The sequence below is a fragment of the Halomicrobium sp. HArcel3 genome, from assembly GCF_058933135.1.
In genome coordinates, this window is sequence record NZ_JBZYDN010000007.1 from 55,530 (window position 1) to 166,934 (window position 111,405).

Consider the following 111,405-nt stretch of genomic DNA (forward strand, 5'->3'; position numbering starts at 1 on the left):
TCAGTTCGTTCGTGACTCGAACCGCTCGAAGCGACCACTCCCCCGGCAGGACGCCGGCGACGGTAACTGATCTCCGATGCCTACGCACGTGCTCACGTTCAAGCCCGCCATCGGTCTCTACGGGCAACACGACCCCAGTGCCGCGCTCTTCGAGGACGGGCAGTTCGTCTACGGCGTCGAGGAAGAGCGGCTCACGCGCGACAAACACGCCGTGAACACGTTTCCCGAGGAAGCCATCCAGGCCTGCCTGGACTTCCGCGACCTCGCGCTCTCGGACGTCGAGAAGGTGATACTGCCTTACGACCCGCGGCTTCGGTCGAAGGTGCTCTCTCACTACCTGCGGGACGCGGTGAGAGTACGCGACCCGGTCCGCAAACTCGCGGCGGTCGAGAACACGGCGAAGACGCAGCTCCAGGCCCAGCTGTTCCCGACGCGCCAGATCGAGTCCAGACTCGCGGCGCTGGGCGACGCCGTCCCGCCGATAGAGACCCGCTCGCACCACCTGTGTCACGCCGCGAGCGCGTTCCACCCCTCGGGCTTCGATGACGCCGTCGTCCTCACCGTCGACGCGAAGGGCGAGTACGACGCGACGGTCGTCTGGCGTGGCCACCAGAACGGGCTCGAACGCGTCCGCACGTACGAACATCCCAACAGCCTCGGGCTCTTCTTCGCCGTCGTCACCGAGTTCCTCGGGTACCGGATGTTCAACGGCGAGGGGAAGGTGATGGGGCTCGCGCCCTACGGGAACGAGAACCCGGAGATCGAGCGGACGCTCAGGTCCCTCGTCGACACGGGCGTCGACTACGACGTCACCGACCTCACGCAACGGTGGGGTACCGGCTACGGCGTGGAGCGTCTCGAGGACGCCTTCGGCCGCGACCGGAAGGAGACGCCCAAATCGTTCACCCAGTGGGAGAAGGACCTGGCGTACACCGCCCAGAAACTCCTCGAAGAGACGGTCGTCCGCATCGCGGAGACGTACACCTGGATGGAGGAGACGAGCAACCTCGCCGTCGCCGGTGGCGTCGCTCTCAACTGCAAGCTGAACAAGCGGCTCCGCGAGTCCGACGCCGTCGACGACCTGTTCGTCCAGCCCGTCGCCCACGACGCCGGACTCGCCCTCGGCGCGGGGATGCTCGAACGGTCACCCGGTGACGTCCCCGAGATGGAGACGGTGTCCTACGGGCCCGAGTACGACGGCAGCGAGATCCGGTCGCTGCTCGCCACCAACAAGATCCCCTACGCGGAACCAGCCGACGTCGAGGCGTACGTCGCCGAGCGACTCACAGAGGGCGCGCTGGTCGGGTGGTTCCAGGGCCGCCTCGAACTCGGTCCACGGGCTCTCGGCAACCGGAGCATCCTTGCCGACCCGCGAACAGCGGAGTCCCGCGACAGGGTGAACCGGTTCGTCAAACACCGCGAGGAGTGGCGACCGTTCGCCCCGTCGCTACTCGAGGAAGCGGCCGACGAGTACCTGGCCGATGGCGAAGTTGCGCCGTTCATGATAACTGCGGCCGACGTCGAGCCGTCCAGGCGCGAGGAGATTCCCGCAGTCCTCCACCCGGCGGACGGGTCGACGCGACCACAGACGGTCTCGGACCGACAGAACCCCAGGTATCACGATCTGATATCCGAGTTCGAGTCGATCACGGGCGTCCCGGTCCTCCTGAACACGTCGTTCAACGACCACGCAGAACCGATCGTCACGACACCCACCGAGGCGCTGAAGGATTTCTTCGGGATGGGCCTGGACGTTCTCGTCCTCGAAGACGTCGTGGTCGAGAAGGCCGAAGCGACCGAACGCGTGGGTGAGGACGCGTCCGAGCGGCTATCAGTCGACGGCGCCTGAGGACGCAACCGGGCGAACGACCGGTTTCGGTCAGAACGATGAAAAACCGCGACTAGATTGCTGCGAGTTCCTCTCTCTCAGGATGCATGAGGCCCGAAGAGCCATATGGAAAGACAGGCATTGTTATCAGCAGTGAGTCCGACCGTCGCCGAAACCACGTTCGTCGTCGCGGTGCTCCTGTCGAGTACGTTTATGCTGTCACTAGCGGTGTGGATTCGGTCGAACGCCGAGAGCTTCGCCGCAAATCTCATCGTCTACTGGGCGGCCACGTACCCGGTTCTCGGAGTCCTCGCCATCGCACACGCTCTTGCCCCGAACATACAGTACGCCAAGTACCTCTACAACGTGAGCGTCTCCATCAGTTCCGGCGTGCCGCTCCTCGTCTTTCTGTTCACGCTCGCGTACACCGGCCGCGCGCGATGGCTGTCGCGTCGCGTCGTCGGCGTCTTCGCCGCCTGGTACCTCCTGCTCGCGGCGATGACCATTACCAACCCCGTGTTCGGGCTGGCGTACACCGAGTACCAGGTCGTGGCGGGACCCATCACGTACGTCTACGGGATGCCGACTGGTCTCTACAGCATCGTCTCGCTCCCGCTCTGGCTGTTCATGGTGGCCCCGCCGGCGCTGCTGGGTGCCAGAGCGATGTCGGACACCGGTGTGACGCGCGCACAGACGGTGGCGCTGTTCGCGGCGTTCACCGTCCCATTTCTGGTCATGTTCCTCTGGCTGGGCCAGATACTCCCGGTCCCTGCCGACGCGGCCTTCCTGTTCGGTGCGGTCGTATCCGGGCTCTTCATCGGACTGGGGGTGTACCGGTACAACCTCTTCGACCTGGTTCCACTCGCGCGCGAGATGGTGTTCGACGAACTGAACGACGCCGTCGTCGTCGTCGACCGCGATCTCCGGCTGCTAGACTACAACAACGTCGCCATCGCCACCTTCCCGGGACTGGAGGGTGAGATCGGAACGAACGTCGCTGACCTCGTTCCCGCACTCGCCGGCGACGAGGAGTCGGACGACGACGGCCCGGTTCCGTCCTCGTTTACGTCCTACAGTGACGGCGAACCGCGCGTCTACGACGTGACGGTGTCCCACCTCCCCAGCGAGGAGAACTGTCACGGCTACGGGCTCATCATCCACGACGTCACCGAGCGGCGACGGCGGATCCGCGACCTCGAACAGCAGACCACGCAGCTCGAACGGTTCGCGAGCACGCTATCGCACGACCTCCGGAACCCGCTGAACGTCGCACAGGGGAACATCCAACTGGCGATGGACGCGGGCGCGACCGAGCGGCTCGAACGGGCAGACGACGCCGTCGAGCGCATCGAGCAGATAATCGACGACCTGCTGACGCTGTCGCGCGAGGGACGTACGATAGACGACCGGCAGTTCGTCGACCTGACCGACGTCGCCGAGGCGGCGTGGCAGACGACCGCGACGGCGGACGCGACCCTCGAGGTCGAACTGGACCCCGACACGGGCGTGTTCGCTGACGAGACGCGGTTGCAGAACGTCTTCGAGAACCTGTTCAGGAACGCCCTGTCGTTCGGAGGCGCCGGCGTCACGATCCGCGTGGGCCCCGAGGACGACGGGTTCTACGTCGAGGACGACGGGCCCGGAATCCCCCCGGCCGAGCGGGAGAGAGTGTTCGAGTACGAGTACACGACCGACAGCGACGGAACGGGCCTCGGTCTCGCCATCGTCGACTCCATCGCCAGCGCGCACGGCTGGTCGGTCCACGTGACCGACGGCCACGACGGCGGTGCCCGGTTCGTCTTCTCCGACGTCGACCTCGTCGACGGCCCCTCCTCGGCCACCGTGCAGACCGACGGCGTCGGACAGGTGGCGCCCACGAACTCCGAACTCTGACGCGGCGAGTCGGGGCCCAGACTGGTCACTCCTCGTCCGATTTCCCCGGCCAGGTGACGCCCCCCAGGAACGGGACCCCCGTCCGCTCCGCCGCACGGGAAATCATGTGCGCACCGGTCGGCACCGTCAGGAAGAGGAAGGCGATGCCGACGAGCGACGGCAGGCCGGCGCCGCCGGGACCGAAGTAGACGAATCCCGCGAGGAAGATGGAGACGGTGCCCAGCGTCGTGGGTTTGCTCGTCGCGTGCATCCGATTGTAGACGTTCGGCAACCGGAGCAGGCCGATGGTCCCGACCGTGAGGAAGAAACAGCCGACGGCGACGAGGCCGACGACGAGGAGCGATTCGATCTGCCCGACCATCAGATCCACCTCTCCGCAACCGTCGAACCGCCGAGTATCTCGCTGCCGGTGGTTGCCGCTCGCTCACTGGGCGAGGGCGTCGAACGGTCGTCGAGTGGGGTCTGACAGTGCATGGTTACTCCTGACGGACGATGATGTCGCCCTCCGTGACGAACTTCGCGACGGCGACCGTCGAGAGGAAGCCGATGACCGCGAGCACGAGACTCACCGTCACGAACAGGCCGCGGCCGGTCCGGAGCGCGAACAGGACGGCGATGGCGACGACGTTGGTCGCGATGGCGTCGAGGCCGACGACCCGGTCGGGGACGGTCGGTCCGCGGACGACCCGGTAACCACAGAGGAGGCTCAGAAGCGTCACGAGGACGATGGCGACGTCTGCGGCGGTGGTCACCAGTCCGCTCTCAGCGACCATCGGTCTCACCTCCGTATTCAGCGTGCTCGTCCGGATCTGCGGGCTGGGCGTCCGGCCCGCCGCCGGCCTGTTCGAGGACCGGGTGGGTCTGGTCCGGCGGGTAGACGGCGAAGTCAGGCGCGGGGTCGCCGGGCGACAGTTCCTCGTCGAAAATCCGGAGGGCGTAGTCCTCCCAGTTTCTGATGGGCCGAACGATCGCCTCGGGGTCGCGGCCGTCGATGACGTGGACGTACAGCGCGTTCTCCGCCTCGTCGTAGTCAAGCGTTATCGTCCCGGGCGTGATGGTGATGCTGTTGGCGATAGTGGTCACACCGAGGTCTGTCCGGACCCGGAGCGGGATGAGGATGACCTCCGGTTCGATGGGCTGGGACGGCGCGAGGACGCGGTACGTGACGTCGATGTTACCGACGACGACCTCTCTGGTGAACAGGCTTACGTACAGGAACGCGTACGGGATCGACCGCAGCGTCCGCCGGAGGTCGATCCCCTCGCTGTACAGCCGCCTGAACACGAACGCGATGGGCATTCCGACGACCAGGCCGAAGAGGAACTGCCCGAGCATCGGGTCCGGCGAGAGGGGGACGCCCCGGACGAACACCCAGAGGACGCCGAACAGCACGCCGGCGACCGGCCAGCGCCGCGTCACGCCGCCCCACCTCCGTCGGGGAAGACGACCTCGACGTAGTCGCCGCGCTCCGTCGCGGCCGTGGCGGCCGTCTCGGCGAAGCGGTACACCGGGTCGAACCCGACGCCGACGGCGACGACGACCGCCGCGAGCGCGACGAGGACGGCCAGCTGTCTCCCGTCGACGACCGAGCCGTCGACGGCTGGCGTCTCGGCGCCCCAGAAACAGCCCGTCCAGGTCCGGGTCGTGTAGACGATGGTGAGCAGCGCGCCTGCCAGCAGCGAGAGGAAGACGGCGAAGGGAGCCCAGCCCGGCGCCGCCGCGTACCACCGGATCGAGACGTCGAAGACGAAGAACTTCCCGAAGAAGCCGGCCAGCGGCGGGAGCCCCACGAGCGACAGGATGCCGACGAAGAACGCGCCGGCGAGCACGGGCGATCGTCCAGCGAGTCCACCGACGTCTCGCACGCGGTTCGTCCCGGTCGCGTCGGAGACGGCGGCGGCCGACAGGAAGAGCAGGCTCTTGGCCAGCGAGTGGTGGAGGGCGTACACGAGCGCGGCGACGAGGGCTATCTGCCGGAGTTGACCGGTACTGGCGGCCGCGATCGCGACGGGAACGACGATGAAGCCCACCTGTCCCACGCTCGAGTACGCGAAGGTTCCTTCCAGGGTGTCCCTGGAGACGGCGCCGAGGCCGCCGACGACGATGCTCGCGACGCCCATCGCGGCGAGCACCGGCGCCAGGAACGAAAGCGGCGAGTCGCCCGCGACGCCGAGGACGTCGACCGGAATCGCGGCGCCCGCCAGCACGGTGAAGTAGAGGCGGACGATGGCGTAGACGCCGACCTTCTTGGTCACACCGGCGAGCATCGCCGTCACCGGCAGCGGCGCGGTGGTGTACGCGGCGGGGACCCAGAACTGGAAGGGGACCAGGCCGGCCTTGAGCGCGAAGACGACCAGCAGGAGCGCCGAGAGCCCGACGACCGGCGCCGGGTCGATGCCGGAGGCCGCGGGGTCGGCGAGTCTGCGCGCCATGTCGGCCATGTTGAGCGTCCCCGTCACCGCGTACAGGCCGCCGATGCCGAGCAGCATCAACGCGCTGCCGACGACGTTGAGGACGAGGTACCGGACGGCCGCCGCGGTGTGGCGAGCGCCGCCGTAGAAGGCGACGAACACGTAGCTGGCCATCAGCATCACCTCGAACCAGACGAAGAGGTTGAACAGGTCGCCGGTGAGGAACGCGCCGGTGACACCCAGGAGGAGGCAGTGAAAGAGCGGGTGGTAGTACACCCGCTGGTTGTCCCGCTCGACGAAGACGACGGAGAACGTTATCGACGCGAGCCCCACGACGGCGGCGACGACGAGCATGAACGCCGAGAGCCCGTCCAGGACGAGCGTGATGCCGAACGGTGCCGGGTGGCCGCCGAGCTGGTAGGCCGCCGCGCCGGGTGCGTCCGGACCGAGCACGAGCCGCCACACCGCAGTCGCCACGGTCCCGGCGTAGACGGCGCCCGTCGCGGCGCTCGTCGCGCGCTGGACCCGCGGCCACCGAGAGACCAGGAACGCCAGGACGACGCTGGCGATGGCGACCACGACCGGCGCGACGACGAGGAAACTCATCCCTCTTCACCCCACTCCGCGACGTCGATGGACCCGTTCTCCTCGTAGGCGCGGAACGAGAGCGCCAGCGCCAGCGCCGTTGTCCCGAAGCTGATGACGATGGCCGTCAGCACGAGCGCCTGGACGACCGGGTCGGCCGTCTGTGACACCTCGCTCCCGTGGCCTTCGAGGACCGGGACCAGGTCGTGGGTCGGGGCCTGGACCCCGCCCATCGCGATGAGGTAGACGTTCGCCGCCTGGGTGATGACCGCGATGCCCCAGACGACCCGGACCAGATTGCGGCGCAACAGGAGGAACGTGCCGACGGCGAACAGCCCGCCGACGACGGCGGCCAGCGCGACGCTCATTCCGCACCCACCACCGAGAGTATCGTGAGGAGCCCGCCGACCACGACGAGGTAGACCCCCAGGTCGAACACCAGCGCGCTCGCGAGTTCGACCTCGTGGTAGATTGGGACGTCGTGGAGGATGACGTAGTCCTGGGCCAGAAACGACCCGCCGAGTAGCAGGCCGGCGAGACCGCTCCCGACGACGATAGTGAGCCCGAGCACGAACGTCCGCCTGTAGGCGGTGACCGAGCGGTGTTCGAAGATACCGGTCCCCGGGTCGACCTCGCGGTCGAGGACACCGGCCTCGAGGTAGTCCAGCCCGTAGGCGACGTAGACGAGGACGAACGCGGTCGTCGTCAGCACGCCGCCGATGAATCCGCCACCGGGCAGGTTGTGGCCCTGGAAGAACAGCGAGACCGCCAGCACCAGGATGATCGGGACCGCGATCCGCGCCGTCGTCTTCATGATCGTCGTCGTCACTGCGTCTCACCCCGCGTCCGCATCGTCACCAGCACGAGGACCGAGACGGCCGCGATGGTGATCACGACGAGTTCCCCCATCGTGTCGAAGCCGCGGAAGTCCACGAGGACGACGTTGACGACGTTCGTCCCGCCGCCCTCCGGGACGGCCTCCGTCGCGTAGTAGCGCGCCAGCTCCGTCGGATCTGCCGCCGGGTCCGGGCTGACGAGCAGCGTCGAGACGAAGGCCATCACGCCGACGACGAGCGAGAGGACCACGTCGCGACCGACGACGAACCGGTCGAGGTCCGCGTAGAACTCCGGCAGTCGCTGGAGGACGAGCAGGAAGATCAACAGGACGAGCGTCTCGACGACGAGCTGGGTCAGCGCCAGGTCCGGAGCGCTCGCGACGATGTAGAAGATCGCCAGCACGAATCCCAGGATGGAGAGGGTGAGCACGCCCGCGACGTGCGAGGGCGCCGTGGGAACGGCGAACCCGGCGAGCAGCGCGATCAACAGGACGAGCGCGACGATCAGTGGAACGCCGAGGCCGTCGACGGCGGGGACACTGGCACTGGTCGCGACGTAACCCGCGAGGACGAGGACGCTCACCGTCGCGAGTCCCCAGACGACGTACGTCCTGAGGACGCCGGTGTGGACGAGCGGACCGACTCGCGCGCCAGCGCGTTCGGTTTCGGAGAGCGCACGGTCGTACCAGCCGCTCGGCCTGATCAGCACCGTCGAGTCACGGACCGTCTCGATAGCGCGCGCGACGCGGTCCGTGACCGGGTACGCGGCGACGCCACCGACGATGGCGACGCCGGACATCAGGAGCGGTGGCGTGACGTGTTTCGGCGGGAAGTGGACGCTGAATTCCGGCTGCCCGCGGGCAGTGGCGTCGACGGCGCCCTGGACGATCAGGTCGACGGCGAACTGCGGGACGGCGCTGACGACCAGCACGCCGAGGGCGAGCACTGCGGGCGGGACCACGAGCGCTGTGGGCGGTCGCGGGACAGTCTTCTGGGGCGCGCGGCGCTCGCCGAAGAAGACGGCGAGGAACTTGAGCGAGTACAGGACGGTGAAGATACTCGCGACGGTGGCCACTGCCGGATAGAGCCACGCCAGTCCCCCCGCCTCGTGGGCGAACTCGTAGGCCGCCTCGAAGAGGAGCTCCTTGGAGTAGAAGCCGTTGAAGGGCGGAATCCCGGCCATACTGAGTCCCGCGACGACCGAGATCGCGGCCGTCACCGGGAGTTCTCGCCGGAGGCCGCTCATGTTGTCGAGACTGCGCGAGCCTGCCTCGTGAGCCAGGATGCCGGCGACGAGGAACAGCGGCGCCTTGAACAGCGCGTGGTTGAGCAAGTGGAACGCGCCGGCTTCGCCGCCAGCGACGGCACCGAACCCGAAGCCAGCGACCATCAGACCGAGGTGGCTCGCGGTGGAGTAGGCGAGTAGTTCCTTCGTGCCCGTCGAGGCGACGGCGAGCAACGCACCGACCGTCATCGTCACCAGCCCGAGCGTCGCGAACAGTAGCGTCCACTCCGGCCCGCTCAGGAGCGGACGGAGTCGGCCGACGAAGTAGACGCCGACCTTCACCATCGTCGCGGAGTGGAGGAACGCAGAGACGGGCGTCGGCGCGACCATCGCGTTGGGGAGCCAGAAGTGCAGCGGGACCTGAGCGGACTTGGCAGCGGCCGCGATAGCGATCAGGACCAGTGCGGGGACGAACAGCCCCTGGTCGCGCAGGGCGCTTCGCATCGCCTCGTCGTTGGCGAGCATCGTCGCCAGGTCGAAGGTGGCCGTGCCGAGCGCCTGTCGCGCCGCGAGGGAGAGGACGAGCAGGCCGGCGAGCAGGCAGAGCCCGCCGCCGACGGTGACGAGCATCGCCATTCGGGCGGCGTATCGCGACTCGCCGTCGGTCGTGTGGTGACCGATGAGGACGAACGAGGCGAGGCTCGTCAGCTCCCAGAAGAGGAAGACGACGACCAGATCCGCGGCCAGCGCGACGCCGAGGATGGAACCCATGAACGCGAGCAGGGCGGCGTAGTACCGCTGCAAGTTGTGACCACCGTGCATGTACGCCGCCGAGTAGGTGAAGACGAGCACGCCGATACCGCTGGCCAGGAGTGCGAACAGGAGCGCCCAGCCGTCGACGGTGAATCGCAGTGCGACGCCGAGCGAGGGTATCCACGGGGCGGCGACCGTGCCGTACTCCCCGAGTTGCGTCGCGAGCAGGCCGAAGCTCACGAGCGCGAGCGCGGCGGCCGCGTACCCCGTCCGCTCGCCGAACCACCGGTAGATCAGTGGCGTGGCTGCAGCACCGACGAACGGGAGGGCGATCGCCGTCGTCACCACCGACAGTTCCGGACTCATCTGAGTGAACTACCGCAGGGGTTTCGATCGCAGGCAGTTTCCACCTCGAGGGCGCTCAGGCCGCCTGTCCTCGGGGGCAGGTCGCTATCGCCGTCGGCGTGAGCGAACGCTGATTGTATGCGTATTGAGGGTTCCAGGGTTGAATAACTGCTGCAATCGGCGGTGTGGCCCGGTAACCGACTCGACAGAGCAGGTCACCGGTGCAAAGTGGCCGGGCTTTTATCCCGGCGCGCCCTCGGACGACGTAATGACCGAGACGCACGTCGTGGCCCTCTGTGGGAGCCTCCGCGACGACAGCCACACGCGAAAGGCGCTCCGGATCGCCCTCGACGCGGCCGAGGAACTCGGCGCGACGACCAAGTTACTGGATCTCCGCGAGTGGGACCTGCCGGTGCTCGACCCCGACGACGAGGACGCCGGCGACGGCGAGGCGTTCCGCGAAGCGGTGCAGGCGGCCGACTCCATCCTCCTCGGGACGCCGGTGTACCACGGCTCTTACTCCGCGCCGCTGAAGAACGCGCTGGACTACTGCGGCTTCGACGAGTTCGAGAAGAAGACCGTCGGCCTGCTGTGCGTCGCGGGCGGGAGCTTCCCCATCACCGCGCTCGACCACCTCCGGTCGGTGTGCCGTTCGCTGGACTGCTGGGTCATCCCCCACCAGGCCGCCATTCCGCGCGCGAGCAGCGCCTTCCGCGGCGAGGAACTGGTCGACGACTCGGTCCGGCGGCGCGTCACCACGCTCGGCGAGGAGGCGGTCCAGTACGCCGGAATCACCCCCGATCCGGCGAGCATGGAGAGCGAGGAGAACGTCGGTGCGGACGACTGACCCCGGAGGGACGGACACACTATGACACAGTGGATCGAGGACCCGACGGGCGGACGCGACCGCGGACCGACGGCGCTCGCGCGCGCGTGGTTCGAAGTACTGACCCGGCCACGACGCTTCTTCGAGCGCGGCGTCGCCCCCGGCGACCAGGCGCCCGGCCTCGTGTTCGCCTCGGTCGTCGTCCTCGTTGAGGAGGCCAGCCGGTTCGCCGTCGTCGATCTCGCCGCCCGGGGCGCCCTCTCGACGGGTCCGTTTCCGTACCCCCTCATCGGCGACCTGGGACCGCTGGAGTCCCTGCTCGCGCTACTGGCCGTCGTCGTCTTCGTCGCGCCGGCGGTGTTGCACCTGACGGCCGCCCTCCAGACGCTCTTGCTCGCGCCGTTCGCGCCCGACCGGGGTGGCGTGAGCCAGACGGTCCAGGTCATCGCGTACGCCACCGCGCCGTGCGTGCTCGCGGGCCTGCCGTTCCCGGAACTGCGGATCGCCTGTGCGCTCTGGGGCAGCGTGCTGTACGTCGTCGGGACGAGCGTGATCCACGACCTCTCGGTTCCCAGGGCCGCACTGCTCGGGGCCGTCCCCGCGTTGCTCGTGTTCGGCTACGCCTTCCGCGGCGTCGCCGCCGTGCAGATGCTGATCTGAGCGGTTCTCCAGCGGCGTCGCCCCTGTTCTCTGTTTCCCCGACGGCCAGCTTTACGGTCGCCCCACGCGCAATCGATACCATGCTCACGCTCGACCTCGACGACTTCATGTTCGAACTCAAGGACGGCGCGATCAAGCACGTCGGCCCCTCGAACCGCACGGCGACGGCGAAACTCTACGACGTCGAGGGCGTCGACGTCCGCGAGTACGGCGACAAGCGGGTGAAGATCGGCTTCACCGACGAGGACGGGTCGGAGATCGAGGTGGCCCTCTTTCCCGAGCAAGCCCGGGAGATCGCCCGCGGCGTGGAGATGCTGGAGGAGGACAGTCCCGTTTTCGAGTGACAGGGGCGATATTCGAGTGACGGAACGGGGATCCCGGCGTCGAATTCGGGCCGAACTTCCCCGCGCCGGCCTCGCGGAGATTCGACAACCGTTTTAGTGGCGGCATTCTTTCACCGTGCAATGGGTTCGTGTATCATCTGCGGCACGTCTGTCGACGGTCACATTTGCGACCTTCACCAGGAAGACGTGCTGTTCGAGTTCCGCGGCGACCACCCGAATCAACTGACCAACAACCGCTACTATCGCGGCTCCGTAGACGGCTTCGCCGAGTTCGGCGTCTTCGTCGACATCGGTGACAGCGTCACCGGCCTGCTTCACCGGAGCGAACTGGACCGCCGCCTGGACTCCCTCGACTGGGAGCCGGGCGACGAGGTGTTCGTGAAGGTCAAGAACGTGCGCGACAACGGCAACATCGACCTGGGCTGGTCGATCCGACAGGAGGACCGCGAGTTCCGCGGCGTCCTCGTCGACGACCCCGAGTTCGACCACGCCCGTCTCGCCGACGAGGTGGACGGAGCGGGAAACGGGAGTGAGGCGGCTGGCACGGACGCGTCGGAGGACGACGCCAGCCAGGTAACGGTCACCCAGTCGTCTCCCCCCGAGCAGTCCGAGCGCGACGACTCCCGACAGGGGTCGACTGACGCGGACGAATCCGGTCAGACCGTTTCGACCGGCGCGGCCGACGTCGAGAACGGCGCGGTCGGCGACACCGACGACGAGCGCGTGGAACAGGCCGCGAGCGCCATCGCTGAGACCAGTACCGGCGACGCCGCGAGCGAAGGTGCCAGTTCAGCCGACGACCGGGACGGCTCCGACGCCGCCGAGTCCGCGACGGCCGGCGGCGCCGTCGTCCAGGAGCGCGAGTACGAACGCGTCCAGATCGGCGACCTCGAGGACAGCGTCGGCGACGACGTCCGCCTCGAGGGCGAGGTGACCAACGTGCGCCAGACGAGCGGCCCGACGGTGTTCGAGGTCCGCGACGAGACGGGGACGGTCGACTGCGCCGCTTTCGTCGAGGCCGGCGTCCGCGCCTATCCCGAAGTCGAGGAAGCCGACGTCGTCCGCCTCGACGGCGAGGTCCGGGACCGCCGCGGCGAACTGCAGGTCGAGACCGAATCGCTCGAGGCGCTCGAAGCCGACGAGCGCGAGACGGTCGAGGAGCGGATGGCCGACGCACTCGACGCGCGGGCCCGGCCCGACGCCGTCGACCCGCTGGCAGACGACACGGCCATCGAGGGACTGAGCGACAGTCTCGTCGAGGCCGCGACCGCCATCCGGAAGGCCGTCATCACCGACCGCCCGGTCATCGTCCGCCACTCCGCGACGGCCGACGGCTACGTCGCCGGCGTCGCCATCGAGCGCGCGACCCTGCCCCTCGTCCGCGAGGAGCACCGCCGCGCCGACGCCGAGTACCACTACTTCGACCGGCGACCCCTGGAGGGCGGCGTCTACGACATGGACGACGCCACCAAGGACGCCACCCAGATGCTGGAGAACCGCGAGCGCCACGACGAGAAGGTGCCGCTGTTCGTCTTCGTCGCCGCCGGCGGCACCCGTGAAAGCCTCGACGGCTTCGAACTGCTGGACGTCTACGGCGCGCCGCGGGTCGTCCTCGACGACGCCGACGCGGACGACGAGGTCGTCGACTCCGTCGACACCATCCTCAGCCCAGCGCTGTCGGACTCGCCGGAGACCACCGCGACGGCGCTGGCCGCCAACGTCGCCGCCCACGTCAACGAGGACGTGCGCTCCGACCTGGAGCACCTCCCCGCGGTGAGCTTCTGGGACGACACGCCCGAGGCCTACCTCGACGCCGCGGCCGATGCGGGCTACGACGCGGACGCCGTCCGTCAGCTCCGCGAGGCCGTCGCGCTGGAGGCGTTCTACCAGTCCTACGAGGACAAGCGCGAACTCGTCATCGACCTGCTGTTCGGCGACGACGAGACGGACGTCGGCGGCCTCGCCGCCAACATCGCCGAGCAGTTCCGGACGAAACTCGACACCGAAGTCGAGACGGCCAGCGCGAACCTCGACGTGGACGAGGTGGGCGACACCTCCGTCGCCATCCTCGACACGGCGGCGTTCACCCACGGCTACGACTTCCCGCCGTCGACGCTCCTGCTCGACGAACTGTACCGTCAGCAGGACGACGACGTCGACGTCCTCGTCGGCCTCGACACGGACACGCTGTACGTTCGCACCGACGACCACGTCGACGTCCACCAGGTCGCCTGGGACGTCGCCGAGCGCGTCCCCGACGCGGGCGTGAGCGCCCGGAGCGCGCGCGAGCAGAGCATCCGCTTCCTCGCGGGCGAGCGCGACGACGTGCTCGACGCGACGCTCGACGTCGTCGCCAGCGAGCAGTAACGGGCCACCTTCCTCCGCTTCGCTTCGCACGCCAGTGGCGACGCTCCCGGTCGCGGACGGGAGTGAACGGTTCCCAGCCCGGGGAATGATTCAAGAGGTCCTGCCCGGTACCGTCTCGGCATGTCAGACGACCAGCTAGTGGACGAGGACGACCTGGAGTGGGACGACGTGGAACACGGCGACCACGAGTTCCGTCGGAAGCAACTCGGGGCGGCGACTGCCGGCGACGAACTCGGCTGTAGTCTGTACGAGCTACCCGAGGGCAAGCAGGACTGGCTCCGCCACTACCACGAGGGAAACGCGGAGGCCGTCTTCGTCCTCTCCGGGACGGGGACTATCGCTCTCGGGCCCGACGCCGAGGTACACGACCTCTCGGCCGGCGACTTCGTCGCACTCCCGCGCGGCGAAGCGGGAACCCACGCCATCGAGGGGGGCGAAGGCGGGCTGCGCTACCTGATGGTCTCGACGATGAACGAGCCCGATATTACGGTGTATCCTGACGACGACAAAGTCGGGCTGTACGCCGGGAGTGCTCCGGGCGGCGACAGGGACGAACGGACGCTGTCGACCTACCTGGACCGCGACGCCGAGGTTCCCTACTGGGACGAGGCGTGATCAGTCGTCCGTGACGCGTCTGAGCCCCTTCCTGAGGCCATAGACGCCCATCTCCGCCGTGTAGCAGAAGACGCAGCCACGGAAGGGTGGCTTCGAGAGGTCGTCGTCCGCTTCGGTCTCGGCTGCCATACCCGTGATTCGTCGTTCCCCGCTATTCAGACTCACGGCCGTGCGCACCGCGAACACGACCGTTACTCCGTTGAGCGCGCCAGACTCCGCCCGCGACCGAGCGTGTGTGACCGCTAGCCCTCCGCACCGTCCGCGACGCTGGCCGGCACTTGCGGCGACTCGATGTCCGCGGCCGCGAACGCAGCGAGGACGCGTTCGGAGACGTCAGACTCGAAGCGCAACTGGTTGCGCAGGTCGTTGACGTAGGCCCGCCCCTCGACCATCCGGTAGTGGAGTTCGTCCGAGACGAACACTTCCACCGGCGCCGCATCCGAGACGTAGACGTACTGCGAACTGAGCAGGGCCTCCTCGACGATGTCTCGCGCCCGGTTCGCGTCGGAACCGGGGTCGACCTGGAACGTCACCGTGACGAGCATCTCGGCGTTGCCGTCGTTCGCGTTGGCGATCGCCTCGTTGAAAAACAGGTAGTTGGGGACGGTGACCATCGTGTCGTCGAGCGTGAACAGCTTCGTCGAGCGAATGCCGATGTCGACGACCTCACCGTAGTGGGTGCCGATAGTCACCATATCGCCGATCTGGTAGGGCTGCTCGGTGACGAGCACGAGGCCGCCGACGACGTCCGCGAACAGGTCCTTCAGGCCGAGGCCGACGGCGACGCCCAGGACGCCGGAGAAAGCCACCAGCTGTGCGGTCGTGAGTTTGAACAGGAGGGTAGCCGTGACGTACAACGCACCGCCGTAGATGACGAACTTGACGATCGGTATCAAAAGCGTGACCCGGAACCGCTGAGCGAGGAACCGGTCGGCGATGCGCGTGAGCGCGCCGCTGACTGTCCGCCCGGCCACGTATGCGCCGACCAGTACGAGGAGGGCCTGGACGACGACAGCGGGGTCGAGCGAGAACCCGTCGGTGACGGTCTGGAGGAGCGTCACCACAGTAACTGCCTCCCTTCGAGGTGCTCCTTCGCCGCCCGCCAGTGAGTGGGTGCCACGCGCGCCCACTCGCCGTCGACGGCAACGAGTCCCGACTCGGCGAGCGTCTGGAGCGCCTTGTCGACCTGGACGGTCGGTCGGATCTGGTCGAGGGTCTGGCGTCGGATCCGGTCGTTCGACACGACCAGTTCGAGGACGAAGGCCGCGTCGTCGTCCAGCGAGAACTGCGGATCGTACTCCGCGACGAATCCCGGTGCTACCTGACCGTCGCGGACGCTCTCGTCCCAGCAGGCCGTCGCGACGCCGGGATTCCCGCCCGCGACCTGGACCAGTTTCTGGAACACGACCGCCTCCACGTCGCCCACGGTCTCCGTCGCGTCACGGGACAGAAAGTACTCCGTGTTGAGGTTCGGCATCGGCACCGTCACCTCGCGACTGCCCAGCGGGGACACCGTCGCGCGGTCGAACGAGACGGTCTTGACCCGGCCGTCGGCAGACGTCTGGACGAACTCGGGAAGCGGGCCGTCGTGGTGGGCCTCGACGATCCTCGCGAGGTCGACGGCGTCGATCGGCGGGAGGTGGACCACGCGGTCGAACGATTGCGAGACGTCCCTGACCGCGTCCAGGTACGACCACGCGGCCGCGTTCCACGACGTGACCACCGTCGGCGACGAGAGTGCGATCGCTTCGAGGAACCCTTCCAGGCAGCCGAACCCGCCGACCTCCCGCGAGAACAGGTAGTGACAGTTCTCGACGACGACGGCGTCGCCGGCGTCCCGGCTCGCGAGCTCGGGTAGCTCTTCCCCGCTGGCCACGCCCTCGAGGGCGACGCGGGTCGGGTCATCGAGTCGGGTCACGACGTGGTCGACCAGCAGGTCCCGGCCAGCGTACGGGTCCGAGACGACCGCGAGGTTCGGCCCACGGTCCCGGTCGGCGACTGAAACGGTCTCGGCGACGGCGTCGAACTGGACCGCGAAGCCAGTGTCGCGGAGTTGCTCCGGTGTGACGTCCACGTTCGGTGACTCCTTGCCGGGCTGTATGCAGGAGCGTACAAGTTTGTTTCCCAGTCACTTCGGATTGATTCGACCTTACGGTGAGTGGCGAACGTATTCCTCCGTCGGGGACTCGCTCCGTCACTGTCGGACGAGACGGACCTGATCGTGGGGCGCCTTCCGCCGCCATATAGCGGAGTTAATTTAAGCGATCGGGGATAAGTGAAGGACTGTAGATGGTGCGACCGCGAACCGGAGACGCCGACAGTCTCGGTGGGTTCGCTCCGGTCCTCCTCGTCAATCTCCTTCCCGTCGCGGGCGTCCTCTGGTTCGGGTGGGATCTGTCGACGCTGTACCTGTTCTACTGGGTCGACCTGCTTGGGCTGCTGTGCGTCTACGCCGGGTGTGCCCTGTTCACCCAGGGTGAGATAGTCACCCGGGACCGGCGCGTACAACTGCCTGGTGTCGGCGAAGACGGCTTCGTCGGTGAGGGATGGCTCGACGGAATCCGGCCCATCACCCTCCACGGGCGGCTACCCCCAGTGTATCCGCGAAACGTCGGCGTCGTCGCGGCGTCGTTTTCGTTCGGCCTGATCTCTCTCACCGTCGGCTACGCCCTCCTCGACACCGTCCTCGGCGGCGGGCGACCGATGACCCAGCTGGAGTCCCCGATGGTACTCGGGTCGCTGCTGGCGGCCGTCGGCTCGCACATTCACGAGGCTTACGGCAGGTACTTCGAGACGCACCGGTACGAGTCGCTATCACCGCAGACGGTACTCGACGTCCCGCTCCGCGTTTTGACCGTACTGGGGAGTGCCCTCATCGTCTGGACGGTCCTGACGGCGTTCTCGACGTTTTTCGTCGCGGAGGCGGTTTCGAGCGACGCCGCCGAGACTGGGTTTCTGACGATGGCCTACGGCGGCTGGTTCGCGATCAAAATCGGCGGCGAGTGGGGCCGCTTCCAGGCCGCTGAATCTACGGATGCGGCGGGACTCGCATCCATACTCTCCCCGGAGGACCCGCACTCGAACGCGGAGTAAGCCGGTCTTCGAAGGGCCACGCAAGCGACCGTGGACGCGCCTTCCGCAGGAGCGATACCCTTATTCGCGCGAAACGACCATTCACGAGCAACCGAACCGATGAGCACCGAGACGACCGAGCCCACCGAGACGGAGGCGTTCGAGCAGGTCTGTGAGGAACTCGTGAGTCGAATCCTCGCGGGCGACCTCGAACGCGACGACGTCGAGAGCGCGAAGATGGAGGTGTGCTCGGAGTACTCCGCGCCGAAGGTCCCGAAGAACTCGGAGCTGATGGACTACGTTCCGAACGAGCAGCGCGAGGAACTGGAGGAGGTACTCCAGCGCAAGCCCGTCCGGACCGCCTCGGGCGTCTCGCCCATCGCCATCATGACCTCGCCGAAGCGGTGTCCCCACGGCAAGTGTCTCTACTGCCCCGGCGGGCCCGACTCGGAGTTCTCGTCCTCGCAGTCCTACACGGGCCACGAGCCCGCGGCCGCGCGCGGCGAGCAGAACGACTACGACCCCTACGGCCAGGTGACGCTGCGGCTCAACCAGTTGCGACAGATCGGTCACCCCGTCGACAAGGCCGAGTTGATCCTCATGGGCGGAACCATGACCGCTCGCTCGCACGACTACCAGGAGTGGTTCGTCAAGCGCGCGCTGGAGGCGATGAACGCCTTCGACGTCGACGCGCCGCCGGAACCCGCCGAGGGCGTCAGCTTCGCACAGGACCCCGACGAGTACGAGTTCAGCTACCTGGAGGACGTCGTCGCCGAGAACGAGACGGCCGACGTGCGCAACGTGGCGACGACGTTCGAGACCAAGCCCGACTGGTGTGACCCCGAGCAGATCGACCGGATGCTCGATCTGGGTGGAACCAAGGTCGAGGTCGGCGTCCAGACCACATTCGAACGCATCAACCGGGAGATGCACCGCGGCCACGGCACCCAGGACTCCATCGACGCCAACCGCCGCCTGCGCGACTCCGGGTTCAAGGTCGGCTTCCACATGATGCCAGGCCAGCCCGGGATGTCCAAGGAGATGTGCCTGGAGGACTTCCGGCGCATCTTCGATAACGCCGACTGGCGACCCGACTACCTCAAGATATACCCCACCCTCGTCGTCGAGGGCACCGTCACCTACGACTGGTACCGCAAGGACGAGTTCCAGCCCCTGGAGAACGAGGAGGCCGCCGAACTCGTCGCCGAGATCAAGGACATGATCCCCCGCTACACGCGCCTCCAGCGCGTCCAGCGGGACATCCCCGCGGACTTCATCGAGGGCGGCGTCTGGAAGTCCAACCTCCGCCAGCTCGCCCGCCAGCGCATGGACGAGCACGGGTGGACCTGCGACTGCATCCGCTGTCGCGAGGTCGGGATGAACGACGAGGACCCCGAGAAGGTCGAACTCGACGTCATGACCTACGAGTCCGGCGGCGGCACGGAGCACTTCATCTCCTTCGAGGACTTCGAGAAGGACCTCCTCGTGGGCTTCTGCCGGCTCCGGTTCCCCAACGACCCGGTGCGGCGGGAACTCGACGACGCCGCGATCGTCCGGGAACTGCACGTCTACGGGAGTCAGGTGGGAGTCGGGAGCGCAGCGCAGAACGCGGCGGACCAGTCTGGCGACGACGCCGTGGGCCAGCACCAGCATCGCGGCTACGGCCGCCGGCTGCTGGCGAAGGCCGAGGAACTCGCTGCTGACGCCGGCTACTCGAAGCTCGCCGTCATCTCGGGCATCGGCGTGCGCGAGTACTACCGCGAGAAGCTCGGCTATCGCCAGGACGGGCCGTACGTGAGCAAACGGTTGTAACCGGATCTGACGTGCGGGCTCGAACTGTGTGAGGGCCCTCTTTTGGCCCAGATTTTCGGGTCGGGCGGGGCAATCGGTCACGCTGACCCTGCGAACGAGCCCACCACGCCCGTGAGTAGAGAGCGGTGCCCGCAGCCAGCCGCTGGCCGGCAAGGATACCTGATGAAGAAAAAGTGAGACCTGGGCCGCACGTGAGCAAGTAACTATGGGGTAGCGTCGACGACTACGCAGCCGGTTCTATCCGACCGGTCAGGAAACTCACGCCGACCCAGACCATCGTCGCGGCGCCGGCACCGGCCGCGACCCCCCAAGCACGACTCGCGACGCCGCCGTCGAGTGCATGGACGGCGAACGGAGCGAAAGAGACGCCGATGACGACGCACGCCGCACCGACGAGTTGCGGCCGCGCTATCGTTCGGCCGGCCGCGTCTATCGCGCGCCCGATTCCGGCGAGTATGAACAGCACGCCAGCGAGTGCGTCGCCGAGAAACGGAAGGATTCCGATAAAACCGTCTCCGGCGACGAGCGAGACGGCGACCATCACCGCCGAACCTGCGACGATGAACGTCCCTATCGCGGTCTGGCCGGTCGATTCCATCGTTCAGAGTGACAGACGGTTCACACCAGAACCTTTCGGTCCGGGCGGTCCACTACAGCAGACGCGGAGGTTTTCAGCGTGGACACGGTAGACACGTCGCAATGGCACGGAAGTTGGCGGACGGCGTCTGGTACCTGGACCTGGGACTGATCCCGCCGTTCGCCTCCAACTCCTTTCTCGTCGACGACGGGGAGATGGCGACCGACGAGTCCGAGACCGACGGCGACCTGACGCTCGTCGACGTCGGCCTCTGGTGGAACCGCCCCTCAGTCCGTGACGAACTCGCCGACGCGGGCTACGCCGTCGGTGATCTGGACAGAGTTCTGATCACCCACTACGACCTGGACCACGTCGGTGGGCTGAAGCGCCTCCTTCCCGAGTTCGACGGCCCGGTCTACCTCGGCCGGCCGGACTACGACCTCCTCGAGCACGACGCCCACCCCCAGTGGGCCCATCACAAGGGCCTGTTCCACCGCGTGACGCGTCGGCTGTTTCCGCTCCCCGACGAGATGGACGTCCGGCCCGTCGACGACGGCGACCGGGTCGGAAAGTTCACGGTCTACCTGACGCCGGGACACAACCCCGGACATGCCGTCTACGTCCACGACAGCGGCGTCGCGCTGCTCGGCGACCTTGTCTGGGAGGACGACGGTGCGCTCACCCCGCCGTTTTGGCTCGATTCGTACGATATGCGAGAACTACGGGAGAGCATTCGTGACCTCTCTGAGCGATCGGGCCCGTTCGACATCGCGGCGATGGCCCACGGCGAACCGATTCTATCTGGTGGCGACGATGCCTTGCTCGCGCTGGCTGAACGACTGTGACTGGAACCGGGAAGTGGAACCGTCGCCCGCTCGGTGCCGAACCGGAACGCAGCCCGTCGTTCCGATAAAACAAACGCTCGCACGAGATCACGACCGAATCGTGTGGAATACGCTGACCGCGCAGGCGGTCAACTCGTCGAATTCGGTTCCAAATTCGGGAGACGGCGCTACTCTCCTGAAATGTAACTATTACTAAATTATTCTTATTTTCCCGGTCGACGTACCACGAGACGTGTTGGAAATCCATAACTTTCGAGAGACGGGAGGGAGTCCGTAGATGTGCACCCGACTGGTGTATCTCGGACCCGAGGACGTCGTGCTCACCGCTCGGTCGATGGACTGGCACAGCGAGATCGGGACCAACCTCTGGGTATTTCCGGAGGGAATAACGCGAACCGGCAGCGTCGGTCCAGCCTCGATAGAGTGGACCAGCGAGTACGGCAGTGTCATCGCTTCCGCGTACGACATCGCGACGACCGACGGAATGAACGAGGCTGGTCTGGTCGCGAACGTCCTCTGGCTCAGCGAATCCGACTATCCCGAATGGACCGGTGACACGCCCGGATTGTCGATCTCTCTGTGGGCACAGTACGTCCTCGACAACTTCGCAACGGTCGCCCAAGCGGTCGAGAACCACCGCGAAGAGGAGTTCGTCGTCGTCTCCGAGGAAATCCCGGACGAAGGCAGGCTTGCCACCTTGCACCTCTCCATGTCGGACGCCACGGGTGACAGCGCCGTCATCGAGTACGTCGATGGCGAGTTGACGATCCACCACGGCCGAGAGTATCAGGTGATGACGAACTCCCCCGTGTTCGACCAGCAACTCGCACTCGACGAGTACTGGTCGGAGATCGGTGGCACAGTCATGTTACCGGGGACGAATCGCCCGGCAGACCGATTCGCCCGAGCGAGTTTCTACGTGGACGCAATTCCGCAGACGCGAGAGCGCCGAAAAGCGACGGCGAGCGTCTTCGGCGTGATCCGTAACGTCTCCGTCCCGTACGGCATCAGTACACCGGCCGAACCGAATATCTCCTCGACGCGCTGGCGCACGGTCGCCGATCATCGAGACCGACGCTACTACTTCGAGTCGGCGCTTTCGCCGAACGTCTTCTGGTTGGAGCTCGATGGGGTCGACTTCGGCGCGGATTCGGGAGTCCGACGGCTGTCGCTCGGTGAGGATCAGGCGAACGTGTTCGCCGGTGACGTCGCCGACGAATTCGTCGAGACGGAACCGTTCGAGTTTCTCGGCGTTTCCGCACCATCGGGGTGTTCCTAGCCGATCTCGGGTCCTTGCTCTCCCAGGCCGTCGGCGGTCGTTGCCCGCCAGAGCCGTGACGGCCTCGCGCTCGGTAGTGTACCGGCGCGTTCACTGCAACGACGGTGATGAACGGACAGACCTCAGTGGAGCGGCGGGACGAACACATCGCGAGAAGCGGGGCAGTCGCCGAACGTTCGATAGAAGGGGTATTTTAGTGTGACCCGGCCGTCGTCGGGCACATGAGTTCCACGGTGGCCGTCGTCGGCGCCGGAGCGGCGGGCGCCGCCGCGGCGTACGCGTTGCGCGATGCCCCGGTCGACGTGACGGTGTTCGAGAAGAGCGGCGGCGTCTGCGGACGGGCCGCCACCCGTCGGGCCAGCGGCTGTACCTACGAATACGGGGCGAACTACCTGAAGAGCGACGACGAGCGGGTGAGCGAACTCGTCACGGAGGAACTGTCGACCGACGGGCTGGTCGACGTGACCGAGCCGGTGTGGACCTTCGACGACGACGGGAAGGTCAGCGAGGGCGAGGAGACGAACGACCACATGTGGACCTACGAGTCTGGGCTGACGCAACTCGCAAAGCGTCTGTTCGCGGCGACGGACGCAAGCGTCCACCGCCACACGCAGGTCGAGACGCTCGTACGCGACGACGAGACGTGGCGCGTGGTCGACGACGAGGGGGACGACCGCGGGACGTTCGACGCGCTCGTCCTGACGCCGCCAGCGCCACAGACGGCGGACCTGCTCGGGCAAGCGGAGTGGGAGCACGGCGACTGTCGCGACCTCCGGAAGTCCATCGCCCAGGTCCCGTTCCGGACGGTCATCTCGATCGTCCTCCACTACCCCTTCGAACTCGACGTGCCCTACTACGCGCTCGTGAACGAAGGCGAAGGGGAGGGTCACGACGTCGGCTGGGTCGCCCGGGAGGAGTGCAAGACCGGTCACGTCCCCGACGGCGAGAGCCTCTTGCTCGTCCAGATGGCGCCCGACTGGTCGGCCGAGTACTACCACCAGCCGGCACCCTCGATCGTCGACGCCGCGGCGGAGAAGACCGCCTCGCTGCTGGACGACGAGCGCCTCGACACGCCCGACTGGACGGATCACCAGCACTGGCGCTACGCGCTGCCGAACGGCGGGCCGGCCGTGGGCGCGCTCGACGACGCCACCGAGCACGACCTCTTTTTCGCGGGCGACTGGGTCGCGGGCGACGCACGACTCCACGCGGCGGTCCGGAGCGGCCTGGAGACCGGCGACGCGGTCGCGGACCACTTCTGATAGTGGTGGTTGTAAGCCCGTACCGGCGTTCGACGGCACTGGCCACGTCGAACGCCGGTATAAAGTTACAACCACCACTATGAGCCGGGTTCGAAGCGGTTTTGCGTCGCGCACCGTACCACCAACCATGGACCAGAAGCGGGAGCTGACGAGCGTCGACCTCGCGGCGCTGGTCGGCGAGTTGCGACGGTACGAGGGGGCCAAACTCGACAAGGCCTACCTCTACGAGGACGACGAACTCCTCCGCCTGAAGCTGCGGGACTACGACGAGGGGCGGGTCGAACTGCTGATAGAGGTCGGCGAGACGAAGCGCGCCCACGTCGTCGCACAGCAGCACGTCCCCGACGCGCCGGGCCGGCCGCCGAACTTCGCGATGATGCTCCGAAATCGGCTCTCGGGCGCGGACCTCGTCGGCGTCGAACAGTTCGAGTTCGACCGCATCATCCAGTTCCACTTCGAGCGCGAGGACAACTCGACGACCGTCGTCGCGGAACTGTTCGGCGACGGTAACGTCGCCGTGCTGGACGAACACGGCGAGGTCGTCGACTGCCTCGAAACGATCCGGCTCAAGTCCCGGACCGTCGCCCCGGGCGCGACCTACGAGTTCCCGTCGGCGCGGTTCAACCCCCTGACGGTGGACTACGAGGGGTTCGTCGCCCGGCTGAAGCAGTCCGACGCCGACGTGGTGCGGACGCTCGCGACGCAACTCAACTTCGGAGGGCTCTACGGCGAGGAACTCTGCAGTCGGGCCGGCGTCGAGTACAACCAGGCCATCGAGGACACCACCGAGGAGGAGTTCGAGGCGCTGTACGACGCCGTCGACGGGCTCGCGACGCAGTTGCGGGAGTCGGATCTCGACCCGCGAGTCTACTACGAGACGGACGACGAGGACGGCGACGAGGGCGACGCCGACGAGGATAACGACGACGACAGCGGCCGGCGCGTCGACGCGACGCCCATCTCGCTGGAGGAGTACTCCCACCTCCGAAGCGAGGCCTTCGACACGTTCACCGCGGCGCTGGACGACTACTTCTACAACTTCGAGAGCGACGCGGCCGAGAGCGGTGGCGGCGGGCGCGACCGGCCCGACTTCGAGGCGGAGATCAACAAGTACGAGCACATCATCCGCCAGCAGCAGGAGGCCATCGACGACTTCGAGGCCCAGGCAGACGCCGAGCGCGAGAAGGCCGAACTGCTGTACGCTCGCTACGATCTGGTCGCCGAGATCCTCTCGACCGTCCAGGGCGCGCGCGACGAGGACGTCCCGTGGGAGGACATCGAAGCGAAGTTCGAGGCGGGGAAAGAGCAGGGCATCCCCGAAGCCGAGGCCGTCGTCGGCCTCGACGGCAGCGAGGGGACGGTCACCCTCCAGATAGACGACACCCGCGTCACCGTGGACGCGTCGATGGGCGTCGAGAAGAACGCCGACCTGCTCTACCAGGAGGCCAAACGCGTCGAGGGGAAGAAGGAGGGCGCCCAGGCGGCCATCGAGGACACGCGCGAGGACCTGGAGGACGCCAAAGCGCGCCGGGACCGCTGGGAAGCCGAAGACCAGGGGGAGGAGAACGGCGCAGGCGACGGAGACGACGGGGACGAGGAGGCCGAAGACGTCGACTGGCTCGGCATGAACTCCATCCCGGTCCGCCAGACCGAGCAGTGGTACGAGCGGTTCCGCTGGTTCCACACCAGCGACGGCTTCCTCGTCATCGGCGGTCGCAACGCCGACCAGAACGAAGAACTCGTCAAGAAGTACCTCGACAACGGGGACAAGGTGTTCCACGCCCAGGCCCACGGCGGACCGATCACCGTGCTCAAGGCCACCGGGCCGAGCGAGGCGGCGAAGGACGTCGACCTCCCAGATACCAGCCTCGACCAGGCGGCCACGTTCGCCGTCTCCTACTCGTCGGTCTGGAAGGACGGGAAACACGCCGGCGACGTGTACATGGTCGACCCCGACCAGGTGTCGAAGACGCCCGAGAGCGGCGAGTATCTGGAGAAGGGCGGCTTCGCCGTCCGCGGCGACCGCACGTACTTCCGCGACCAGGAGGTGGACGTCTCCGTGGGCATCACCTGCGAGGACGAGACGCAGGTAATCGGTGGCCCGACACCCGCCATCGTTCCCAAGGCCGAGACGACCATCCGGGTCGAACCCGGACAGTTCGCACAGAACGACATCGCCAAGCGCCTCTACCGGGAGTTCAAGACCCGCTTCGCGGACGACTCCTTCGTGCGCAAGGTCGCCAGCCCGGACCGCATCCAGGAATTCCTGCCACCGGGCGGTAGTCGGTCCGTGGAGTGAGCAGGTAGTGGCGGCGACAGAGACGTCGTCACGGCTGGCACCGACCAGCTAGCTTTATCTCCTCACCGTACCTATCACTAGACGTTAATTACTGGTCGGCAGCAGCGCCACCGCGGTCGGTGACGGCCTCCCGGAGTTAACGGAGACACACAATGTTCGAAGAAGCCATTCGCTATCCGTGGAAGGGAGCAGACAACGTGAAGAACGTCGCAATCGGAGGTATCCTTACCCTCCTCGGCGTGTTCCTCCTGCCGATGTTCTTCGTGCTCGGCTACGGGCTCGAAGTCATCCGGCGCGTGAGCAGGGGCGACGTCGCGGAACCGCCGGCCTGGGAAGACTGGGGGACGCTGTTCGTCGACGGCCTGAAGGTGTTCGTCATCTCGGTCGTCTACTCGCTGATCCCGGCCGCTCTGGTCGCCTTCGCGGTGTTCAGCTGGTTCGTGCCGGTAGTCGCGTCGAACGGCGGTGAACCCAGCGGCGGCCTGGCGGCCCTCGGCTTCCTGGTCGGCCTGGTGGTGTTCCTGCTCTCGATGGTCGTCGCGCTCGCGTTCGCGTACCTCGTGCCCGCCGCCATCGCGGCGTTCGCCCGGACCGACCGCCTCGGCTCGGCGTTCTCGCTCCGGGAGCTCCGGTCCATCGGCGGCCACCGCGGCTTCGCGGTCGCCTGGGTCGTCGCCTTCGCGGTGACGCTGGTCGCTTCGGCTATCAGCGGCGCCCTGTCCGCGACCGGGATCGGCGCCATCCTGGGCGCCTTCGTCGTCTACTACGGCACCATCGCGGCCGCCTACGCCATCGGCGAGGGGATCAGCGACCTGCCCGTCGTGGCTGAGCGCGAAGAGGTGGCCATCGACGAGTCGGCCGCGTAGGTCCCGGCCCGAATAACAGCACACTTGTTTTGCGAACCGGAAGTGACACCATATGCGTATCCAGGGCCGGGAGCAGACGGAGCAGGGTCGTGAGCGCGTCGAGCTCGTGCCGGAGACGCTCGACGACCTCTGGCACCTCACCTACGTTCTCGAACCCGGCGACACCGTCTCGGGGGACACCACCCGGCGCATCCAGCGCAACGACGACCAGATGCGCGACACCGGCGGGGAGCGCGAGCACATGTGGGTCGCGCTCCGCGTCGAGGACGTCGAGTTCGCGAAGTTCGCCAACCGCCTGCGGGTCAGCGGCGAGCTCGTGGGCTGCTCCCGGGAGGACCAGCTCGGCTTTCACCACACGCTCAACGTCGAACCGAACACCGAGATTGAGGTCGAGAAGTGGTGGAAGCCCGACCAGGAGGAGCGCCTGCAGGACGCCGTCGAGGCGACGGAGAACCCCGACGTCGCCATCGCCACCGTCGAAGAGGGCGAAGCCCACCTCCACACCGTCGCCCAGTATGGGACCGAGGAGCGGGCGACCATCACGGCGACGACCGGCAAGGGCGACTACGCTCGCCCGCGCGACGAACTGTTCGCCGAACTGACCGACGTGCTCCGCCGGCAGGACGTCGACGCCTACATCCTGGCTGGGCCGGGCTTCACCAAACAGGACGCGCTCGACTACATCCAGGACGAGGCGCCAGAAGTCGCGGAGAAGATGAGCGTCGTCGACACCAGCGGCGTCGGCGACCGCGGCGTCCACGAGGTGCTCAAGCGCGGCGCCGTCGAGGAGGTCCAGGCCGAGACTCGCATCGCGGAGGAGGCGGACAAGATAGACGAACTGACGAAGCGCATCGCCGAGGGGGCCAAGGTGGCCTACGGCCCCGAGTCCGTCGCCGAAGCGGCCGACTTCGGCGCCATCGAGGAGCTGCTGGTCCTCGACGAACACCTCCGGCGCGAGCGCTCGGCGGCGGAGTGGGACGTCGACGTCGACGAGATAATCGAGACGACCGAACAGAAGGGCGGGGAGGTAATCGTCTTCTCCGGCGAGTTCGACCCCGGGCAGCAACTCGCGAACCTCGGCGGCATCGCCGCGCTGTTGCGCTACCGCATCGAGTAGTTCAGTTTCTGATACCGGCGGCGAAACCGTTTTTTACCGGTACAGCTTCGTTCAGGTAATTCGGGCTTTCAGGAGGGCCACGTCACCACATGACATTCGAGGAACAGGCGGACTTCGCGAGCCAGGTAGCCGACCTCAACAAGTACGGCCAGGCGCTCAACCGGTGTGAGACAGTCGAAGAAGTCGTCTCGCTCACCCTGGAAGCGATGACGCTCCTGTTCGGCACCGCCCACTCCACCTTCGTCGAGGTAGACGATCGTGCCCTCCGCGTGAGCCACAGCACGAACCCCAGTCTCTCGCCCGGGGACGAAGCTGGCGAGATGGCCGTCGAGGCCTTCGAAAGCCGCGAGACCGTCGTCCGCGACGGTGCGGCGGCACGCGTCGACCCCGACTCCGGCGTGACGGCGGCGATGGCAGTGCCGGCGCAGATAGTCGACGAGGTGACCGCAGTCCTCGTGATGCGGTCGACCTCCCACGAAGCGTTCGGCGACGCGCACGTCCGGCCGATGGGCATCCTCGCGTCTCACGCGGCGACGGCGATCAGCAACATCCGGTCCCGGGAGCACCTCCAGCGGGCCCACCAGGACCTGGAGAGCCGCAAGGAGATGATCGAACTGTACGACCGGCTGTTGCGCCACGACCTGGGCAACGACCTCCAGGTCATCACGGGGTTCTCGGACGCGCTCGTCTCCGACCTCGACGGCGAGGCTCGCGAGCACGCCGAGCGAATCCACCGAGCGGCAGAGAGTTCGGCCGACCTCATCGACCGCGTCGGCGATCTCGTCTCGACGCTCGAAGCGCAGGACGAACCCGAACCGCGGAACCTGCGGGCCATCCTCACGAAAGTCGTCGAGGACAATCGGTCGCAGTTCGACGACCTCACCGTCGAGTTCGACCCGGCAACATGCGAGTACCGAACCTACGGCGGCGAACTGCTCGAATCGGTGTTCAGTAACCTCCTCTCGAACGCGGCCGTCCACAACGACGGGCCGGTGACCGTTCGAGTGTCCGTCGACGAGACCGGCCCCAGTGACGTGGTCGTGAGCGTCGACGACGACGGGAGCGGCATCCCCGACGGAGTTCGCGACGACGTCTTCGCGATGGGCGCCAAGGGCTCCGAGAGCACGGGGACCGGGTTCGGGCTGGGCTTCGTCCGCGCGCTCACCGAATCCTACGGCGGCGGCGTCAGCGTCGGGGACAGCGACCTGGGTGGGGCGGCGTTCCGCGTGCGATTAGAGCGGGTCTGAACGGGGACCAGTGACGGTCGGACTGAACGGGGATCGATGGTGAGCGGCGCGTCCAGAAACGCGGTTCGGGGGCGGTCGGGAGATTATTCTCCGGGGCCAGGCCGTGTAACAAGAGTTAATACCGAGACGCGTGCCGTTGTGCGTAGCATCCGCCAGCCCGCGTTCCGATGAACGTCATACTCCAGCAACCGTCGTCCGTCCTCGTCGTCAGCGAGAACGTGGAGACGGTAGCGACGATTCGAACGGCGCTCGCCGACGCGTCCGATACCGCCGTCCAACACGAACCAGACCCCGGCGACGCGCTGGACACGTTCGAGGACCACGACGATATCGGCTGCGTCGTCCTCGACGAGAGCGTGCCCGACGTCGCCCCCTTCCGGGCTGAACTCGCCGAACGGGACGACCTGCTGCCGGTCGTGTACCTCGCTCCCGAGGCCGACCGAGAGCTGCTCAGTCGCCTCTCGCGGTTCGAGTCCACGACGTACCTCCCGCGCCCGGTCGCCGAGTCGACACTGCGAGAGGTACTCGAGGAGTCGCGAGAGCGCTACTACCGCAAGCGCGTGACCGCCGAAGAGAGCGACATGCTGCGGGCGTTCACCTCTGAGCTCGAGATCCCCGTCTTCGTCAAGGACGAGGCGGGCCGACACCTGCGAATGACGGACGTCCCGGGCGGCGCCGACCAGGACGCCATCGTCGGCAAGACCGACCGCGAGGTGTACAGCTACGACCCGGAGGCCGCCGCCGAGTTCTACGCCGACGACATGCGCGTCGTCGAGCAGGGAGTTTCGATACACCAGCAGGACGAGGCGTCCGGCCCGCCGGGGAACCGACACTGGACGCGCGTCAGCAAGGTTCCCTGGCCAGCCGACGACGGGTCGAACAAGGGACTGATCGGCGTCGCGATGGACGTCACGGACCTCAAGGAGAAGGAACGCCGCGCCGAACAGTTGCGCGACCGCCTCGAACAGTTCGCGAGCTACATCAGTCACGACCTGCAGAACCCCCTCAACCTCGCCAGCGGCCACCTGGAGATGGGAAGAGAGCACGGGGACGAGGCCGCCCTCGACACGGCCGCGGCGGCCCTCGACCGCGTCGACGAGATGCTCACCGACCTGGATCATCTCGCCCGCCAGCCGCCGCGGGCCGGAGGCGGGGAGTACGTCGAGGTCCCGTTCGTCGCCCGACAGCTCTGGTCGTTCGTCGCGACCGAGGACGCCGATCTGGTCGTGGAGATGCCCGAACCCACGCGCATCAGGGCACCCGCACGGGAACTGCGGCCGTTGCTCGAGAACCTCCTCAGGAACGCTGTCGAACATAGTTCGACAAGCCGTCACTCGTCTGCGACTCGTGACGACGCCGTGGAGCATAGCTCCACGAGCCCCCCTTCGCACGCTCAGGAGGACGCCGTGATTCACGGCGGCGCCGACGTCACCGTCCGGGTCGGCGCCCTCGACGACGGGTTCTACGTGAGCGACGACGGGCCCGGCATCCCGCCGTCGGAGCGGGAGAAGGTCCTCCAGCGGGGGTACACGACGGCCGAGGACGGGAGCGGAACCGGCCTCGCACTGGTCGCGGAGGTCGCCGAGCGGAACGGCTGGTCGATACGGATAACCGAGAGCGCCGACGGCGGCGCCCGATTCGAGTTTCGCGACGCCCTCGTCGTTACGGAGCCCGAGAGCGAACACCAGACCGGCCCCAGCATTCGACTCACCGAGGAATCGGCCGTCTCCGGCGGCGAGGTCGCTGGGAGCGCGGATTACGACCCGAGTTCCGATACGTGGACGCTCCGGGGTGACACGGCCGCGGAGACTGGACCACGGTCGTTCTACGTCGCTCACGCCGTGACGGACGGCTCGGTCCGGATCCAGGCGCGACTGCGGACCGTCGACCACGTCCACGACCGGAGCAGCGCCGGCCTGTGGATCGGAGACGGTCTCGGCGAGACAGCCGCGTTCGGGTACGTCGGCCGCACTGTCGGCGGGCAGACGGAACTCGTCTACCGGCCCGAGCCCGGTGGCGACGTCGCGCAGACGATGCTGGTCGACGACGAGCGCCACGAGTGGTTCCGCCTGGAACGCACGGGCGAGACACTCACCTGCTCCGTCTCCGTCGACGGGACGGACTGGGTGGCCCTCGACCAGCGGCGGGTCGCGCTCGCGGACCCGGTGCGTCCCGGCCTCGCCGTCTCAAGCGCCGTCCCCGGCGACCCGTGCGAAGCGAGGTTCTCGACGGTCAGGGCCTACGAACTGGAGTGAGCGCCGTCGGCCTCGTCGAGGGTTACGGAGAGCCCGTCCTCGGCGAAGCGCACGTCCCCGTCGTAGTGGTCGCCCACGGAGTCCAGCATCTCCTCGTGACGGCCCTCCGTATGCGGATAGAGGTGGGTCAGGTACACGCGACCCAGGTCTGCGTCGGCCGCGGCCAGGGCCCCGCCGAGCTGGGACGGCGTCGGGTGGTTCGACACGTCGACGTCGTCGGGGAACGAGCAGTCGTGGGCCAGCACCGCCGACCCGTCCGCGAACTCGACCAGTTCGGGAAACGCCTCCGTGTCGCCGCTGAAGACGAACGGCGGGCCACCGTCGCCGCCCACGAACCGGTACGCGAAACACTGCATCGAGTGGCGAACCTCCATCGAGTCCACGTCGAACCCGGCGAGGGAGAACGAGTTCTCGACGTCGCGGACCGTCAGATCGAGGCGGCCCTGCATGTACCCGTGGAGGTCGAACAGCCCCTCGACGAACTCCCCAGTCCCGGGCGGTCCGGCGACGGTCAGTTCCGTCGCCCCGGCCAGCCAGCGAGCCTTGAGCAGAACGTCCAGGTCCGAGACGTGGTCGAGGTGGTGGTGCGTCAGGAGGACGGCGTCGACGCCCTCGTAGCCCGTCTCCGTCCGTTCGAGCGCGTGGAGGACGCCGCTGCCGCAGTCGACGAGCAGGCTGTGGTCGCCGGACTCGACGAGGAGACCCGTCTGGAAGCGGTGGCCAGTTGGCATCGCGGAACCAGTGCCGAGAAACGTGACGCGCATACGGGGACCGACTCGTGGGAGGGCCAAAGCAGTTGGCGTCAGCGGGAACCGTACTCAGGGACCCACGCCGTCGACGGGCGCAGGTGGCCGGCCGCGGGCCGCGGTGTCAGCGGCCGACAGACCCAGCGGGCAGTCTGGGTCTGGGGGAGGGCCCACGGTGGCGCGATTCAGTGTACACACCGGCATATCAAAACACCGCGCAAGACTCAAAACGGATTTTTAGCGACCGATAGCGGGGCACGTCGAAAGACGGTCCGGTCGAGAACGTCGAGAGGCAGTCCAGTCGAGAACGTCGAGAGGAAGTCCAGCCGAGCGACGACAGAGTGGCAGCCCGGTCGAGAGACGCCAGAGTGGCAGCGGTTCGGCGGCCGTCAGCGGCCGTACGTCTGGTAGCCCCACCAGCCGACCAGTAGTGCGACGACGAGCAGGCCACCGAGGAAGAAGGCCACACCAGGCGAGATGCCGGCGCTTCCGGCGACGGCTTCGGTCACTTGCGTGGTGGTGTCGAGCGACTCGCCGACGGGCGTCTGTGTCGGCGCCTCGGTCACGGTTTGAGTCGCGGTTTCGGTCGTGTCGGCGCTCTCGATAGTGAAGTTCCCGCCGCCGTCGCCAGTGTCGGCCCCCGATTCCGTGAGTGTCGACGTGGCCGCCTCGGTCTGGGTCGCGGCCTGGTCCTCGGCACCACTGAATTCGACGTCGGGGTCACCACCGTCCCCGGAGTCGGCCCCGCCTGCCCCCGACGACAGCGACACTACTCCACCGCCGCCGTCACGGCCGAGGAATCGCTGGACGGCGACGCTCGCAAGGGCGAGGATACCGACCGTCGGCAGCAACCGCTTGATCATCGTCCGCAGCGAGTCCTTGCGCTCGCGGGTTCCGACGAACAGCACCAGGGGGTCCTCCGGCGGCTCGTACACGTTCATCTCCTGGCCCTTCTCGGAGTAGCGGGTGCCGGCGACGGCGATGAGTTCCTCGTCTTCCAGTTTCTCCAGGTGGTAGGAGACCTTCTGGATCGACATGTCGAGCCGGTCGGCTATCTCGGAGGGGGTCCCGGGGTCGTCGTAGATCGCGTTCAGCACGGCCCGGGCGGTGTCGGAGGCGAGGGCGTCGAGCACGCCGTCGACGTCCTCGTCGACGCCGACCACCTCCATCTCGCCCTCCTGGGCCGTGCTGACGTCAGGACCTCGCGAGGGCAACAGCGACATACAGCAGTAGAGGAACGTCCGCCGTTAAGTATCTCGTGGACGCTCAGTCACGATTTGACCTTTCGCGGGTGGCGGTCCCGGTCAGTCGAGGACGGCCCCGAGTTCGTCGAGCGCCTGACTGTCCAGCGACTCCTGGGGCGGCCGAACGGTCCGGGAGTCGATGCGGTCGCGGTGGGCCAGCGCGGCCTTCACCGACGGGGCGAACCCGTGGTCCCGGCAGAACTCGAAGGCGGGATCGATGGTCTCGCGCTGGTGGCGGCGAGCGCGTTCCAGGTCGCCCTCGGTCACCGCCTCGGCCACCTCGTGGAACGCGTCAGGGGAGACGTGAGAGAGGGCGTTGATCCCGCCGTCGGCGCCCATCGCCAGCGACGGCAGGTACGCGGCGTCCCAGCCCTGGTAGACCTCGAAGTCGTCGGGGGTCCGCCGCAGGAGGTCCCCGAAGTACGTGAGGTCGCCGCCAGAGTCCTTGATACCGACGACCGACTCGTGGTCGGCGAGTTCGGCGACGGCGTCGACCTGGAGCGCCTGTCCAACGGTCTGGGGGATGTTGTACAGGTACGCCGGCAGCGGGGAGTCGTCGAGGACGGCCCGGAAGAACGCCGCGTTACCGTCGGCCGACGACTGGCCGCCGAAGTACGGGGGGACGACGAGCACCGAGTCCGCGCCGACCGCCGCCGCTTCCGTAATGTGCCGGCGAACCTCGCCGACGGCGGTTCCCCCGACGCCGGCCATCACCGGGACCCGATCGTCGGCGGCGTCGACGGTCGTCTCGACGACGGCGCGACGCTCCTCGTCGGTGAGCGCCGAGAACTCGCCCGTCGTCCCGCAGGGCACCAGGCCGTCGACGCCGGAATCCACGAGGTGGTCGACGAGCGTTTCGAGGCCGTCGAGGTCGACGGATCCGGTCTCGTTCATCGGCGTCACGACCGGACAGCGCAGATCGAAGGAATCGGTCATGGGAGCGGTTGCGGGGCTACCCGCATATGGTTTCACTTTCACTCCGGGGACCAAACCCACTTGACTGCGCGGCCCCTCGGATAGAGCAGATGGGCGGACGAGAGCGACTCGCAGCGGTCGAACCAACTTTCGATCCCAGTGACGTCGCCATCGACGACGCGGACGTGCTCGAACTGCTGGAGCCGGTGGTCCAAGAGTGGTGGTCCGAGCAATTCGGCGAGTTCGTCCCCGACAACGGCGGCTTCTTCACGCCGCCCCAGAAGGAAGCCATCCCGCTCATCCACGAGCGGGAGAACGCCCTCATCGCCGCGCCGACGGGGTCGGGAAAGACGCTCGCCAGCTTTACCGGCATCATCAACGAGCTATTCTGCAAGGCCCGGGAGGAAGAACTCGAAAACAGCGTCTACTGCCTCTACGTCTCGCCGCTGAAGTCCCTGGCCAACGACATCCACCGGAATCTGGAGGTGCCCCTCGCCGGCATCACTGAGAAACTCGACGAGCGTGGCGAGGACGTCGAGCTACGCCACGCCATCCGCCACGGCGACACGAGCGATGCAGAGCGCAGCAAGATGCTGGAGACGACGCCCCACATCCTCAACACGACGCCGGAGACGCTCGCCATCCTGCTCAACAGTCCGAAGTTCCGCGAGAAACTCCGGACGGTGGAGTACGTCGTCGTCGACGAAATCCACAGTCTCGCCGAGAACAAGCGCGGTACGCACCTCTCGGTGTCGCTGGAACGGCTGGAGGAGATGGCCCACGGTTCGCCGACCCGCATCGGCTGTTCGGCGACGGTCGAGCCGCTGTCGACGATGGCGGAGTATCTGGTGGGCTGCGAGGTCGACCAGGAGGAGACCTCGCAGAATACGAGCGGGAACGAAGTGACACGCGAGCCGCGCGACTACGAGATCGTCGACGCCCGTTTCGCCCGCGAGTTCGACGTGGAGCTGACCTGTCCGACGGACGACCTCATCAACACGCCCCGCGACGTCGTCCAGGGTCGGTTCTACGGCCAGCTTCACGACCTGATCCAGCGCCACACGAACACGCTCGTCTTCACCAACACGCGCTCGGGCGCCGAGCGCGTCCTGCACAACCTACGAGAGGACTACGACGCCTACGACGAGGAGAACTCCGGCTGCCACCACGGCAGCCTCTCGAAGGACCGGCGCCAGGAGATAGAGGAGCAACTGAAGGAAGGGAGCCTCGACGTGGTGACCACCTCGACGAGCCTGGAACTCGGCATCGACATGCCCCACATCGACCTCGTCGTGCAGGTCGGTTCCCCGAAGTCCGTGGCGTCCCTCCTCCAGCGTATCGGCCGCGCCGGTCACCAGCTCGGCCAGACGGTCACGGGCAGGGTCGTCGCGCTGGACCGCGACGAACTGATCGAGTGTGCGGTGATGCTCAAGAAGGCTCACGAGGGGTTCGTCGACAGAGTGTTCGTCCCCGAGAACGCACAGGACGTCGCCGCCCAGCACGTCTACGGGATGGCGATCAACGACGTCCGCCGCGAAGAAGACGTCAAAGCGACCCTTCAGCGCGCGTATCCCTACCGGAACTACGACGACGCCGACTGGGAGCAGTTGCTGCGCTACCTGACGGCCGACTACGCCGGGATGGAGGACAAGAACGTCTACGCCAAGATATGGCGCGACGAGAACGACGCGCCCGACGGCGAGCACCACTACGACCAGTTCCCCGTCGGCGAGCCGCTGATCGGCAAGCGTGGCCGGCTCGCCCGGGTCATCTACATGACCAACATCGGCACCATCCCGGACTCGTTCACCTGCGACGTCTACACCCGGAGCGGCGACGACTGGGTCGGTCAGCTCGACGAGGAGTACCTCGACACGCTGGAGAAGGGCGACGTCTTCGTCCTCGGCGGTGACCACTTCCAGTACAGCTACCGCCGCGGATCGAAAGTGTACGTCGACCGGACGAGCGCCCGCCCCACGGTCCCCTCGTGGTTCTCCGAGCGTCTCCCGCTCTCGTACGACCTGGGCCAGGAGATACTCCAGTTCCAGCGAGAGTTCCTCGACAAACTGGGCCAGGGCGGGCCGCCGGCGATCAGACACTGGCTCCGGGAGCACCCACTGGACGAGAACAGCGTCCGCGCTATCACGCGGATGCTCTCCGAGCAGGTCGCCTACGCGGGATCGAACTCGCTGTCGACGGACGAGCGCCTCGTCGTCGAGGAGGCACTGGACCACGACGAGTACGAACGGCACTACTACGTCCACTCGGGCTACGGCCGGCGGTTCAACGACGGTTTCTCGCGCCTGCTGGCCTACCGCGTCGCCCAGGCTACCAGCGCCAACGTCAAGGTCGCCGTCGCGGACAACGGGTTCACCCTCTCGATGCCGCTCAACCGGAAGGTCGGCGTGGAGGGACTGCTCACCGACATCGAACCGGACGACGTGAGAAACGACCTCCGGCGAGCGCTCCAGGGAACGGACCTCCTCCAGCGGTACTTCCGTATCAACGCGACGCGCTCGCTGATGATCCTCAAGCGGTACAAGGGCTACGAGAAATCGGCCGCCGAGCAGCAGGTCAGCTCCGAGATGCTGCTGAGCTTCGCGGAGGACCTGGAGGAGTTCGCCGTCATCGAGGAGACCTACCGCGAAATCCTGGAGGACAAACTCAACGTCGCCGGCATCGAGGAGGTGACCGGCGCCATCCAGCGCGGCGACCTCTCGGTCGAGACGGTCCGCGTCGACTCGCCCTCGCCCCGCGCGTTCGGTCTGGCGACGCTGGCCGCGACGGACGTCGTCCTCGCCGAGGACGAGTCGGCCGTCCTGCAGGAGTTCCACCGCCGCGTCCTCGACGAGATAGACGGCGATGGAAGCGCCGGACAGAGCCCGCCAGTCGAGAGCGAGTGAGGTATGAGCGACCGGACGGCTGCCCGCAAACCGGCCGATCCGCCGCGACCGACGACAACCCTTTTTGACCTCCCCTGCGCCGTTCGGCCCATGGAACGCCCTCACTCGCGGGTCCGGCTGCTGTGGATCGGTCGCGCCCTCCTGACCGCCACGGTGCTGGCCGTCGTCGCGTTCGTCGTCGGTCGGGTGGTCCCCGAGCGGTTCTTCACCGTGAGTACCGCACTCGTCGCGGCGATATGGGTCGCCGCCACTCTCCTCGGCGCTGTCCACGCGCTGCTGTACTACCGGAGCTGGCGCTTCGAGATACAGGACGACGCGCTGTACCTCGTCAGAGGCGTCGTCACCGAGGTCGAGACCGCCGTCCCCTACGTCCGCGTCCAGCACGTCGACACCCAGCGAGGCCCCGTCGAGCGTCTGGTCGGCCTGTCGAGTCTCGTCGTCTACACGGCCGGGACCCGCGGCGCGGACATCTCGATCCCCGGCCTCACGCCGGAGCGGGCGAATCGACTGCGCGAACGCCTGCGCGACCTCGCCATCGAGAGCGAGGGGTCCGACGCGGTATGAGGCGACTCCACCCCCTCAGCGCCGTCCAGCGGGTGATCGGGACGGCCTTCCAGTTCGGAAGCACCGGGTTCTTCCTCGGCGTGATGTTGACAGGGCCGCTGGGACTCGCCCCGTTCTGGGTCACGTTCGCGCTCGGCGGCGCGGGCCTGCTCGGCGGCGCCGCCTACGGCGTCGCCCGCTATCTACGATTCACCTACGAGACGGCCGGCGACACCCTCGCCGTCTCGTCGGGCGTGTTCAACCGCCAAGAACGAGAGATTCCCCTCGGTCGGGTCCAGAACGTCGACGTCAGCCGGAACCTGATCCAGCGGGCGCTCGGCCTCGCCGTCGTCAACTTCGAGACGGCGGGCGGCGGCTCGACGGAGGCGGTCCTGAACGCCGTCGACCTGGCGGAGGCGCGACGACTCCAGGAGTTCGTCGCTGCCCACGGTCGCGAGGCGATGGACGAAGCCAGCGGAACCATCAGCGAGGACGGCGAATCGGCGCCGTCGACGGCATCGGCCGGCGCCGACAGAGCAGGCGCTGTCGAGACAGGTGGCGACAGAGCGGCCGGCGGTGGCGTGGCCGGTGACGCATCGAGCGACGGGGCGACGACGGCCCGGCGACGCTCGCCGGAGGAAGAAGATCTCTACCGCCTCGACCACGCCGACTTGCTCCGGCTCGGTGCGATGACGGCGAAACCGGGCGCGCCGGTTCTCGTCGTCGTCGGGACGCCCTTCTTCGGCGACCTGGCCCTCGCCGTCCTGTCCGCGACGACCGCGGCCCTCGGCGGTCCCGAGACGGTGGCCTTCGAACTGCTGCCGACTTACTCGCCGACCGAACTCGCCATCGTCGCGGCTGTGACGCTCGTCGAGTTCGCCCTCGCCACGCTGGTAGTGAGTGCCGTCCTCACGATGATCGAGTTCTACGACTTCCGGCTCAGGCGCGTCGGCGACGAACTCCGCTACGAGCGGGGCTTTCTCAACCGCTACAGCGGGTCGATCCCCGTCGAGAAGATACAGACGGTGTCGATAAAGGAGACGGCGCCGATGCGGGCGCTCGGCTACGCCGGCCTCTCCGTGGAGACGGCGGGCTACGGGCCCGGCGCGAACGACGGACAGGCGTCGAACACGGCCATCCCACTCGACGACAGAGCGACCGTCACCGCGCTGGCCGAATCGCTCGGGGAGTTCGAGACGCCGGCGGTCGAGCGGCCACCCCGACGCGCGCGCCGGCGATACGTCGTCAGGTTCGCGCTCCTGCCGCTCGCGCTCACGGCCGTCCTCCTCCTCGTCGACCGGTTGCTGCTCGGCGTCGGCTGGTGGTACGCGCCGCTGGCGCTGCTGGTCCTCGCACCAGTCGCCGGCCACCTCACGTGGAAGCACCGCGGACACGCGACGACAGACGACGTCTTCGTCGCCCGCAGCGGATTCTGGACCCGGACGACGCGGGCGGTCCCCTACTACCGCGTCCAGACGGTCATCGGAAGCCGGAGCGTGTTCCAGCGGTACCGCGACCTGGCCAGCGTCACCGCCGACACCGCCAGCACCTCGAGCCTGATGGGCGGCGACGCGACGGCCCACGACGTGGACGACGCGACGGCCCGGGCGCTCCACGACGCCCTTCGCACGCGTCTCGGGGAGGACATCCAGCGTCGACGCGCCGAAGGGAGCGACGGGAGCACCGACGCGCTCCGGTGACTCCGCCGGGACGAGTCGGATCCCCGAACACGCACCCCTCGTCGAGCGTTCGCGGGTTCGAAAAGACGAGTTCTCCGGACGGCGTGTCCACCGCGTCCGGACGGACGAGTGTTCGATGCCCGGTATTATCGCGGCTTCGACGCTCGCCGGACAGCGTCCAGCGGGAGGCGGCGGACGAGCGCGGGCAAGCGGAGTATCCCCGCCACGAGAAGCGCGTACGCGAATACGACGAGCGCCGGTTCGGCGAGTCCGTCGGCCAGTTCGTCGGTCAAGAAGACGAACGGAACGCCGACTGCAGTCAGGACGACGCCGTGGAAGCGAGACTGGAGTTCTGCCAGGCCGTCCAGACGGAGACTCCCGACCGCACCACCGAGGCTCCCGCCGAGGGCGAGCAACGCCTCGGCACCGAGCGCCGTGACGACCACTGCCGGGACCGAGACGACCGCCGCGAGCGCGAACCCGCGAGTCGGGTCGTCGCCGACGACGCGCACGCAGACGGCGAGCAGGACGAGTCCGAGCGCTGTCCCGACGACCACGTCGCCGAGGTAGTGCATCCCGAGGACGACTCTGGAGAGTCCGACGAGTCCGACGAGGACAGCGACGGCGACGACGGCCCGGTGGTCGTCGAGGCGGTCCCGGACGGCCAGGAGGCCACCGTAGACGACCACGGCCGCGACGGTGTGGCCGCTCGGAAATCCGTGCGGGTCCGCTTCGAGGGGGATCAGTCGAACCGTCTCGGGCGGTCGTGGGAGCCCCATCGCGGCCTTGAGCCCGATGACGACTGCCAGCGCGATCAGCGCGTAGCTGACCACGGCGGCCGTCGACCGCCGCTCGTCGAGCCAGTAGAGGAGCGACAGCGCGAACAGCAGGAACGTCGCGCTCCCGAACGCCGTTATCACCCCGAACGGCTCCGCCGCGCCCGCCGGGACCGACTCCCAGATCAGCCGCGAGAGTGCTTCGAGCCGGTACATAGCCGGCCTGTCCGATGGGAGCGGCTTAAACAGACGGGATTCAGCGCGCCCACCCGACCATGCGGCCGTACACCTCGTCGGTCGCCAGCGCGTCCGCGTCGCCGACGAGGACGAGCGCCTTCTTCGCCCGGGTCAGCGCGACGTTGATCCGCCGGTAGTCCTCGAAGATGGGGCCGTCGAGCGACCCAGTCGCGGTGAACGAGACGATGATGACCTCCTTGCTGGATCCCTGGAACCGGTCGACGGTGTCGACGGCGACGTCCTCCGGGACGTGCTTGCCGATTTCGGCGACCTGGGCGCGGTAGGGTGCGATGACGCCGACGTCACCCGGATCCAGGCCGGCGTCCACATACGCGGAGACGACGCGGGCGACCTCGGCGGCCTCCGTCGGGTTGGTGTTCCCCTCGGCGCTCCCGTCCGGGTCGACGAACGCCGCGCCGTCCCGGAGGTTCTCGGGGAGCGACTCGGGGTCGACGTCCGGCAGGTCGCCGATACGCTGGGCGGCGACCTCACCGGTGGCGGGGCGCAACTGGTTGTCGTAGAACTCCCGCGAAGAGAACGCCTGAATGCGCTGGGCCATCCGGTACTGGCGGTCGAGCAGGACGCTGGCGTCGGGGTACTCGTCGATGAGGCGCTCGAACAGCGAGCGCCCGAGCACCTCGTTGGCCTTCTCGGAACTGACCACGGGTGGCAACTGCTGGTGGTCGCCGACCAGCACGAAGCGGTCGGCCCGCGCCGTCGCGGCGAGCGTGCCCGGCTCAGTTAGCTGGCCGGCCTCGTCGACGACGGCGGTGTCGAACTCCTGGGTCCGCATGATACGCGAACTGCACGAGGCCGTCGTCGCGGCGACGACGGCGGCGTCTTCGAGTTGACTCACGCACTCGTCCGGGTCGCCGGCGGTGTCGAGGCGGTACTGCTGCATGTCGTCGCGGACACCGCTCTCGGTGCCGACGCGGACGATGTCTTCGAATCCCTGGTCCTCCAGCGCTTCGAGGCAGTTGTCGACCGCGCGGTTGGTAAAGGCCGAGAGGAGGACCGTATCACCGCGGTCGACGCACGCCCGGACAATCTGAGCGAGGGTGTAGGTCTTGCCGGTCCCCGGCGGGCCGTGAACGAGCGCGAAGTCCTCGGCACCGACGGCCAGCCGGACGGCCTCGTTCTGGGCGTCGTTGTTGTCGACGAAAGTCTCCTCGACGGGTTGGAACTCCGGCCCTCTCCGCCCGAAGAGCACGTCCTTCTGTTCCGGTGGGCGGGTGAGCACGGCGTCGTGGAGCGCCGTGAGCATCCGGTCGGTCCCGATCTCGGAGGGGTAGACGTCGAGCCGGCGGAGTTCGACCGGTTCGTCTGAGCTGACGATGATCTCGTCTTCGTCCAGTCTCTCGATCCGACAGAGTTCGGCGGCGCCCGTGATCGGATCGCCGTCGCTCGCCAGCGCGAGGTCGCCCTCGCGGATCTTCGAGACGGCGCTGGTGCCCGTCGCCCGCAGTTCCCACTGGCCGTCGTCGAGTTGCGTCTGGCCGGCCGGTTCGAGGTCCACGAGCGCGCGGTCGTCGTCGGCCCGCTCCTGGGGCGTCTGGTCCCAGAGCTTCGCGTACTCGCGGTGGACGGCCCGACGCTCCTGCTCGATGGCCTGGTAGAACCGGTCGAAGTACGCCCGCTCTTCCTCGGGAATCGCCGACCCGATCTTGCCGGCCTTGGACTCCTGGTCGAGGCGGCCCGAGACGACCATGCAGGTGTCCTGCTCGAAGCAGTACTCGCACTTGGCGTCGGCCTCGTAGCCCGTCGGGACGCTGGCGTCGTACTCCATCGCCGCGATCTCGTTGCGCGTCCGGACGACGAAGTTCAGCAGGCCGCCGTTGATGGAGAACTCCTTGGCCGGCGAGAGGTCGCCCGACTCCTCGGTGCGCTCGACGGCGGCGTTCTTGGTGTACAGCAGCGTCCCGGTGTCGGGCGCCTCCCCGTTTCGCTCTTCGAGGATGAGCGCGTAACAGGCGGCCTGGATCTTGTCCTGGAAGCGCGGGTCACGTTTGGTGTTCTTCCCGGTCTTCAGTTCGACCGGCATCCCGCGACGGACGGCGTCGGCCCGCCCCTTCATCCCGAATCGCTCGGAGACGAGCGTCATCTCGGAGCGCCACTCGTCTTCTTCGGTGAGGAGTCCCTGCTGGAGCCACCCCTCGATGGCGGAGGCGTGGTCCCGGACCTCCTGGCGTACCTCGTCGGCGTCCCGTCCGAGCAGGCCCAGATCCAGGCCGGCGTCGTCGACGTGGTCGTCGATGGCGTCCTCCAGGTCGCGTCCGCGGAGCAGGTCGCCGAACACCTCGTGGACGATGGTCCCTTTCACGACCGGGTATGCGTGGTCGGTGCCGCCGATCTTGTTGAGGTAGTACATCCGCGGACACTGCACCCACGAGCGGACGTCGGTCACGTCGACGAGGAAGGTCGGTTCCACGACCAGGGTGGCGTCGCCGCCGACCGAGTACTGGGTCTCGCCCTGGTACTCGCGCTCCTCGGGGTCGTAGACGGCCACCTCCATCCCCGGTTCGAGGTAGTCGGCCGTCTCCGCCCACTTGCCCCACAGCGTCGCCGTGACCGGTTCGGCGACGCCGCCCTCGGGTTTGAACGTCACCTCGCAGAGGTCGCTCTCGCCGTACTGGGTGTTCACCGTCTTGGCGTCGGATACGTCCACGACGACCCCGCGTAATTGCACGGGCGAAGGCAAGAGAGCGGTCGGAAAAACCCTGTCGGTCGTCGGATGGGGCGTTAATCTACCTGGGACGGGCTGTCGGCGAACGTGTCTCCCTCGCCGGGCGATCCGTCGGTCTCGGTCGACCCGTCGGAGTCGGGCTGGTCCGTGGTCGGTTGGGCCGCGTCGGCGTCGCCTGCAGAGGCTGCTGCGTCCGTCGACTCGCTCCCGTCCGCTGACTCGCTCCCGTCCGGCGACACTGCGGGGACGTCGAGGGCATCGAGCGCGTCCCGAATCACGTCTCCAGGCTGGACTCCCTCGACGGTCGCTTCGGTCGTGAGCACGAGTCGGTGGGCCATCGTCGTCTCGGCGAGGCGCTTGACGTCGTCGGGGGCGACGTACCGCCGTCCGGCGATGAGCGCCGCGGCGCGGGCGGCCTCGAACACGCGCTGGACGCCGCGGGGCGAGACGCCGACGTCGACCCGGTCGTCACTCCGCGTCGCTCGTGCGACGTCGACGATGTAGCGGCGGACCTTCTCGTCGACGCGGACGTCCTCGGCCAGGTCCTGTAACTCGACGACGCGCTCGCGGTCGACGACCGATTCGACGCTGGGCGAGAGCGTCCGACGACTGGCCCGACGGTCGAGCAGGGCCATCTCCCCGTCGACGTCCGGGTAGCCGAACGAGGTCTTCACGCTGAAACGGTCGCGCTGGGCCTCGGGGAGACGGAAGGTTCCCTCCTGCTCGATGGGGTTCTGCGTCGCGATGACGACGAACGGCTCGGGGAGGTCGTAGGTCGTCCCGTCGACGCTGACCTGCCCCTCCTCCATTGCTTCGAGCAGGGCAGCCTGCGTTTTTGGGGGAGCGCGATTGATCTCGTCGGCCAGCACGACGTTGGCGAACACCGGCCCCTTCGAGAACTCGAACTCCTTCGTGTGCTCGTCGTAGACGTTCGACCCGGTGACGTCGGCGGGCAACAGGTCCGGGGTGAACTGGATGCGCTGGAACTCCAGGCCCAGCGCCTCGGCGAACACCCGCGCCGTGACGGTCTTGCCCGTCCCGGGGACGTCTTCGAGGAGGACGTGACCCTTCGAGACGACGGCGGCCAGGATAGCCAGCAGGACCCCCCGCTCGACCACCGCGGCTTCTTCCACCCGTTCGACCACGTCGAGGCAGGTGTCGGCGGCGGCCTCGACCGTCCGACCCTGCAGCTCGTCTGTCATACGAACGACCTCTATGCCGACCACTATCAATCCCGTGACTAACTTCGAGTCGAGAAGTGGCGACGGAACCTCACCCGCGGACGGGGATCAGGAGCAGGAGAACGGCGACCACGGCGAGCAAGATAGCGGGGCCGGCCACGAGGCCGCCGGCGACCGCCGTCCGCAGGAGGTCGACCCCCGCCAGGACGGCGGCGACGACGATACCGACGCCCACGCCGAGGACCCCGTGGAACAGTTCGAGGCGGCGCGTCTCGGGGATGTGGCCCAGGTCGGCCGTCACGCCGAGGCCGAACGCCGAGACGTCCCAGGCGACCATGCCGGCGGTGATGCAGGCGAAGACGGCGACCGGCGGGACGCCGGCGAGACCCGCGCCCACGGTGGCGACGACCATCCCCGCCGAGGCCACGGCCGGGCCGCCGGCGCGCTCGGGCAGGACGCCGACGGTCACACCGCCAAGGAAGGCGAGCCCCGCGACGAACAGCGCTGGCGGGCCGAGGATAACGAGGAGGACCGCCACCACGACGCGAAGCAGGGGCATGCCCGGGACGACGGAGAAGTAGAACGGGATGGTGAGCACCGTGAACGCGAACCCGGCGACGACGGCGGCGAGCAGCTGGTTGGCCCGCCGGTCGGTCGGCCGGGTCACCCGGCGGAGCGCGAGCGCGACGACCGCGGTGGCGAGGACGGCGACGCCGACGAGCAACAGCGGCCCGAGGACGAACGGCGAGGAGAGGCCGCCGAACACGGCCGAGGACGGCGGGAGCGCCGCGTACAGCCGGTCGAAGCCGCCCAGAAGCCAGGCGACGAGCCCGAAGACGACCCCGGCGAAGGCGACGAGCGCGACGACGGCGGTCACCAGACGAAACCGGCCGAGGGTGCGTTCCAGACGCGGGCGACGGTCCCGCGGCGTGAGCTGTCGGAACGGGAGCCACCGCGTCCCGAGCCAGACCAGGACGCCGGAGACACAGAGCGCGAACAGGAAGACGATCAGCGACGGCGTCGGCGGAACCGACGTCGCCGGGCCGGTGAGGAACGTCCACAGGGCCAGCACTGTCCCGGCGACGACGATCAGACAGACGAACCAGACGAGCATCGACACGAAGGAGGCCCCGCCCTGGAACAGCGCGGTTTTGGTACTCTCGGCGTCAGCGACGTCGGCCCAGGTCGTCGCCAGCCCGGTCAGCGCGAGCGCGAAACCGGTGAGCACGAGCCCGTACGCCGGCGCGAGTAGGAGCACCAACAGGGCGAACCCGACCAGTCCCGTCCCGCCGAGCACGTAACAGAGCTGACCGAGGAACAGCGCGAGGAACCGCTCGCGGTTCAGCAGCGAGAGACCGACGGTAAAGAGTCCGACGAGCGTCCCGAGCGCGAGCGTCAGGCGCAGGAACCCACCGGCCCAGCCGGTCGCGGCGACGACGGCGAAGACGACCACCGAGGCGATGGTGAGACTGGTCGCACGCGGTCGCCCCTCGTCGCCGATGGCCGATGGCCTGTCGAGTCGCGGACCGAACAGCGGCATCAGGCGTCACCTCCAGTGCCGGCGCCGGTACCAGCGTCCGCGCGGCGGCGCGCCGCGTGGCCCGCGTCGGCGGCGAAGGCGTACTCCAGCGCGACCGGGAGCGGCGTCCCGCGACGCCAGTCGAGCGCGCGAGCGCCAGCGGCCTGACAGCGCGCCAGCCGGGTCCCCCTGCAGACCTGTTCGTACTGGCCACTGACGGTGTTGCCAGTGATCACGTCCGGCGACAGCACGACGACCGAGTGGTCGTGAGCGAGCCACGCCTCGACGGCGTCGACCGGCGCGTCGTCGAGCAGCGGCGAGAACAGCGCGATCTGGGCGCCCGGCGGCGCGAGCCCGAGCAGTTGCGTGAACTGCGCTTCGGGGTCCTCCACCGTCGTCTCCGCGTCGGCCGCCAGTTCGAACCGGTCGAGTGCGCGCGAGCGCTGGCCGTCGCCACCGCCCGGCGGGAGCCAGTGGAGTCCCGCGGGCCCCGGCCCGTCGAGGCCGACGACGGCGACGGCGACGTCGTGGCCGGTGCGCAGGAACTCGCCGACGGCGTGGGTCGCGGCGTAGGCTTCCAGTTCGACCGCAGTCGGCCGACCCGGTCCGGGGACGACGCGACACACCTCGCGGGCGTCGACGACGGCGACGATGGAGGCCGACCGGTGTTCCCGGTAGTTGACAGTCGCGAGGGTGCCGCGCTTGGCGTAGTGGCGCCAGTCGATCCGGTTCGCGTCGTCGCCGTGACGATACTCGCGCGTCGAGTGAAACTCGAGGCCGCGGCCCGGGCTGTCGGTCGTGATCTGACCCACGTGGTTGCTGGCGTCGTCGGCGAGCGGCGGCGCCTCTGCGTCGAGCCGGCAGACCAGTTCGACGTCGCCGTCGACCGGGAGCGCGGCCGTCGCCGCCGCGCCGGCGCCGAGACTCCGGAGGCGGACGCGCGGCGGGTCGAAGTCGTGGTCCCCGCGTCGGGCAACCATCGTGTATTCCAGGGTCACGGTCTCGCCGGGCTCCAGCGTCGTGCCGACGCGCGGGGAGCCGTCCATCACGGCCAGGTCCCCGGGAACGCCGTCGACGACGCGGACGTCCGAGAGCGTCCGGTCGGAGTCGTTCGTCACGGTCAGCGTGACGGCCACCGGACGGCCCGGGGGTGCCGGCGTCGGCTCGACGGTCCGGCTCGCCGTCAGCTCCGTCGGGAGCTCCGCGGTCGCGAGCGAGCCGTACGCGACGTAGGCGAGCGGAACCACCGCCGATAGCAGTATCGGTCCGTTGCTGGTCGCGAGGCCGACGACGGCGAGCACGATAGTCGCCGCGACGCCACCGCGCCAGCGCAGCGTCGGGTCGCTCATCGACGGGACACCCCCTCTCCCGCCTGGTCCTCGTCCGCCGCTTCGTCGGCGACTACGTCGTCGGCCGCCGTTCCGCCCCGCTGGCTCCCGACCCGAATATCGGCCAGCGAGTCTGTCGCCGAACGGCGACGGGGTTCCCCGGCCGCTGGGTCGTCCTGCCGTGACTGACTGACCCCGTCTCCGACCAGTTCGCCGGTGGTACTGCCAGTGTGATGGGCCGCCCGTCCGTCGTCGACGTCACCGCGGGTACGCCCCCCGAGCGGTTCGACTGCGCGCTGGAGGTGGCCATCGGCACCGCGACGGAGATCTTCGAGCGTCGGCGCGAGGACCGGCACGGTCCGGGGAGCGTGCTGGCCGGGAACGGTCGGGAGTTCACGGTCCGCGACCGTCGCGATGGCCTGCATCGCCCGCCTGACCTCCTCACGGAGGACCTGTTCGGGAAAGAGCCACGCCTCGAACCGTTGCAGCACGCTCCAGCCCGGGTGGTCGACCGCGTCGTCGAGCACGGCGGCAGCCGTCGCGTCGTCCGTCCAGCTTCCCCGAGCGAGCAGGGCCTCCGCCGTGGACCGGTCGGTGCCACCCTGGACGAACACGCCCAGGAGCGCCTCGCGAAGGTGGGGTCGAACCACGTCGACGCCGGCGGCCACCGTGCCGTCTTCACGTGCCGCCTCGCCGGCCGCCGCGACGACGTCGGCGAGCGCCTCTCCCGAGAGGTCGTACGCCGCCGGCGAGCGCTCGGGCGCGCGTTCGACGAGGACGCCGGACTCCTCCCAGGGCGCGGACGCCACGTCGTCCGAGTCTGTACCCGCGACCTTCACGAGCGCGCCGATGACGCCGACGACGCCGACGAGGACGGCCATCGAGAGGAGCAGGGCGCTGTCGGACACCGTTCCGGAACTCGCCAGGAGCGCAGCGACCGCACCGACGATGGTCGCGACCCCGAGAACCGCGGCGAGGGCCGTCCTCACGACCCGCTCACCTCTCTGCCATCGTCGCCACCGGTCGGGCCGGCGCCATCGGTCGGTTCGTCGCCGTTTCGGGTGGCCGTTCCATCACTCTGGCCGGGATTCGTCCCATCGGCGCCGTCGGCCGCGTCAGACGCCGTCTCCTCGGCGTCGAGGGCGTCGTAGGCGCGCTGTGCCTGCAGGTACCGGTCGTCGGAGAGGGGCTCGCCGCCGTACTCGACGTCGCGGAACACCGCCGTGAGTTCGACAACGGAATCTCGCGGGAATCCAGCGTCGATGGCCTGGCGTGACACCTCTCCCGGCGTCCGCTGGGGCCAGCGGTCCGGAACGACGCGCCGGGCGAAGCTGCGCCAGAGTTCGCGAATCGCCGGGCCCGGTGTGTGACTCGACGACGCGGGGGCGGGCCCGTCACCGCACGAGTTCGCCTCGACTTCGGCCGTTCCGGGTCGGAGCCAGCCGAGGAGGCGTCGGGGAAGGCCGACGAGGAACCGGATCCCGGCCACGAACCGTCGAGGGAGTCCGCCGATCCAGACCCGGGCGTCGACGACGAGCGCTGCGAGTTCGAAGTCGCGAAGCCGACGGAGGACCTCGCCCAGACTCGTCTCGATCCGGTCCACGAAGCGCTCGACGCGCCGCGTGATCCAGAGCACGCCATCGGTCACGCGGTCGATCCACGAACGGGCGACGTCACCCGCCGATCCGCCGGGCGTCACCAGCGACGTGAATCGGTCGCCCGCCGCGGAGACCAGGTCGGGCCGGCGAACGGCGATGACGAGCGCCAGCAGTAACAGCGTCGAACCGACGGCGATGACGGCACCGTCGCGGCCGGCCACGACGTAGCCAGCGGTCCCGGCGATAAGGGTGGCGGCGAGGGCGACGAGCACGGCGAGGCCGCGCCGGCCGTCTGCCCAGTAGACGGCGAGCGGACTCCCGACGAGCAGGAGGAGGGCGGCGATGGGGGTGACGATCGTCGGCGCGAACACCGACAGCATCGACCTGCTCGCGGTCCGGTCGCCGGTGGTCACGGTCACTGTCGCCAGCGGATCCCCGGGGAGGGTGATCGCGGCCTGCCCCGTCGCGTTCGTCGTGGCGACCCGCTCACCGTCGAGCGTCACCGCGGCGTCCGCGGCCGCGTCGGTGCCGATGGCCGCCCGGACCGTCGCGGACTGGCCCGGGAAGGGGAACCGCCCGCCCTGGACCCCCACGCGCAACAGCCTGACGTCGACGAACGTCCGGCCCTCTATCTCCCCGCGCTGGACGTTCACCCGGAGCCGTTCGGTCCCGTCGTCGGGAATCGTCAGCGCGTACTCGCCGTTCTCGTCGGTCCGTCCGACCCGGTCGCCGTCGACGGACACCGTCGCCGCGGGGACCGGGTCGCCTCGGATGGTGGCGACGAGCGTCACGGTTTCGCCGGGGTTGGGTTCCCCTACCACGTCGACGCCGATGGGACCGAGGAAGCGAAACGAGTCCGAGACGTTGACCGTGTCTGTCGCCTGCGTGGCAGCCGGGCTGTCGGTCGCCTGCGCGGCGGCCTGCCCCGTGGACTGGCCCGTCTCTGGCGCGGCGTTCCCGGCGAGATTCGACGAGTCGGCGGGGGCGGCGAGCGCGGCGGACTGGTGCTGCACCGCGGCTCCCCCGGTCACCGTTTCGAACTCGCAGGACCCGCCACCGGGCAGCCCCACTTTCACCGCCAGTTTCCGGACGTAGGGCACCGTGCCAGTGACCTGGCCGGACCGGTTCGTGACGCCGATAGACTGGTCGTCGAACCAGACGCGAACGTCCTGGAGTGGTTCGCCACCGCGACGGACGGCGACCGTCACGTCCCGTCCCGGCACGGGGTTTTCGGAGAGGAGGACGACGCAGTCGCCGGTCTGCTCGGACTCGTTGCCGAACAGGTCCCCGAGGGGGACGTCGGGGGAGGACGACCCCTGAGCGGTCGGCGGGGCCGCGAAGGCAGCGACGACGAGCGCGAGGCTACACAGCGCGAGGAAGACGAGCTGTCGGGGCTCGCCTGCCTGCCTGGGGAGGGATCCAGTCGGGTTGGTGTGTGACATTGGCGTAGTCTGCACGCCGCCGATTCGGCTCTCGCTCGTCCGACTCCCGCACCCACGACGGGAGACCGACCGAACGGCGGCGTACTGGAACTAGTCCCACTGTCACTTTCGGTGGTAAAGAAGCCACGGGTCTCGATGCTGGCTGTGCAGTCGACGGTCGCCTGGAGCGCGCCGTCGCGGGAACCGACACGTACTTTTCTGCCGGGACGCATGCGATATCTATGCGCGTTCGCGACTGGCAGGACATCCTCGACGACGTGGTCGAATCGAACGCCGACGCCGGGCAGTGGCGCGCGGTGGGCGGGGACCGCGCGAGCGGTATCGGCGAGGACCTCTACCTGGGCCACCCCTCGGCCGGCGTCTTCCAGCTGAAGACCTACGCGAAGAACCCCTTCGAGGTCCAGGGCGTCGGGTCACAGGTCGCCCGGAAGATCGACGACGAACTCGAGCCGCTCTTTCCCGACCGAGGCGCGGGTGGGTTCGGCGTCCAGCAGCCCGTCGAAGACGAGGACGAAGCCGAGGCGGTGGCCGGGAAACTGGAGAGCGTACTGGAGGCCCACGCCGACGCGCCGACGACCCCGGACGCCCTCTTCGAGGACGTGATGGACGCGATGGACTCGCCGGCCTACGGCCCGATGGAGTTCGACCAGTACGACCGCCCCGAGCAGATGGACGACCTGGCCGACGCCTTCGAAGAGGCCGAGGAACTGCTCGAAGCCGAGTTCGACGACGTCGTCGAGGAGGACGTCGACCGCGGATTCTACTGATTTATACCGCCGGGATTACTCTGATATCGTATGAGCGACGACGCCGTCGGGACGGAGTCCAGCGCGCGGGAGACGGTCCGCGCGTACTACGACGCGCTCCGCAACGGTGACCCGCTGGGACCGTTCTTCGCGGACGACGAGGACCTGGTCAAGTTCGGCATCTCCGAGCGACTCGTCGGCGGGGAGGCGGTGGCCGACGGACTGCGCGAACAGACCGAGACGACCAGCGGCTGGACAGTCGACAGCCGTGCGCTGCGGGTCACAGAACGCGACGACCACGCCTGGTTCTCGGACGAGGTGTTCGTGGGGTGGACCGGTTCCGACCCCCCGATACGGTACGAGTTCGAGACGCGCTGGAGCGGGACGCTCGAACGTCGCGGTGGTGCCGACGACCCAGCCGTCGACGGCGACTGGCGCGTCGTCGGGATGCACGTCTCCACGGCGGGCGATATCTGATGGTCGGCCCGTCCATCACCGACGAGGAGCGCGAACAGTTCCTCTTTCGCCTCCGCGTCGGGTTCTCGCTGTTCGTCGGCGCGTCGATGGCCCTGGTCGTGCTGGCTGGCGACGGCGGCGCGACGACGATGGCCGGGGCGTTTCTGGCTGGCTCCGCCGTCGGGGCCGCGCTCGCGTGGTGGGTGTTCCCGGACAGCATGGGGATGGGCCCCCGCAGACGGCGGTAGACGGGGCCAGAGCCGAGAGAGGCGCCACCACCGGGCTCGTTGCTATCGCACGGACGGTAGCCGCTACGGCTCGCGTACCCGCCGATAGCTCTTTGCGTCCGCCGGCCACAGTTCCGTGACGTGACCGACCACCTGGAGGACGACGAGGACGCGGCCGAGACGGACGTGTTCACGCCGAGCGACGCGTTTCAGGGCCTCGGCGACGAGGCGCGGACCGCCGTCCTCCGGGCGCTCGCCGCCGACGGACCACAGCCGTTCTCCGAACTGCACGACGCCAGCGGCGTCGACACCTCTGCCGGTTTCGCCTATCACCTCCGGCAACTGGACGGCCATTTCGTCCGCAAGCGTGCGGACGACAGGTACGAACTGACCTCGGCCGGCCGGGAAGTCGCGCGCGGAATTCGTGCCGGCGTCTACACCGATAGCGTGGACGTCGGTCCGGTCGAACTCGACGAACGATGCCCGTTCTGCCAGGAGACCAGTCTCGTCGCGCACGCGGCGGACAACGTGACGGAGGTCGCCTGCGAGGACTGTGAGACGCCGATACTGGGCCTGTCACTTCCGCCCAGTGGATACACCACGCGAGACGACGGGTCGCTCCCGGCCGCGCTCGACACGTTCTATCGCCACCGGATCCGCTCGTACGGCGACGGCGTCTGTCCGGACTGCGGGGGAACAGTCACCGTGGCTGTCGAACCCGCGTCCGGAAGCGAACTCGCGGACGGCAACGAGCGGGACCGGGACGAAACAGCACACGTACCGGTGCAGGCGACCTTCGACTGCGAGGGGTGCGGGAGGGACCTCCGCTGTCCGCTGTCGCTGACAGTCCTCGACCACCCCGCCGTCGTCTCGTTCTACCGTGACCACGACGAGGACGTCCGCGACCGGCCGGTGTGGAACGTCGGCCCCGAGTGGCGCGAACACGTCGTCTCGCGCGAGCCGTGGTGCGTACTGGTCAGTACTCGTCTCGACAACGACGTCCTCGACCTGTACGTTTCCGTCGACGGAAACGTCGTCGAACACCGTCGACGCACCGTTAGCGACGCCGGCCTCGGCTCGAACCGTGCGAACTCGGACGCCACCGGTTCGGCAGGTGGCGAGAACGGGCCCGCCGACGAGATGCGAGAAGACGACGCCACTGCGTGAGCGCAAACCGACTTACGACGCCTGCGAGAGCCCGGCCTCGTCGAGTGCACGCTGGCGGCGGCCCCGGTCGAACGCTTCGAATCCGTCGGCGTCGACGGACGCGAGGTCGAGGTCCGACGCCGTCAGGTCGCGGTCGATTCCCTCGGCGAGCGACCGGAGTGCCAGCGTGAATCCGGTCTCGACGTCGACGTCCCGGTCGTACTCGGCTTCGAGGTGCGATCGAATCGCCTCGCTCCCGGCGCCGACGGCCGTCGCCCGCCACTCGGTGGGCGTCCCGGACGGGTCGAGTTCGTAGAGGGATGGAACGGCGTCGACGGCACCCCCGAGAAGCACTGCCGCCCCGAATGGCCGGGTTCCACCGGTCTGAGTCGACTCCTGGACGTAGTCGGCGAGAGCTTTCGCGACGGGTTCCACGCCCGGGGCTTCCCCGTACCGCAGGCGCTCGCGCTGGGCGTACTGTCGGCCGTAGTCGACGAGATGGCGGCCGTCCGCGACGTGACCCGCCGTGGCCATTCCCAGGCGCCCGTCCACGTCGTGGAGTTTCTCGATGCTCTTCGGTTCGACCAGTGACGACCGGCGGCGCCTGTGCGTCGCGAGGACGACGCCGTCGTTCGTGCGAACGCCGACGGTCGAACTCCCGCGTTCGACGGCCTCGCGGGCGTACTCGACCTGGTAGAGGCGCCCGTCCGGCGAGAAGATGGTACTGCCCCGGTCGTAGGCACGCTGGCGATCGGACTGCATTAGCTGGCCCTCCGTTCGTCGAAGGCGACTCCGTCGCCGGTGACCGTGGTGAGAGTGACCCCGTCACCGCTGGCCGTGTCTCGTTCGCACGCCGCCTCGACGGCAGCGACGGCCGTGTCGGCGGCCGCCTCGACGTCCGCGTCGGCGTCGACACGCCGTTCGAGCACGCCGTAAGCGACCTGCATTCCGCTGCCGCCCGCGGCGTAGCTATCCGCCATCACGCTTCCGCCCCCGTCGAGTTCGAACACGTGTCCACCTGACTCGTCGACGCCGGCGAGCAGCGGGGCGACGGGCAGGCCTCGAACGAGCGCTCCGGCGGCGTTCGAGAGCGCCGTCATACTCATGGGTTCGTCGCGTCGCGATTCGTACAGGCTCGCCTCGGCCCGGAGCGACCGGATCAGGTCCCTTGCTGGGCCGACGGACCCGGCGATGGCCATCGTCGCCGTCGGGTGGACCTGTTCTATCTTCTGGACGTACTTGTTCGCTGTGAACTGACCGCCAAGGCTCATGCGCTGGTCGGCGGCCATCACGACGCCGTCCGCCGCTCGCAGCGCGACGATGGTCGTCCCGGTTTCGAATCTCGGAGCGTCGAGCGACACGTCGTTCGCCTGACTACCGGACGACGGACGTTTCGCTATGGATGCTCCGGGGATCAGTTCGGCGTCTGCTGGCGAGCCAATCGATCGTGCGGGTGAGTTCGGTCGCAGTTCTGGTCGCGTCATCACCCCGGTCTTCGGGCAGGGGTGGAAAATATGTTAGCTAAAATATATTTTAGCTGGTGAGCTGAGACGACCGGGTATCGAACGCGAGGGACGACGAACCAGGAGTTATTCTGCGACTCGTCCGAGCCAGAGCCGGGGGTGGTCGAGTTCCTCGTCGGTCGGCAGGTGCGAGGGGTCCTCCCAGACCTTGCTCGCGCCCGCGACGCCGCGTTCGTCTGCGACGACGTCGAAGAAGGCTTTGCCTCGCTCGTACTGGCGACGCTTCATGCCCAGGCCGAGCAGGCGGCGGACGAGCATCGCGATCGGTCCGCGACCGCTCCGGCGGGCCTCCAGTTTCGCCCGGAGGTCGTCGTACTCGTCGTCGAACGCCCGGTCCATGACGAGTTCGGCGTACCCCTCGACGGCGGTCATCGTCGTGTCGAGTTCGCCCAGCGAATCGCGGTCCAGACGCCCGTCGGTCAGCGCGCCGATGGTCTCCTCCATCGTCTCCTCGAGGTGGGTCGAGAGCCACGGCGCGGCGCCGAACTCGGCGGCGTGGGCCACCTCGTGGAAGGCGATCCACCGGCGGAATCGGTCCCGGTTCACGTCGAGTTGCCCAGCGACGCGCTCGATGTTCGGGTGGACGAAGTACAGCGCGTGGTCGTCGGCCTCGGCCAGGAGGAGCGGGTCGTACTGACCGAGCACGTTGTTACCGAGGAAGGAGAGCGCGAAGGCCATCGACCCGGTGTTGGCGAGCCGGGCGAGGCCGGGCATGAACTTCGCCTGCTGTTCGAGCGGGCGCATGAGGCGCTCGAACGTCGTCACGTTGGCGTCGATCCAGTGGTGGCGGTCCTGGACCTCGACGGTCCCGGGGAGGTCGAACTCCACCGCGGCGACGTCGCTGACACGGTCGCGGGCGTCGCGGACGTCCCCCGCGTAGCCCTCGCGTTCCGCCTCGGACAGGTTGACAGAGCCGGGTGCGACCGACCCCTTGGCCGCCTCGGCGACGGCGTTCCAGTCGATAGGACCGTCGCCTGACGCGTTCGCGACGGCCTGGACGCTCCGATACAGTCCCATACCACCGTTTTGGTGTCAGTCGGGATATGCCTTCTCCCTAGAGCGCCGGGACCTGCTCGGTCGCTTCGGCGTCCGAGTGGTCGGAACGACTGCGGGAAAGCAGTTTCCGGCCGAGCGCGATGGCGCCGGCCGCGAGGACGAGGCCCGCGAAGAGTGCGGCGGGCGACGTCCCGACACCCGACGGCTCCGCGTCTCCCTGGAGTCGCTCCTCGATCGTCTCACCGACGCCCTCCGTGGCGCCCTCGGCGTCGGCCCCGCTGAAGGGTGCCGCGGCGTTGAACTCCGCACCGTCCAGGTTGACCTCGAACAGGGTGAATCGAACCATACGTACCCTTGTGCCGTCTGTCACTTATTCGTTCGTACCGGGCGACGGTTCCACGCGCGTCGCCTCCGCGACGAAGGCCCGTCCCCTGGATCCGAAGTTTGACAAGTCAATGAAGATTTACGTGTTGGTTGACTACTATTCCGTGTCAATGGCCTCCTACGAGGTGACCCTCCTCTTCGTCGGTCTCGCGATCATGGGCGCCGTCGCGCTGCCTCGCGTCCTGTCGGACAAACCGATGTCGTTCCCGCTGGTGTACGTCATCGCCGGCTTCGCTCTGTTCGCCCTCCCCCTGGAGACGACGCCCCCGGACCCGATCGAACAGGTCCTCGTCGCCGAACACCTGACGGAACTGGTCGTCATCATCGCGCTGATGGGGGCCGGCCTGAAGATCGACCGCCCGTTCGATCCGCGGGGCTGGTCGACGACCTGGCGATTGCTCCTGATCGCGATGCCCATCACCATCTTCGTCACCGCCGTGCTCGGGGTGACCGTGCTCGGCACGCTCACCGCCACCGCCATCCTGCTCGGCGCCGTCGTCGCACCGACGGACCCGGTGCTCGCCTCGGACGTCCAGGCGACGCCGCCGACCGAAGAAGTCGACGAGGACGTCGACGCCACCAGACAGGAGGGGACGATCCGGTTCGCGCTGACCTCGGAAGCGGGCCTCAACGACGGGCTGGCGTTCCCGTTCACGTACCTCGCCATCGCGGTGGCCGCCGCCAGCGGCACGTCGTCGCTCGCCTGGCTCGCCGACTGGGCGCTGTACGAACTGCTCTACAAGATCGCGGCCGGCACGGTGATCGGCTACGTCTCCGGTCGGGTCTTCGCCTGGTTCATCTTCGGCTCGCCGGCGACGACCGACCTGGCGCGCGTCATGGCGGGCGCCGAGGCGCTGGCCGCGACGCTGATCTCGTACGCGGCCGCCGAGCTGATGGGGGGATACGGGTTCATCGCCGTGTTCGTCGCCGCGCTGGTCCTCCGGAACTACGAGTGGGACCACGACTACTACTTCGACCTCCACGACTTCGCCGTGACGACCGAGCGGTTGCTGATGGCGGCCGTGCTCGTGCTGTTCGGCGGCGCCATCGCCGGCGGGTTGCTCGGTCCACTGACCTGGACCGGTGCGCTGGTCGGCCTCGTGGTCGTCTTCGTCGTCCGGCCCGTCGCGGGGATGATCTCCCTCCTCGGCAGCTCCGTCTCGATGGCCGAACGGCTCGTCATCTCGGCGTTCGGCATCCGGGGGATCGGCTCGTTCTACTACCTCGCCTACGCGCTCAACGAGGCGTCGTTCCAGGAGATCGAACTCCTGCTTGCCGCCGACGAACTCTGGGCCATCCTCGGGTTCGTCGTCCTGGTCTCCGTCGTCGTCCACGGCATCAGCGCGAACTACGTAATGGACGCGCTCGACCGGCGGCGGAAGGGCCACGAGGTGACCGAGTCGGCACACTGACGCGAGCGACGACCGGTGCACGGGTCGCAGGCGGTCCGGAGCGGCCGAACGACCGGCGCCCCTGTTTTTATCACCTCGCCACCGGTCTCGGCTAGTATGTCGCCCGAAATCACGAAGATAGAGAGCGTCGAGTTCGCCTACGAGATTCCGGACGTGGGCACCGACGAGAACGGGTTCAACCTCGTCTACGAACCCGGCGCGGTCACCGAACGCAAACTGTTCGGCGTCACGGTCCACACCGACGAGGGGATCACCGGCGAGTACGTCGGCGGCAACTCCCCCGGTGCCGCCCAGATCAACACCTTCGCCGACTACCTCGTCGGGAAGGACCCCCTCCAGCGGGAGAAACACTGGTCGGAGATCAAGCGCGCGCTCCGCAAGTACGACCGGATGGGTATCGGCCCCATCGACATCGCGCTGTGGGACTACGCGGGCAAGCGCTACGACGCCCCCATCCACGAACTGCTCGGGACCTACCGCGAGCGCCTGCCCGCGTACGCGTCGACCTACCACGGCGACGACGCCGGCGGCCTCGACTCCCCCGAGGCGTTCGCCGACTTCGCCGAGGAGTGCCTGGAGATGGGCTACGGCGGCTTCAAGATCCACGGCTGGGGTGGCGGCGACGAACTCCGCAACCTCGACCGGGAGATCGCGGCGGTCCACGCCGTCGGCGAGCGCGTCGGCGACGAGATGGACCTGATGCACGACCCCGCATGCGAACTGGAGACGTTCGCCGACGCGCTGAAACTCGGCCGCGCCCTCGACGAAGAGGGCTTCTTCTGGTACGAGGACCCCTACCGCGACGGCGGCATCTCCCAGCACGCCCACCGCAAACTCCGGCAGATGCTCGACACGCCCATCCTCCAGACCGAGCACGTCAGGGGACTCGAGCCCGCCACCGACTTCGTCGCCAACGAGGCCACCGACTTCGTGCGTGCGGACCCCGAGTACGACGGCGGCATCACCGGTGCGATGAAGCGCGCGAAGGTCGCCGAGGGGTTCGGCATCGACGTGGAGTTCCACGCGCCCGGACCCGCACAGCGCCACTGCATCGCCGCGGCGCGCAACGCCAACTACTACGAACTGGCGCTGGTCCACCCCGAGGCGCCCAATACCCAGCCACCGGTCTACGAGGGCGACTACTCCGACATGATCGACACTATCGACGAGAACGGCACCGTTCCAGTCCCGGACGGCCCCGGCCTCGGCGTCGAGTACGACTGGGACTACATCGAGGACAACGCGACGGGCAGCGTCCACGTCTACGAGTAAACCGCCTCGGTCCCGCGGAGAGACGAACTACCAAGGGGGCCTGTACCGTAGCGAGCGATATGGCACCGTATCGCGCAGGCATCGTCGGCACCGGCGGCATCGCCGGGATGGGCATCCTGGGGATGCACGAGGAGGACGAACTCGGCCAGCAGAAGGTCGAGGCGAGCCACGCGGGCGGCTACCACGCGACAGACGGGATAGAACTCGTCGCCGTCGCGGACGTGGACGAGGGGAAACTGCGACGGTTCGGTGACGTCTGGGGAATTCCCGAAGACCGACAGTACGTCGGCCACGAGGCGATGCTCGCGTCCGAGGACCTCGACATCGTCTCCGTCTGTACCCCCTCCTTCCTCCACCACGACCACGTCGTCGACGCGGCCCGCTCGGCCGCCGACCCGGCCGTCGTCTGGTGCGAGAAACCCATCGCCGCCGCTGTCGCCGACGCCGAGGAGATGGTCGCCGTCTGCGAGGAGACCGACACGGAGTTGCTCGTCAACCACTCGTTCCGGTTCACCGAGAAACTCCGGCGACTCCACGAACTCGTCCACGAGGAGGGGATTCTCGGGGACGTCCACTCGGTCACGACCCAGTTCCGCATGGAACTCCTGCGAAACTCGACGCACCTGCTCGACACGCTGGTCTACCTGCTCGACGCCCGCGCCGACCAGGTGTCGGGGTACATCACCGGTGAGAACGAGGCCGTGGAGTCGCTCGGCGCAGACCGGGAGGTCGACGACGCCGGCGGCGGCGGGTTCGTCGTCATGGACGACGGAACCTTCGTCACCGTCGACTGCACCGTCCCGCGAGCCGACTCGTCGATGCTACTCAACTTCGTGGGCAGCGAGGGGAAACTGTACGTGAACAACGACGACGGCGAGTGGCGCTACTGGCGTCTCGACGACGGCGACCACGTCGAGGAACCGCTCCCGGGCATCGAGGGCTCGTGGACGTGGGAGGACGACTACCAGCGGGCGTTTGCCAACGCCGCTCGCCACGTCGAGGAACTGCTCGACGGAACAGCCACCAATCGGTCGACGGGGCGGGAGGCGACTCGCTCGCTGGAGATCATCGTCGGCTTCTACCTCTCCCACTACACCGGCGGCCAGGTCGCCGTCCCGCTCGAACGACCGCTCCGGGACGTCGAGATAACCTCCTGGTAGCCGCGGGCCCACGCGTCGGCGTTGCGACCGGAAGCGCGGGGTTCTTGGTTCGAGTGCGATAACGACCGGTCATGGACGAGCGACGACGCGAGTTCCTGGACGACCTGCTGGCGACGGCCAACCCCTCGGGGTACGAAACCGCCGGCCAGCGGGTCTGGATCGACTACGTGAGCGAGTACGCCGACGAGGTCCGGACGGACGACTACGGCAACGCGGTGGCCGTCCTGGAGGGCGACGGCGACAGTGAGATAGCGTTCGCCGGCCACGGCGACGAGATCGGTTTCATCGTCCGAGATATCACCGACGACGGCTTCGTCCGCATCGCCCGCATCGGCGGGTCGGACAAGACGGTCTCGCGCGGCCAGCACGTCACCGTCCACGCCGACGACGGCCCAGTCTCCGGCGTCATCGGCCAGACCGCCATCCACCTCCGTGACCCAGACGAGGACTCCGTGCCGGAGATTAGCGAACAGCACGTCGACGTCGGTGCGACAGACGGCGACGAGGCCGCGGAACTCGTCGACCGCGGCGACCCGATAACTCTCGACCAGTCGGTGACCGAACTCGCGAACGGCCGTCTCGCGGCTCGCGGGATGGACAACCGGATCGGTACCTGGGCCGCCGCAGAGGGGCTGCGTCGTGCGAGCGAGCGCGGGACGAACGCGACCGTGTACGCCGTCTCCACGGTCCAGGAGGAGGTCGGCGTCCAGGGCGCCAAGATGGTCGGCTTCGACCTCGACCCCGACGCCGCCGTTGCGGTCGACGTCACCCACGCCACGGACACGCCCGACTCGCCCGGCAAGCACTCCTCCGGCGTCGAACTCGGCGGCGGCCCGGTCGTCGCCCGCGGCAGCGCGAACCACCCGGTCCTCGTCGAGGGGTTCCGCGAAGCGGCCGACGGGGACGACCTCGACGTCCAGCTACAGGCGACGGGCAGCCGGACCGGGACCGATGCGGACGCCTTCTACACCTCCCGCGGCGGCATCCCCTCGCTCAACCTCGGCCTGCCGAACCGGTACATGCACACCCCCGTCGAAGTGATCGATCCCGACGATCTCGACGCGGTCGCGGATCTGCTTGCCGGCTTCGCGGTGCGAGCCGAGGAGTTCGCTCCGTTCAGCGTCTCGATATAGGAGTTCAAGCGGTACGTTTATGCACGAGTCGCCAGCCCGTTAGTGGTATGAGTGGAAGACCGCTCGACGTGCTGGAGGCGTCGCTGGGCGAGACCGTCACAGTGTCACTCAAGGACGGCGAGGTATTCGAAGGCGAGCTCTCGGGGTACGACCAGCACATGAACCTGGTCATCGAGGGCGAAGACACAACGATTATACGCGGCGACAACGTCGTTTCGATCAACACATGACTGGCGCAGGAACTCCGAGTCAGGGCAAGAAGAACACGACCACGCACGTCAAGTGTCGCCGCTGTGGCGAGAAATCCTACCACTCGAAGAAGGGCGTCTGCGCGTCCTGCGGCTTCGGGAAGTCCGCGAAGCGCCGAGACTACGCCTGGCAGAGCAAGTCCGGCGAATAGCTCCACACTATGCACGAAAAGTGCGGCGTCGTCGGCATCGCACTTGACGACCGAGACGCCGCCCGACCTCTCTACTACTCTCTGTACGCCCTCCAGCACCGCGGCCAGGAGTCGGCGGGCATCATCACCCACGACGGGTTCCAGCAACACGACCACGTGGAGATGGGGCTCGTCGGCGACGCGTTCGACCCCGACGACCTGGAGTCGCTGAACGGCGCAAACGGCATCGGTCACGTCCGCTATCCCACCGCCGGGAGCGTCGACTCCTCGTGTGCCCAGCCCTTCTCCGTCTCGTTCAAGTCCGGGTCGCTCGGGCTCTCGCACAACGGGAACCTCGTCAACGCCGGCGAGATTCGCGAGGAACTCGCGGAGCTGGGCCACGCCTTCACCAGCGACGGCGACACGGAGGTCATCGCCCACGACCTGGCGCGCAACCTCCTAGAGGCCGACCTCGTCCGTGCGGTCAAGCGGACGATGTCCCGGATACACGGCTCGTACTCGCTGACCATCATGCACGACGAGACGGTAATGGGCGTGCGCGACCCCGAGGGCAATCGCCCGCTCTGTATCGGCGAACTGGAGGACGGCTACGTGCTCGCCTCCGAGTCCGCCGCCATCGACACCCTCGACGGTGAACTCGTCCGGGACGTCCGACCGGGCGAACTCGTCGTCCTCCACGACGACGGGTCGGGCTACGACACCTACCAGCTCATCGAGCAGGAGAACACGGCCCACTGCTTCTTCGAACACGTCTACTTCGCGCGGCCGGACTCCACCATCGACGAGAAGCTGGTGTACGACGTCCGGCGGGAGCTGGGCCGGTCGCTCTGGGAGGAATCGGGCATCGACTCCGACGTCGTCCTGCCCGTGCCCGACTCCGGACGCGCGTTCGCGTCCGGCTACGCCGAGGCGGCCCAGGACGCCGGCAGAGACATCGAGTTCGCCGAGGGGCTGATGAAGAACCGGTACGTCGGCCGGACGTTCATCATGCCGACCCAGGACGAGCGCGAGCGGGCCGTCCGGCTGAAACTCAACCCGATCAAGTCCACCATCGAGGGGCGCACGGTCACCATCATCGACGACTCCATCGTCCGCGGCACCACCTCGAACCAGCTCGTCGAACTGCTCAGGGACGCTGGGGCCGAAGCCGTCCACGTCCGCATCGGCGCGCCGAAGATCCTGGCGCCCTGTTACATGGGCATCGACATGGCGACCCGCGAGGAACTGATCGGTGCCGAGAAAGAGGTCGACGAGATATGCGAGGAGATCGGTGCCGATTCGCTGTCGTACCTCTCCATCGACGCCGTCGCCGGCGCCCTGGAGACGAGCGAGTCGGACCTCTGTCTCGGTTGCGTCACGGGCGAGTATCCGTACGAGATCGAGGGCGAGGAGACGGATCGGGACGTCCAGCGGCCAGTCATCGGCGGCGGTGAAGTCAGCGCCGACGACTAGTGAGTCCCGGTCCAACACGTTCGACGGGTGGGACGCGCCAGACAGTGCGAAATTTTGAGTGGCCCGTCCCCGTCCCTTCGATCACATGAACCTCGAACTCGTGCTGGCGCTCCTGACCGGTCTGGTCGCCGGCGCACTGTTCCGAACGCTCCAGATCCCGATCCCGGCGCCGCCGAACCTCGCCGGTATCCTCGGGATCGTCGGCATCTACCTGGGGTACAAACTCGTGGAGTGGGCCGACGTCGGCGTCGACCTGCTGGGAATGCTGAACGACCTCGTCTAGTACCAGTCGAATTTCTCCGCGTCGAGAGCGAGCACGAGGCCGAGCGTGAGCGGGACGGCGGCGACGATTACTGCACCGACGCCGGCCAGCATCGCGTCGAATCCGAAGACAGTCCTGATATCGAGCGTGAACGTCGTCGCCAGCGCGACGAGCGCGGAGAGGGACGCCACGGCGCCGAATCCGAACGAACTTCGCACGAGTTTCCGTCGACCGGTCGTGGGATACCGGTCCCGTTCGAGCGAGCGGAACACCGCGACGAGGCCAGCGGTGAGACCACCGAAGAAGACGAGGCTCACGGCGACGGTCACGAGGACGACGGTACCAGCCATGCGAACGGAGTCAGTATCGACCGCAATGAGCGTTTTGACTCAGTAGACCACGTACAGCAGCAGGTAGACCACGATGCCCAGCGCGAAGGAGACGAGCCAGAGGACGGCCGCGACGCGCCCGACGCGGGGGTGGTTCGTCGCAGGGAGTTCGGCGACGGGATAACTGTAGGCGAGCAACAGGACGTAGTACAGCAGGGGCAGGCAGACGATCGCGAGGCCCATGTGGACGACGAGGATCGGGAGGTAGAGGTAGGTCTCGACCCACGCAGGCCCCGCGAAGTGTGTCGGACCGAGCAACGAGACGCGATAGAGGTAGAGTACCAGGAAGGCCAGGAAGAGGCCGAATCCGGTGAGCATCAGGCGCCGGTGGCGGTCGACGTTTCCCCGTCGGACCGCGCGAAGCCCCGACAGGACGACGACGATCGCGAGTGCGCTGACGACAGCGTTGACCGTCGGAATCGCGTCGAGGACGACGTCGGGTGCGCGGGGAAGGACCGCGGCCGGGACGTAGCCCCGGACGGCACCGACGACGAGAGCGAGCGACACGATCGTAAGTAGGGCAGTCAGCGACGGGATTCGGTCGCGGACCTGCATCTCCATAGTTGCCCCTGGCCGTCGGGAGACAAGCCGGTTTCCTTCTCGGGATGACCAGCGTTTTGTCGCGCGCGTCCCGACGGACACCATGCTCGACACTGGCGATGCCGCTCCCGAGTTCGAACTGAACGACCAGGAGGGTGAGCCCGTCGCCCTCTCGGATTACGCCGACCAGCGCGTCGTCCTCTACTTCTACCCGCGCGCTGACACGCCCGGCTGTACGACCGAAGCCGCCGGCTTCCGCGACACCCTGGAGGAGTTTCAGGACCGAGACGTCGCAGTCCTGGGCATCAGCGACGACCCGGTCGCCGATCTGGCGGCGTTCGCCGAGGAGTACGACCTGTCCTTCCCGCTGCTCTCCGACGAAGACGGCGAGGTGGCCAGCGCCTACGACAGCTACGGCGAGAAGAACATGTTCGGCGACACCTTCGACGGCGTCTTCCGGAACACGTACGTCGCCGGGACGGATGGGACGATAACGCACGTCTACGAGGACGTCGACCCGGAGGGCCACGCCGAGGAGCTCCTCGCGGACCTGGACTGAACGGTCCGCGGTTCTCTCGAACTCTCAGTCCGACGGCTGGCGGCCGTTGCTACCGTGTGAACCGACGGTAGCGCCGGTGAGCGGTGCTATCGGTCTGTCGACGTCGGGGTTACAGTCACGACAGGTCCAGCTGATCGTTCGGTGCGTCATCGACTCGGATCGTTCGCTGTGGCGCCATACCTCCGATACGGTGGCACCGCAGTCGTCGCATTCTGGCATGATACTTGTTAGCACGATACGCCAGTATATATGTTCTTCCCTAAACGGCGATAAGCCGATGGGGAACGGCTGAATACGCCTAGAACAATTGAAGGACTCGCCATCGGCTCGCGTCTTTGGGTATCGGTACCTCGTCACAATAACGCACACCAACCACCGGCCCGACCGTCTAGCCATGCCGGACGCCTTCGGCCGCGCGATTCGAGACTGGCACCGGGACGAGCAGAACGAGCCGCTGGTGCAGCGCGACGGTGAGCAGATCCTCGAACATCCCGTCGAGTCGTTCTACTTCGGCGAGTTCGCCGCCGAGAGCGACTACGGCGCCTGGCTCGCATCGGTGCTGGACGGGCCACTGCTGGACCTGGGTGCCGGCGCCGGCCGGGACGCGCTCTACTTCCAGGACCGCTTCGAGACGGTGGCCATCGAAGTCAGCGACCACCTCGTCGAGACGATGGAAGACCGCGGCGTCGAGGACGCACGACGTGGAAGCATGTTCGAACTCCGCGAGCAGTTCGAGGCAGGACGGTTCCAGTCCGCGCTGGCCATCGGGACCCAGATGTGCCTCGCAGGTTCGATGCAGGGACTCCGATCGTTCCTCGCCGACCTCTCCCACGTGACGACGCCAGACGCGACCGCCGTCCTCCACAGCTACGACCCCGGCGCCGACGGCATCGAAGACCTGCTCGGTTTCAGGGATGACCCGGCACAGGGCCTGGCACACCGCGTCCAGTGGTTCGAATACGAGGACGAGGTGGACGAGGCGCTCTACTTCCGGTTGTTCGGTCCCGACAAATTGCGCGAGGCTGCGAACGCGACCGGCTGGAAAGTTCGCGAGGTACGACGGCCGTTCGATCCGGTCAGTTACCGGGCGGCACTGGAAAAGCGATAGCGGCGGAGGTATCCCGGATGTGGTGAAATAAGCATACGGCGAGCGAAGCGAGCCGTTTCGCTTCTCGCGAGGCGAAGCCGAGCGAGAAGGTCGTTTTTAGCGTAGATTTTTGCGAGCGGGGGTGCCCGCAGCGGCGCGGAGCGTCGCGAGGACACCCCCCGAAGTAAAAAGGTACTACTGGAACGTCCGGCCGACCGTCTCCTCGTCCCCGATGCCGGCCTCGTTGTGGTCGAAGCGCTTCTCGATCTCCTCGTAGCGCTCGCGGACCTCCTCGTCGACGCTGGGGCCGACCTCGTCGAGGGCGTGCTCGAAGTGGTCCATCGTGATGCGGACGTTCGAGACCGAGTCGCCGATCTCCTCGGGGTCGACGCTGTTGACGAACTCGCGGGTCGCGGCCATGGAGGCCTCGCGGGTGACGGCCTCGATGTCCGCGCCGACGTAGCCCTCGGTGCGGCGGGCGAGCTGGTCGAGGTCGACGCCGTCGGCCAGGGGCTTGTTCCGGGTGTGGACCTGGAAGATTGCCCTGCGGGCCGCCTCGTCCGGCACCGGCACGTGGACGTGGCGGTCCAGGCGACCGGGGCGGATGAGCGCCGAGTCGATGAGGTCGGGTCGGTTGGTCGTCGCGACCACGACGACGTCCTGCATCTCCTCGAGGCCGTCGAGCTCCGTCAGGAGCTGCGAGACGACGCGTTCGCCGACCTGCGAGTCGCCGCCGCCGGAGCCGCGTTCCGCGGCGATGGAGTCGATCTCGTCGAAGAAGATCACGGTCGGGGCGTTCTCGCGGGCCTTCTCGAAGACCTCGCGGACGCCCTTCTCGGACTCGCCGACGAACTTGTTCAGCAGTTCGGGCCCCTTCACGGAGATGAAGTTCGACTGGGCCTCGTTGGCGACGGCCTTGGCGAGCAGGGTCTTCCCGGTCCCCGGCGGGCCGTACAGGAGGACGCCCTTGGCGGCGTTGAGGTCCATCGCCTCGAACACGTCGGGGTACTCGAGAGGCCACTGGATGGTCTCGCGGAGCCGTTCCTTGGTGTCGTCCAGGCCACCGACGTCCTCCCAGGAGACGTCCGGGACCTCGACGAACACCTCGCGGAGCGCCGAGGGCGAGATGCCCTTCATCGCGTCCTTGAAGTCGTCCTCGCTGACCTCCAGCCGTTCCAGCACCTCGGCGTCGATCTCGTCCGATTCGAGGTCGAGTTCGGGCCTGATGCGGCGGAGCGCGTTCATCGCGCTCTCTTTCGTCAGCTGTTCGAGGTCGGCGCCGACGAAGCCGTGCGTGCTCTCGGCGTACGCGTCGAGGTCGATCCCCTCGGCCAGGGGCATCCCGCGGGTGTGGACCTGCAGGACTTCCTTGCGGCCCTCCTTGTCCGGGACGCCGATCTCGATCTCGCGGTCGAAGCGGCCACCGCGGCGCAGCGCCGGATCGATGGCGTCGACGCGGTTGGTCGCGCCGATGACGATGACCTGGCCGCGCTCTTCGAGACCGTCCATCAGCGAGAGCAGCTGTGCGACGACGCGTCGTTCCACGTCGCCCTGGGTCTCGCCGCGCTTGGGCGCGATGGAGTCGATCTCGTCGATGAAGACGATGGCGGGGGCGTTCTCCTCGGCCTCCTCGAAGACCTCACGGAGCTGTTCCTCGGACTCCCCGTAGTACTTCGACATGATCTCCGGGCCGCTGATGGTCGTGAAGTACGCGTCGATCTCGTTGGCGACGGCCTTGGCCATCAGCGTCTTGCCGGTCCCCGGCGGGCCGTGAAGGAGCACGCCCTTCGGCGGCTCGATGCCGAGCTGCTGGAACAGCTCGGGGTGACGCATCGGGAGCTCGATCATCTCGCGGACCTGTTCGAGCTCGTCGTCGAGGCCACCGATGTCCTCGTAGGCGACGTCTGGCGTCTCGCGGCCACCGTCGCCGCCGCGGCCGGCGCCGCCGCTGATCTGCTCGGCGGGCTGCTCGGAGACCTCGATGTCGGTCTGGTCCGTCACGATGACCGTCCCTTCGGGTTCGGTCTCGGCGATCTTGAGGGGAATCTTCTGACCGCTCATGCTCGACAGCGGGCCGAGGCCGAAGCTCACGGGGACGGTCTGTCCCTGGGTGACGGCCTGGCCGCTGAGGTTGTTGCGGATCATCGGGCCGACGTTACCCCGGACGCGGAGGTTCTGGGGCAAGGCGACCGTGACGGCCTTGGCGACCTGGACGTCCGCCTTCTCAACGTTGACGCGGTCGTCGATGCCGACGTTGGCTTCCTGGCGGAGCTGACCGTCGATGCGGACGACGCCCCGGCCCTCATCCTCGGGGTAGCCGGGCCAGACGCGGGCGACGACGCGGTTCTCGCCGCGCTCGATGACGATGTAGTCACCGTTCTCCAGATCCATCTCGGTCATCGCGCTCCGGTCGATGGCGGCGAGCCCACGACCGGCGTCCTTCTGCTTGAGTGGTTTGACAGTGAGTTTCATTAGTGGGCCTCCTCGGAGTCGCTCGTCACTTCGACAGTGAGGACCCCGTTTTTGATAAACGCTTGCGCGTCGCCTGCAGGGAGCGCCAGGTCGTACTGGTCGGATCCGGAGACGACGATGGCCGTCCCGTCGACGACGTCGACGGACGCGTCGCCGGCGACGCCCAGGTCTGCCGCGAGTACTCTCGTGCCGTCGTCGTACTCGAATCGGCGCACCGGCGCGTCGTCGTCGAGCTGCTGGTTTCCATTCATACTAACCAATAGTAAACGTCGAAGATATATAAACTTATCGCCCAGGTAGGTCCCCCGTTGGCGGCATCAGAGAAGAAGTGACTGAAAGCGGTTCACACCGAACCGTTCGGCCGCCCGGCGCTTATCAGTACTGCTTTCGAACGACAGGTATGGACACCGTCGCCCACGACGGTCGGACCACGGCATTTCGCCGGACGAGCGGCGCCGGCGAATCCGCCGGTGACGCTTCGATCCTCTACGTCCACGGGAGCGGCGCGACGCATCGCGCGTGGGCACACCAGTACGGCCCCGGCGGACCTCGCCACCCGGCCGTTGCAGTCGACCTGAGCGGCCACGGCGCAAGTGTGGACGTCGACACCGACCCCGGCAAGGAGACGCTCACAGCGTACGTGGCGGACGTCACGGCGGTCGCCAGAGAGACCGACGCCGACGTCCTCGTCGGGAACTCGCTGGGCGGCGCAGTCGTCCTCCAGGCCGTCCTCGACGACGCGATTTCCCCGTCGGCACTCGTTCTCGCTGGAACGGGCGCCAGGCTCGCCGTCCACGAGCATCTCCGGGAGTTGCTCGCAACGGACTTCGAGGGAGCCGTCGACTTCCTCCACCGGGACGACAGATTGTTTCACGACGCGGACGCGGAGACCGTGGAGCGGTCGAAGGCCGAAATGCGCGACGTCGGTCAGCGGATTACTCGTCGCGACTTCCTGACGTGCCACGCGTTCGACGTCCGCGACAGACTGGACGAAATCGGCGTCCCGGCGCTCGCCGTCTGCGGCGAGTACGACCAGCTAACCCCGCCGGAGTACCACGAATATCTGGCCGATAACGTGTGGAACGGGCAGTTCGAGACCGTCCCAGACGCGGCTCACCTGGCGATGGTCGAGCAGCCCGAGACGTTCACCGAGAGGGTCGCCGCGTTTCTCGAATCAGAGGGACCGTTGTAACTATCGCCAGCATACCCACGAAAGAGAAACGTCTCAGACGTACAGGACCCGACAACAGGACACTGACCGTAACCGAATTACAACGGTCCCTATCAGTAGATATCGTCTAGTTCGTCTTCGACGTAGCTGTGCTCCTCGGCGGGAAACTCCCCGCTCTCGACGGCGTCGAGGTAACCGTCGACGGCGCGTTCCATCTCGCCGCGGACGTCGCCGAACTGCTTCGAGAACGGCGCGGCGCCCTCTGTGAGTCCGATCACCTCGTCCACGGTCAGCACCTGTCCGTCGCAGTCCGGTCCCGCGCCGATACCGATGGTCGGGATGTCGATGGCTTCCGTCACGGCGGCGCCGAGGTTGGCCGGGACGTGTTCGAGGACGAGCGAGAACGCGCCCGCGTCCTCGTGCTCGCGCGCGAGGTCGACGATCTCCTGGGCGGTCTCCTCGTCCGTCCCCTGCCGGAAGAGACCGGTCTCGTTCTCGTGCTGGGGCGTCAGGCCGAGGTGGGCCTGGACGGGAATTCCGAGTTGCGTCAGCTTCCGCGTCAGATCGACCGTGTGAGGGCCACACTCCAGCTTCACGCCGTCCGCACCGGCCTCCTTGACCATCCGGCCGCAGTTCTCGATGGCGGTGGCCTCGTCCGCGCCGAACGAGAGGAAGGGCATGTCCGCCAGGACGAAGGCGTCCTCCACGACTCGGGCGACCGCAGCGGTCGCGCTGGCCATCTCGTCGACGGTGACCGGCAGCGTCGAGTCGTGGCCCAGGCGGAGGTTCCCCATCGAGTCGCCGACCAGGACGACGTCCGTCCCGGCCTCGTCCACGATTCTCGCGGTGGGCGCGTCGTAGGCTGTGAGCATCGTCACCGGCTCCTCGCCGGCCTTTGCCCGGATGTCTTTGGCCCGCATACCCCCGTCTCGGGCGGGCGACTGGTTAAACACTGTCATGGAAGCGTGGCGGACGGGCCGCTCCGCCGCCATCCGTAACTGATTACCGCGCGAACGGCGAGAGTGGCGGTATGCCCGAGCAGGTAGAGCGGACCGACCCCGAGGGCGTCGACTTCGGGTGGGTGATGCAGGTCACGTTCGTCGTGACGATACTGGTCGGTGCGCCGCTGGTCGCCGTGCTCTCGCTCGGAACGGAGTTGCCGACCTGGGGGGCCCGCGCCGAGTTCGCCATCCGCGTCGGTGGCGTCGTCTGGTTCCTGACAGCGATAAGCGCCTTCGGCTACGCGAAGAAGTACCACGACTGACCCGGCTGTCCGCCACGCCGTTCTCGGAGTCGGACCGTTACACCCGGTCCCGGACCCACTGGAAGTCCGTCCCGGCCCGCTCCGCCGTCGTCCTGTCGCTCTCCGAGTCGCCGACGAACAGCGCTCGCGAGGGGTCGGCGCTGAGTTCCTCGATCGCGGCCAGCAGCGGTTCGGGGTCGGGCTTGAACGTCCCGACGGTGTCGCGACCGACCACCACGTCGACGTGGTCGGCCAGGTCGTGGACGTCGAGCGCGCGCCGGCAGGCGTCCTCGCAGTTGAGTGAGACGACGCCGACGGGCACCTCGTGGGGCAGGTCCTCGGCGAGCGCCAGTATCGACGCCGTCTCCGCGCCGTCGCGTTCGTGGGCCGCGATGGCCTCCTCGACGATGTCACGGTGACCGGTCTCGACGGAGCGTTCGAGCACGTCCCAGAGGTCGTGCCCGTCGGTGTCGATATCGTGGTCGGCCAGCGCCGCGTCGACGTCCCGGGCCACCGCGTCCCAGTCGACGTCGAGGCGCACGAGCGTCCCGTCCAGGTCGTAGACGACGGCGTCGTAGTCGGCTGCTGTCACGCGAGCATCTATGCGACGATACGTCAAATGAGCGTCGGTCAGCGCAGCGTCTCCCCTCGCACGACCCGCGGAGCCGCGTCGACCGCTCAGCCGCCCAGTACCTCCCTGGCGATCACGTTCTTCTGGATCTGCGTGGTTCCCTCGTAGATGGTCGTCACCTTCGCGTCGCGGTAGAACCGCTCGACGGGGAACTCGGAGACGTAGCCGTACCCCCCGTGGATCTGGACGGCCTCGTTGGTGACGTCCATCGCGCCCTCCGTCGCGAAGACCTTCGCCATACTCGCGACGGCACGGGCGTTCTCTCCGGCGTCCATCGCCCGTGCGGCGTCCCAGGTGAGCAGCCTCGCGGCACGAATCGTCGTCCACATATCGGCGAGTTTGTGCCGAATAGACTGGATATCGGCGATCGGTCCGTCGAACTGCTCGCGCTCCTGTGCGTACTCCGCAGCCTCGTCCAGGGCCGCCTGCGAGAGCCCGACGGACTGCGCAGCGATGCCGACGCGGCCGCCCGTGAGGATGGAGAGCGCCGCGGCCAGCCCCTCGCCCTCGTCGGTCAGCCGGTAGCGTTCGGGAATCCGGACGCCGTCGAAGGTCAGGCTCGTCGTGTCACTCGCGCGCAGGCCGAGTTTGTCCTCCGGCTCGCCCACCGAGAGTCCGTCGGTCTCCTTCGGGACGAGAAACTGCGTTATCGAATCGGGGTCGTCGGAGTCCGTCCTGGCGAAGACGACCAGCACGCCCGAACGCTCCCCGTTGGTGATCCACTGCTTCTCGCCGTCGAGGACGTACTCGTCCCCGTCGCGTCGCGCGACGGTGCTCATCTCCCGCGGGTTCGACCCCGCACCGGGTTCGGAGAGCGCGAACGCACCGACCGGGCGGCCGTCGACCATCTCCGGGAGCCACTCCTCGCGCAGGTTCTCGTCGCCGAATTCGGCGATGCAGGAGGTGGCCAGGCTGTGGACAGACAGCGCCGTCGCGACGGCTAGCGAGCCGTAGGCGACTTCCTCGTTGACGAGCGCGTACGTCCGCCGGTCGGCGTCGAACCCGCCGTAGGCCTCGGGCACCGTCAGGCCGGTCAGGTCGAGGTCCGCGAGCGCGTCCCAGACGTCCTCGGGGAATCGCTCCTCGCGGTCGCACTCGGCAGCCGTCGGGCGAATCTCCTCGACGGCGACGTCGCGGACGGTCTCGCGTATCGCCGCCTGTTCGGGCGACAGATCCATAGCCGGTCTACGACGGCCTCCGCAAAAGGTGTGTGCCCCGGTAGCATAGTATCGGTTGTAAGCCCGTACCGCCGTTCGACGGGGTCGGTCACGTCGAATGCCGGTGACAAGTTACAACCGACACTATCAGGTATCTTCGGCGAGCTGGACGTCGAGTCGCTTCTCGAGGGCACCGATGACCGACCCGCCGACGCCGGCTTTGGTCGCGCGCCCCTGTTCGACGGCGAGCAGTTCCGACTCGTCGACGTCGATCTCCGCGGCCAGCTCCTGGGTCTGGAGGCCCGCGTCCTGGCGCGCCTCGGTCACGCGCTCGCCGTAGTCCCTGACGAGGTACGGGAGCTGGTCGTCGTCGTAGTCCGCGCCGTCCTCCCAGTGGGAGCTGTCGGCCTGCTGGGCGTCGCGCATCCGCGCGGCGTTGCGTGCGGCGCGCCGGCGGCGGTCTGACTCGCTCCCGCCACCGGGCTGTCCGTCACCGGACTGTCCGCCGCTTCCGCCGCCCGAACGGCGCGACTGGGCGTCGTCGCCGTGCGTGACGCAGTCCGAACAGAGCTGCAGGGTCGCGCCGGCGACGGTCCCCGTCTGGAGATCGACGCCGTCCGCGCCGCAGAGCTCGCAACTGTCGCTCTCGCTCCCACCGCCACTACCGGTGGAGTACTTGGCCATGGGCCGCTTTGGGTCCCGTGTCTATTTGAAACACGCGCTTCACGAGCGGGTGCGAACGAACCGCACGCTAAAAAACAGACGAAAAGAAAGATAGCATACGTAAGTTGTTACACAAACTATTTATCCAAAATTAGCAGGTGGATGAGTCAACCAATTCCCCGGCGTGGGCAAATAATCCCCATATTCCCATTTTCTTTATATGGTCGTGGGTTGCTACCCCACAGAATTAAGTTCCTTAGCGGATTAGCTAAAGATGGGTTCGGTGGTTGTCCCGACTGAGTAAGTCGGAACACCACCAAATGTTACATCAACTTGAGTAGCTGTGCGGTTAGGACCATCACCTTGAGGACCAACTTTACTGCTTTCAGGTCCCTAAGGAGATAGTTGTCCTCAGATCGGGGCTCCCGCTTGTTCTTCTTGTGGGGAGCGGTTTGGTCATTGGTCATAGTTATGACTCTTCGTGTAGCCCCGTCGAGAACCATTGTGGGTTCGGTGGTTGTCCCGACGTGACTACATTAACGAATGATGGATGGGGAGGCCAAAAACGTAGCGGACGTGATCACACAAAACGTATAAGCTTATATAATTCACCTATCAACTATGACAGACACGTTTGTAACGGATACTGAGTATGAAGATGGGATAGAGGTCGTCTGCGAGACGATTGAAAGAGAATGGGGAGTAATTGAGACTCCAAGTTATCTAGTTCAGATCCCAGGAGGTAAGGACTACGAATTTTCAAAATATCTACGCACCACAAATCGGCAACAAGCCCGACTTTGGGCAGAGTTACAACATCAAACGGATGGTGTCGATATGTGTGATCAAAGGCATTTAATTCCTACTGAGGTAGCTGTATTAGGTAACCCCGGGATTGCGGCTTATCTCTATTCTGTTCACGAATTCCCAAAATCGCATATATCTAATCAGATGGGAGTTGAAGAATCCACCGTTCAACAGTACTTCACTCGATTTCGGTCAGATTCAAATTCTACATAATCACGTATATCTTCTCTCAGAATCATTCATTGCATATATCGCGATCGTAGGAATCACCCACCGATCTATTTCTTTCAATTACACGAACCAGGGGCAGCAACGGTGTCACATAGGGTCACACTAAGACCAAACGAAAGCGCTTTTATCCAACCGTCGGATATCATCGAATGCAGAGAGACAGCGAGCGTGGGTAGCCAAGCCAGGCCAACGGCGCAGCGTTGAGGGCGCTGTCCCGTAGGGGTCCGCCGGTTCAAATCCGGTCCCACGCATCGCACGGCGGCACACCCGCCGAGAACGATGCAGGTGTTGTCCCTACCCGGGATCAGCACCCACGCACAATTCCTACCGAAGCAAACGACGTACTGGCGAGACCCTCGTTCGAGGGTGCTGTCCCGGAGGGGGCCGCCGGTGAGCAATCGCGCCAGCGATTGCGAACCCTGGAAGTCGCAGCGGCCGAACACAGTGAGGCCGACCGTCTTCGTCCGGTGAGCAATCGCGCCAGCGATTGCGAACGGCGTCACGAACCGGGCCGCCAGCGTGGCGAATCGTGCGAATGCACGCTGCCCCAGAGAATCGCCAATGATAATTAGAGAGGGGGCCCACATATCTGGCCCCTACTAGCCCTTGACTACGTTCTCGAACGGACCGCCGCTCCATCTATTCAACCATATCCGATAATCGGCCACAACGATTTTAATCGTGCAGCCATCATTTTTCGATAGGCACCATCCCGGTGCCACCCCACCCACCCACCCACCCACCTTTCCTACTTTCGTAACTCGATAGCGCCAGCGGTGGTCGGCGAACGGAAGTGTGCGAGCACGGATGAGCCAGCGAGTGCTCTCCGGGAAGCGACAGCGAGCGGTGAGAAAAGTCGAGGACGACGGCTCAGTAGGAGCGTTCCTTCGGCTCGTACTCCTTCCACTGGCTCTCCAGGAGGACGGGCTTGTAGTACAGTTCGGGGGTCCCGTCGTTCCAGGCGAGCATCGTGTGCTTGATCCAGTCCTCGTCGCGGCGCTCCTGGTACTCCGCGCGCCAGTGGGCGCCGCGGAACTCGCGTCGGGCGAGCGCGCCCAGGGCGATGGCCTCGGCGACGTCGAGAACGTTACGCGTCTCGATGGTGTGGATCAGGTCGGTATTGTACGTGCGGGAGGGGTCGGAGACGGAGACGTCCTGGTACCGTTCGCGCGCGCGGCGAATGTCGCGCAGAGCTTCCTTGATCCCCTCTTCCTCGCGGAAGACGTTCACGGTGGCCGTCATCGACTTCTGGACCTCGGAGCGGACCTCGGCGTGGTTGAGCCCGTCGCCCTCCATCAGGGCCTCGACGCGCTCGCGCTCGCGCTCGATGGTGTGTTCGAGAACCTCGTCGGCGTCAACCACGGCCCCGTCGGCGGCGGCGTCCTCGCCGCTCGCACCGACCGCGCCGGGTTCGACCGGCGGTTCGACGTCGCCGTCCTCGCTCTTGGCGGAGTACCCGGTCTGAATCTCCGCGTCCTTCATGTCCTTGCCGGCGGCGTGGTGGCCGGCGCGGGCGCCGAAGACGAGCAGTTCCGGCAGGGCGTTCCCGCCCAGGCGGTTCGCGCCGTGGAGCGAGACGCAGGCGGTTTCGCCGGCGGCGTAGAGGCCGTCGATACAGGTCTCGCCGTTCTCGTCGCACTCGACGCCGCCCATGGCGTAGTGCTGGCCGGGCTTGACCGGCATCGGCTCCTCGAGGCCGTCGACGCCCTCGAAGTCCTCCGCGAGGTGGAGGATGTTCTCCAGGCGGTCGACGATGCGTTCCTCGCCGAGGTGGCGCATGTCGAGGTCGACGTACTCGTCCTCGATGCCGCGGCCCTCGTTGACCTCCGTCAACTCGGCGCGAGCGACGACGTCGCGCGAGGCGAGTTCGCCGGCGTTGTTGGCGTAGCCGTACTCGAACATCAGGCGCTCGCCCTCGTCGTTGTAGAGAATACCGCCCTCGCCGCGGACCCCCTCAGAGATGAGGACGCCCGTGCTCGGCAGCGTCGTGGGGTGGAACTGGATCATCTCCATGTCCTCCATCGGGACGCCCGCGCGGTAGGCCATCGCAGCGCCGTCGCCGGTGTTGGCGATGGCGTTCGTCGTGTGGTCGAAGGCCTGGCCAGGACCGCCGGTGGCGAGGATGACGCCGTCGTTGGCGCGGAAGCCCTCGATCTCGCCGGTGGCGATCTCGTAGGCGACGACGCCGTGGCACTCCCGGTCCTCGGGGTCGTCGTGGTCGGTGACGGCGAGGTTGGTGACGTACCACTCGTCGTACACCTCGATGCCGCGCTTGACGACCTGCTGGTACATCGTGTGCAGCATGTGGTGGCCGGTCTCGGCGCCGGCGTAGGTCGTCCGCGCGAAGGAGAGACCGCCGAACGGGCGCTGGGAGACGGTGCCGTCCTCCTCGCGGGAGAAGGGCATCCCCCAGTGTTCGAGGTTGATGACCTCTTCGGGGGCGTCCTGGGCGAAGGTGTCGACCGCCGGGGCGTCCGCGAGGTAGTCCGACCCCTTCATGGTGTCGTAGGCGTGGAGTTCCCAGGAGTCCTCCTCGTGGAGGGCCGCGTTGATACCACCCTCGGCCGCGCCTGTGTGGCTGCGGACCGGGTGGAGCTTCGTCACGAGGGCGACGTCGGCGCCTTCCTCGTGAGCTGCGATCGCCGCACGGAGGCCGGCGCCGCCGGCGCCGACCACGATGACGTCGTGTTCGTACATTGGTTACCAGAACTTCAGGTTGCTCTTGACGGCCTCCCGCTTGAGCTCCTGAATGTGCTCGGTGAGCGGGATGTCTTTCGGGCAGACCTCGGTACAGGAGAACTGTGTCTGGCAGCGCCAGACGCCGTGTTCCTGCTCGATGATCTTGATTCGGTCCTCCTTGCGGATCTCGCCCTCGCGCTCGTCCATGGCGAAGCGGTAGGCCATGTTGATCGCGGCCGGGCCGAGGTACTGGTTGTCGTCCGCGGCGATGTTGCAGGAGGACATGCAGGCGCCACACCAGATACAACGGGTCGACATCTTGACCTTCTCCCGGTTCTCGGGCGTCTGGCGCTGGGTCTCGTCACCGTCGGGGAGCTCGTCGGCGTCGAAGTACGGCTCGACCGAGTCCATCTGGTCGTAGAAGTGCTCCATGTCGACGACCAGGTCCTTGACGACGTCCTGGTGAGGGAGCGGTTCGACGCGGACGGTTTCCGAATCGAGGTCGGCGATCTGGGTCTGGCAGGCGAGCCGCTGGCTGCCGTTGATGAACAGGGCGTCGGAGCCACAGACAGCCTGGCGACAGGAGTGGCGGAACGTGAGCGAGGAGTCGTAGGTGTCACGCGCGTAGATGAGCGCGTCGAGGACGGTCATCCCCTTGAAGAAGGGGACGTGGAAGTCGTCGAAGCGGGGCTCCTGTTTGCCCTCGACCTCGGGGTCGTAGCGGAACACCTTGATCTGGACGGTGTCCTCCTCGTCGAGCGTCTCTTCGGCCTCCTTCCGCTTGGCTTCCTCCTCGACGGCTCGCTCGCCTTTCTCGCGGCGGCGGCGGTCGCCGGGCGACTCGACGGCCGACTCCGTCTCCGTCGCGGCGGCCTCTGACTCTTCGATCTCTGTCTCGGATTCGGGTTCTGTTTGCGTGCTCATTGTTTAGACGAGATTCGTCATGGCGATAGCGACGCGGGTCCCCTGGGCGACCAGTAGCAGGCTCGCTAGGACGAGCAGCCACTTGACTGCGTTCTTCCGGGTCCCCTCCAGCCCCTGGTTGATCAGTGCGTTGTAGACGCCGTTGACGCCGTGGAACGTCGCGGTGACCAGGAACAGCCACATCGTCGCGAAGTAGCCGACCTGGCTCATGCGCACTGCGGTGCCCGCGAACGTGATCTCGGAGGCGTGGTTCACGAAGTGCAACAGGAAGAAGTGGAACGCGAGGACGCCGATGAGGAAGACGGCGGTGACTCGCTGGAGCAGCCAGCGCGTGCCGCCGCGCTGGAACGAGGAGTAGTGCTCTGCCATCTACGCGAGCACCCCCCCGACGAACGTGGGCACGCTCGCGACGGTGATGGCGCCGGTCAGGACCAGCGACGCGTAGAAGCTGCGGTCCTGGGCCTCCAGGCCGACGCCGAGGTCGACGAACAGGAGGCGCACGCCGTTGAGGATGTGGAACACCGCGACGGCGAGCAGGCCCACTTCCAGGAACCGGACGATCACGAGCGCCTCCAGTCCCTGCAACGTGTCGGTGTACACCGCCGGATCGCTGGCGGTCGCGGTACTCAGGACCGCGATGTGCGTAAAGAGGTAGCCGATGAGTACCCAGCCGGTGAACTTGTGGAAGATCCACGCCCACATCCCGGCCGAGAACTCACGCCACCGCCCGAAGTCCTCGATAAAGCCGCGGTCGTACGAGTGGCTCATACAGTTGGGGGTTGGAGCGGTGATAAATAGAAGTTTCCTTAAAGGGGCGTGAGTTATCGGACGAGGGAGACGAACTAGTGTCTCTCGAACGATATTTCTGGCGATCGTGTCGGCCCCTCGTGCCTCGTCGTGCCGGTTGTAACTTTTCACCGGCGATCGACGTGATCGGGCACGTTGAACGCCGATGAGGGCGTACGACCACCACTATCAGTCCCCGTCGCTCACGCCGCCGTTGCGCGCGAGCGCCCGCTGCGTCCGATCGTCGAGTTCCACGAGGTGACAGATCGGGTTCCCGGGGTAGACGAGGGGGTTCTCGAGACTCCCGACCAGGAGGCCCGGGAACGGCGCCTCGACGGTCGTCGTCTCCGTCTTGAAGGGGTTCGTGATCGTACAGATGGCGTCACCTTCCGGGACGAACGCGCCGCGCGCGTGGTGCATCTCGACGAGCCCACCGACGTCAGCGCGGATCCACGTCTTCTCGTCCTGGCCGTCGACGACCGTCCGCCAGCCGGGCCAGTGGACCGACTCAGTCGGATCGAGCCCGTACTCGGCCATGACCGAACGGACGCCGTCGAGCGCGCGGTCGATGAGATCGCGCTGGAACCGGTGAGCCTCCCCCATCTCGACGGTGATGGTCGGAACGTCCTGGTCCGAGGCTTCGCGGCGCAGGGTTCCCGACGGTCCCGAGGAGGAGATGATGACGTTCGAGGCGAACGAGTTGGCCAGGCGCGAGACGTCCGTGTCGTCCATGTCCGCGCGGACGTGGATCATGTTCGTTCGGCCGCGCGTGGAGGTGTGGAAGTCCAGACCGATGTCACAGGGCTCGACGAAGTTGTGGAAGATGCGGTAAGCCATCCGCCTGGCGCTCGTCGACGTCTCGTGGCCCGGGAACGACCGGTTCAGGTCGCGGTCGTAGATGGGCAGGTAGCGCTGCTGGGCGATGAACCCGGGGACGTTCAGCACGGGCAGGCAGACGAGCGTGCCGTTGAGTCCCGCGTGGTCCCACTCGTGGGCCACCTCGCGAACGACCTCGACGCCGTTGAGCTCGTCGCCGTGGGCGGCCGCCGAGAGGAACATCGTCGGGCCCGGCTGCTCGCCGTTGACGATGGTGACCGGCATCCGCACCGGGTCCCCCATGTACGTCTCGCTTATCGTGTACCGGACGTTCTGCGTCTCGCCCGGGTCCACCCGGCCACCGTCGTAGGTGAACGGGTCGGCCTCGCTCATAGCGCAACCAGGACGTGGAGGACATTAACCTGTGGGACACGACGGCGCGGTTCGACCGTCACCAATTTCAGGTGCCCGCTGGTATTCACGGTATGAGCGCTTCTGACGACATCACTGTCGGTGTTTTGAGCCTCCACAACAGCAAGGAGACGAAGGCCATCCTCAACGCGGCCGAGGACCTGGGCTACGACACGGAGTGGCTCCGCACCGAGAACACCGCCGTCGACGTCACCGACGGGAGCGCCGCGCTGGAACCGGACGTGGACGTCATCGCCAACCGAATGCTGCTGTCGAACGACGAACAGCCCATCGAAGGCCTGGGCCTCGCACTGACACTGGAACGGCTCCAGCCCATGCTGAATCCCCCGCGAGCCGTCGCGACGGCGCTGCACAAGTTCGCGACGGCGGCCGCACTCATCGAGGCGGACGTCCAGGTGCCGGACGCGCTGCTCGCGCTCTCGGGCGACCGGCTCAACGCCGGGCGCGAGCGGTTCGGCGAGAGCGCCGTCTACAAGACCGCCATCGGAACCCACGGCGGCGGGACGTGGATGGTCGACCTCGACGAACCGCTGAACCCGCAGGTCGGGCAACGACACGCCTTCCTGCAGAAGTTCATCGACCGCGACGAGACCCAGCACCACGACCTGCGCGTCTACGTCGTCGACGGCCAGGTCATCGGCGCGATGAACCGCTACGCGCCGGAAGGCGACTGGCGGACGAACGTCGCCCTCGGCGGCGCCGTCGAGGACATGAGCGAACAGCTTCCGAGCGAGGTGGCCGAGATCGCCAGGCAGTCGGCCGAGGTCGTCGGCCTCGACTACGCCGGCGTCGACGTCGTCGAGGGCGAGGACGGCTACTACGTCCTGGAAGTGAACCCGACCGCGGGATTCAAGGGATTCTTCGAAGCGACTGGCATCAGCCCCGCGCCCTACATCGCCAAGCTCGCCATCGAGCGCGCCGGCGGTGAGGTCGACGACGAGGACGTCCGGCGCATCTCCCAGCACCTCGACGACTCGCGGCCGTCGAGCATGCCCGCGAAGGACAAGGTCCAGAAGTCGGAGAACGTCTCCGTCGGCTACATCGAGGAGGTCATCGTCTCGGGGACCCGTGGCTCAGAGACGGTGCTCGCCAAGTCCGACACCGGCGCGACGCGGACCAGCATCGACACGGAACTGGCTGCCGGCATCGGGACGGGTCCGATCAAGGACATCGTCCGCGTGAAGTCAGGGAGTTCAAAGAGCGGACGGTCGCGTCCCGTCGTCGACATCGTCGTCGGCGTCGGCGGCACCCAGCACACCGTCACCGCCAGCATCGAGGACCGCGACCACATGGACTACCCGCTCCTGCTCGGACGGGACATCCTCAAGCATTACCAGGTCGACGTGACTCGCCGCGCGGACGAGGAGAGCGTCCCCGAGTCCGAAGAGGAAGAAGAAGCGCTGGAGTAGGGCCCCTCCAGCTGGCAGTCAGGTCAGAGGCGGCCGCCTGTCGTTCAGGCCGCGATGACGTCGTCACAGGAGACCTCGCCGTCCAGTCGTTCGTCCGGTTCGTCGACCGGTTCCGCCGGGACGCCGACGACGGTCGTCCCGGGTGCGACGTCGTCGACGACGACCGCTCCCGCACCGACGGTCGCTTCCGTGCCGACGGTGATGTCGCCGATGAGCGTCGAGTCCGCGCCCAGCGTGACGCCGTCACAGACCGTCGGGTGTCGCTTCTCGGGTTTCGAGGACTTGCCGCCGAGCGTGACGCCGTGGTACAGCTGGACGTCGTCGCCGACGACGCTCGTCTCGCCGATGACGGTGCCCATCCCGTGGTCGATGAACACCCGGTCACCCAGCGTCGCGCCGGGGTGAATCTCGACGCCGGTGGCGAACCGTGCGAAGTGGGCGATCAGTCGAGCGGTGAGCGTGAAACCGCGCCCCCACGCGGCGTGTGCGAGCCAGTGGAGCCAGACAGCGTGGAGGCCGGGGTAGGTCAGGAGGACTGCGAGGGTCCCCGTCGCGGCCGGGTCGTTTGCCTTGGCGGTGCGAACGTCCGCTTTGAGTCGGTCGAGCATCGGTTGGTGTGTGGAGTGGATCGACAGTCGTGAGCGAGTGGTAACGGAGCGCGATACGGACGGAGAGAAGCAGACGCTTACCGACAACAGGTCGCCGACGGAGCGTCGGCTGGCTGCGCGGCGATGCGTTCGGACGGGGGCGCGCGCCCGTGTGTCATGCTCGAAACTCACGGCCGGACAACCATAAATGCAGCCGATGTGACCCGCGTCGGTCGGACCGAGAGAGTTTCCTGCCTCGGCCCCCTGTTCCCACTACTCCAATGATCGACGACGCGAAACCCGTGCTACAGGAGGACCCCGTGATGGCCGAACTGCTCGAGGAGCACGACCCCTACGCCGAGGCGAACTGGACCGAGTTCGAGCGGCTCTGCGTCTCCATCATCAACCAGCAGCTCTCGACGGCGTCAGCGGCGGCCGTCAAGGAACGCGTGTTCGACCTGCTCGACGAGGACGTGACGCCCGAAGCCGTCCTCGACGCCGACGAGGACGCCCTCGGCGAGGCCGGCCTCTCCGGGATGAAGATAGAGTACATGCGCAACGCGGCCGAAGCGTTCCGGGAGAACGACCTGACGCGAGCGGGACTGGCAGACCACACGCCCGACGAGGTGATCGACGAGCTGACCGAAATCAAAGGCGTCGGCGAGTGGACCGCCCGGATGTACATGATGTTCGTCCTGGAACACGAGGACGTCCTGCCGCTGGGTGACCTGGCGATCCGGCGCGGCATCGAACAGCTGTACGGCGACGGCGAGGAGGAACTAACGCGTGAGGAGATGCGCGAAATCGCCGAGGCGTGGCGCCCCTACCGGTCGGTCGCGGCGCGGTACATCTGGGCGGCCTACGAGTCGGACTAGCCGGTAGCGGAGAGCGACCCGTCGGCGACGCGACGGGACGGCCGCTCAGACCATCCCCTTGCCGAGCAGTTCGCGGGCGACGATGTTCTTCTGTATCTCGGTCGTCCCCTCGTAGATCTGTGTGATCTTGGCGTCGCGGTAGAGCCGTTCGACGTCGAAGTCGTCGACGTAGCCCGCACCGCCGTGGATCTGGAGGGCCTCGTCGGCGACGTCGACGGCGACCTGCGAGGCGAACTCCTTGGCCATCGAGGCGAGCATCGTTAGATCGTCGTCCGAATAATCGACGCTCCAGGCGGACCTGTAGGTGAGCAGGCGAGCAGCCTCCGTGCGAGTGTGCATCTCCGCGAGTTTGTGCTGGATGGCCTGGAACTCGCTGATGGGTCGGTCGAACTGCTCGCGCTCCTGGGCGTAGTCGAGCGCGCGCTCGGCGGCGCCCTTCGCGATGCCGACGGCCTGGGCGGCGACGCCGGTCCGGGTCTCGTCGAAGAACTGCATCAACTGGAGGAAGCCGGCCCCCGGCGTGCCGACCAAGTTCTCCTCGGGCACGCGGACGCCGTCGAAGACGAGTTCGGCCGTGTCGGAGGCCCGGATCCCCATCTTGCCCGTTATCTTCTCGGCCTCGAAGCCGTCCCGGTCCGACTCGACGACGATCTGTGAGAAGCCGTTGTACCGGCCCTCGGCGTCGGGGTCGGTCTGGCAGAGGACGACGAAGAAGTCGCCGACGGAGCCGTTCGTGATCCACATCTTGGATCCGTCGATCACCCACTCGTCGCCCTCCTTTTCGGCCGAGGTCGACACCGATGAGACGTCCGATCCGGCGTGCGGTTCGGAGATTGCCGCGCCCATCACGGCCTCGCCGGTCGCGACCGGTTCGAGGAACCGTTCCTTCTGTTCGTCGGTCCCGAAGCCGATGATCGCGTCCGAGCCGAACGCCGCGGACTGGACGCACAGGCCGATCCCCGGATCGACGGCGAACAGTTCCTCGGCGATGAGCGCGTTCGTGAGCGTGTCGTAGCCGACGCCGCCGTACTCGACCGGGATGTTCGCACCGGTCAGTCCGAGTTCAGCGGCCTGTTCGACGATACCGCGGGGGTACTTTTCCCCGCGGTCGTACTCCCGCCCGACGGGGGCGATCTCGTTCTCCGCGAACCGGCGGACCTCCTCGCGCACCTGTCGTTGTTCGTCCGAGAGATCGAACTCCATGTGTTCTTTGTTATCGATGCCCAGGCATAATGGTTTTTAATCTTGAATAAACTCGATCGTTGTTGTTTCCCGAGAGAAACGTTGAAACGGCTCCCGGGAGTGGAAATCAGTGACATGGATTTCGAGGACATCGACACCGTCGCGGTACTCGGCGCCGGGAACATGGGACACGGCATCACCGAGGTGGCGGCGCTGGCCGGCTACGACGTCCGGATGCGCGACATCGAGGACGAGTTCGTCCAGGACGGCTACGACAGCATCGAGTGGTCCCTCGACAAACTCGCCGAGAAGGACCAGATCAGCGAGGAGGAGGCCGACGAAGCCCTCGACCGGGTGACGCCACTGGTCGACCTGGCTGAGGCGGTCGGCGACGCCGACGTCGTCATCGAGGCCGTCCCCGAGAAGATGGCGATCAAGAAGGACGTCTACACCGACGTCGAGGAGCACGCCCCGGACGAGGCCATCTTCGCGACCAACACCTCCAGTCTCTCTATCACCGAACTTTCGGAGGTCACGGAGCGCCCCGAACAGTTCTGCGGGATGCACTTTTTCAACCCGCCGGTCCGGATGCAGCTCGTCGAGGTCATCTCCGGCGCCCACACGAGCGACGAGACGCTCGACGCCGTCGAGGAACTCGCCGAGGCGTTCGGCAAGACACCGGTCCGTGTCAGGAAGGACTCGCCCGGCTTCATCGTCAACCGCATCGCCGTCCCTCAGATGAACGAGGCCGCGTGGCTCGTCTCCGAGGACGAGGCGACGATAGCGGAGGTCGATTCGACGACGAAATACGACATGGGGCTACCCATGGGCCTGTTCGAACTCGCCGATATGGTCGGTCTCGACGTCTCCTTCGACGTTCTTGACTACGTTAATAGTGTACTCGGGCGGGCTTACGAGCCCTGCCCCCTGCTGGAGGAAAAGATCGAAGCCGAAAAGTTCGGCAAGAAGAGCGGGAGCGGATTCTACGACTACGAGGACGGCGAGGGCGTCCAGATCCCGCGTGGCGAGGGACGCGAAGACCTCGAGGCCTTGCTCGTCGGGATGGCCGCCAACGAAGTCGCGAAACTCGTCGACGAGGACGTTGCTGACCCGGAAGAGATAGACGAAGCAGTCATGCTCGGACTCGGCTGGCCGCAGGGGCCGGCAAAAATGGCGGACCAGTACGGCGTGGCTGACCTCGTCGAGACTCTCGAGGAGTGGCACGAGCAAAATGACCACCCGCGATACGAGGTCGCAGACTATCTCCGCGAGGTTGCCAAGTCGGGTGGATTTTATGCGGGCGACGACGAGTCCGAGACGACGTTCGACGCCATCACCGTCGACTACCCCGGCGAGTACGTCGGGCGCATCCAGCTCGACCGACCCCACCGGATGAACACCGTCAGTCCGGAGATGATGGACGAACTCGCGGACGTCATCGACCAGTTCGCCGATGACGACGACGTCCGGGCCATCCTGCTAGAGGGCGCCGGCGACCGCGCGTTCTCCGCCGGCGCGGACGTGCAGTCGATGACGTCGAACGCGACGCCGCTGTCTGCCATCGAGCTCTCGCGCAAGGGCCAGCAGACCTTCGGCAAACTCGAATCGTGTCCGATGCCGGTACTGGCGGCCATCGACGGCTACGCGCTCGGCGGCGGGATGGAACTGGCCACCTGTGCCGACATGCGCATCGCGTCGGAGCGTTCGGAACTCGGCCAGCCCGAGCACGACCTCGGCCTGCTCCCGGGCTGGGGCGGCACCCAGCGCCTCAAGCACATCGTCGGCGAGGGTCGCGCCAAGGAGATAATCTTCACCGCAGAGCGGTTCTCCCCCGATGAGATGGCCGAGTTCGGCTTCGTCAACGAGGTCGTCCCTAACGACGAGATCGACGACCGCGCCCTGGAGCTGGCCGAGGACCTGGCCGCCGGTCCGCCAGTCGCTCAGGGACTGACGAAGAAGGCCATGCTCGCCGGTCGAGACGACACAGACGCCGGCCTGGAGGTCGAGGCCCAGGCCTTCGGCCACCTGATGGCCACCGACGACCTCATGGAGGGAATCACCGCGTTCATGGGTGACGGCGATCCGGAGTTCGAGGGCAAGTGAGGCAACTGCGGGCGTAGCGACCCGAGAACGCCGTCGTTAAGACCCGCGCTGTCGCAGTGGGCGGTATGGAGGCCACGCGACTCGCCCCGTCCGTCGGTATCGTCGCCTCGGCGCTCGTCCTCTTCGTGCTCACAATTCCGTACGCGCTGGTCGAGGCCGGGAGCGCGGTCGCGACGTACTACGCCGCCGGCGCCGTCAACCCACTCGTCGTCGGGCTGTTCGCCCTGGTCGCTCTGATGGTCTTTGCCGCCGGCAGACAGGGCCGGTCGCCGCCCGACCTGGTCGCCGGCGCGGCGCTGGTCCTCGGCCTGTTCATGTTCGTCATCTCGCTGCTGTGGGCCGTCTCTCTCCCCGGGAACCCGCTCCTGGAGTTCTCGACGTCCCCGATACTCGAGTACCACCGCGCAGTGCTCGTCCTGACGAGTCTGGGAGTGCCGGCGAGCGCCGTCTGGTACGCCCGTGCGCTCCGGATCTTCTGAGTCCCGCGACGATGATCGATACAGATCAAGGACTTAGCGATCAGTGGGAACTGCGATTGCCGCTCCTAGCACGATGGCAAACAACTTGAAAGCCCTCGGCGCGCTTGACTCGCGCGCCACAGTCTGCGCTCCTCGCTCCGCTGCGGTGCCCTCAGCGAAGCTGAGGACTACGCGAGAGCTTCGCTCTCGCGGTCGCTTGACGTGTCGTGCTTCGCCGGAAGACTCGCTTCGCTCGTCTTCCGAGCCATCCGCTCGCTCCGCTCGCGGAGACGCCGACCACGCCTCGCCCTTTCAGTCCTCCAGGGACTGCAATGCTCGCGCACGGAGGCGCTCGCGATTAGAACTACCACCCCCCGAATTCGCGCCGTCCGGCGAGCGACACGTGTCCTGACCGCTCCGCAACCGCCCGGCCGGGAGGCCGTCTCGTCGGCCGACCAGGGGAAGGGCAGGGCGGCGGTGCCGTCCTGGAGGACTGAAAGGGCGAGGCAGGCTCCGGGAACCCCGGCCCCGCAAGCACCGGAACGAAGTGAGGAGCGCAGTGGGGCCGCGGGACCGGAGCGCGCCGAGGGCTTTCTGGGTGTTAGCGGTCTTGTTTCTTCCATCGAGATCGCGACGAACCACCCGCTCAGTACACAGGCGTACGTACCATCCCATCACGGAACGGGGTCACGCATAGATATCCCCTAAAACGCCCGTTCAGGGTGGATTTGAACCGAAGACCGGCGAGAGTCGCTTGCTTGACCGTCCGACGCGAGAGGCGTGGCATCTATCCACACGAGGCCTCGTTAGTTATTCAAATTTCTTGTAATAAAGAAACGTTCAAAAACGGCTATAAACCGTACAAAACGTTCTCCACTCGTATCGACGGACGCGAACGGAACCGAACGTCCGACCGGGTTTATCTCCCATCCTCGCTCACGAGTCGAGTGCAATGTTCGCCAACCGATCCCTGCTGACGATCGCGGTCGCGGCGGCGGTGCTCCTCGCGGGCACGGCGCCCGCGGCCGCCCAGACGAGTGGTACAGCCAGCCAGACCTTCACGGCGACCGTCGAGGTGACCGAGGACGCAACCATCGTCACCGTCGAAGAGAACGGCTCCGCCGCGGCGGACGTGGACGTCCACGTCGACTCGGTCGGTGACGCGTCCTACAGCGGCGACGGCACGCACACGACGGACGCGAACGGGCAGGTCGTACTGGCCCACCCCGACGCGGAGACGACCGTCGAGCTGGCCGTCGAGTCCGACGACGTCCGCGCGAACGGCACGGTCCTCCTGCACCCCGAGCCCGCTGTCGAGGGCGAGACGACCGTCACTCTCTCGGCCACGTCGGCGGGTGAGGTCACGAGCGACGCGGGCGACGAGACCGAGACGAACGAGTCGGACGAACCGACCGAATCGACCGAATCGACCGAATCGAACGAGTCCAGCACCGAGAGCGACGACGACCGCCAGTCCAGCGGCGAGTCCGACGACCGGTCCGCGGCAAAGAGCCAGGGCGGCTTCGGCGCCCAGATCTCCGCCTTCGTCGGCTCGATCGTCGACGCCAGCGCGTCCATCGGCCAGGACGTCTCGGCGTTCGCACAGGAGAACAACCCCGCGGCGAACGACGACCGACCCGGCGCGAACGCGTCCGCTGAGGCCCGCGCGAACGCTTCGGCTGACGCCGGTGTAGACGCCGGCAACGCCTCGGCTGACGCTGGTGTGGACGCGAGCGCGAACGGTGACGCCGATGCCGATGCGGACGTCGACGCCGACGCGGACGCCTCGGTCGAATCGGACAGCACGGTCGACGCCAACACGACGAACGGGACGGTGAACGCCAGCGGCAACGTCAGCGTCTCCGGGAACGCCGATGCCGGGCTGTTCGGTCTCCTGTAAGGAGTCACCTGTAGCCCGAAGTCCCCTTCACGGTCTGTTTTTTCGACCCGAGCGACCGCGCTCGCGCTACTCGGACGTGACCGAACTCGACGAGTGTCGCCGAACGGAACTGGACGAGAGCGTCTGCTACGTGACTTCGACTCCGAGCGTGAGGTGAGAGAATGTAAGGACGAGCGTTAGCTCGGACGGACGTGAAACCGAACTACGCCAGTTCGCGCTCGAAGACGTCCCGAAGTTCGGTGATTGCAGCCGCGTCGTACGCCAGCGATTCGCCGTTGACGGTCACGTCGAGCGTACCGGAGTCGTCGGCCTCGCCCAGTTCGTACACCGGCGCGACGCCGTCGAAGGCCTGCCGGACAGCCTGCGGATCGGTCGTCTCGACGACGACGCGACCCGCCTGTTCGCCGAACAGTAACTCGGCGGCGCTCCCTTTGTTCGGCGCGTCGATGGTGACGTCCGCGCCGGCGTCCTCGGTGACCATCTCCGCCAGTCCGACGGCGAGGCCGCCGTGGCTCAGGTCGTGGGTCGCCAGCGTGCTCTCCTCGTTCGCGACGTCGGCGATAGTGGCGACGAGGCCAGCGGGGTCCGCGGGCAGTTCCGGGAAGCGGTCAGTGCCGTCGAACTGGGCGAGGTACTCGGACCCGCCGAGGCGGGGTTCGGCGTCGCCCTCCAGCGCGCGAGCGGCGACCAGCAGGAGCGTTCCCTCGCCGGAGAGGCCCATCGGGGGCGCGTCGTACCCCTGCTTCGTCCCGGCGAGCGCGAGCGTCGGCGTCGGCGGGATGGGGCCGGCGACGGAGTCGTTGTACAGCGAGACGTTGCCGCCGACGACGGGGACGTCGAGCGTCGAGCACATGTCCGCCAGGCCGTCGACGATGTCGCTGAACGCGCCGTACACCTCGGGCTTCTCGGGGTTACCGCCGTTGAGGCAGTCGACGGCGGCCAGGGGTTCGGCGCCCTTCGCGGCGACGTTGGTGGCGTTCTCCAGTGCGACAGCGCGAGCGCCCTCGTAGGGCGCGGCGTCGGTCCAGTTGGGGTCGGCGCCGGAGGAGAATGCCAGTCCTACGCCTGTCTCGCGGTTACCACCGCTCGACTGTCCCTCGTCGCTACGCTCCGAGCCCGCTTCCCTGACCGCCAGGACCGCCGCGTCGTCGCCCGGCAGCATCGACGTTCGGACCTGGACTTCGTGGTCGTACTGTCGGTACACCCAGCGTTTGGAGGCGGTGTTGGGACTGCCGACGACAGCCTCGAACGCTTCCGTGAAGTCGACGTCCTCCGGCAGGTCGCGTTCCTGTTCCGCCGGTTCGACCATCGGGAGGTCGTTCATCGGGGCGCCCTCGCCGAGGAAGTGGGCGTCGACGTCGACGACCGTCTCTCCCTCGAACGTGCAGCGGTAGTTCCCATCGGTGACTTCGCCGATGACCGAACAGCCCAGGTCGAAGCGGTCGGCGATTTCGCGCACGCGGTCGACGTTCTCCGGTTCGACCTCGTAGCACATCCGCTCCTGGCTCTCGGCCAGCAGGTACTCCATGGCGTTCATGTTCGGCTCGCGCTCGTGGACGTTCGAGAGTTCGATGTCCGCGCCGAGGCGGGCCTTCGCGACCATCTCGGAGCTCGCGCCGCCGAGGCCCGCGGCGCCGAGGTCACGGGCCGATTCGACCAGGTTCTCGTCGACGAGTTGTTCGTTGGCCTCGATGAGGAGCTTCTCGGTGTAGGGGTCGCCGACCTGCACCGCCGGGCGGTCCTCCGTCTCTGCGTCCTCCGCCAGGTCCTCGCTGGCGAAGGACGCCCCGCCGAGGCCGTCACGCCCCGTCGAGTTGCCGACGAGGACGAGTTTGTTGCCGGGCTCCTGGGCCTCGGCCGTGACCATGCGCTCGGGGTCGTCGATGAGGCCGATGCAGGCCACGTTGACGAGCGGGTTCCCCTCGTAATCGTCGTGGAATGCGGTGCTACCGGTGACCGTCGGGACGCCGATGCAGTTGCCGTAGTGGCTGATCCCCTCGACGACGCCTTCCATGAGGTACCGTGAGTGCTCGCGCTCGAAGTCGCCGAAGTACAGCGAGTCAGCGAGCGCGATGGGGTAAGCGCCCATCGACAGCGTGTCGCGGACGATGCCGCCGACGCCCGTCGCCGCGCCGTCGAACGGGTCGACGTAGGAGGGGTGATTGTGGCTCTCGACGCCCATCGTGATGTACGTCTCGCCGTCCCCGTTACCGTGGTCCGGGAGGGCGACGACAGCCGCGTCATCCCCGGGACCGACGACGACCTGGTCGCCCTCGGAGTCGAACGCCGAGAGCAGCGGCCGCGACGACCGGTAGGCACAGTGCTCGCTCCAGAGGTTCTCGAAGAGAGCCGCCTCGGCGGGCGTCGGCTCCCGACCGAGTTCGGCTACCACGAGGTCGTGGTCTGCGTCGGACAGGCTCATTACCTGCCCGTCGCCACCGGCCGGCTAAATCGCTTTCCATGCGGGGTTGTACCCGCTGCCCTCAGTGACGGAACGTCGCTCTGACGAGCGTGCCACGTGTCCTCGCTGGCTCCGCCCTGGAATTCGGAATCCCTGTCCGGCCACCCCGCCGTTCCGCCCGAACCTGACGGCGTAAGATAATGTTATCGCAAGGTAAGAAACAGTTAAACCGCAGTACGGCAAACCGATGGCAACGCTACGATGTCGGACGTCCCCCGCCACGATCCGGCTGCCCTCCTCGCAGACCCCCGCATCGACTCCGAACAGTTGCGTTTCTACGACGGCCCCGACGGCGGCCCTGTGCTCGTCGTGGGATGCGTCCACGACCATCCGGCGAGCACGTTCCGGGCCAGCGCACTCGTCGAGTCGCTCCGGCCGGACGTCGTCGGCGTCGAACTTCCCCGCCTCGCCCTCCCGCTGTTCGAACGCGTCGGTCGCGATGCGAACGGCGACCCTTCCGCCGGTGGCGAGATGAGCGCCGCCCTCGCCGCCGCGGCGAACGCTGGCGCGGAACGAACTGGCATCGACACGCTCGGCCCGCGGTTCGCCCGATCACTCTTGTCTGAACTCCGCCGAGAATCGGCGTCGTTCGACACCCTCGAACGGGTTCTCGGCTCCGTCTCCGACGTCGCCGGTCACGCGCTCTCCTGTCGCCTCTCGGCCGCGCTTGGCCGGTTCGGGACGGCCGCCCCCGTCCACGAGCGCGCGTACGAACACGACGTCGGACGGGACGCGACGCCGTCGATGCAGGCAGAGGACGAACACCGACAGCTCACCCGGAGTCTCTCGGTACTTCGGGCGTTCGAACAGCCGCTCGCCAACGACGTCGTCGACGCGGCCCGCGAGGAGACCATGGTCGCGAACCTGGCCGACGTCCGGCAGCAGGGCAGCGTCGTCGCCGTCGTTGGGTTCGACCACCTCTCCGCGATCACGGAGCTACTCGACGCCCGCGGCTGGACGCGATACGATCCGGACGCCGAATCGCTGGAGCGGTTCCTGCACTGATCTCTCGTCTCCGAACCGCCCGCGACGACGGCCGGACGACGGCGACCCGATCCCGTCGCAGTGTGTGAGAAACGACTACATAACTCAAGTACTTCCATCTCCTAGCCGCAGGTGATGACCTCTAACGACGACGCCCCCAGCGGACCCGGGGCCCCAGTCCGTCAGTCGGAGAGCGGCGACAGCTACGTCGCCTACGAGACCGAGGACGGCGCCTTCGTCATCCGCGACGAGTCCCAGCCCGAGGCGTGGATCCGCTCGGACACGGTGGTGGGTCTCTCCGCAGACGGCGCGTGACGGGCCGGGCGTTCTGCCCGCTCACGACGCGGTAACGACCTCTCTTCCGTTGGTTTCGACGTTGCTACTGGCGATCTAGTTGCGAGTGCCTGATCACCGGCCCGGTAACCTCGGTTTCGCCCGATAGCGGCCGGCTTGGCGGTATCTGACGGGCGTATCGTGGACCGGGGCGCTTTTCATACCACGTCGCTAACCCACGGGCGTGCTATCGGTCGAGCTTCACGCCCACTCCGCGCTGTCGTACGACGGCCGCGACCCGGTCGAACTCCTGCTCGAACAGGCGGCGGCCGTCGGGCTCGACGCGCTGGCGATCACCGACCACGACGAGATCGACGCAAGCCTCGAAGCCGCCGAACTGGCGCCGGAGTACGGGCTGGTCGGCATTCCGGGGATGGAGGTGACCAGTCGCGCCGGCCACGTGCTCGCGCTCGGCGTCGAGGAGGCCATCCCTGCCGGCCTCCCGTTTCACGAGACGCTCGCCGCCATCCGCGACCAGGGCGGGATCGCCGTCGTTCCTCACCCCTTCCAGGAGTCCCGCAGCGGCGTCCTCGCGAACATCTCGAAGGAAGACCTCGCCGACGCGGACGCCATCGAGGTGTACAACTCCAGGTTACTGACCGGCCGAGCGAACCGCCAGGCCGCCCGGTACGCCCGCCGACGTAGCCTCCCGATGACCGCCGGCAGCGACGCCCACATCAGCGAGATGGTCGGTCAGGCCGTCACCCTGGTCGACGCCGAAGCGTCGTCGGCGGACGCGATTCTCGACGCGGTCGCCGACGGACGGACGACAGTGGAGGGAAAGCGGACGCCGTGGCGCATCAGCTTCCGGCAGGCGGCCGGCGGGGCGAAACGGCGCGCCAGAAACTGGCTCACACAGTTCCTCGCATGATGGACGGCGCCGACCCAGCAGACGTGCGTCGCGCACTCTCCGACAGAGACCCGCTGTCGGGCACGGGCGGCTTCGCGGGCGAACTGGACGGCGCGCTCGTCCGCGACGTCCTCGGCCGCCATCTGGCGTTCTACGAGCGCGAGGCGGGAGACCCGGCCGCTTCGGGCGACTGGAGTTTCGACCCGACCGAGTTGACCGACCCGGTGAGCGTTCCCGCTGGGCATCGCGTCGACGCGTCCGGGAGCGAGCAGGTGCTCTCGCTCCCCGACCCATCGCCGTGTTCGGACGACGCAGCAGCCGTTGCGGCTGTCCGCGACGCCGTCTCAGAGAGCGTCGACGCCGTCTCGACGGACAGCCTCGCGATCGCGTTCTCCGGTGGCCTCGACTCGGCGATTCTGGCCGCCAGACTGGACGCACCACTGTACGTCGCCGGGTTCCCGGACAGCCACGACGTCGAGGCGGCTCGATCCGCAGCCGAACTGCTGGACGCTGACCTGACCGTCGTCGAACTCACCCACGACGACCTCGTGGACGCGGTCCCGCGAATCGCCCGCGCCACCGGTCGAACGAACGCGATGGACGTCCAGATAGCGCTGGGCCTGTTCCTGGCGGCGGACCGGGCCGCCAGCGACGGATTCGACCGCCTCGCCGTCGGGCAGGGCGCCGACGAACTGTTCGGCGGCTACGCGAAGGTCGCCAAGGCCCCGGACGATGCACGGGTGGACGCCGACACCGTGCGCGGCGCGCGACGCGAAGTCGTGCTGGGGCTCCCCGAACAGCTCGAACGCGACGTCCTCGCGTTGCGGGCCGCTGGCGTCGAACCGGTGGCGCCGCTGCTCCACGACTCAGTGGTCGAGTCGGCGCTCGAACTCCCCGGACACCTGCTCGTCTCTGGCGACGGTACCCGGAAGGTCGCACTCCGGCGGGCAGCTCGCGAGTCGCTCCCGGACGAAATCGCCGAGCGCGACAAGAAGGCGGTCCAGTACGGGAGCCTGGTCTCCCGAGAACTGGACCGACTTGCCCGTCAGGCCGGGTTCAAACGCCGGATGGACGACCACGTCGGCAAGTACGTGGCGTCGCTCCTGTAGCGAACGGACGGCACGGTCACTGCCCGTGACGGTGTGCCGCCGGCGTCGCGAGGCCGTCACGGAGTGGCTCTCAGCGCACGGGCTCTCTGGTCCTGTCTTCTTACTTGAAGTTGAGGTCGGGATGTCGCTGGTCGACTGAGTTTGACATCGCGCACGTTCCATCAAACGTCGGCGTAGAACAACACTCTCCCGCAGTCGGGGCAGAGATGTGCATCGACGTCGTTTTTCTCGGAAATCCCGAGCGTTCCGAGCAGTCCACCGCTGGTTCTCTCGGTCTTGACGTACGGACTCCAGGCGTCGTTGACGCCGACCTTCATCCCGAAGCTAACCGTCTGGAGGGTGACCTCACAGTCAGGGCAGTTCCTGGCCATGAACTGACATCCTCACCTACTTGCCAATAAATCCCCGAATTCGAGTATTTGCATCCGTTCACAGACGTGAAGCCCGCTTCCCAACGAAGCGCGGCTGTTGCCATGGCGTTCGCTCCACTCAACTATTCCACGTCCGCGTAGAACCGGACCAACCCGCATTCCGGACACATGAACGCCGAGACGTCGCGACGCTCTTTCACGCCCAGCGACCCGAGGATACCCTCGCTTCGCTCGGGAAGTTTCACGTTGGGGTGGTAGGCGTTGCTCATCTGGAAGTCGACTTCGCCCATCACGACGTCGCAATCGGGGCACCGTCGGGACATGGGTTCCCATTGGGCTCGGATGGTCTTCGTCCTGATGCTACGACTCGGCAACAGTCCGGATGGCTCGCTGACCGATTTCGGTCACGTCGGGCGGAATCTCCTCGCGGTCCGCCAGCTCCGGTTTGGTAATCCAGTCCCAGTGGTCGGCCGGCTGTTCGCAGGGTTCGGGGTCGATGTCGCGGTGGGGGGCCTCGGCGTAGTAGATCAGGTCGACGTGCTGGTGGCCGACGCCCTCGTCGGTGACGTTGATGTCGGCCAGTTGCACGTGGGCCGGCTGAGGGAGCGACCGAGTCGTCTCGCTTTCGAGGGCATCCCGGTCGGCGACGAGTTCCACGTCGAAGCCCAGTTCTTCCCGGACCTCGCGGAGCCCGGCCTCGTGGGGGAGTTCGTCGCGTTCGACGTGGCCGCCCGGGGCGAGCCAGAGCCCGTGCTTGTCGTGTTCGTGCAGGGCGACTGCGTCACCGCTGTCGCTCGGATGGACGACGTAGATCGTCGCGGTAAAATGTCGGGTCGTCTCCATGCCATCGCTGTCGGCGACGGGAGAGATTGGCGTTTCGGTCTCGCCGAAAAAGTACCCTCAGACCGCCTGGATGTCCTCTTCCGTCTCGAGCAGTTCGTGGTACCGGTTGCGGATTGTCACTTCCGAGATGTTGGCGACGTCGCTGACCTGGCTCTGGGTCACCTTCTCGTTGGTGAGCAGCGAGGCTGCGTACACCGCGGCGGCTGCGAGGCCGACGGGGGACTTGCCGGAGTGGACGCCCTCCGCCTTGGCGTTCTGGAGGAGCTGTCGGGCGCGGCGTTCCACCTCCTCGGAGAGGTCCAGGTCGCTGGCGAATCGGGGGACGTAGCTCTCCGGGTCCGCGGGCTGGATCTCCAGCCCGAGTTCGCGGATGACGTACCGGTACGTCCGGGCGATCTCGTCTTTCTCGACGCGGGAGACGGCCGTCAACTCGTCGAGGGAGCGAGGGGTACCGGCCTGTCGCGCGGCGGCGTAGAGCGAGGACGTCGCCACGCCCTCGATGGAGCGGCCCGGGAGCAGGTCGTCGTCGAGTGCGCGGCGGTAGATGACCGACGCCGTCTCGCGGACGTTCTCGGGAAGACCGAGGGCACTCGCCATGCGGTCGATCTCGCCCAGCGCCTGCTTGAGGTTCCGCTCTTTGGAATCACGTGTACGGAACCGCTCGTTCCAGGTCCGGAGGCGTTGCATCTTCTCGCGCTGTCGCGAGGACAGGGAGTTGCCGTAGGCGTCCTTGTCCTGCCAGCCGATGTTCGTCGACAGGCCCTTGTCGTGCATCATGTTCGTCGTGGGGGCACCGACGCGAGACTTCTGATCCTTCTCGGCGGCGTCGAAGGCGCGCCACTCCGGCCCGGGGTCGATCTCGTCTTCGTCGACCACGAGACCGCAATCTTCACACACCGTCTCGCCACGCTCCCCGTCCGAAACGAGATTCCCGCTACATTCCGGACAGACCATCTGCTCTCCCTGCGTCTCGTCCGCTCGGCTCTCCTCGTCGCCCTCCTCTTCGCTCGTATAACGCCGGATGGTAGTGTCTGTCATTGGTTACTGACTGACGGGTCGACACCCGCAAAACTCACTGTACAGTAGATATATTGTGAGTGTCAGAACTTAAAGTCTTTCCCTATCTGTGAAGGCCTGTTTTCGATATGGAAACTCAAATTTGGAGATTCGTTCATATCGTTTCCCGGCAGGGTACGTACCGACCCGTCACCGGCCGGTTCCCACACTGGCGGTATCGAAACGCTTACCGCTGGCCCAGCGTTTCGAAGCGATATGAGCGACGACGCCGTTGACCCGGAGGACGTCCGCCACGTCGCGGACCTAGCCCGGGTCGACCTCGACGACGAGGAGGTCGACCGGTTCACCGACCAGTTCGCCGACATCCTCGAGTCCTTCGACCGCCTCGACGCGGTTCCGGAAGTCGACCGGGACGAGGAACTGGCGAACGTGATGCGACCGGACGAAGTGCACGACTCTCTCAGCCAGGCGGAGGCGCTACGGAACGCGCCCGAATCCGAGGAAGGCCACTTCAAGGGCCCGAAGGTGTCCTGACCATGGCGACAGACCCCGCCGACGTCGTCGACGTGGGCGACGAAACGGCCGACGCCACCGACTACAACGGCTACGTCACCGCGACGGAGATAGCCGGCGCCGAAGACGGGCCGCTCGCCGGCAAGACGGTCGCCGTCAAGGACAATATCTCGACAGAAGGCGTCCGGACGACCTGTGGCTCCGCGATGCTCGCGGACTACGTCCCCCCGTACGACGCCACCGTCGTCGAGCGGCTGAAAGACGCCGGCGCGACCATCACAGGGAAGACCAACATGGACGAGTTCGGGATGGGCAGCACGACCGAGACCTCGGCGTTCGGCCCGACCGACAACCCCGCGGCGCCAGGACACGTTCCCGGGGGGTCCTCGGGCGGGTCGGCCGCAGTCGTCGCCGCCGGTGACGCCGATCTCGCGCTGGGCACCGACACCGGCGGGTCGGTCCGGAACCCGGCCGCGTTCTGCGGCGTCGTCGGCATCAAGCCGACGTACGGCCTGGTATCGCGCTACGGCCTGGTCGCCTACGCCAACAGCCTCGAACAGATCGGTCCCATCGCGCCCAGCGTCGAGGAGGCCGCGGAACTCCTCGAAGTGGTCGCCGGTCCCGACCCGAACGACGCGACGACGGAGGACGCGACCGAACACGGCGCCGACTACGACTTCGCCGCCGCCGCGGACGGCGACGTCGACGGCCTCTCCATCGGCGTCCCGACCGAACTCGTCGAACCCGCCGACGAGGAGGTCACCGACTCGTTCTGGTCGGCCATCGACGATCTCGAATCGCAGGGCGCGTCCTACCACGACGTCGACCTCCCCTCCGTCGAACACGCCGTCGAGGCCTACTACGTCATCGCGATGTCCGAGGCGTCCTCGAACCTCGCCCGCTTCGACGGCGTTCGGTACGGCTACTCCAGTGACTCCGACGGCAACTGGAACGAGGCCTTCGCCGAGACGCGCGAGGAAGGCTTCGGTGAGGAGGTCAAGCGCCGCGTCGTCCTCGGGACGTACGCCCTCTCCGCCGGCTACCACGACAAGTACTACAAGCAGGCCCAGGACGCCCGGGCCTGGGTCAAGCAGGACTTCGACGAGTCGCTCTCTGACGCCGACGTGCTGGCCGCGCCGACGATGCCCGTCCCGCCGATGGAGCAGGGCGAGAACCTCGAGGACCCGATGGCGCTGTACCTCGCCGACGCGAACACGACACCGGTGAACCTCGCCGACCTGCCTGCCATCTCGGTCCCCATCGAAGAGACCAGCGACGGCCTCCCGGTCGGGATGCAGTTCGTCGGTCCCGCCTTCGGCGAGAAGACGATTATCCGCGCCGGCAGCGCGCTCGCGTAGTCCGTCGCGGGTTGCAGACGATTCGCCGTGACGTTCGTTTCGTTCGACAGTTTTTTCGTTCACCGGGGAGTGGCGTCGAACGATGGCCCTGGCTCATCGCTCCTCCCTCCGACGTCACCTCCGCCTCGTCGCCCTCCTCGCCGTCCTCGTCGTCTTCGACGTCGTCGCAGTCGTCGCCGCGTACGTGCTCGGACACCTCTTCGTGGCTATCGTGATGGCGACGCAGTTCAATCCCGAGTTGGCCGCGGCGATACTCGCGATGGACGTCGTCCCGCTGGACCTGTTCGTCCTCCTCGGGACGCCCGCCGTTCTGATCGCTCAGTCCGTGTTCGGCTACCGGAAGACCCTGCGGCACGTCGAGACGGTCGACCCCTCGGCCGACGACGCATCCGTGGACGAAGCGCGGGTCGCCGCTCTCGAAGGACGCGTCACGAAGTTAGCCCATACGGCGCGCATGTCGCCCCCGAGCGTCTCGGTCGTCCCCGACGAGACGCCGAACAGCTTCGTCGTCAGTCGCCCGGGCGAGCGGACGCTGTTCGTGACGACGGGTCTCCTCGACGCGCTCGACGGCGACGTCCTCGACGGCGACGAACTCGACGCCATACTGGCCCACGAACTCGCTCACCTCGACAACGGCGACGCGTTCGTGATGACGGCCGCGGCGTTCCTCCCGACGGCGACGCGCCGGGTCGTCCGGTCGTTCGGGAACGAACTCGGCGACGGGTGGTTGAGTGCCAGACTCCGGGGCGAGGACGCCGAGTGGCGATGGCGAGACGTCCTGCACGGCTACAACACGTTACGGAACCTGCTGTTCGTGGTCGTCCTCGTACCGGTGGCGGGCGTCATCTACTTCGCCAGCTCAGCCTGTTATCGCCTCCTCTCCCGCGTCAGGGAGTACGGGGCCGACGCCGGCGGGGTCGCAATCTGCGGGTCGCCCGCGGCGCTGGCGAGCGCCCTCGAGACGCTGACCGGAGACCGTCGGCCGGAGGTCGACCTGCGAGCGGCGACACCCGGCGTCAGGGAACTGTGCATCCTGCCCTACGCCGTCGGTGAATCCACGAGCCCCGACGACGGCGACGCGGACCGGTTCGAGCGCATCACCGCCCGCTGGGACCAGTTCTGCGAACGGACCCTCCCGAGTTCCCATCCCGAGCCCGACGAACGGATCGCCGCGCTCCGGGACCGGTAGCGATTCTGGCCGGGCTCGGAGATAGTCCGTGTGCTCTGGCTGCGAACACTGACGGGGGTCCGAGTCACGCCCTTGCATACCCGACGAAGAAAGACGATTTTTTATACCCCCAGCCGAACCATTCTATTGCAGCGCTCGGTTGGTGTAGTCCGGCCAATCATTTCGGCCTTTCGAGCCGATGACCGGGGTTCAAATCCCCGACCGAGCATGTTTCTGAGGAACGTAGTGACGAAGAAACAGCGCAGGGAGTGGGATTTGAACACGCGAGTCGCAGCCCGGACCGGCCGAGCGCAGCAAGGCCGCACGCCCGGACCGTCTCGCCTCGGTTCAAATCCCCGACCGAGCAAACGTCTCCGAGTTAGCGCGCCGTCACTCCTCCTCGAACCCGAAGACGCGTCGTAATTCAACCTCGATCTGTGCGGTGAACTCCTGGAGGACGTCGTCGAATCGGTCGTCGCTGACGGAGAGGTCGCCGACTCGCTCACGGGGATTCTCGGGGAGTTCGACGCGGAACTCGCCGTCCCCTTCGTAGAACGGTTCGCTCCCGTCGAGCACCTGGCGGTCGATGGCCTTCAGGAGCGACGAGTCGTACCGCCCGTGGAAGTGCTGGTAGGCGTCGTGGTAGGCGGTCTGGAGTTCGTCCATGTAGTGGACGTACTTGTCCTCGAACTTCTCGGGGTCGAAGGTCGTCATGGGTCCCGGTAGGGCCGGTGGCCTGTAAACAACCGGCGTTCGGGACTCCGTAGTCACGCTAGGTCAGGAAAGCCCCTCGACGCCTGGCGAGCGACGGCGGGCGAAAAAGGCGGGGAGTTCGGTGACGGCCGTTACGCGCCGGCCATCCTCCGGCAACTCTCGGCGCAGTCCTGGAGGATGTCGGCACAGACCTGGCAGTGATTCGCGTCGTGCTGGCTGCACTCTTCGGCGCAGGCCTCACAGGCATCGGCGCAGGTCTCGGCGAGGTCGCTGCTGTAGTCCGACCCGCGAGCCATGAACCGGGCGTGCAGCGACGCGATGTCGGCGACGTCGCGGCAGAGGCGGGCGCACTCCTCCATGTCGGCGTCGCCGAGACATTCGTCGGCGCACCACTCGCACACCTCTGTGGCCTCGTTGCAGTTCTCGATACACTCGCGCTGGTCGTCGTTCAGTCGGTCGATTTTGGAGACGGTCTCTGCCAGGGACATAGCAGGTCCCGGTTGGGGTGTGACGAACTTCATCGGACGGCCTGCATGATCATGGTCGTGTCAACGCTGGGACTGGTGCAGCGATCGCGCCATCACTGAACACCGATTCGCGACGGGGTTGTGACGCGTCGCCGTGCGAATGGCGGTAGGCATTTACCGGGTCCCTGCGACCTGTCGGGCATGCAAGCAGTCATCCTCGCCGCGGGTGAGGGAACCAGGATGCGGCCGCTGACGGAGTCGACGCCGAAGCCGATGTTGCCCGTCGCCGACCGGCCGCTGGTGGCGCACACGGTCGACGCTGCCGTCGACGCCGGCGTCACGGACCTGGTCCTCGTCGTCGGCTACGAGGCCGAGGAAGTTCGGAACTACTTCGGCGACGAGTACCGGGGCGTCCCCGTCGACTACGCCGTCCAGGAGGAGCAACTGGGGACCGCCCACGCCGTCCGGTCGGCGCGCGAGCACCTCGACGGCGCGTTCGTCGTCCTCAACGGCGACGACCTCTACGACGACGCGAGCGTGGTGGAACTCGTCGAGGCGGGTGAGCAAGGTCCGGTGGTGGGGACCTACCGGGTCGACGACCCGACGAGCTACGGCGTGTTCGAACTCGACGACGACGTCGTCACCGGCATCGTCGAGAAGCCCGCCGACCCGCCGAGCGACCTCGTGAACGTCGGCGCCTACGTCTTCCCCGCCGAAGCCAGAGACTGGCTCGACGTCGAGATGAGCGAGCGCGGCGAGTACGAGATAACGGACGTGCTGGCCCGCGTCATCGACGAGCGCTCGGTCGGGACGGTCGAAGTCGACCGCTGGCTCGGCTGTGGCCGCCCCTGGGAACTGCTGGAGGCCAACGAGTGGAAGATCAAGGAGCTCGACCGCCGGATCGACGGCGAAGTTCTCGGCGACGCGGAACTGCGCGGCGACGTCGTCGTCGAAGAGGGGGCGACCGTCGAACACGGCGTCGTTATCGAGGGTCCGGTGCTCGTCCGCGCGGGCGCCGAAATCGGACCGAACGCCTACGTCCGGGGCGCGACGCTGCTCGGCGAGGACACCCACGTCGGCCACGGCGTCGAGATAAAGAACTCGGTCGTCCGCGCGGGGTCGGCCGTCCCGCACGTCTCCTACGTCGGCGACAGCGTCCTCGGAATCGGCGTCAACTTCGGCGCCGGGACGCAGGTGGCGAACCTGCGCCACGACGACGCCACCGTCTCCCACACGGTCAAGGGTGAACGCGTCTCGACCGGTCGCCGAAAGTTCGGCGTCGTCGCGGGCGACGGCGTCAAGACCGGCATCAACACCAGCATCAACCCCGGCGTGACGCTGTCGACCGGCGCAGTGTCCAGACCCGGCGAATCGGTGACTCGCGACCGCTGACGGCCGCTGGCCATTTTCGCACCAACCGGTGACTTGAGACCTATCCCCGCCGTGTGAAGACGTAATGGTAGATCCGACTTCGGACCTCAACGAGGACGTCGACGATGCCGACGCGCCGGCGTGTGCTGCCTGCGGGGCGACGGTCGCGATGGTATCGACCCACCGGGTGACCACCAGCGTCGAAGACGGAACGGTGGAGACGGCCCACTTCTGCGACGACGACTGTCGCGAGAACTGGAACCCCGAAGCCAGTTAGTCCGGATCAGGAAGGCGCCGACCCGACGGATCGAACCGCAAAATACGCCACAGACTGGCCGATTTATCGATTCGAGACGTCACACGATTGCGTTCGCCAGCGGTTCGTCGTTCGCCAGGCGGCGACAGTTCTCCCGGACCAGGTCTGCGATGCGGTCCGCGTAGTCCCGCGTCGCGGCTGCGACGTGCGGTGTAACGATCACGTCGTCCATATCCCAGAGGGATGAGTCGGCCGGGAGCGGTTCATCTTCGAAGACGTCCAGGGCCGCGCCGGCGATCCCGCCCGATTCGAGCGCGTCGAGGAGCGCCGCCTGGTCGACGACGGCGCCGCGGGCGACGTTGATCAGGTAGGCGTCGGACCGCATCGCGTCGAGTTCGGACTCGCCGACCAGTTTCCGCGTCGCGTCGGTCAGGGGGACGGTGAGGACGACGAATCGCGCGTCCGCGACGGCGTCCGTCAGGGCTGCCGGCGTGTAGACGCGTTCGACGTGGTCGACGGGCGTCGGTGTGCGCCGGACGCCCGTGACGTGCATCCCCAGGCAGTCTGCCCTGCTGGCGACCCCCTGACCGAGCGTCCCGAGGCCGACGACGGTCACGGACTCGCCAGCGAGGGTGAACGCCTCGTCCCACACCGGGGTCTGCCACTCCCGTCGCTCCTGATTCGACCGGTAGACGTGGAGGCGGCGGGCGAGACTCGTCACGTAGCCGACGACCGTCTCGCCGACGGCGTCGCCGTGGATGCCAGTGCTGTTCGTCAACCGGATCCCACGGTCCGACAGGTCCTCGAAGGGGAACCGGTCGACGCCCGCCTGGACGGAGTGGATCCAGTCGAGGTCGGCGTCGAGGAACGCGGAGTCGTACGCGAAGGTGATCAGCGCGTCGCAGTCCCCGACCGGCCGGTCGTCCGGGACGACGGCGACCGAACCGACGTCGGCGATCAGCTCGCGGAGGTGGCCCGGTGGAAAGATCTGCCGGACCGACTGGTGGATACCGACGTCCATGCGCGACCGGTACGCACGCGAGGCCCTAAACTGTCGTCCTCGGCCGCGAGTGGGTGACTCCGGGACTCCCGTCTCTGGAGCCAACCGGGACCCCAACGTATATGTGAGTGCCCGCCAACGAACTTACCAAGCCAATTTGGGTTAACTAAAGCTCTATTGTTAACCCTCGAATCCACCCATGCCACGAGACACGCTCCTTCTCGTCTGTCGCGAGAGCGAGGGTCGGTCCGCCGTCGAAACGCACCGCGAGCGGCTGCGACGTCGCGACGTGGCCGACGCCGTCGAAGTCGTGCGGTACGAACACGAACCGGTCCGGGAGCTCCGCGACCAGCTCGTCGGTCTCGACGCGGACCGCGTGTTCGCGGTCCCGATGTGTCTGGCCCACTCCCGCGAGACGACCGAGGCCATCCCGTCAGCACTGTCGGCCGTGGCGGGTTCGGTCACCTACTGCGAGCCGGTCGGACACAGTCCGGCCGTCACGGGGGCGATTCTAGAACGCGCGACAAATCACGTCGCGGCCGGCGCGAACGCGACGATCGTCCTCGTCGGGTTCGGCTCCGGCGGGACGCCGTACAACCGCCAGGCCGTCGAGTACCACGCCGCTCGGATCCGCCACCAGTCCGACTTCGGTGAGGTGGTGCCGTGTTACCTGATGCAGAACCCGACCGTCGAGTGCGCCCGGTACAGCGTCTCGACGGACCGCGCCGTCGCCGCACCGCTGTTCGTCGAGCCCAGCGCGGCGACGGAGGAGGAGATTCCAGCGAAACTCGAACTCGAGCGCGGCGGTATCGAGTACGCGGACCCCCTCGGCGACCACTCGCTGGTGACGGACGCCATCGTGGCGGAAGTCGCCAGGCAGCGAGTGCTGACGGGCGCGAACAACGGGAGTCCGCGCTCCTTCGAGGCGACGCTGACGTCGCAGGCGCGCGCCGTCGCCACCGACGGCGAAGGCGAACTGCTGTAGCCCGACGGCGCGTTTTCTCTCGAACGAAACTGTCGGTACTCGCAGTCAGCGTCGCGGTTCCAGTGAGAAAACTGCGGAGCTCGACCGGCGCGGCCTATAACTCGACGTCGCCCTCCCGGACGTCGCTGGCCACGTGGACCAGTTCGTTGGTCAGCCCGGCGGCGAGCCCGCTCCCGCCGCGTCGACCGACGTTCGTGATCGCCGGAACGCCGTACTCGTCGGCCACGTCGCGCAGCCGTGCCCGGCTCTCCGCGGCCTTGACGAACCCCACGGGCGTCGCAACGACGACGGCTGGCCGCGTACCCTGTTCGATGCAGTCCGCGAGCGCGAGCGCAGCGGTCGGCGCGTTTCCGACGACCGCTATCGCACGGTCGTAGACGCCCTCGCTGTCGAGTTCGAGGACGGAGGCCGCGGTCCGGGTCATCCCGGTCTCGGCGGCCAGTTCCGCACCGTTGCCGATGGCCTTCCTGACGGGGCAGTCGTGGCCGCGGTCGGTTATCCCCGACTTCACCATCGTGATGTCCGTGACGATCGGGCGCTCGTCGAGCACTGCTTGCGCTCCCGACCTGACGGGTTCGTCCTCGTCCTCGCCCGAGAACCGGACGAGGTGCTGGAACTCGGGGTCGCCGGTCGCGTGAACGGACTTCTGGCGGATCCGGTCGGCCAGCGTCTCGTCGGGGACGAGCTCCCGGACTCGGTCCATGCTCGTCTCGGCGATGTCCATCGCGTCCGAGGTGGTCGCCCCGAGGTCGGCGTACTCTTCGAAGGCTTCGTCGGTGTCGTTGGCGTCACTTTCCGGGTTAGTCGTCATCGCTCGGCACCTCCCCTTCCGGCTCGCGGGTCGCTTCACTCCCCGCTCGCTCGTCTGGAGGCGCTCGCGATGCGCGTGCTTCCAGGTCACCGTCCACCTGCAAATTGACGTCCCGAAGCCTGTCTCGCATCTCGGCATCGGCGTCCCAGAGGTCGCGGTCGATGGCTTCCAGCAGCGTCTCGGTGATGGAGTCCAGCGCCCACGGATTGACGTCACGGAGCCACTCCTGACGGCCTTCGTCGAGCGCGTAGCTCTCGGCCACGTCCTTCCAGAGCCGGTCGCTGATGACGCCTGCCGTCGCGTCCCAGCCGAGGACGACGTCGACCGTCGTCGAGAGGTCGCCGGCGCCCTTGTAGCCGTGCTCCTCCATGGAGTCGAGCCAGTCGGGGTTGAGTACGCGGGCGCGCATCGCCTTCCTGACCTTCTCCTCGTTGGTGTAGACGTCGACGTTGTCGGGATCGCTGGAGTCGCCCACGTAGGAGGCCGGTTCCTCCCCCGCCATCTCCGTGACGGCGGTGATGAACCCGCCGTGGAAGGCGTACCAGTCCGAGGAATCGAACTCGTCCTGTTCGGCCGTGTCCTCTATCTTGACGGTGGCGTCGACCGACGAGAGACGGCGCTCGAAGGCGTCGTGGGCCTCGCTGACGTTCCCTCTGGAGCCCATCGCGTAGCCGCCCCACTGGACGTACACCGACGCCAGATCCGAGCGGTCGTCCCAGTTGCCCTCGTCGACCGCCTTGTTCGTGCCCGCGCCGTAGCCGCCGGGTCGGGTCGTGAAGACGCGGTGCTTCGCGGCGGCCCGGGCGTCGCTCTCGACGAAGTCGGGGTCGTCGCTCTCGGCGAGGAGCCGCTCCGTCTCTGCCTCGACGTGCTTCTTGACGTAGTTCAGTTCGTGGGGTTCGTCGAGGTCGACGACGGCGTCGACGGCGTCGTGGACGACGCTCGCCGCGGCGGGGAACGCGTCGCGGAACAGCCCGGAGACGCGCGTCGTCACGTCGATTCTGGGCCTGTCGAGTTCGTCCAGGGAAATCGGTTCGACGTCGTCGACCCGGCCGGCGTCGGTCCACACCGGTTCGACGCCCATCAGCGCGAGCACCTGGGCGATGGTCTCCCCGCGCGTGCGGACGGTGGGTGTCCCCCACGCGACGACGCCGATTTCCTCGGGATACTCGCCGTCGTTTTCGTCGTGGTGCCGCTCTGCCACCCCATCGGCCACTTCGCTACCGACCTCCCAGGCGGACTTTGCCGGGACCTTCCGCGGGTCCAGGGTGTAGAAGTTCCGGGCCGTCGGCAGCAGGTCGACGCCGCCGCGGGTCGGCGCGCCGCTGCCGCCCGGCGGGACGTACTCGCCGTTCAGGGCGTCGGCCGTCCGTGGCACTTCGTCCTCGGAACCCCGGACTCTCGGTGCGGCTTCCTCGCAGATGTAGGCCAGGACCTCTCGCAGGTCGTCGTGTGCGCCGGACCGGGCACGCGCGTCGCCGATCGGATCGACGTCGACGACGAGGAGATTCATGTTCACCTCGTCCGCTGGGTCAGCGGCGACGTTCGACTCGGGCACGTCGAAGTCGTGCTCGGCCAGCGTCGAGACCAGATCGAGGCTGGTCTCGAACACTTCGTCGGCGGCCTGGGCGTAGGTCATCCCCAGGTCCTCGTCGTAGGTTCCCGGCTCGTCGAGCATCGCCTGGTAGTCGACGCCGAGGACGCCGGCGACGCTTTCCCGGAGGCTCGGCGCGCCGGGGTTCTCCAGGCGCGTGAGCGCGACGAGGTACTCCACGAGTCGCTCGTCGGCCGGGGGTTCGCTCATCGTGTGCAACCCCAGCCGGATCTGGGTGGTCTTGACGTCGGTGAGGTACTCGTGGACGCGCTCGACCAGATCGTCGATAGAGACGTCATCGCCGGTGACGTCGCCTTCCGCCAGCGTGGAGCCCGCTTCGTCCGGGCCGCGGACGTCTGCCTGCTCGTCGATGTCGCCCGCGATTCCCAGTTCCACCGCCAGGTCCAGGTCGTCGATGGTCTCGCGGATCAACTGTTCGAGGTGCTCGCCGTCGTCGGCGCGGGCGTCCTCCATGCCGGCCTCCCGGTAGCGGTCGGCGAGTTCTTCCAGGTCGGCCAGGTCGTCGTACGTGCCCGCGTTGCGCATCACGGGCGTGAGGTAGTCGACGACGGCGGCGGAGGAGCGGCGCTTGGCCTGCGTGCCCTCGCCGGGGTTGTTGACGATGTAGGGGTAGACGTTCGGGATATCGTCGATCAACTGGTCCGGTGCGCTCTCGCCGTCCAGACCGACGGTCTTGCCGGGGAGCCACTCCAGGCTGCCGTGGGTTCCCAGGTGGACGACGGCGTCGGTCTCGAACTGGTTGCGGAGCCAGGCGTAGAACGCGACGTAGTCGTGAGGCGGCTGCAGGTCGGAGTCGTGGTACACCTTCGACGGATCCATGCCGAAGCCGCGGGGCGGCTGGACCGTCACCAGGACGTTGCCAAGCTCGACGCCGGGGATGGCGAACGGGCGGTCGGGGGCTTTGCCCCACTCCTCGACGACGTTGTCCTGGAACCGTTCGTCGTGGTCGGCGAACCAGGACTGGTACTCGTCGGGTGAGACGGTATCCACCGACAGGTCCCTGACGTCCTCCGGGGCGACCCAGCGGTCGTCCAGCGTGAGTTGCGACGTCAGCGTCTCGACGAGGGACTGGCCGTCGTCGGGAATCGGTGCGTGATCTCCGGCGCCCGCTCCGAGGTCGTACCCCCGAGCGGCGAGTTCGTCGAGGAGATTGACGGTGCTCGCTGGCGAGTCGAGGCCGAACGCAGTACCGATGCCGTCGTCGCTCGGCGGGTAGTTGTGGAGGACCACGGCCACCTGCTTCTCGTCGTTCTCCAGGTGGCGCAGACGCGCCCAGTTGACCGCGAGGCGGGCCGCGTGGTCGACGCGGTCCTCGATGGGGAAGTGCTGTTTCGGGGCGCTCCCGATGCCGGCCGCGTCGTCGGTCCGTTCCTTCCCCGAGATGGGATGCGTGATGACGTTGCCGTCGAACTCCGGGAGTGCGACGGAGAGGGCGAGTTCGAAGCCCATGACGCCGGTGTCGCTTCCCTCGTACCGGGAGCGCGACCGCATCGTCGTCACCGTCTGTATGACGGGCACGCCCAGTTCGTCGAGGAAGACGTCCTCCGCGGCGTCCCCTTCGTCGTCGGCGCTCCGGCCGCGTTCGTCCATCGACAGCGAGAACATAAATGAGGAACAGACGGCGTCGACGACCGGGTTCCCGTCGTCGTCGATGAGCCACTCCCTGGTCACGCGTTCGGCGTTCCACTGGCCCTCGGCGTCGGTCGCGGGTTCGCAGAAAACCGGGAGCGCGTTGGCACCCTGGGCCTCGATGGCGCGGACCTGGGCGTCGACGTAGCGGGTGTTCTCGTGGGTCCAGTGCGACTCGTAGAACCAGACCGCGACCGTGGGGGCGTCTGGATCGAACGTCGCCAGGAGTTCCTCGTAGCCGACGCCGGGATAGTCGGGGTGATAGACGCCCTCGGTCGGAAGTGTCACGGGGTCGTCGAAGTCGGGGTCGGCGTCGCCGTAGCGGGCGACCAGGTAGCGGACGCAGTTCGCGACGTTGCTCGTCCCGCCGCGGTCGAGATACTCGCAGACCGTCTCGCGTTCCTCGCTCGGGACCGAGGTGTCCTCGACGGCGAAGGCGTCACCGGTGGCTTTGACGACGAGCGGGACGCCCGCCTCGCGGAGGCGCTCGACGGCCCGTTCGTACCCCGGCATGCTGTCCTCGGCGCCGTGGAGCCAGAAGATAGCTGCCGTCGCGTCCTCGAGTTCGTCGACGAACGACTCGACGGCGGGTTCGTCGTCGAGGTCGCTCTCCGAGCGGACGACCAGGTCGGCCTCGACCTCGCCCGCGGCGCGCTGGACGGCGCCCAGTTCGTTCTCCGTCGCGGTGTATAGTCCGATGGATGACATAAGCTTGTTAAACCTCTGTTTTCACTAATACAAGTATGGTTGAATTACGCGCGGGGCAAAAAGGTTCGGGGGCGCCCTCGTTCGGCGACATCGTCGGGCAGGAGGAATTCAAGGAGGCTCTGCTCGCGGTGGCGGCCAACGACGCGCTGGACGGGCTCCTCGTCCAGGGAGAGAAGGGCACCGCGAAGTCCACCGCCGTCCGCGCGGTCGCCGATCTGCTTCCCGACCAGCCCGCCGTCGCCGACTGCCCGTACGGCTGTCCGCCGAACGACCCGGACGACCAGTGCGAGGACTGTCGCGGGCGGTCCGACCTACCCGTTGAGGAGCGCCAGGTGCCGCTCGAGACGCTCCCCCTCGGCGCGACGCGGGAGCGAGTAGTCGGGACGCTCTCCGTCGCCGACGCGATGGACGGCGCGGCCGAGTTCGACCCGGGACTGCTCGCCCGGGCCAATCGCGGCATCCTCTACGTCGACGAGGTGAACCTCCTCGACGACCACCTCGTCGACGTGCTACTGGACGCGGCCGCAAGCGGTGTCAACCGCGTCGAACGCGACGGGATGAGCGTCAGCCACCCCGCCGACTTCACCCTGGTGGGCACCATGAACCCCGAGGAGGGCGACCTGCGTCCCCAGCTACGGGACCGGTTCGCCATCCAGGCGACCGTCACCTCGTGTGACGACGTGGAGGATCGGGTCGCAATTATCGAGCAGGCCATTGACGGGACGGCGAAGGACGACGGTGCCGAATCGGACGCCCCGCGACGCCGGCTGCTGGACGCGCGGGAACGGTTGGCCGACGAGAGAGTGGCGCTCCCCCGAGAGTTCGCGGAGAAGGCCGCCCGGATATGCCGGGACGCGAGCGTCGACGGCCACCGGGGAGACATCGCCATCGCCCGGACGGCGCGGACGCTCGCGGCGCTCGACGGACGCCCCCACGTGCTAGAGTCCGACGTCGAACGCGCCGCGGAGTTCGCGCTTCCCCATCGGTTCCAGTCACGTCCGTTCGAGGAGGACGCCGACCTCGACGACGTCCTCGACGATCACTTCGAAGACGACGAGAGTGCCGATGGCGAATCGGAGCGCGGCGACGGGGGAGACGGCCGTGACGAGTCGGATTCCGAGGCCCGAAACGAACCCAGTGGCGAGCGTGGGACTGACTCCGAAGACGACACCCGCAGCAGTGACTCGGAGTCGGGAGCTGGCGAGGCGGGACCCGAGGAACAGGACTCCGGTGAGAACCGCGACGGAACGTCCCGGGGTGAGGACTCAGACGGAGACGGCGACGACGGGGCCGGACGGGACGCTCCGGCGCCGCCCGGAGCGCCCGACAGCGGGCCAGACGATACGGGTTTACCATCGACCACCAGTGATGGCGAGCGGGACGACAGCGCCGACGGCGACGGCGCCTCGCCGGACGACGATCCGGTGGAGGGAACACCGCTCGTTCCCGGGCAGAACCGGGCCGGCGTCGGCGAGGCGTCGAGTCCCGATCTCTCCGTCGACGTCGACGCCGGCGCGGTGACGGAGCACGGGTCGCGTGCGAGCGGCGTGGCCGGCACGGGTGCGAGCGGCGCGCGCATCCGGACGACGTCGGCCGAGGATGGCGACGACGTCGACGCCGCGGCGTCGGTCCGGGCCGCTGCCAGGCGCGGGAGCGATGCCGTCACCCGGCGCGACCTGCGGTCGTCCGTTCGGGCGAGCGATGCCTCGGCGCTGGTGGTGTTCGCGGTCGACGCGAGCGCGTCGATGCGGTCCGCGATGCGGACCGCCAAAGGCGTCGTCCTCGAACTGCTCGAAGACACCTACCAGCACCGCGACGAGGTGGCGTTCGTCGCCTTTGCCGGCGACGACGCCGAGGTGCTGTTGCCGCCGACGGACAGCGTGACCCTCGCTGCACGCCACCTGAAGGACCTCCCGACCGCCGACCGGACGCCGCTGCCGGCGGGGTTGCGAACGACCACGGCGGTTCTCGACCGCGCGGACCCGGACATCGGCGTCGCGGTGGTCGTCACCGACGGCCGCGCGAACGTGGGGAAGCGGCCGACGGCGGCCACCCATAGCGCGGCCGAGGAACTTCGCCAGGTCAGCGACGAGGTACTCGTCGTCGACGCGGGCGAGGACGGGCGCGCCGGTCTGGTCGACGTGATCCTGGATGCGACGGACGGATCGGTGGTCCCGCTCTCGGAACTCCGTGCGAGTGGTATCGACAGCGTCGCTTCCACGGCCCGCAGTGACGACTGACCTGTGCGCCGTTCCCGCTGGTCGAGGAGCGATCGAGGCGGACGCGAAAGTTTTACAATCAAGTTTGTTCTAATACAAATGTGATTTAAATGCCCGGAGACACCGACACCGTTCGCCGACGGATCGACCGCGCGAGGACGACGCTGACGCCGGCGCAGATGGCCGTCGGCCTCGGACTGATCGCTGCGCTCGGGTTCACGCTCCTGTTCGTCCAGGACCCGCTGGTCCACGACGGACTCCACAACATTCGGCACGGCGCCGGCGTGACGTGTCACTGATGGCGCCAGAGGGGTTCCACCGATGACGACCGGCTACCTCGAACGCGGCGCGCTCGCGGGCGTGGTGGGGGGGCTGGCCTACGGCCTGTTCGTCGCGCTGGTCGCCAACCCGTTCGTCGCCGGACTGGAGACGTTCGAGTCCGGGCACGGCCACGCCGGGGAACCGGCCGTCTCGTCGCTGACGACCAGCCTCGTCAGTATCGGGGGCGGCGTCCTCTGGGGGCTGCTGTTCGGCATCGTCGCGTTCGGAATCGCCTACTACTTCCTGGAACCCGTCCTTCCCGGCGACCCGGTGACGAGGCGTCTGGTCCTCGCTGGCGCCGGGTTCCTCACCGTCTCGGGGGCGCCGTGGCTCGTGCTGCCGCCACAGCCACCGGGCGTCGAGCAGTCGCTCGCGAGCGGGGCCCGGACGGCCTGGTACGGCGGAATGATGGTCGCCGGCGCCGGGGTCTCGGTGGTCGCGGGAATCCTTTACACGAAACTCGCCGAGCGCCGTCCAGCCGTCCGGACCGCGGCTTCGCTGGCACCGCTCTGCCTGCTC

General features: G+C 67.5%; 105 protein-coding genes and 2 tRNA genes (1 of these 107 cut by a window edge). 57 read left to right on the forward strand and 50 right to left on the reverse strand.

The features are described 5' to 3' along the window. The first annotated feature begins 76 nt into the window (after positions 1-76). Together AC5FRV_RS16200 and AC5FRV_RS16205 are read left to right on the forward strand one after the other, a co-directional pair. Complete coding sequence (locus AC5FRV_RS16200) at positions 77-1,849, forward strand: carbamoyltransferase family protein (protein ID WP_493562127.1); 1,773 nt, start codon at positions 77-79, stop codon at positions 1,847-1,849. 132 nt (positions 1,850-1,981) lie between these two features. Further along, positions 1,982-3,721 carry a histidine kinase N-terminal 7TM domain-containing protein gene (locus AC5FRV_RS16205; RefSeq protein ID WP_493562128.1) on the forward strand — a complete coding sequence of 580 codons (1,740 nt, stop codon included), beginning with the start codon at positions 1,982-1,984 and terminating at the stop codon, positions 3,719-3,721. Positions 3,722-3,746: 25 nt separating this feature from the next. Here AC5FRV_RS16205 and mnhG read toward each other — a convergent pair whose 3' ends face one another. The 7 genes from mnhG to mbhE all read right to left on the reverse strand — a co-directional run bounded on the left by mnhG (position 3,747) and on the right by mbhE (position 9,897). Beyond that, positions 3,747-4,082 carry a monovalent cation/H(+) antiporter subunit G gene (gene mnhG / locus AC5FRV_RS16210; RefSeq protein WP_493562129.1) on the reverse strand — a complete coding sequence of 112 codons (336 nt, stop codon included), beginning with the start codon at positions 4,080-4,082 and terminating at the stop codon, positions 3,747-3,749. Positions 4,083-4,197: 115 nt separating this feature from the next. Then, a complete protein-coding gene (locus tag AC5FRV_RS16215; protein WP_493562130.1) occupies positions 4,198-4,494 on the reverse strand; it encodes a monovalent cation/H+ antiporter complex subunit F in 297 nt (98 codons plus the stop codon). Further along, positions 4,484-5,140 (reverse strand): Na+/H+ antiporter subunit E, encoded by a 657-nt coding sequence (locus tag AC5FRV_RS16220; RefSeq protein WP_493562131.1) that lies wholly within the window; start codon positions 5,138-5,140, stop codon positions 4,484-4,486. The genes AC5FRV_RS16215 and AC5FRV_RS16220 overlap by 11 nt, the downstream gene beginning before the upstream one ends. Next, positions 5,137-6,738 carry a complex I subunit 5 family protein gene (locus AC5FRV_RS16225; protein WP_493562132.1) on the reverse strand — a complete coding sequence of 534 codons (1,602 nt, stop codon included), beginning with the start codon at positions 6,736-6,738 and terminating at the stop codon, positions 5,137-5,139. The genes AC5FRV_RS16220 and AC5FRV_RS16225 overlap by 4 nt, the downstream gene beginning before the upstream one ends. Further along, a complete protein-coding gene (locus AC5FRV_RS16230) occupies positions 6,735-7,085 on the reverse strand; it encodes a sodium:proton antiporter (RefSeq protein WP_493562133.1) in 351 nt (116 codons plus the stop codon). Before AC5FRV_RS16230 ends, AC5FRV_RS16225 begins: the two co-directional genes overlap by 4 nt. After that, positions 7,082-7,546 carry an MnhB domain-containing protein gene (locus tag AC5FRV_RS16235; protein WP_493562134.1) on the reverse strand — a complete coding sequence of 155 codons (465 nt, stop codon included), beginning with the start codon at positions 7,544-7,546 and terminating at the stop codon, positions 7,082-7,084. The genes AC5FRV_RS16230 and AC5FRV_RS16235 overlap by 4 nt, the downstream gene beginning before the upstream one ends. Next, complete coding sequence (gene mbhE, locus AC5FRV_RS16240) at positions 7,543-9,897, reverse strand: hydrogen gas-evolving membrane-bound hydrogenase subunit E (RefSeq protein ID WP_493562135.1); 2,355 nt, start codon at positions 9,895-9,897, stop codon at positions 7,543-7,545. Before mbhE ends, AC5FRV_RS16235 begins: the two co-directional genes overlap by 4 nt. Before the next feature lie 247 nt (positions 9,898-10,144). Here mbhE and AC5FRV_RS16245 point away from each other — a divergent pair, with 247 nt between their 5' ends. The 5 genes from AC5FRV_RS16245 (at position 10,145) to AC5FRV_RS16265 (ending at position 14,688) form a co-directional block, all read left to right on the forward strand. Further along, positions 10,145-10,723 carry an NADPH-dependent FMN reductase gene (locus AC5FRV_RS16245; RefSeq protein ID WP_493562136.1) on the forward strand — a complete coding sequence of 193 codons (579 nt, stop codon included), beginning with the start codon at positions 10,145-10,147 and terminating at the stop codon, positions 10,721-10,723. Positions 10,724-10,744: 21 nt separating this feature from the next. After that, positions 10,745-11,362 (forward strand): YIP1 family protein, encoded by a 618-nt coding sequence (locus AC5FRV_RS16250; RefSeq protein WP_493562137.1) that lies wholly within the window; start codon positions 10,745-10,747, stop codon positions 11,360-11,362. Positions 11,363-11,442: 80 nt separating this feature from the next. Next, the gene (locus AC5FRV_RS16255; protein WP_493562138.1) at positions 11,443-11,706 is read left to right on the forward strand and encodes a hypothetical protein; all 264 of its coding nucleotides are present in this window, start codon (positions 11,443-11,445) and stop codon (positions 11,704-11,706) included. A 120-nt stretch (positions 11,707-11,826) separates the two neighbouring features. After that, on the forward strand, positions 11,827-14,073 hold the full coding sequence (locus AC5FRV_RS16260) for an OB-fold nucleic acid binding domain-containing protein (protein ID WP_493562139.1): 2,247 nt from the start codon (positions 11,827-11,829) through the stop codon (positions 14,071-14,073). A 120-nt stretch (positions 14,074-14,193) separates the two neighbouring features. Beyond that, positions 14,194-14,688: a cupin domain-containing protein gene (locus AC5FRV_RS16265; RefSeq protein WP_493562140.1), complete on the forward strand. Its 495-nt coding sequence runs from the start codon at positions 14,194-14,196 to the stop codon at positions 14,686-14,688. Here AC5FRV_RS16265 and AC5FRV_RS16270 read toward each other — a convergent pair whose 3' ends face one another. The 3 genes from AC5FRV_RS16270 to AC5FRV_RS16280 form a co-directional block, all read right to left on the reverse strand. Then, positions 14,689-14,817, reverse strand: coding sequence for a hypothetical protein (locus AC5FRV_RS16270; RefSeq protein WP_493562141.1), 129 nt, complete (start codon positions 14,815-14,817; stop codon positions 14,689-14,691). Positions 14,818-14,930: 113 nt separating this feature from the next. Then, a complete protein-coding gene (locus AC5FRV_RS16275) occupies positions 14,931-15,752 on the reverse strand; it encodes a mechanosensitive ion channel family protein (protein ID WP_493562142.1) in 822 nt (273 codons plus the stop codon). After that, positions 15,746-16,762, reverse strand: a complete 1,017-nt coding sequence (locus AC5FRV_RS16280; protein WP_493562143.1) for a hypothetical protein — start codon at positions 16,760-16,762, stop codon at positions 15,746-15,748. The genes AC5FRV_RS16275 and AC5FRV_RS16280 overlap by 7 nt, the downstream gene beginning before the upstream one ends. Before the next feature lie 215 nt (positions 16,763-16,977). On the opposite strand from AC5FRV_RS16280, the gene AC5FRV_RS16285 reads away from it, so the two are divergent. Together AC5FRV_RS16285 and AC5FRV_RS16290 are read left to right on the forward strand one after the other, a co-directional pair. Continuing rightward, entirely contained in the window at positions 16,978-17,781 is an 804-nt protein-coding gene (locus AC5FRV_RS16285; protein ID WP_493562144.1) for a DUF6498-containing protein, read from the forward strand. 99 nt (positions 17,782-17,880) lie between these two features. Continuing rightward, complete coding sequence (locus tag AC5FRV_RS16290) at positions 17,881-19,572, forward strand: tRNA uridine(34) 5-carboxymethylaminomethyl modification radical SAM/GNAT enzyme Elp3 (protein WP_493562145.1); 1,692 nt, start codon at positions 17,881-17,883, stop codon at positions 19,570-19,572. A 223-nt stretch (positions 19,573-19,795) separates the two neighbouring features. Here AC5FRV_RS16290 and AC5FRV_RS16295 read toward each other — a convergent pair whose 3' ends face one another. Beyond that, positions 19,796-20,170 carry a DUF7994 family protein gene (locus tag AC5FRV_RS16295; protein WP_493562146.1) on the reverse strand — a complete coding sequence of 125 codons (375 nt, stop codon included), beginning with the start codon at positions 20,168-20,170 and terminating at the stop codon, positions 19,796-19,798. A 101-nt stretch (positions 20,171-20,271) separates the two neighbouring features. Between AC5FRV_RS16295 and AC5FRV_RS16300 the strand changes: the two genes are divergently transcribed. The 8 genes from AC5FRV_RS16300 (at position 20,272) to AC5FRV_RS16335 (ending at position 31,319) form a co-directional block, all read left to right on the forward strand. Further along, positions 20,272-20,994 (forward strand): MBL fold metallo-hydrolase, encoded by a 723-nt coding sequence (locus AC5FRV_RS16300; RefSeq protein ID WP_493562147.1) that lies wholly within the window; start codon positions 20,272-20,274, stop codon positions 20,992-20,994. Positions 20,995-21,271: 277 nt separating this feature from the next. Next, complete coding sequence (locus AC5FRV_RS16305; protein WP_493562148.1) at positions 21,272-22,273, forward strand: linear amide C-N hydrolase; 1,002 nt, start codon at positions 21,272-21,274, stop codon at positions 22,271-22,273. A gap of 221 nt (positions 22,274-22,494) precedes the next feature. After that, complete coding sequence (locus tag AC5FRV_RS16310) at positions 22,495-23,535, forward strand: NAD(P)/FAD-dependent oxidoreductase (protein ID WP_493562149.1); 1,041 nt, start codon at positions 22,495-22,497, stop codon at positions 23,533-23,535. A gap of 127 nt (positions 23,536-23,662) precedes the next feature. Then, the gene (rqcH, locus tag AC5FRV_RS16315) at positions 23,663-25,834 is read left to right on the forward strand and encodes a ribosome rescue protein RqcH (RefSeq protein ID WP_493562150.1); all 2,172 of its coding nucleotides are present in this window, start codon (positions 23,663-23,665) and stop codon (positions 25,832-25,834) included. 152 nt (positions 25,835-25,986) lie between these two features. Further along, complete coding sequence (locus AC5FRV_RS16320) at positions 25,987-26,700, forward strand: DUF4013 domain-containing protein (RefSeq protein ID WP_493562151.1); 714 nt, start codon at positions 25,987-25,989, stop codon at positions 26,698-26,700. A 52-nt stretch (positions 26,701-26,752) separates the two neighbouring features. Further along, positions 26,753-27,817 carry an mRNA surveillance protein pelota gene (locus AC5FRV_RS16325; protein WP_493562152.1) on the forward strand — a complete coding sequence of 355 codons (1,065 nt, stop codon included), beginning with the start codon at positions 26,753-26,755 and terminating at the stop codon, positions 27,815-27,817. 89 nt (positions 27,818-27,906) lie between these two features. After that, entirely contained in the window at positions 27,907-29,064 is a 1,158-nt protein-coding gene (locus AC5FRV_RS16330; RefSeq protein WP_493562153.1) for a sensor histidine kinase, read from the forward strand. A 167-nt stretch (positions 29,065-29,231) separates the two neighbouring features. Continuing rightward, the gene (locus AC5FRV_RS16335) at positions 29,232-31,319 is read left to right on the forward strand and encodes an ATP-binding protein (RefSeq protein ID WP_493562154.1); all 2,088 of its coding nucleotides are present in this window, start codon (positions 29,232-29,234) and stop codon (positions 31,317-31,319) included. Here the strand turns inward: AC5FRV_RS16335 and AC5FRV_RS16340 are convergent. From AC5FRV_RS16340 to dapA, 3 genes are all read right to left on the reverse strand, one after another. Then, positions 31,304-32,083 (reverse strand): MBL fold metallo-hydrolase, encoded by a 780-nt coding sequence (locus tag AC5FRV_RS16340; protein WP_493562155.1) that lies wholly within the window; start codon positions 32,081-32,083, stop codon positions 31,304-31,306. The genes AC5FRV_RS16335 and AC5FRV_RS16340 overlap by 16 nt on opposite strands. Before the next feature lie 371 nt (positions 32,084-32,454). Then, positions 32,455-33,288 (reverse strand): ArsR/SmtB family transcription factor, encoded by an 834-nt coding sequence (locus tag AC5FRV_RS16345; RefSeq protein WP_493562156.1) that lies wholly within the window; start codon positions 33,286-33,288, stop codon positions 32,455-32,457. 81 nt (positions 33,289-33,369) lie between these two features. Continuing rightward, positions 33,370-34,245 (reverse strand): 4-hydroxy-tetrahydrodipicolinate synthase, encoded by an 876-nt coding sequence (gene dapA / locus AC5FRV_RS16350; RefSeq protein ID WP_493562157.1) that lies wholly within the window; start codon positions 34,243-34,245, stop codon positions 33,370-33,372. 89 nt (positions 34,246-34,334) lie between these two features. On the opposite strand from dapA, the gene AC5FRV_RS16355 reads away from it, so the two are divergent. From AC5FRV_RS16355 to AC5FRV_RS16365, 3 genes are all read left to right on the forward strand, one after another. After that, positions 34,335-37,127 (forward strand): ATP-dependent helicase, encoded by a 2,793-nt coding sequence (locus AC5FRV_RS16355; RefSeq protein ID WP_493562158.1) that lies wholly within the window; start codon positions 34,335-34,337, stop codon positions 37,125-37,127. A gap of 90 nt (positions 37,128-37,217) precedes the next feature. Continuing rightward, positions 37,218-37,691, forward strand: a complete 474-nt coding sequence (locus AC5FRV_RS16360; protein WP_493562159.1) for a PH domain-containing protein — start codon at positions 37,218-37,220, stop codon at positions 37,689-37,691. Beyond that, complete coding sequence (locus AC5FRV_RS16365) at positions 37,688-39,370, forward strand: PH domain-containing protein (RefSeq protein WP_493562160.1); 1,683 nt, start codon at positions 37,688-37,690, stop codon at positions 39,368-39,370. The genes AC5FRV_RS16360 and AC5FRV_RS16365 overlap by 4 nt, the downstream gene beginning before the upstream one ends. A 125-nt stretch (positions 39,371-39,495) precedes the next feature. Here AC5FRV_RS16365 and AC5FRV_RS16370 read toward each other — a convergent pair whose 3' ends face one another. The 7 genes from AC5FRV_RS16370 to AC5FRV_RS16400 form a co-directional block, all read right to left on the reverse strand. Next, entirely contained in the window at positions 39,496-40,341 is an 846-nt protein-coding gene (locus AC5FRV_RS16370) for a phosphatase PAP2 family protein (protein ID WP_493562161.1), read from the reverse strand. A 40-nt stretch (positions 40,342-40,381) separates the two neighbouring features. Continuing rightward, entirely contained in the window at positions 40,382-43,048 is a 2,667-nt protein-coding gene (locus AC5FRV_RS16375; RefSeq protein ID WP_493562162.1) for an AAA domain-containing protein, read from the reverse strand. Between the two features lie 53 nt (positions 43,049-43,101). Then, positions 43,102-44,247, reverse strand: coding sequence for an AAA family ATPase (locus AC5FRV_RS16380; RefSeq protein WP_493562163.1), 1,146 nt, complete (start codon positions 44,245-44,247; stop codon positions 43,102-43,104). A gap of 70 nt (positions 44,248-44,317) precedes the next feature. Continuing rightward, the gene (locus AC5FRV_RS16385; protein ID WP_493562164.1) at positions 44,318-45,766 is read right to left on the reverse strand and encodes a DUF7519 family protein; all 1,449 of its coding nucleotides are present in this window, start codon (positions 45,764-45,766) and stop codon (positions 44,318-44,320) included. Continuing rightward, the gene (locus AC5FRV_RS16390) at positions 45,766-47,094 is read right to left on the reverse strand and encodes a DUF58 domain-containing protein (RefSeq protein ID WP_493562165.1); all 1,329 of its coding nucleotides are present in this window, start codon (positions 47,092-47,094) and stop codon (positions 45,766-45,768) included. The genes AC5FRV_RS16385 and AC5FRV_RS16390 overlap by 1 nt, the downstream gene beginning before the upstream one ends. Then, a complete protein-coding gene (locus AC5FRV_RS16395) occupies positions 47,091-48,062 on the reverse strand; it encodes a DUF7269 family protein (RefSeq protein ID WP_493562166.1) in 972 nt (323 codons plus the stop codon). The genes AC5FRV_RS16390 and AC5FRV_RS16395 overlap by 4 nt, the downstream gene beginning before the upstream one ends. Continuing rightward, complete coding sequence (locus tag AC5FRV_RS16400) at positions 48,059-50,113, reverse strand: DUF4129 domain-containing protein (RefSeq protein ID WP_493562167.1); 2,055 nt, start codon at positions 50,111-50,113, stop codon at positions 48,059-48,061. Before AC5FRV_RS16400 ends, AC5FRV_RS16395 begins: the two co-directional genes overlap by 4 nt. 221 nt (positions 50,114-50,334) lie before the next feature. Here AC5FRV_RS16400 and AC5FRV_RS16405 point away from each other — a divergent pair, with 221 nt between their 5' ends. The 4 genes from AC5FRV_RS16405 to AC5FRV_RS16420 all read left to right on the forward strand — a co-directional run bounded on the left by AC5FRV_RS16405 (position 50,335) and on the right by AC5FRV_RS16420 (position 52,709). Continuing rightward, positions 50,335-50,880, forward strand: a complete 546-nt coding sequence (locus tag AC5FRV_RS16405) for a hypothetical protein (RefSeq protein WP_493562168.1) — start codon at positions 50,335-50,337, stop codon at positions 50,878-50,880. Positions 50,881-50,910: 30 nt separating this feature from the next. Continuing rightward, positions 50,911-51,336 carry a nuclear transport factor 2 family protein gene (locus AC5FRV_RS16410; RefSeq protein ID WP_493562169.1) on the forward strand — a complete coding sequence of 142 codons (426 nt, stop codon included), beginning with the start codon at positions 50,911-50,913 and terminating at the stop codon, positions 51,334-51,336. After that, positions 51,336-51,563: a DUF8527 family protein gene (locus AC5FRV_RS16415; RefSeq protein WP_493562170.1), complete on the forward strand. Its 228-nt coding sequence runs from the start codon at positions 51,336-51,338 to the stop codon at positions 51,561-51,563. The genes AC5FRV_RS16410 and AC5FRV_RS16415 overlap by 1 nt, the downstream gene beginning before the upstream one ends. A gap of 120 nt (positions 51,564-51,683) precedes the next feature. After that, the gene (locus AC5FRV_RS16420; protein WP_493562171.1) at positions 51,684-52,709 is read left to right on the forward strand and encodes an ArsR/SmtB family transcription factor; all 1,026 of its coding nucleotides are present in this window, start codon (positions 51,684-51,686) and stop codon (positions 52,707-52,709) included. Positions 52,710-52,721: 12 nt separating this feature from the next. On the opposite strand, the gene AC5FRV_RS16425 is transcribed toward AC5FRV_RS16420, so the two are convergent. The 4 genes from AC5FRV_RS16425 to AC5FRV_RS16440 form a co-directional block, all read right to left on the reverse strand. Then, a complete protein-coding gene (locus AC5FRV_RS16425) occupies positions 52,722-53,450 on the reverse strand; it encodes an archaeal proteasome endopeptidase complex subunit alpha (RefSeq protein ID WP_493562172.1) in 729 nt (242 codons plus the stop codon). Then, a complete protein-coding gene (locus AC5FRV_RS16430) occupies positions 53,450-54,049 on the reverse strand; it encodes an Ntn hydrolase family protein (protein WP_493562173.1) in 600 nt (199 codons plus the stop codon). The genes AC5FRV_RS16425 and AC5FRV_RS16430 overlap by 1 nt, the downstream gene beginning before the upstream one ends. Positions 54,050-54,277: 228 nt before the next feature. Beyond that, a complete protein-coding gene (locus tag AC5FRV_RS16435) occupies positions 54,278-55,228 on the reverse strand; it encodes a zinc-dependent metalloprotease (RefSeq protein ID WP_493562174.1) in 951 nt (316 codons plus the stop codon). Between the two features lie 37 nt (positions 55,229-55,265). Further along, positions 55,266-55,553 (reverse strand): hypothetical protein, encoded by a 288-nt coding sequence (locus tag AC5FRV_RS16440; RefSeq protein WP_493562175.1) that lies wholly within the window; start codon positions 55,551-55,553, stop codon positions 55,266-55,268. Between the two features lie 148 nt (positions 55,554-55,701). Between AC5FRV_RS16440 and AC5FRV_RS16445 the strand changes: the two genes are divergently transcribed. The 8 genes from AC5FRV_RS16445 to AC5FRV_RS16480 all read left to right on the forward strand — a co-directional run bounded on the left by AC5FRV_RS16445 (position 55,702) and on the right by AC5FRV_RS16480 (position 62,703). Then, positions 55,702-57,003, forward strand: a complete 1,302-nt coding sequence (locus AC5FRV_RS16445) for a cation:proton antiporter (RefSeq protein WP_493562176.1) — start codon at positions 55,702-55,704, stop codon at positions 57,001-57,003. A gap of 96 nt (positions 57,004-57,099) precedes the next feature. Next, positions 57,100-58,275 (forward strand): mandelate racemase family protein, encoded by a 1,176-nt coding sequence (locus AC5FRV_RS16450; RefSeq protein WP_493562177.1) that lies wholly within the window; start codon positions 57,100-57,102, stop codon positions 58,273-58,275. Positions 58,276-58,334: 59 nt separating this feature from the next. Beyond that, on the forward strand, positions 58,335-59,435 hold the full coding sequence (locus AC5FRV_RS16455; protein WP_493562178.1) for a Gfo/Idh/MocA family protein: 1,101 nt from the start codon (positions 58,335-58,337) through the stop codon (positions 59,433-59,435). A 71-nt stretch (positions 59,436-59,506) separates the two neighbouring features. Continuing rightward, positions 59,507-60,568, forward strand: a complete 1,062-nt coding sequence (locus AC5FRV_RS16460; RefSeq protein ID WP_493562179.1) for a M20/M25/M40 family metallo-hydrolase — start codon at positions 59,507-59,509, stop codon at positions 60,566-60,568. Positions 60,569-60,615: 47 nt separating this feature from the next. Beyond that, the gene (locus AC5FRV_RS16465; RefSeq protein ID WP_089817949.1) at positions 60,616-60,798 is read left to right on the forward strand and encodes an LSM domain-containing protein; all 183 of its coding nucleotides are present in this window, start codon (positions 60,616-60,618) and stop codon (positions 60,796-60,798) included. Then, on the forward strand, positions 60,795-60,968 hold the full coding sequence (locus AC5FRV_RS16470; protein ID WP_089817951.1) for a 50S ribosomal protein L37e: 174 nt from the start codon (positions 60,795-60,797) through the stop codon (positions 60,966-60,968). Before AC5FRV_RS16465 ends, AC5FRV_RS16470 begins: the two co-directional genes overlap by 4 nt. 9 nt (positions 60,969-60,977) lie before the next feature. After that, positions 60,978-62,420: an amidophosphoribosyltransferase gene (gene purF, locus AC5FRV_RS16475; RefSeq protein WP_493562180.1), complete on the forward strand. Its 1,443-nt coding sequence runs from the start codon at positions 60,978-60,980 to the stop codon at positions 62,418-62,420. 85 nt (positions 62,421-62,505) lie between these two features. Beyond that, entirely contained in the window at positions 62,506-62,703 is a 198-nt protein-coding gene (locus tag AC5FRV_RS16480) for a XapX domain-containing protein (protein ID WP_493562181.1), read from the forward strand. Here the strand turns inward: AC5FRV_RS16480 and AC5FRV_RS16485 are convergent. After that, positions 62,700-63,032, reverse strand: a complete 333-nt coding sequence (locus AC5FRV_RS16485; protein WP_493562182.1) for a hypothetical protein — start codon at positions 63,030-63,032, stop codon at positions 62,700-62,702. The two genes, AC5FRV_RS16480 and AC5FRV_RS16485, sit on opposite strands and share 4 nt — an antisense overlap. A 39-nt stretch (positions 63,033-63,071) precedes the next feature. Then, on the reverse strand, positions 63,072-63,632 hold the full coding sequence (locus AC5FRV_RS16490; protein ID WP_493562183.1) for a DUF420 domain-containing protein: 561 nt from the start codon (positions 63,630-63,632) through the stop codon (positions 63,072-63,074). 82 nt (positions 63,633-63,714) lie between these two features. On the opposite strand from AC5FRV_RS16490, the gene bcp reads away from it, so the two are divergent. Together bcp and AC5FRV_RS16500 are read left to right on the forward strand one after the other, a co-directional pair. Beyond that, positions 63,715-64,170 (forward strand): thioredoxin-dependent thiol peroxidase, encoded by a 456-nt coding sequence (gene bcp, locus AC5FRV_RS16495; protein WP_493562184.1) that lies wholly within the window; start codon positions 63,715-63,717, stop codon positions 64,168-64,170. A 394-nt stretch (positions 64,171-64,564) separates the two neighbouring features. Then, positions 64,565-65,278, forward strand: a complete 714-nt coding sequence (locus AC5FRV_RS16500) for a class I SAM-dependent methyltransferase (protein WP_493562185.1) — start codon at positions 64,565-64,567, stop codon at positions 65,276-65,278. Between the two features lie 174 nt (positions 65,279-65,452). On the opposite strand, the gene AC5FRV_RS16505 is transcribed toward AC5FRV_RS16500, so the two are convergent. Together AC5FRV_RS16505 and AC5FRV_RS16510 are read right to left on the reverse strand one after the other, a co-directional pair. Then, the gene (locus AC5FRV_RS16505; protein ID WP_493562186.1) at positions 65,453-67,729 is read right to left on the reverse strand and encodes a CDC48 family AAA ATPase; all 2,277 of its coding nucleotides are present in this window, start codon (positions 67,727-67,729) and stop codon (positions 65,453-65,455) included. After that, entirely contained in the window at positions 67,729-67,980 is a 252-nt protein-coding gene (locus AC5FRV_RS16510; protein WP_493562187.1) for a DUF7127 family protein, read from the reverse strand. The genes AC5FRV_RS16505 and AC5FRV_RS16510 overlap by 1 nt, the downstream gene beginning before the upstream one ends. 149 nt (positions 67,981-68,129) lie before the next feature. Between AC5FRV_RS16510 and AC5FRV_RS16515 the strand changes: the two genes are divergently transcribed. Further along, positions 68,130-68,921 (forward strand): alpha/beta fold hydrolase, encoded by a 792-nt coding sequence (locus AC5FRV_RS16515; RefSeq protein WP_493562188.1) that lies wholly within the window; start codon positions 68,130-68,132, stop codon positions 68,919-68,921. Positions 68,922-69,013: 92 nt separating this feature from the next. On the opposite strand, the gene panB is transcribed toward AC5FRV_RS16515, so the two are convergent. Then, complete coding sequence (panB, locus tag AC5FRV_RS16520; protein WP_493562189.1) at positions 69,014-69,820, reverse strand: 3-methyl-2-oxobutanoate hydroxymethyltransferase; 807 nt, start codon at positions 69,818-69,820, stop codon at positions 69,014-69,016. A 110-nt stretch (positions 69,821-69,930) separates the two neighbouring features. On the opposite strand from panB, the gene AC5FRV_RS16525 reads away from it, so the two are divergent. Then, positions 69,931-70,164, forward strand: a complete 234-nt coding sequence (locus AC5FRV_RS16525) for a DUF5822 domain-containing protein (RefSeq protein ID WP_493562190.1) — start codon at positions 69,931-69,933, stop codon at positions 70,162-70,164. 37 nt (positions 70,165-70,201) lie between these two features. Here AC5FRV_RS16525 and AC5FRV_RS16530 read toward each other — a convergent pair whose 3' ends face one another. The 3 genes from AC5FRV_RS16530 to AC5FRV_RS16540 all read right to left on the reverse strand — a co-directional run bounded on the left by AC5FRV_RS16530 (position 70,202) and on the right by AC5FRV_RS16540 (position 72,615). Continuing rightward, positions 70,202-70,735, reverse strand: coding sequence for an HAD family hydrolase (locus AC5FRV_RS16530; RefSeq protein WP_493562191.1), 534 nt, complete (start codon positions 70,733-70,735; stop codon positions 70,202-70,204). Positions 70,736-70,821: 86 nt separating this feature from the next. Further along, positions 70,822-71,952, reverse strand: a complete 1,131-nt coding sequence (locus AC5FRV_RS16535) for an acyl-CoA dehydrogenase family protein (RefSeq protein WP_493562192.1) — start codon at positions 71,950-71,952, stop codon at positions 70,822-70,824. 126 nt (positions 71,953-72,078) lie between these two features. Then, positions 72,079-72,615: a helix-turn-helix domain-containing protein gene (locus AC5FRV_RS16540; RefSeq protein ID WP_493562193.1), complete on the reverse strand. Its 537-nt coding sequence runs from the start codon at positions 72,613-72,615 to the stop codon at positions 72,079-72,081. Between the two features lie 600 nt (positions 72,616-73,215). Here AC5FRV_RS16540 and AC5FRV_RS16545 point away from each other — a divergent pair. Both AC5FRV_RS16545 and AC5FRV_RS16550 read left to right on the forward strand, forming a co-directional pair. After that, positions 73,216-73,614 (forward strand): hypothetical protein, encoded by a 399-nt coding sequence (locus tag AC5FRV_RS16545; RefSeq protein WP_493562194.1) that lies wholly within the window; start codon positions 73,216-73,218, stop codon positions 73,612-73,614. A 184-nt stretch (positions 73,615-73,798) separates the two neighbouring features. Further along, positions 73,799-73,883, forward strand: a tRNA-Leu gene (locus tag AC5FRV_RS16550). Positions 73,884-74,502: 619 nt separating this feature from the next. On the opposite strand, the gene AC5FRV_RS16555 is transcribed toward AC5FRV_RS16550, so the two are convergent. From AC5FRV_RS16555 to AC5FRV_RS16575, 5 genes are all read right to left on the reverse strand, one after another. Next, entirely contained in the window at positions 74,503-76,329 is a 1,827-nt protein-coding gene (locus AC5FRV_RS16555; protein WP_493562195.1) for an FAD-binding protein, read from the reverse strand. 3 nt (positions 76,330-76,332) lie between these two features. Next, the gene (locus AC5FRV_RS16560) at positions 76,333-77,235 is read right to left on the reverse strand and encodes a succinate dehydrogenase/fumarate reductase iron-sulfur subunit (RefSeq protein WP_493562196.1); all 903 of its coding nucleotides are present in this window, start codon (positions 77,233-77,235) and stop codon (positions 76,333-76,335) included. 3 nt (positions 77,236-77,238) lie between these two features. Beyond that, complete coding sequence (locus AC5FRV_RS16565; RefSeq protein ID WP_493562197.1) at positions 77,239-77,604, reverse strand: succinate dehydrogenase hydrophobic membrane anchor subunit; 366 nt, start codon at positions 77,602-77,604, stop codon at positions 77,239-77,241. Then, complete coding sequence (gene sdhC, locus AC5FRV_RS16570) at positions 77,605-78,003, reverse strand: succinate dehydrogenase, cytochrome b556 subunit (RefSeq protein WP_493562198.1); 399 nt, start codon at positions 78,001-78,003, stop codon at positions 77,605-77,607. Between the two features lie 207 nt (positions 78,004-78,210). Continuing rightward, positions 78,211-79,230 (reverse strand): succinylglutamate desuccinylase/aspartoacylase family protein, encoded by a 1,020-nt coding sequence (locus AC5FRV_RS16575; protein WP_493562199.1) that lies wholly within the window; start codon positions 79,228-79,230, stop codon positions 78,211-78,213. 92 nt (positions 79,231-79,322) lie between these two features. Here AC5FRV_RS16575 and AC5FRV_RS16580 point away from each other — a divergent pair, with 92 nt between their 5' ends. Beyond that, the gene (locus AC5FRV_RS16580; RefSeq protein ID WP_493562200.1) at positions 79,323-80,678 is read left to right on the forward strand and encodes an ATP-grasp domain-containing protein; all 1,356 of its coding nucleotides are present in this window, start codon (positions 79,323-79,325) and stop codon (positions 80,676-80,678) included. A 44-nt stretch (positions 80,679-80,722) separates the two neighbouring features. On the opposite strand, the gene cysE is transcribed toward AC5FRV_RS16580, so the two are convergent. Then, entirely contained in the window at positions 80,723-81,286 is a 564-nt protein-coding gene (gene cysE / locus AC5FRV_RS16585; RefSeq protein ID WP_493562201.1) for a serine O-acetyltransferase, read from the reverse strand. A 260-nt stretch (positions 81,287-81,546) separates the two neighbouring features. Here cysE and AC5FRV_RS16590 point away from each other — a divergent pair, with 260 nt between their 5' ends. Beyond that, positions 81,547-82,140: a DNA-3-methyladenine glycosylase family protein gene (locus tag AC5FRV_RS16590; RefSeq protein WP_493562202.1), complete on the forward strand. Its 594-nt coding sequence runs from the start codon at positions 81,547-81,549 to the stop codon at positions 82,138-82,140. A 45-nt stretch (positions 82,141-82,185) separates the two neighbouring features. Here AC5FRV_RS16590 and AC5FRV_RS16595 read toward each other — a convergent pair whose 3' ends face one another. Continuing rightward, positions 82,186-83,343, reverse strand: coding sequence for an acyl-CoA dehydrogenase family protein (locus AC5FRV_RS16595; RefSeq protein ID WP_493562203.1), 1,158 nt, complete (start codon positions 83,341-83,343; stop codon positions 82,186-82,188). A 114-nt stretch (positions 83,344-83,457) separates the two neighbouring features. Between AC5FRV_RS16595 and AC5FRV_RS16600 the strand changes: the two genes are divergently transcribed. From AC5FRV_RS16600 to AC5FRV_RS16610, 3 genes are all read left to right on the forward strand, one after another. Further along, complete coding sequence (locus AC5FRV_RS16600; RefSeq protein ID WP_493562204.1) at positions 83,458-85,425, forward strand: 3-hydroxyacyl-CoA dehydrogenase/enoyl-CoA hydratase family protein; 1,968 nt, start codon at positions 83,458-83,460, stop codon at positions 85,423-85,425. Between the two features lie 65 nt (positions 85,426-85,490). Further along, positions 85,491-85,904 carry a DUF7548 family protein gene (locus tag AC5FRV_RS16605; RefSeq protein ID WP_493562205.1) on the forward strand — a complete coding sequence of 138 codons (414 nt, stop codon included), beginning with the start codon at positions 85,491-85,493 and terminating at the stop codon, positions 85,902-85,904. Positions 85,905-86,835: 931 nt separating this feature from the next. Beyond that, entirely contained in the window at positions 86,836-87,783 is a 948-nt protein-coding gene (locus tag AC5FRV_RS16610) for a hypothetical protein (RefSeq protein ID WP_493562206.1), read from the forward strand. A gap of 202 nt (positions 87,784-87,985) precedes the next feature. Here the strand turns inward: AC5FRV_RS16610 and purL are convergent, their stop codons facing one another. Continuing rightward, positions 87,986-90,205 (reverse strand): phosphoribosylformylglycinamidine synthase subunit PurL, encoded by a 2,220-nt coding sequence (gene purL / locus AC5FRV_RS16615; protein ID WP_493562207.1) that lies wholly within the window; start codon positions 90,203-90,205, stop codon positions 87,986-87,988. 240 nt (positions 90,206-90,445) lie between these two features. Between purL and AC5FRV_RS16620 the strand changes: the two genes are divergently transcribed. The 4 genes from AC5FRV_RS16620 to AC5FRV_RS16635 all read left to right on the forward strand — a co-directional run bounded on the left by AC5FRV_RS16620 (position 90,446) and on the right by AC5FRV_RS16635 (position 93,520). Next, positions 90,446-91,249: a hypothetical protein gene (locus tag AC5FRV_RS16620; protein WP_493562208.1), complete on the forward strand. Its 804-nt coding sequence runs from the start codon at positions 90,446-90,448 to the stop codon at positions 91,247-91,249. Between the two features lie 114 nt (positions 91,250-91,363). Continuing rightward, on the forward strand, positions 91,364-91,543 hold the full coding sequence (locus AC5FRV_RS16625; RefSeq protein WP_089818013.1) for a DUF7331 family protein: 180 nt from the start codon (positions 91,364-91,366) through the stop codon (positions 91,541-91,543). 202 nt (positions 91,544-91,745) lie between these two features. After that, entirely contained in the window at positions 91,746-92,432 is a 687-nt protein-coding gene (locus tag AC5FRV_RS16630; RefSeq protein ID WP_493562209.1) for a CehA/McbA family metallohydrolase, read from the forward strand. After that, positions 92,432-93,520, forward strand: coding sequence for an asparagine synthase C-terminal domain-containing protein (locus tag AC5FRV_RS16635; RefSeq protein WP_493562269.1), 1,089 nt, complete (start codon positions 92,432-92,434; stop codon positions 93,518-93,520). The genes AC5FRV_RS16630 and AC5FRV_RS16635 overlap by 1 nt, the downstream gene beginning before the upstream one ends. A 161-nt stretch (positions 93,521-93,681) precedes the next feature. Here the strand turns inward: AC5FRV_RS16635 and AC5FRV_RS16640 are convergent, their stop codons facing one another. From AC5FRV_RS16640 to AC5FRV_RS16655, 4 genes are all read right to left on the reverse strand, one after another. Further along, positions 93,682-93,891: a hypothetical protein gene (locus tag AC5FRV_RS16640; RefSeq protein ID WP_493562210.1), complete on the reverse strand. Its 210-nt coding sequence runs from the start codon at positions 93,889-93,891 to the stop codon at positions 93,682-93,684. Positions 93,892-94,013: 122 nt separating this feature from the next. Then, the gene (locus AC5FRV_RS16645) at positions 94,014-94,214 is read right to left on the reverse strand and encodes a hypothetical protein (RefSeq protein ID WP_493562211.1); all 201 of its coding nucleotides are present in this window, start codon (positions 94,212-94,214) and stop codon (positions 94,014-94,016) included. Between the two features lie 37 nt (positions 94,215-94,251). Continuing rightward, entirely contained in the window at positions 94,252-94,734 is a 483-nt protein-coding gene (locus tag AC5FRV_RS16650) for an NUDIX hydrolase (protein ID WP_493562212.1), read from the reverse strand. A gap of 57 nt (positions 94,735-94,791) precedes the next feature. Continuing rightward, positions 94,792-95,772, reverse strand: a complete 981-nt coding sequence (locus AC5FRV_RS16655; protein WP_493562213.1) for a transcription initiation factor IIB — start codon at positions 95,770-95,772, stop codon at positions 94,792-94,794. 234 nt (positions 95,773-96,006) lie between these two features. Between AC5FRV_RS16655 and gatC the strand changes: the two genes are divergently transcribed. From gatC to AC5FRV_RS16675, 4 genes are all read left to right on the forward strand, one after another. Beyond that, entirely contained in the window at positions 96,007-96,285 is a 279-nt protein-coding gene (gene gatC, locus AC5FRV_RS16660) for an Asp-tRNA(Asn)/Glu-tRNA(Gln) amidotransferase subunit GatC (RefSeq protein WP_493562214.1), read from the forward strand. A 2-nt stretch (positions 96,286-96,287) separates the two neighbouring features. Further along, on the forward strand, positions 96,288-97,622 hold the full coding sequence (gene gatA, locus AC5FRV_RS16665) for an Asp-tRNA(Asn)/Glu-tRNA(Gln) amidotransferase subunit GatA (RefSeq protein WP_493562215.1): 1,335 nt from the start codon (positions 96,288-96,290) through the stop codon (positions 97,620-97,622). An 82-nt stretch (positions 97,623-97,704) separates the two neighbouring features. Beyond that, positions 97,705-98,811: a M48 family metallopeptidase gene (locus AC5FRV_RS16670; protein ID WP_493562216.1), complete on the forward strand. Its 1,107-nt coding sequence runs from the start codon at positions 97,705-97,707 to the stop codon at positions 98,809-98,811. Between the two features lie 133 nt (positions 98,812-98,944). Further along, positions 98,945-99,019: transfer RNA gene (locus tag AC5FRV_RS16675), tRNA-Glu, on the forward strand. Between the two features lie 161 nt (positions 99,020-99,180). Here the strand turns inward: AC5FRV_RS16675 and AC5FRV_RS16680 are convergent. Continuing rightward, positions 99,181-99,504 (reverse strand): DUF5783 family protein, encoded by a 324-nt coding sequence (locus tag AC5FRV_RS16680; RefSeq protein WP_493562217.1) that lies wholly within the window; start codon positions 99,502-99,504, stop codon positions 99,181-99,183. Positions 99,505-99,635: 131 nt separating this feature from the next. Beyond that, positions 99,636-99,992 carry a four-helix bundle copper-binding protein gene (locus AC5FRV_RS16685; protein ID WP_493562218.1) on the reverse strand — a complete coding sequence of 119 codons (357 nt, stop codon included), beginning with the start codon at positions 99,990-99,992 and terminating at the stop codon, positions 99,636-99,638. A gap of 180 nt (positions 99,993-100,172) precedes the next feature. Between AC5FRV_RS16685 and glmU the strand changes: the two genes are divergently transcribed. Both glmU and AC5FRV_RS16695 read left to right on the forward strand, forming a co-directional pair. Further along, the gene (gene glmU, locus AC5FRV_RS16690; protein WP_493562219.1) at positions 100,173-101,363 is read left to right on the forward strand and encodes a bifunctional sugar-1-phosphate nucleotidylyltransferase/acetyltransferase; all 1,191 of its coding nucleotides are present in this window, start codon (positions 100,173-100,175) and stop codon (positions 101,361-101,363) included. A 64-nt stretch (positions 101,364-101,427) separates the two neighbouring features. Next, positions 101,428-101,619, forward strand: coding sequence for a DUF7576 family protein (locus AC5FRV_RS16695; RefSeq protein WP_493562220.1), 192 nt, complete (start codon positions 101,428-101,430; stop codon positions 101,617-101,619). Positions 101,620-101,698: 79 nt separating this feature from the next. On the opposite strand, the gene ddh is transcribed toward AC5FRV_RS16695, so the two are convergent. Beyond that, on the reverse strand, positions 101,699-102,619 hold the full coding sequence (gene ddh, locus AC5FRV_RS16700) for a D-2-hydroxyacid dehydrogenase (protein WP_493562221.1): 921 nt from the start codon (positions 102,617-102,619) through the stop codon (positions 101,699-101,701). A 178-nt stretch (positions 102,620-102,797) separates the two neighbouring features. On the opposite strand from ddh, the gene AC5FRV_RS16705 reads away from it, so the two are divergent. Continuing rightward, positions 102,798-103,583 (forward strand): CbiX/SirB N-terminal domain-containing protein, encoded by a 786-nt coding sequence (locus tag AC5FRV_RS16705; protein ID WP_493562222.1) that lies wholly within the window; start codon positions 102,798-102,800, stop codon positions 103,581-103,583. 94 nt (positions 103,584-103,677) lie between these two features. On the opposite strand, the gene AC5FRV_RS16710 is transcribed toward AC5FRV_RS16705, so the two are convergent. Together AC5FRV_RS16710 and cobN are read right to left on the reverse strand one after the other, a co-directional pair. Further along, positions 103,678-104,394 (reverse strand): precorrin-8X methylmutase, encoded by a 717-nt coding sequence (locus AC5FRV_RS16710; protein WP_493562223.1) that lies wholly within the window; start codon positions 104,392-104,394, stop codon positions 103,678-103,680. Beyond that, positions 104,384-108,346 (reverse strand): cobaltochelatase subunit CobN, encoded by a 3,963-nt coding sequence (gene cobN, locus AC5FRV_RS16715; protein ID WP_493562224.1) that lies wholly within the window; start codon positions 108,344-108,346, stop codon positions 104,384-104,386. The genes AC5FRV_RS16710 and cobN overlap by 11 nt, the downstream gene beginning before the upstream one ends. Positions 108,347-108,381: 35 nt before the next feature. On the opposite strand from cobN, the gene AC5FRV_RS16720 reads away from it, so the two are divergent. The 3 genes from AC5FRV_RS16720 to AC5FRV_RS16730 all read left to right on the forward strand — a co-directional run. After that, on the forward strand, positions 108,382-110,586 hold the full coding sequence (locus tag AC5FRV_RS16720) for an ATP-binding protein (protein ID WP_493562225.1): 2,205 nt from the start codon (positions 108,382-108,384) through the stop codon (positions 110,584-110,586). Positions 110,587-110,675: 89 nt separating this feature from the next. After that, the gene (locus AC5FRV_RS16725; protein WP_493562226.1) at positions 110,676-110,864 is read left to right on the forward strand and encodes a CbtB domain-containing protein; all 189 of its coding nucleotides are present in this window, start codon (positions 110,676-110,678) and stop codon (positions 110,862-110,864) included. Between the two features lie 22 nt (positions 110,865-110,886). Then, positions 110,887-111,405 carry the 5' portion of a CbtA family protein gene (locus AC5FRV_RS16730; protein ID WP_493562227.1) on the forward strand. The gene runs 195 nt beyond the window's last position, so 519 of the gene's 714 nt are visible here — the first part of the coding sequence; its start codon is at positions 110,887-110,889; the stop codon falls past the right edge of the window.

Excerpts from the sequence above, each read along its gene's own strand:
- dapA (WP_493562157.1), bottom strand. The coding sequence starts at position 34,245 with ATGACCGATTCCTTCGATCTGCGCTGTCCGGTCGTGACGCCGATGAAC.
- AC5FRV_RS16455 (WP_493562178.1), top strand. The coding sequence starts at position 58,335 with ATGGCACCGTATCGCGCAGGCATCGTCGGCACCGGCGGCATCGCCGGG.
- AC5FRV_RS16540 (WP_493562193.1), bottom strand. The coding sequence starts at position 72,615 with ATGGCCAAGTACTCCACCGGTAGTGGCGGTGGGAGCGAGAGCGACAGT.
- purL (WP_493562207.1), bottom strand. The coding sequence starts at position 90,205 with ATGAGCCTGTCCGACGCAGACCACGACCTCGTGGTAGCCGAACTCGGT.
- AC5FRV_RS16460 (WP_493562179.1), top strand. The coding sequence starts at position 59,507 with ATGGACGAGCGACGACGCGAGTTCCTGGACGACCTGCTGGCGACGGCC.
- AC5FRV_RS16650 (WP_493562212.1), bottom strand. The coding sequence starts at position 94,734 with ATGGAGACGACCCGACATTTTACCGCGACGATCTACGTCGTCCATCCG.
- AC5FRV_RS16425 (WP_493562172.1), bottom strand. The coding sequence starts at position 53,450 with ATGCAGTCCGATCGCCAGCGTGCCTACGACCGGGGCAGTACCATCTTC.
- AC5FRV_RS16445 (WP_493562176.1), top strand. The coding sequence starts at position 55,702 with ATGGCCTCCTACGAGGTGACCCTCCTCTTCGTCGGTCTCGCGATCATG.
- AC5FRV_RS16505 (WP_493562186.1), bottom strand. The coding sequence starts at position 67,729 with ATGAAACTCACTGTCAAACCACTCAAGCAGAAGGACGCCGGTCGTGGG.
- AC5FRV_RS16325 (WP_493562152.1), top strand. The coding sequence starts at position 26,753 with ATGCGTATCCAGGGCCGGGAGCAGACGGAGCAGGGTCGTGAGCGCGTC.
- AC5FRV_RS16200 (WP_493562127.1), top strand. The coding sequence starts at position 77 with ATGCCTACGCACGTGCTCACGTTCAAGCCCGCCATCGGTCTCTACGGG.
- AC5FRV_RS16410 (WP_493562169.1), top strand. The coding sequence starts at position 50,911 with ATGAGCGACGACGCCGTCGGGACGGAGTCCAGCGCGCGGGAGACGGTC.
- AC5FRV_RS16720 (WP_493562225.1), top strand. The coding sequence starts at position 108,382 with ATGGTTGAATTACGCGCGGGGCAAAAAGGTTCGGGGGCGCCCTCGTTC.
- AC5FRV_RS16370 (WP_493562161.1), bottom strand. The coding sequence starts at position 40,341 with ATGTACCGGCTCGAAGCACTCTCGCGGCTGATCTGGGAGTCGGTCCCG.
- AC5FRV_RS16555 (WP_493562195.1), bottom strand. The coding sequence starts at position 76,329 with ATGTACGAACACGACGTCATCGTGGTCGGCGCCGGCGGCGCCGGCCTC.
- AC5FRV_RS16535 (WP_493562192.1), bottom strand. The coding sequence starts at position 71,952 with ATGGATCTGTCGCCCGAACAGGCGGCGATACGCGAGACCGTCCGCGAC.
- AC5FRV_RS16470 (WP_089817951.1), top strand. The coding sequence starts at position 60,795 with ATGACTGGCGCAGGAACTCCGAGTCAGGGCAAGAAGAACACGACCACG.
- gatC (WP_493562214.1), top strand. The coding sequence starts at position 96,007 with ATGAGCGACGACGCCGTTGACCCGGAGGACGTCCGCCACGTCGCGGAC.
- AC5FRV_RS16620 (WP_493562208.1), top strand. The coding sequence starts at position 90,446 with ATGTCGGACGTCCCCCGCCACGATCCGGCTGCCCTCCTCGCAGACCCC.
- AC5FRV_RS16390 (WP_493562165.1), bottom strand. The coding sequence starts at position 47,094 with ATGAGCGACCCGACGCTGCGCTGGCGCGGTGGCGTCGCGGCGACTATC.
- cobN (WP_493562224.1), bottom strand. The coding sequence starts at position 108,346 with ATGTCATCCATCGGACTATACACCGCGACGGAGAACGAACTGGGCGCC.
- AC5FRV_RS16595 (WP_493562203.1), bottom strand. The coding sequence starts at position 83,343 with ATGGAGTTCGATCTCTCGGACGAACAACGACAGGTGCGCGAGGAGGTC.
- AC5FRV_RS16465 (WP_089817949.1), top strand. The coding sequence starts at position 60,616 with ATGAGTGGAAGACCGCTCGACGTGCTGGAGGCGTCGCTGGGCGAGACC.
- AC5FRV_RS16270 (WP_493562141.1), bottom strand. The coding sequence starts at position 14,817 with ATGGCAGCCGAGACCGAAGCGGACGACGACCTCTCGAAGCCACCCTTC.
- AC5FRV_RS16290 (WP_493562145.1), top strand. The coding sequence starts at position 17,881 with ATGAGCACCGAGACGACCGAGCCCACCGAGACGGAGGCGTTCGAGCAG.
- AC5FRV_RS16510 (WP_493562187.1), bottom strand. The coding sequence starts at position 67,980 with ATGAATGGAAACCAGCAGCTCGACGACGACGCGCCGGTGCGCCGATTC.
- AC5FRV_RS16680 (WP_493562217.1), bottom strand. The coding sequence starts at position 99,504 with ATGACGACCTTCGACCCCGAGAAGTTCGAGGACAAGTACGTCCACTAC.
- cysE (WP_493562201.1), bottom strand. The coding sequence starts at position 81,286 with ATGCTCGACCGACTCAAAGCGGACGTTCGCACCGCCAAGGCAAACGAC.
- AC5FRV_RS16525 (WP_493562190.1), top strand. The coding sequence starts at position 69,931 with ATGCCCGAGCAGGTAGAGCGGACCGACCCCGAGGGCGTCGACTTCGGG.
- purF (WP_493562180.1), top strand. The coding sequence starts at position 60,978 with ATGCACGAAAAGTGCGGCGTCGTCGGCATCGCACTTGACGACCGAGAC.
- AC5FRV_RS16320 (WP_493562151.1), top strand. The coding sequence starts at position 25,987 with ATGTTCGAAGAAGCCATTCGCTATCCGTGGAAGGGAGCAGACAACGTG.
- AC5FRV_RS16255 (WP_493562138.1), top strand. The coding sequence starts at position 11,443 with ATGCTCACGCTCGACCTCGACGACTTCATGTTCGAACTCAAGGACGGC.
- AC5FRV_RS16295 (WP_493562146.1), bottom strand. The coding sequence starts at position 20,170 with ATGGAATCGACCGGCCAGACCGCGATAGGGACGTTCATCGTCGCAGGT.
- AC5FRV_RS16560 (WP_493562196.1), bottom strand. The coding sequence starts at position 77,235 with ATGAGCACGCAAACAGAACCCGAATCCGAGACAGAGATCGAAGAGTCA.
- AC5FRV_RS16225 (WP_493562132.1), bottom strand. The coding sequence starts at position 6,738 with ATGAGTTTCCTCGTCGTCGCGCCGGTCGTGGTCGCCATCGCCAGCGTC.
- rqcH (WP_493562150.1), top strand. The coding sequence starts at position 23,663 with ATGGACCAGAAGCGGGAGCTGACGAGCGTCGACCTCGCGGCGCTGGTC.
- AC5FRV_RS16575 (WP_493562199.1), bottom strand. The coding sequence starts at position 79,230 with ATGAGCGAGGCCGACCCGTTCACCTACGACGGTGGCCGGGTGGACCCG.
- AC5FRV_RS16230 (WP_493562133.1), bottom strand. The coding sequence starts at position 7,085 with ATGAGCGTCGCGCTGGCCGCCGTCGTCGGCGGGCTGTTCGCCGTCGGC.
- AC5FRV_RS16385 (WP_493562164.1), bottom strand. The coding sequence starts at position 45,766 with ATGCCGCTGTTCGGTCCGCGACTCGACAGGCCATCGGCCATCGGCGAC.
- AC5FRV_RS16415 (WP_493562170.1), top strand. The coding sequence starts at position 51,336 with ATGGTCGGCCCGTCCATCACCGACGAGGAGCGCGAACAGTTCCTCTTT.
- AC5FRV_RS16340 (WP_493562155.1), bottom strand. The coding sequence starts at position 32,083 with ATGCGCGTCACGTTTCTCGGCACTGGTTCCGCGATGCCAACTGGCCAC.
- AC5FRV_RS16360 (WP_493562159.1), top strand. The coding sequence starts at position 37,218 with ATGGAACGCCCTCACTCGCGGGTCCGGCTGCTGTGGATCGGTCGCGCC.
- AC5FRV_RS16685 (WP_493562218.1), bottom strand. The coding sequence starts at position 99,992 with ATGTCCCTGGCAGAGACCGTCTCCAAAATCGACCGACTGAACGACGAC.
- AC5FRV_RS16605 (WP_493562205.1), top strand. The coding sequence starts at position 85,491 with ATGGAGGCCACGCGACTCGCCCCGTCCGTCGGTATCGTCGCCTCGGCG.
- AC5FRV_RS16215 (WP_493562130.1), bottom strand. The coding sequence starts at position 4,494 with ATGGTCGCTGAGAGCGGACTGGTGACCACCGCCGCAGACGTCGCCATC.
- AC5FRV_RS16635 (WP_493562269.1), top strand. The coding sequence starts at position 92,432 with ATGGACGGCGCCGACCCAGCAGACGTGCGTCGCGCACTCTCCGACAGA.
- AC5FRV_RS16335 (WP_493562154.1), top strand. The coding sequence starts at position 29,232 with ATGAACGTCATACTCCAGCAACCGTCGTCCGTCCTCGTCGTCAGCGAG.
- AC5FRV_RS16480 (WP_493562181.1), top strand. The coding sequence starts at position 62,506 with ATGAACCTCGAACTCGTGCTGGCGCTCCTGACCGGTCTGGTCGCCGGC.
- AC5FRV_RS16580 (WP_493562200.1), top strand. The coding sequence starts at position 79,323 with ATGAGCGCTTCTGACGACATCACTGTCGGTGTTTTGAGCCTCCACAAC.
- AC5FRV_RS16640 (WP_493562210.1), bottom strand. The coding sequence starts at position 93,891 with ATGGCCAGGAACTGCCCTGACTGTGAGGTCACCCTCCAGACGGTTAGC.
- AC5FRV_RS16515 (WP_493562188.1), top strand. The coding sequence starts at position 68,130 with ATGGACACCGTCGCCCACGACGGTCGGACCACGGCATTTCGCCGGACG.
- AC5FRV_RS16695 (WP_493562220.1), top strand. The coding sequence starts at position 101,428 with ATGGTAGATCCGACTTCGGACCTCAACGAGGACGTCGACGATGCCGAC.
- mbhE (WP_493562135.1), bottom strand. The coding sequence starts at position 9,897 with ATGAGTCCGGAACTGTCGGTGGTGACGACGGCGATCGCCCTCCCGTTC.
- AC5FRV_RS16610 (WP_493562206.1), top strand. The coding sequence starts at position 86,836 with ATGTTCGCCAACCGATCCCTGCTGACGATCGCGGTCGCGGCGGCGGTG.
- AC5FRV_RS16435 (WP_493562174.1), bottom strand. The coding sequence starts at position 55,228 with ATGGGACTGTATCGGAGCGTCCAGGCCGTCGCGAACGCGTCAGGCGAC.
- AC5FRV_RS16285 (WP_493562144.1), top strand. The coding sequence starts at position 16,978 with ATGGTGCGACCGCGAACCGGAGACGCCGACAGTCTCGGTGGGTTCGCT.
- mnhG (WP_493562129.1), bottom strand. The coding sequence starts at position 4,082 with ATGGTCGGGCAGATCGAATCGCTCCTCGTCGTCGGCCTCGTCGCCGTC.
- AC5FRV_RS16710 (WP_493562223.1), bottom strand. The coding sequence starts at position 104,394 with ATGACGACTAACCCGGAAAGTGACGCCAACGACACCGACGAAGCCTTC.
- glmU (WP_493562219.1), top strand. The coding sequence starts at position 100,173 with ATGCAAGCAGTCATCCTCGCCGCGGGTGAGGGAACCAGGATGCGGCCG.
- gatA (WP_493562215.1), top strand. The coding sequence starts at position 96,288 with ATGGCGACAGACCCCGCCGACGTCGTCGACGTGGGCGACGAAACGGCC.
- AC5FRV_RS16305 (WP_493562148.1), top strand. The coding sequence starts at position 21,272 with ATGTGCACCCGACTGGTGTATCTCGGACCCGAGGACGTCGTGCTCACC.
- AC5FRV_RS16245 (WP_493562136.1), top strand. The coding sequence starts at position 10,145 with ATGACCGAGACGCACGTCGTGGCCCTCTGTGGGAGCCTCCGCGACGAC.
- AC5FRV_RS16500 (WP_493562185.1), top strand. The coding sequence starts at position 64,565 with ATGCCGGACGCCTTCGGCCGCGCGATTCGAGACTGGCACCGGGACGAG.
- AC5FRV_RS16490 (WP_493562183.1), bottom strand. The coding sequence starts at position 63,632 with ATGGAGATGCAGGTCCGCGACCGAATCCCGTCGCTGACTGCCCTACTT.
- AC5FRV_RS16565 (WP_493562197.1), bottom strand. The coding sequence starts at position 77,604 with ATGGCAGAGCACTACTCCTCGTTCCAGCGCGGCGGCACGCGCTGGCTG.
- AC5FRV_RS16260 (WP_493562139.1), top strand. The coding sequence starts at position 11,827 with ATGGGTTCGTGTATCATCTGCGGCACGTCTGTCGACGGTCACATTTGC.
- AC5FRV_RS16645 (WP_493562211.1), bottom strand. The coding sequence starts at position 94,214 with ATGTCCCGACGGTGCCCCGATTGCGACGTCGTGATGGGCGAAGTCGAC.
- AC5FRV_RS16670 (WP_493562216.1), top strand. The coding sequence starts at position 97,705 with ATGGCCCTGGCTCATCGCTCCTCCCTCCGACGTCACCTCCGCCTCGTC.
- bcp (WP_493562184.1), top strand. The coding sequence starts at position 63,715 with ATGCTCGACACTGGCGATGCCGCTCCCGAGTTCGAACTGAACGACCAG.
- ddh (WP_493562221.1), bottom strand. The coding sequence starts at position 102,619 with ATGGACGTCGGTATCCACCAGTCGGTCCGGCAGATCTTTCCACCGGGC.
- AC5FRV_RS16440 (WP_493562175.1), bottom strand. The coding sequence starts at position 55,553 with ATGGTTCGATTCACCCTGTTCGAGGTCAACCTGGACGGTGCGGAGTTC.
- AC5FRV_RS16485 (WP_493562182.1), bottom strand. The coding sequence starts at position 63,032 with ATGGCTGGTACCGTCGTCCTCGTGACCGTCGCCGTGAGCCTCGTCTTC.
- AC5FRV_RS16365 (WP_493562160.1), top strand. The coding sequence starts at position 37,688 with ATGAGGCGACTCCACCCCCTCAGCGCCGTCCAGCGGGTGATCGGGACG.
- AC5FRV_RS16600 (WP_493562204.1), top strand. The coding sequence starts at position 83,458 with ATGGATTTCGAGGACATCGACACCGTCGCGGTACTCGGCGCCGGGAAC.
- panB (WP_493562189.1), bottom strand. The coding sequence starts at position 69,820 with ATGCGGGCCAAAGACATCCGGGCAAAGGCCGGCGAGGAGCCGGTGACG.
- AC5FRV_RS16705 (WP_493562222.1), top strand. The coding sequence starts at position 102,798 with ATGCCACGAGACACGCTCCTTCTCGTCTGTCGCGAGAGCGAGGGTCGG.
- AC5FRV_RS16265 (WP_493562140.1), top strand. The coding sequence starts at position 14,194 with ATGTCAGACGACCAGCTAGTGGACGAGGACGACCTGGAGTGGGACGAC.
- AC5FRV_RS16400 (WP_493562167.1), bottom strand. The coding sequence starts at position 50,113 with ATGTCACACACCAACCCGACTGGATCCCTCCCCAGGCAGGCAGGCGAG.
- AC5FRV_RS16330 (WP_493562153.1), top strand. The coding sequence starts at position 27,907 with ATGACATTCGAGGAACAGGCGGACTTCGCGAGCCAGGTAGCCGACCTC.
- AC5FRV_RS16725 (WP_493562226.1), top strand. The coding sequence starts at position 110,676 with ATGCCCGGAGACACCGACACCGTTCGCCGACGGATCGACCGCGCGAGG.
- AC5FRV_RS16450 (WP_493562177.1), top strand. The coding sequence starts at position 57,100 with ATGTCGCCCGAAATCACGAAGATAGAGAGCGTCGAGTTCGCCTACGAG.
- AC5FRV_RS16590 (WP_493562202.1), top strand. The coding sequence starts at position 81,547 with ATGATCGACGACGCGAAACCCGTGCTACAGGAGGACCCCGTGATGGCC.
- sdhC (WP_493562198.1), bottom strand. The coding sequence starts at position 78,003 with ATGAGCCACTCGTACGACCGCGGCTTTATCGAGGACTTCGGGCGGTGG.
- AC5FRV_RS16250 (WP_493562137.1), top strand. The coding sequence starts at position 10,745 with ATGACACAGTGGATCGAGGACCCGACGGGCGGACGCGACCGCGGACCG.
- AC5FRV_RS16355 (WP_493562158.1), top strand. The coding sequence starts at position 34,335 with ATGGGCGGACGAGAGCGACTCGCAGCGGTCGAACCAACTTTCGATCCC.
- AC5FRV_RS16300 (WP_493562147.1), top strand. The coding sequence starts at position 20,272 with ATGGCACGGAAGTTGGCGGACGGCGTCTGGTACCTGGACCTGGGACTG.
- AC5FRV_RS16405 (WP_493562168.1), top strand. The coding sequence starts at position 50,335 with ATGCGCGTTCGCGACTGGCAGGACATCCTCGACGACGTGGTCGAATCG.
- AC5FRV_RS16345 (WP_493562156.1), bottom strand. The coding sequence starts at position 33,288 with ATGTCGCTGTTGCCCTCGCGAGGTCCTGACGTCAGCACGGCCCAGGAG.
- AC5FRV_RS16625 (WP_089818013.1), top strand. The coding sequence starts at position 91,364 with ATGACCTCTAACGACGACGCCCCCAGCGGACCCGGGGCCCCAGTCCGT.
- AC5FRV_RS16545 (WP_493562194.1), top strand. The coding sequence starts at position 73,216 with ATGACAGACACGTTTGTAACGGATACTGAGTATGAAGATGGGATAGAG.
- AC5FRV_RS16380 (WP_493562163.1), bottom strand. The coding sequence starts at position 44,247 with ATGACAGACGAGCTGCAGGGTCGGACGGTCGAGGCCGCCGCCGACACC.
- AC5FRV_RS16310 (WP_493562149.1), top strand. The coding sequence starts at position 22,495 with ATGAGTTCCACGGTGGCCGTCGTCGGCGCCGGAGCGGCGGGCGCCGCC.
- AC5FRV_RS16655 (WP_493562213.1), bottom strand. The coding sequence starts at position 95,772 with ATGACAGACACTACCATCCGGCGTTATACGAGCGAAGAGGAGGGCGAC.